This is a genomic window from Halomonas sp. M20 (genome assembly GCF_020622265.1).
GTDB lineage: Bacteria > Pseudomonadota > Gammaproteobacteria > Pseudomonadales > Halomonadaceae > Modicisalibacter.
This window is the reverse complement of record NZ_JACNMQ010000002.1, coordinates 286946-400298: the sequence shown is the minus strand read 5'-3', so window position 1 is coordinate 400298 and position 113353 is coordinate 286946. Positions and strand designations below refer to the sequence as shown.

105 protein-coding genes (2 of these 105 cut by a window edge) are annotated in these 113353 nt (G+C 58.1%); 61 read left to right on the top strand and 44 right to left on the bottom strand.

Features of this window, described 5'->3' with window-relative positions; all coding sequences use genetic code 11:
* The 6 genes from H7850_RS07495 to astB all read left to right on the top strand — a co-directional run.
* A protein-coding gene (locus tag H7850_RS07495) for a C69 family dipeptidase (protein ID WP_227368903.1) crosses the window boundary here: on the top strand, positions 1–1503 show its 3' portion. Its footprint begins 33 nt before the window's first position; only the last 1503 of its 1536 coding nucleotides appear in the window; the start codon falls outside the window, past its left edge; it ends in the stop codon at positions 1501–1503.
* A gap of 274 nt (positions 1504–1777) precedes the next feature.
* The gene (locus H7850_RS07490; RefSeq protein WP_227368902.1) at positions 1778–2992 is read left to right on the top strand and encodes an aspartate aminotransferase family protein; all 1215 of its coding nucleotides are present in this window, start codon (positions 1778–1780) and stop codon (positions 2990–2992) included.
* A gap of 38 nt (positions 2993–3030) precedes the next feature.
* Positions 3031–4095 (top strand): arginine N-succinyltransferase, encoded by a 1065-nt coding sequence (locus tag H7850_RS07485; RefSeq protein WP_227368901.1) that lies wholly within the window; start codon positions 3031–3033, stop codon positions 4093–4095.
* Complete coding sequence (gene astA / locus H7850_RS07480) at positions 4095–5126, top strand: arginine N-succinyltransferase (RefSeq protein WP_227368900.1); 1032 nt, start codon at positions 4095–4097, stop codon at positions 5124–5126. The genes H7850_RS07485 and astA overlap by 1 nt, the downstream gene beginning before the upstream one ends.
* Before the next feature lie 9 nt (positions 5127–5135).
* On the top strand, positions 5136–6605 hold the full coding sequence (astD, locus tag H7850_RS07475; RefSeq protein WP_227368899.1) for a succinylglutamate-semialdehyde dehydrogenase: 1470 nt from the start codon (positions 5136–5138) through the stop codon (positions 6603–6605).
* Complete coding sequence (gene astB / locus H7850_RS07470; protein ID WP_227368898.1) at positions 6602–7972, top strand: N-succinylarginine dihydrolase; 1371 nt, start codon at positions 6602–6604, stop codon at positions 7970–7972. The genes astD and astB overlap by 4 nt, the downstream gene beginning before the upstream one ends.
* Before the next feature lie 4 nt (positions 7973–7976).
* Here the strand turns inward: astB and H7850_RS07465 are convergent, their stop codons facing one another.
* The 3 genes from H7850_RS07465 to H7850_RS07455 form a co-directional block, all read right to left on the bottom strand.
* Positions 7977–8303 (bottom strand): YnfA family protein, encoded by a 327-nt coding sequence (locus H7850_RS07465; RefSeq protein WP_227368897.1) that lies wholly within the window; start codon positions 8301–8303, stop codon positions 7977–7979.
* A gap of 39 nt (positions 8304–8342) precedes the next feature.
* Positions 8343–8573, bottom strand: a complete 231-nt coding sequence (locus tag H7850_RS07460; protein WP_227368896.1) for a hypothetical protein — start codon at positions 8571–8573, stop codon at positions 8343–8345.
* 119 nt (positions 8574–8692) lie between these two features.
* Positions 8693–9205, bottom strand: a complete 513-nt coding sequence (locus H7850_RS07455; RefSeq protein ID WP_227368895.1) for a hypothetical protein — start codon at positions 9203–9205, stop codon at positions 8693–8695.
* A 200-nt stretch (positions 9206–9405) separates the two neighbouring features.
* Between H7850_RS07455 and H7850_RS07450 the strand changes: the two genes are divergently transcribed.
* A complete protein-coding gene (locus H7850_RS07450) occupies positions 9406–9882 on the top strand; it encodes a GNAT family N-acetyltransferase (protein ID WP_227368894.1) in 477 nt (158 codons plus the stop codon).
* A 33-nt stretch (positions 9883–9915) separates the two neighbouring features.
* Here H7850_RS07450 and H7850_RS07445 read toward each other — a convergent pair whose 3' ends face one another.
* The 3 genes from H7850_RS07445 to H7850_RS07435 all read right to left on the bottom strand — a co-directional run bounded on the left by H7850_RS07445 (position 9916) and on the right by H7850_RS07435 (position 11626).
* Complete coding sequence (locus tag H7850_RS07445) at positions 9916–10329, bottom strand: PIN domain-containing protein (protein WP_227368893.1); 414 nt, start codon at positions 10327–10329, stop codon at positions 9916–9918.
* The gene (locus H7850_RS07440) at positions 10326–10568 is read right to left on the bottom strand and encodes a DUF6364 family protein (protein ID WP_227368892.1); all 243 of its coding nucleotides are present in this window, start codon (positions 10566–10568) and stop codon (positions 10326–10328) included. Before H7850_RS07440 ends, H7850_RS07445 begins: the two co-directional genes overlap by 4 nt.
* A 140-nt stretch (positions 10569–10708) precedes the next feature.
* Entirely contained in the window at positions 10709–11626 is a 918-nt protein-coding gene (locus H7850_RS07435; RefSeq protein WP_227368891.1) for a LysR family transcriptional regulator, read from the bottom strand.
* A gap of 94 nt (positions 11627–11720) precedes the next feature.
* Here H7850_RS07435 and H7850_RS07430 point away from each other — a divergent pair, with 94 nt between their 5' ends.
* The 4 genes from H7850_RS07430 (at position 11721) to H7850_RS07415 (ending at position 15320) form a co-directional block, all read left to right on the top strand.
* Positions 11721–12836, top strand: coding sequence for an NAD(P)/FAD-dependent oxidoreductase (locus H7850_RS07430; RefSeq protein WP_227368890.1), 1116 nt, complete (start codon positions 11721–11723; stop codon positions 12834–12836).
* Complete coding sequence (locus tag H7850_RS07425; RefSeq protein ID WP_227368889.1) at positions 12820–13119, top strand: (2Fe-2S)-binding protein; 300 nt, start codon at positions 12820–12822, stop codon at positions 13117–13119. Before H7850_RS07430 ends, H7850_RS07425 begins: the two co-directional genes overlap by 17 nt.
* The gene (locus H7850_RS07420; protein ID WP_227368888.1) at positions 13109–14497 is read left to right on the top strand and encodes an NAD(P)/FAD-dependent oxidoreductase; all 1389 of its coding nucleotides are present in this window, start codon (positions 13109–13111) and stop codon (positions 14495–14497) included. Before H7850_RS07425 ends, H7850_RS07420 begins: the two co-directional genes overlap by 11 nt.
* Positions 14498–14567: 70 nt before the next feature.
* Complete coding sequence (locus H7850_RS07415; RefSeq protein ID WP_227368887.1) at positions 14568–15320, top strand: transporter substrate-binding domain-containing protein; 753 nt, start codon at positions 14568–14570, stop codon at positions 15318–15320.
* A gap of 16 nt (positions 15321–15336) precedes the next feature.
* Here the strand turns inward: H7850_RS07415 and H7850_RS07410 are convergent, their stop codons facing one another.
* Positions 15337–16365 carry a LacI family DNA-binding transcriptional regulator gene (locus H7850_RS07410; protein ID WP_227368886.1) on the bottom strand — a complete coding sequence of 343 codons (1029 nt, stop codon included), beginning with the start codon at positions 16363–16365 and terminating at the stop codon, positions 15337–15339.
* 123 nt (positions 16366–16488) lie between these two features.
* Between H7850_RS07410 and ltnD the strand changes: the two genes are divergently transcribed.
* The 9 genes from ltnD to H7850_RS07365 all read left to right on the top strand — a co-directional run bounded on the left by ltnD (position 16489) and on the right by H7850_RS07365 (position 25902).
* Positions 16489–17421 carry an L-threonate dehydrogenase gene (gene ltnD / locus H7850_RS07405; protein ID WP_227368885.1) on the top strand — a complete coding sequence of 311 codons (933 nt, stop codon included), beginning with the start codon at positions 16489–16491 and terminating at the stop codon, positions 17419–17421.
* 3 nt (positions 17422–17424) lie between these two features.
* Positions 17425–18729 carry a 3-oxo-tetronate kinase gene (gene otnK, locus H7850_RS07400; RefSeq protein WP_227368884.1) on the top strand — a complete coding sequence of 435 codons (1305 nt, stop codon included), beginning with the start codon at positions 17425–17427 and terminating at the stop codon, positions 18727–18729.
* Positions 18726–19373, top strand: a complete 648-nt coding sequence (otnC, locus tag H7850_RS07395; RefSeq protein WP_227368883.1) for a 3-oxo-tetronate 4-phosphate decarboxylase — start codon at positions 18726–18728, stop codon at positions 19371–19373. Before otnK ends, otnC begins: the two co-directional genes overlap by 4 nt.
* A gap of 24 nt (positions 19374–19397) precedes the next feature.
* Positions 19398–20360, top strand: coding sequence for a D-erythronate dehydrogenase (gene denD / locus H7850_RS07390; RefSeq protein ID WP_227368882.1), 963 nt, complete (start codon positions 19398–19400; stop codon positions 20358–20360).
* 59 nt (positions 20361–20419) lie between these two features.
* Positions 20420–21415 (top strand): TRAP transporter substrate-binding protein, encoded by a 996-nt coding sequence (locus H7850_RS07385; RefSeq protein WP_227368881.1) that lies wholly within the window; start codon positions 20420–20422, stop codon positions 21413–21415.
* Positions 21416–21615: 200 nt separating this feature from the next.
* Positions 21616–22206, top strand: coding sequence for a TRAP transporter small permease (locus H7850_RS07380; protein ID WP_227368880.1), 591 nt, complete (start codon positions 21616–21618; stop codon positions 22204–22206).
* Positions 22203–23477, top strand: a complete 1275-nt coding sequence (locus H7850_RS07375; protein WP_227368879.1) for a TRAP transporter large permease — start codon at positions 22203–22205, stop codon at positions 23475–23477. Before H7850_RS07380 ends, H7850_RS07375 begins: the two co-directional genes overlap by 4 nt.
* Positions 23478–23534: 57 nt before the next feature.
* On the top strand, positions 23535–24995 hold the full coding sequence (locus H7850_RS07370) for an aldehyde dehydrogenase family protein (protein ID WP_227368878.1): 1461 nt from the start codon (positions 23535–23537) through the stop codon (positions 24993–24995).
* Positions 24996–25020: 25 nt separating this feature from the next.
* Positions 25021–25902: an NAD(P)-dependent oxidoreductase gene (locus H7850_RS07365; RefSeq protein WP_227368877.1), complete on the top strand. Its 882-nt coding sequence runs from the start codon at positions 25021–25023 to the stop codon at positions 25900–25902.
* 30 nt (positions 25903–25932) lie between these two features.
* On the opposite strand, the gene H7850_RS07360 is transcribed toward H7850_RS07365, so the two are convergent.
* The gene (locus H7850_RS07360; RefSeq protein ID WP_227368876.1) at positions 25933–26472 is read right to left on the bottom strand and encodes an isochorismatase family protein; all 540 of its coding nucleotides are present in this window, start codon (positions 26470–26472) and stop codon (positions 25933–25935) included.
* Positions 26473–26674: 202 nt separating this feature from the next.
* On the opposite strand from H7850_RS07360, the gene H7850_RS07355 reads away from it, so the two are divergent.
* From H7850_RS07355 to H7850_RS07345, 3 genes are all read left to right on the top strand, one after another.
* Positions 26675–27388, top strand: coding sequence for a DUF3581 family protein (locus H7850_RS07355; RefSeq protein ID WP_227368875.1), 714 nt, complete (start codon positions 26675–26677; stop codon positions 27386–27388).
* Between the two features lie 49 nt (positions 27389–27437).
* Positions 27438–27893, top strand: a complete 456-nt coding sequence (locus H7850_RS07350; protein WP_227368874.1) for a CopD family protein — start codon at positions 27438–27440, stop codon at positions 27891–27893.
* A 63-nt stretch (positions 27894–27956) separates the two neighbouring features.
* Positions 27957–28751 carry an OBAP family protein gene (locus H7850_RS07345; RefSeq protein WP_227368873.1) on the top strand — a complete coding sequence of 265 codons (795 nt, stop codon included), beginning with the start codon at positions 27957–27959 and terminating at the stop codon, positions 28749–28751.
* Between the two features lie 116 nt (positions 28752–28867).
* Here H7850_RS07345 and H7850_RS07340 read toward each other — a convergent pair whose 3' ends face one another.
* On the bottom strand, positions 28868–30961 hold the full coding sequence (locus H7850_RS07340) for a methyl-accepting chemotaxis protein (RefSeq protein ID WP_227368872.1): 2094 nt from the start codon (positions 30959–30961) through the stop codon (positions 28868–28870).
* Between the two features lie 217 nt (positions 30962–31178).
* Between H7850_RS07340 and H7850_RS07335 the strand changes: the two genes are divergently transcribed.
* From H7850_RS07335 to H7850_RS07325, 3 genes are all read left to right on the top strand, one after another.
* Positions 31179–32144 carry a ribonuclease Z gene (locus tag H7850_RS07335; protein WP_227368871.1) on the top strand — a complete coding sequence of 322 codons (966 nt, stop codon included), beginning with the start codon at positions 31179–31181 and terminating at the stop codon, positions 32142–32144.
* Positions 32145–32150: 6 nt separating this feature from the next.
* A complete protein-coding gene (locus tag H7850_RS07330; RefSeq protein ID WP_227368870.1) occupies positions 32151–32753 on the top strand; it encodes a cyclodeaminase/cyclohydrolase family protein in 603 nt (200 codons plus the stop codon).
* A gap of 66 nt (positions 32754–32819) precedes the next feature.
* Positions 32820–33755, top strand: a complete 936-nt coding sequence (locus tag H7850_RS07325) for a DUF808 domain-containing protein (protein ID WP_227368869.1) — start codon at positions 32820–32822, stop codon at positions 33753–33755.
* 27 nt (positions 33756–33782) lie between these two features.
* Here H7850_RS07325 and H7850_RS07320 read toward each other — a convergent pair whose 3' ends face one another.
* Positions 33783–34241, bottom strand: a complete 459-nt coding sequence (locus H7850_RS07320) for an HIT family protein (protein ID WP_227368868.1) — start codon at positions 34239–34241, stop codon at positions 33783–33785.
* A 74-nt stretch (positions 34242–34315) separates the two neighbouring features.
* On the opposite strand from H7850_RS07320, the gene H7850_RS07315 reads away from it, so the two are divergent.
* The 4 genes from H7850_RS07315 to H7850_RS07300 all read left to right on the top strand — a co-directional run bounded on the left by H7850_RS07315 (position 34316) and on the right by H7850_RS07300 (position 36269).
* Entirely contained in the window at positions 34316–34792 is a 477-nt protein-coding gene (locus H7850_RS07315; RefSeq protein ID WP_319799271.1) for a nucleoside deaminase, read from the top strand.
* A 13-nt stretch (positions 34793–34805) separates the two neighbouring features.
* Positions 34806–35330, top strand: coding sequence for a YgjV family protein (locus H7850_RS07310; RefSeq protein WP_227368866.1), 525 nt, complete (start codon positions 34806–34808; stop codon positions 35328–35330).
* A gap of 82 nt (positions 35331–35412) precedes the next feature.
* On the top strand, positions 35413–35781 hold the full coding sequence (locus H7850_RS07305; RefSeq protein ID WP_227368865.1) for a DUF427 domain-containing protein: 369 nt from the start codon (positions 35413–35415) through the stop codon (positions 35779–35781).
* Positions 35782–35858: 77 nt separating this feature from the next.
* Positions 35859–36269, top strand: a complete 411-nt coding sequence (locus H7850_RS07300; protein WP_227368864.1) for a hypothetical protein — start codon at positions 35859–35861, stop codon at positions 36267–36269.
* Positions 36270–36332: 63 nt separating this feature from the next.
* Here the strand turns inward: H7850_RS07300 and H7850_RS07295 are convergent, their stop codons facing one another.
* The 4 genes from H7850_RS07295 to H7850_RS07280 form a co-directional block, all read right to left on the bottom strand.
* Entirely contained in the window at positions 36333–36554 is a 222-nt protein-coding gene (locus H7850_RS07295; protein WP_227368863.1) for a DUF3820 family protein, read from the bottom strand.
* Positions 36544–37311 (bottom strand): DUF1499 domain-containing protein, encoded by a 768-nt coding sequence (locus H7850_RS07290; RefSeq protein ID WP_227368862.1) that lies wholly within the window; start codon positions 37309–37311, stop codon positions 36544–36546. Before H7850_RS07290 ends, H7850_RS07295 begins: the two co-directional genes overlap by 11 nt.
* A 103-nt stretch (positions 37312–37414) precedes the next feature.
* Positions 37415–37897 (bottom strand): RES family NAD+ phosphorylase, encoded by a 483-nt coding sequence (locus H7850_RS07285; protein ID WP_227368861.1) that lies wholly within the window; start codon positions 37895–37897, stop codon positions 37415–37417.
* The gene (locus tag H7850_RS07280; protein ID WP_227368860.1) at positions 37897–38322 is read right to left on the bottom strand and encodes an antitoxin Xre/MbcA/ParS toxin-binding domain-containing protein; all 426 of its coding nucleotides are present in this window, start codon (positions 38320–38322) and stop codon (positions 37897–37899) included. Before H7850_RS07280 ends, H7850_RS07285 begins: the two co-directional genes overlap by 1 nt.
* 166 nt (positions 38323–38488) lie before the next feature.
* On the opposite strand from H7850_RS07280, the gene H7850_RS07275 reads away from it, so the two are divergent.
* The 3 genes from H7850_RS07275 to H7850_RS07265 are packed head-to-tail and all read left to right on the top strand — an operon-like array spanning position 38489 to position 40348.
* Positions 38489–39325, top strand: a complete 837-nt coding sequence (locus H7850_RS07275) for an AraC family transcriptional regulator (RefSeq protein ID WP_227368859.1) — start codon at positions 38489–38491, stop codon at positions 39323–39325.
* 13 nt (positions 39326–39338) lie between these two features.
* Entirely contained in the window at positions 39339–39953 is a 615-nt protein-coding gene (locus H7850_RS07270) for a LysE family translocator (protein ID WP_227368858.1), read from the top strand.
* A 50-nt stretch (positions 39954–40003) separates the two neighbouring features.
* The gene (locus tag H7850_RS07265) at positions 40004–40348 is read left to right on the top strand and encodes a hypothetical protein (protein WP_227368857.1); all 345 of its coding nucleotides are present in this window, start codon (positions 40004–40006) and stop codon (positions 40346–40348) included.
* A gap of 219 nt (positions 40349–40567) precedes the next feature.
* Here the strand turns inward: H7850_RS07265 and H7850_RS07260 are convergent, their stop codons facing one another.
* The 6 genes from H7850_RS07260 to recC form a co-directional block, all read right to left on the bottom strand.
* Positions 40568–41521, bottom strand: a complete 954-nt coding sequence (locus H7850_RS07260) for a hypothetical protein (RefSeq protein WP_227368856.1) — start codon at positions 41519–41521, stop codon at positions 40568–40570.
* A complete protein-coding gene (locus H7850_RS07255) occupies positions 41522–42163 on the bottom strand; it encodes a hypothetical protein (protein ID WP_227368855.1) in 642 nt (213 codons plus the stop codon). It abuts the gene before it with no gap.
* A gap of 43 nt (positions 42164–42206) precedes the next feature.
* The gene (locus H7850_RS07250; RefSeq protein ID WP_227368854.1) at positions 42207–43514 is read right to left on the bottom strand and encodes an FRG domain-containing protein; all 1308 of its coding nucleotides are present in this window, start codon (positions 43512–43514) and stop codon (positions 42207–42209) included.
* Positions 43515–43751: 237 nt separating this feature from the next.
* Positions 43752–46022, bottom strand: a complete 2271-nt coding sequence (recD, locus tag H7850_RS07245) for an exodeoxyribonuclease V subunit alpha (RefSeq protein ID WP_227368853.1) — start codon at positions 46020–46022, stop codon at positions 43752–43754.
* On the bottom strand, positions 46019–49849 hold the full coding sequence (recB, locus tag H7850_RS07240; protein ID WP_227368852.1) for an exodeoxyribonuclease V subunit beta: 3831 nt from the start codon (positions 49847–49849) through the stop codon (positions 46019–46021). The genes recD and recB overlap by 4 nt, the downstream gene beginning before the upstream one ends.
* The gene (recC, locus tag H7850_RS07235; protein ID WP_227368851.1) at positions 49846–53454 is read right to left on the bottom strand and encodes an exodeoxyribonuclease V subunit gamma; all 3609 of its coding nucleotides are present in this window, start codon (positions 53452–53454) and stop codon (positions 49846–49848) included. Before recC ends, recB begins: the two co-directional genes overlap by 4 nt.
* 463 nt (positions 53455–53917) lie before the next feature.
* Here recC and H7850_RS07230 point away from each other — a divergent pair, with 463 nt between their 5' ends.
* Positions 53918–55066, top strand: coding sequence for an ADP-ribosylglycohydrolase family protein (locus H7850_RS07230; protein WP_227368850.1), 1149 nt, complete (start codon positions 53918–53920; stop codon positions 55064–55066).
* A 6-nt stretch (positions 55067–55072) separates the two neighbouring features.
* Here H7850_RS07230 and H7850_RS07225 read toward each other — a convergent pair whose 3' ends face one another.
* Genes H7850_RS07225 through dctP form a run of 6 tightly spaced genes read right to left on the bottom strand, consistent with a single transcriptional unit; the run spans position 55073 to position 61628 of the window.
* Positions 55073–55825, bottom strand: coding sequence for an Asp/Glu racemase (locus H7850_RS07225; RefSeq protein ID WP_319799270.1), 753 nt, complete (start codon positions 55823–55825; stop codon positions 55073–55075).
* 25 nt (positions 55826–55850) lie between these two features.
* Positions 55851–57374: a malonate--CoA ligase gene (locus H7850_RS07220; protein ID WP_227368849.1), complete on the bottom strand. Its 1524-nt coding sequence runs from the start codon at positions 57372–57374 to the stop codon at positions 55851–55853.
* Positions 57371–58732, bottom strand: coding sequence for a malonyl-CoA decarboxylase (locus H7850_RS07215; RefSeq protein ID WP_227368848.1), 1362 nt, complete (start codon positions 58730–58732; stop codon positions 57371–57373). Before H7850_RS07215 ends, H7850_RS07220 begins: the two co-directional genes overlap by 4 nt.
* A gap of 37 nt (positions 58733–58769) precedes the next feature.
* Positions 58770–60095: a TRAP transporter large permease gene (locus H7850_RS07210; RefSeq protein ID WP_227368847.1), complete on the bottom strand. Its 1326-nt coding sequence runs from the start codon at positions 60093–60095 to the stop codon at positions 58770–58772.
* A 2-nt stretch (positions 60096–60097) separates the two neighbouring features.
* On the bottom strand, positions 60098–60619 hold the full coding sequence (locus tag H7850_RS07205; RefSeq protein ID WP_227368846.1) for a TRAP transporter small permease: 522 nt from the start codon (positions 60617–60619) through the stop codon (positions 60098–60100).
* Between the two features lie 10 nt (positions 60620–60629).
* Entirely contained in the window at positions 60630–61628 is a 999-nt protein-coding gene (dctP, locus tag H7850_RS07200) for a TRAP transporter substrate-binding protein DctP (RefSeq protein ID WP_227368845.1), read from the bottom strand.
* A 162-nt stretch (positions 61629–61790) separates the two neighbouring features.
* Here dctP and H7850_RS07195 point away from each other — a divergent pair, with 162 nt between their 5' ends.
* The 3 genes from H7850_RS07195 to H7850_RS07185 all read left to right on the top strand — a co-directional run bounded on the left by H7850_RS07195 (position 61791) and on the right by H7850_RS07185 (position 64744).
* On the top strand, positions 61791–62504 hold the full coding sequence (locus tag H7850_RS07195) for a GntR family transcriptional regulator (RefSeq protein WP_227368844.1): 714 nt from the start codon (positions 61791–61793) through the stop codon (positions 62502–62504).
* Between the two features lie 89 nt (positions 62505–62593).
* Entirely contained in the window at positions 62594–64087 is a 1494-nt protein-coding gene (locus H7850_RS07190; RefSeq protein WP_227368843.1) for a CoA-acylating methylmalonate-semialdehyde dehydrogenase, read from the top strand.
* Between the two features lie 75 nt (positions 64088–64162).
* Complete coding sequence (locus H7850_RS07185) at positions 64163–64744, top strand: peroxidase-related enzyme (RefSeq protein WP_227368842.1); 582 nt, start codon at positions 64163–64165, stop codon at positions 64742–64744.
* 14 nt (positions 64745–64758) lie between these two features.
* Here the strand turns inward: H7850_RS07185 and H7850_RS07180 are convergent, their stop codons facing one another.
* Positions 64759–65436: a hypothetical protein gene (locus tag H7850_RS07180; RefSeq protein WP_227368841.1), complete on the bottom strand. Its 678-nt coding sequence runs from the start codon at positions 65434–65436 to the stop codon at positions 64759–64761.
* 164 nt (positions 65437–65600) lie between these two features.
* On the opposite strand from H7850_RS07180, the gene H7850_RS07175 reads away from it, so the two are divergent.
* A complete protein-coding gene (locus H7850_RS07175; RefSeq protein ID WP_227368840.1) occupies positions 65601–66137 on the top strand; it encodes a sterol desaturase family protein in 537 nt (178 codons plus the stop codon).
* Here H7850_RS07175 and crtB read toward each other — a convergent pair.
* From crtB to fni, 4 genes are read right to left on the bottom strand one after another with little or no spacing between them, the layout of a single operon-like run.
* On the bottom strand, positions 66103–67032 hold the full coding sequence (gene crtB, locus H7850_RS07170; protein ID WP_227368839.1) for a 15-cis-phytoene synthase CrtB: 930 nt from the start codon (positions 67030–67032) through the stop codon (positions 66103–66105). The genes H7850_RS07175 and crtB overlap by 35 nt on opposite strands.
* A complete protein-coding gene (locus H7850_RS07165) occupies positions 67025–68512 on the bottom strand; it encodes a phytoene desaturase (RefSeq protein WP_227368838.1) in 1488 nt (495 codons plus the stop codon). The genes crtB and H7850_RS07165 overlap by 8 nt, the downstream gene beginning before the upstream one ends.
* Positions 68513–68514: 2 nt before the next feature.
* Positions 68515–69717, bottom strand: a complete 1203-nt coding sequence (crtY, locus tag H7850_RS07160; protein WP_227368837.1) for a lycopene beta-cyclase CrtY — start codon at positions 69715–69717, stop codon at positions 68515–68517.
* A gap of 39 nt (positions 69718–69756) precedes the next feature.
* The gene (fni, locus tag H7850_RS07155) at positions 69757–70842 is read right to left on the bottom strand and encodes a type 2 isopentenyl-diphosphate Delta-isomerase (protein WP_227368836.1); all 1086 of its coding nucleotides are present in this window, start codon (positions 70840–70842) and stop codon (positions 69757–69759) included.
* 91 nt (positions 70843–70933) lie between these two features.
* On the opposite strand from fni, the gene H7850_RS07150 reads away from it, so the two are divergent.
* The 5 genes from H7850_RS07150 (at position 70934) to H7850_RS07130 (ending at position 75826) form a co-directional block, all read left to right on the top strand.
* Positions 70934–71833 (top strand): polyprenyl synthetase family protein, encoded by a 900-nt coding sequence (locus tag H7850_RS07150; protein ID WP_227368835.1) that lies wholly within the window; start codon positions 70934–70936, stop codon positions 71831–71833.
* Positions 71834–71930: 97 nt separating this feature from the next.
* Positions 71931–73619, top strand: coding sequence for a dihydroxy-acid dehydratase (ilvD, locus tag H7850_RS07145; RefSeq protein WP_227368834.1), 1689 nt, complete (start codon positions 71931–71933; stop codon positions 73617–73619).
* Positions 73620–73622: 3 nt separating this feature from the next.
* Complete coding sequence (locus tag H7850_RS07140) at positions 73623–74114, top strand: metallophosphoesterase family protein (protein WP_227368833.1); 492 nt, start codon at positions 73623–73625, stop codon at positions 74112–74114.
* Complete coding sequence (locus tag H7850_RS07135) at positions 74111–74860, top strand: AraC family transcriptional regulator (RefSeq protein WP_227368832.1); 750 nt, start codon at positions 74111–74113, stop codon at positions 74858–74860. Before H7850_RS07140 ends, H7850_RS07135 begins: the two co-directional genes overlap by 4 nt.
* Positions 74861–74935: 75 nt before the next feature.
* A complete protein-coding gene (locus tag H7850_RS07130) occupies positions 74936–75826 on the top strand; it encodes a DMT family transporter (protein WP_227368831.1) in 891 nt (296 codons plus the stop codon).
* Positions 75827–76003: 177 nt separating this feature from the next.
* Here H7850_RS07130 and H7850_RS07125 read toward each other — a convergent pair whose 3' ends face one another.
* Together H7850_RS07125 and H7850_RS07120 are read right to left on the bottom strand one after the other, a co-directional pair.
* Positions 76004–76777 (bottom strand): YrhK family protein, encoded by a 774-nt coding sequence (locus H7850_RS07125; protein WP_227368830.1) that lies wholly within the window; start codon positions 76775–76777, stop codon positions 76004–76006.
* Positions 76778–76904: 127 nt separating this feature from the next.
* Positions 76905–77093, bottom strand: coding sequence for a hypothetical protein (locus H7850_RS07120; protein WP_227368829.1), 189 nt, complete (start codon positions 77091–77093; stop codon positions 76905–76907).
* 655 nt (positions 77094–77748) lie between these two features.
* On the opposite strand from H7850_RS07120, the gene H7850_RS07115 reads away from it, so the two are divergent.
* Entirely contained in the window at positions 77749–79827 is a 2079-nt protein-coding gene (locus tag H7850_RS07115; protein ID WP_227368828.1) for an acyltransferase family protein, read from the top strand.
* A 30-nt stretch (positions 79828–79857) separates the two neighbouring features.
* On the opposite strand, the gene H7850_RS07110 is transcribed toward H7850_RS07115, so the two are convergent.
* Together H7850_RS07110 and H7850_RS07105 are read right to left on the bottom strand one after the other, a co-directional pair.
* Positions 79858–80343, bottom strand: a complete 486-nt coding sequence (locus H7850_RS07110) for a methylated-DNA--[protein]-cysteine S-methyltransferase (protein ID WP_227368827.1) — start codon at positions 80341–80343, stop codon at positions 79858–79860.
* Between the two features lies 1 nt (position 80344).
* Complete coding sequence (locus H7850_RS07105) at positions 80345–81703, bottom strand: AlkA N-terminal domain-containing protein (RefSeq protein ID WP_227368826.1); 1359 nt, start codon at positions 81701–81703, stop codon at positions 80345–80347.
* A 223-nt stretch (positions 81704–81926) separates the two neighbouring features.
* Here H7850_RS07105 and H7850_RS07100 point away from each other — a divergent pair, with 223 nt between their 5' ends.
* Genes H7850_RS07100 through H7850_RS07090 form a run of 3 tightly spaced genes read left to right on the top strand, consistent with a single transcriptional unit; the run spans position 81927 to position 85436 of the window.
* The gene (locus H7850_RS07100) at positions 81927–82889 is read left to right on the top strand and encodes a TAXI family TRAP transporter solute-binding subunit (protein ID WP_227368825.1); all 963 of its coding nucleotides are present in this window, start codon (positions 81927–81929) and stop codon (positions 82887–82889) included.
* A 47-nt stretch (positions 82890–82936) separates the two neighbouring features.
* On the top strand, positions 82937–83410 hold the full coding sequence (locus H7850_RS07095) for a DUF1850 domain-containing protein (protein WP_227368824.1): 474 nt from the start codon (positions 82937–82939) through the stop codon (positions 83408–83410).
* Positions 83411–83420: 10 nt separating this feature from the next.
* Positions 83421–85436 carry a TRAP transporter permease gene (locus tag H7850_RS07090; RefSeq protein ID WP_227368823.1) on the top strand — a complete coding sequence of 672 codons (2016 nt, stop codon included), beginning with the start codon at positions 83421–83423 and terminating at the stop codon, positions 85434–85436.
* 100 nt (positions 85437–85536) lie between these two features.
* On the opposite strand, the gene H7850_RS18100 is transcribed toward H7850_RS07090, so the two are convergent.
* Positions 85537–85854: a helix-turn-helix domain-containing protein gene (locus H7850_RS18100; protein ID WP_264477273.1), complete on the bottom strand. Its 318-nt coding sequence runs from the start codon at positions 85852–85854 to the stop codon at positions 85537–85539.
* A 110-nt stretch (positions 85855–85964) separates the two neighbouring features.
* Positions 85965–86651 carry an SDR family oxidoreductase gene (locus H7850_RS07080; protein ID WP_227368821.1) on the bottom strand — a complete coding sequence of 229 codons (687 nt, stop codon included), beginning with the start codon at positions 86649–86651 and terminating at the stop codon, positions 85965–85967.
* Positions 86652–86833: 182 nt separating this feature from the next.
* Between H7850_RS07080 and H7850_RS07075 the strand changes: the two genes are divergently transcribed.
* Entirely contained in the window at positions 86834–87985 is a 1152-nt protein-coding gene (locus H7850_RS07075) for a hypothetical protein (protein WP_227368820.1), read from the top strand.
* Position 87986: 1 nt separating this feature from the next.
* Here H7850_RS07075 and H7850_RS07070 read toward each other — a convergent pair whose 3' ends face one another.
* On the bottom strand, positions 87987–89087 hold the full coding sequence (locus H7850_RS07070) for a malate dehydrogenase (RefSeq protein WP_227368819.1): 1101 nt from the start codon (positions 89085–89087) through the stop codon (positions 87987–87989).
* A gap of 203 nt (positions 89088–89290) precedes the next feature.
* Positions 89291–89770 carry a hypothetical protein gene (locus tag H7850_RS07065; RefSeq protein WP_227368818.1) on the bottom strand — a complete coding sequence of 160 codons (480 nt, stop codon included), beginning with the start codon at positions 89768–89770 and terminating at the stop codon, positions 89291–89293.
* 957 nt (positions 89771–90727) lie between these two features.
* Between H7850_RS07065 and H7850_RS07060 the strand changes: the two genes are divergently transcribed.
* Positions 90728–92170 (top strand): APC family permease, encoded by a 1443-nt coding sequence (locus tag H7850_RS07060; protein WP_227368817.1) that lies wholly within the window; start codon positions 90728–90730, stop codon positions 92168–92170.
* Positions 92171–92206: 36 nt separating this feature from the next.
* Here H7850_RS07060 and H7850_RS07055 read toward each other — a convergent pair whose 3' ends face one another.
* Positions 92207–93019: an IclR family transcriptional regulator gene (locus H7850_RS07055; RefSeq protein WP_227368816.1), complete on the bottom strand. Its 813-nt coding sequence runs from the start codon at positions 93017–93019 to the stop codon at positions 92207–92209.
* A gap of 187 nt (positions 93020–93206) precedes the next feature.
* On the opposite strand from H7850_RS07055, the gene xsc reads away from it, so the two are divergent.
* The 3 genes from xsc to H7850_RS07040 all read left to right on the top strand — a co-directional run bounded on the left by xsc (position 93207) and on the right by H7850_RS07040 (position 97022).
* Positions 93207–95027 (top strand): sulfoacetaldehyde acetyltransferase, encoded by a 1821-nt coding sequence (gene xsc / locus H7850_RS07050; protein ID WP_227368815.1) that lies wholly within the window; start codon positions 93207–93209, stop codon positions 95025–95027.
* Between the two features lie 206 nt (positions 95028–95233).
* Positions 95234–96244, top strand: coding sequence for a phosphate acetyltransferase (pta, locus tag H7850_RS07045; RefSeq protein ID WP_227368814.1), 1011 nt, complete (start codon positions 95234–95236; stop codon positions 96242–96244).
* 22 nt (positions 96245–96266) lie between these two features.
* The gene (locus tag H7850_RS07040; RefSeq protein WP_227368813.1) at positions 96267–97022 is read left to right on the top strand and encodes a TSUP family transporter; all 756 of its coding nucleotides are present in this window, start codon (positions 96267–96269) and stop codon (positions 97020–97022) included.
* Positions 97023–97164: 142 nt separating this feature from the next.
* Here H7850_RS07040 and H7850_RS07035 read toward each other — a convergent pair whose 3' ends face one another.
* A complete protein-coding gene (locus tag H7850_RS07035; protein WP_227368812.1) occupies positions 97165–98118 on the bottom strand; it encodes a LysR family transcriptional regulator in 954 nt (317 codons plus the stop codon).
* Positions 98119–98229: 111 nt separating this feature from the next.
* On the opposite strand from H7850_RS07035, the gene H7850_RS07030 reads away from it, so the two are divergent.
* Positions 98230–99636 (top strand): sodium:solute symporter family protein, encoded by a 1407-nt coding sequence (locus H7850_RS07030; protein ID WP_227368811.1) that lies wholly within the window; start codon positions 98230–98232, stop codon positions 99634–99636.
* A gap of 229 nt (positions 99637–99865) precedes the next feature.
* Positions 99866–101110, top strand: coding sequence for an NAD(P)/FAD-dependent oxidoreductase (locus H7850_RS07025; protein ID WP_227368810.1), 1245 nt, complete (start codon positions 99866–99868; stop codon positions 101108–101110).
* A 149-nt stretch (positions 101111–101259) separates the two neighbouring features.
* Here H7850_RS07025 and H7850_RS07020 read toward each other — a convergent pair whose 3' ends face one another.
* Together H7850_RS07020 and H7850_RS07015 are read right to left on the bottom strand one after the other, a co-directional pair.
* Positions 101260–102981 carry a cobaltochelatase CobT-related protein gene (locus tag H7850_RS07020; RefSeq protein WP_227368809.1) on the bottom strand — a complete coding sequence of 574 codons (1722 nt, stop codon included), beginning with the start codon at positions 102979–102981 and terminating at the stop codon, positions 101260–101262.
* Positions 102981–103961 (bottom strand): AAA family ATPase, encoded by a 981-nt coding sequence (locus tag H7850_RS07015; RefSeq protein WP_227368808.1) that lies wholly within the window; start codon positions 103959–103961, stop codon positions 102981–102983. Before H7850_RS07015 ends, H7850_RS07020 begins: the two co-directional genes overlap by 1 nt.
* A gap of 189 nt (positions 103962–104150) precedes the next feature.
* Here H7850_RS07015 and thiO point away from each other — a divergent pair, with 189 nt between their 5' ends.
* The 3 genes from thiO to H7850_RS07000 all read left to right on the top strand — a co-directional run bounded on the left by thiO (position 104151) and on the right by H7850_RS07000 (position 107275).
* Complete coding sequence (gene thiO, locus H7850_RS07010; RefSeq protein ID WP_227368807.1) at positions 104151–105242, top strand: glycine oxidase ThiO; 1092 nt, start codon at positions 104151–104153, stop codon at positions 105240–105242.
* A 156-nt stretch (positions 105243–105398) separates the two neighbouring features.
* Complete coding sequence (locus H7850_RS07005) at positions 105399–105788, top strand: nuclear transport factor 2 family protein (protein WP_227368806.1); 390 nt, start codon at positions 105399–105401, stop codon at positions 105786–105788.
* Between the two features lie 50 nt (positions 105789–105838).
* Entirely contained in the window at positions 105839–107275 is a 1437-nt protein-coding gene (locus tag H7850_RS07000; RefSeq protein WP_227368805.1) for an NAD(P)/FAD-dependent oxidoreductase, read from the top strand.
* An 84-nt stretch (positions 107276–107359) separates the two neighbouring features.
* Here the strand turns inward: H7850_RS07000 and H7850_RS06995 are convergent, their stop codons facing one another.
* Complete coding sequence (locus tag H7850_RS06995) at positions 107360–108838, bottom strand: PLP-dependent aminotransferase family protein (protein ID WP_227368804.1); 1479 nt, start codon at positions 108836–108838, stop codon at positions 107360–107362.
* Between the two features lie 519 nt (positions 108839–109357).
* Here H7850_RS06995 and H7850_RS06990 point away from each other — a divergent pair.
* From H7850_RS06990 to H7850_RS06975, 4 genes are all read left to right on the top strand, one after another.
* Positions 109358–110371 (top strand): TRAP transporter substrate-binding protein, encoded by a 1014-nt coding sequence (locus H7850_RS06990; protein WP_227368803.1) that lies wholly within the window; start codon positions 109358–109360, stop codon positions 110369–110371.
* Positions 110372–110921: 550 nt separating this feature from the next.
* Complete coding sequence (locus H7850_RS06985) at positions 110922–111935, top strand: TRAP transporter substrate-binding protein (RefSeq protein WP_227368802.1); 1014 nt, start codon at positions 110922–110924, stop codon at positions 111933–111935.
* A 120-nt stretch (positions 111936–112055) separates the two neighbouring features.
* A complete protein-coding gene (locus H7850_RS06980) occupies positions 112056–112619 on the top strand; it encodes a TRAP transporter small permease (protein WP_227368801.1) in 564 nt (187 codons plus the stop codon).
* 3 nt (positions 112620–112622) lie between these two features.
* Positions 112623–113353 carry the 5' portion of a TRAP transporter large permease gene (locus tag H7850_RS06975; RefSeq protein WP_227368800.1) on the top strand. Its footprint extends 613 nt past the window's final position, so only the first 731 of its 1344 coding nucleotides appear in the window; the start codon lies at positions 112623–112625; the stop codon falls past the right edge of the window.

Below are 113353 nucleotides of genomic sequence, written 5' to 3'. Positions count from 1 at the left end.
TTGGTCTTGCCGCTATTTGTTCCGAGTCATTCTGCCTGGGCAAGCTACGCCTTCTATGTGGGCAATAACCTGACCCAGGATCAAGGCGTACTGGTGGGTGGCACCGGCGAGGAAGTCTCGAGTCATTGGCTCGAGATCGTCCCAGCGGCCGATCACGAGCCTGGTTCAATGATCGAGGTGGGTGTCACCGAGGCAGCGTATCTTCCTGGCCAGTTGGTCGAAATACCCCAGGTGGCACACACGTTTCGCTATCTATCGATGTCCTACTCCGATTACGAAGGCTTTCCGGCCCCGTTGACCAATGGTGGAGTCAATGAGCACCAGGTGGCAGTACGTGATGTCTGGGCGACCAATCGGGAAGAATTGATCGATATGACGCCATCCCCCCAGCGAGGACCGCAATACAGCGATCTTGCCCGGCTGGTGCTGGAACGTGCAAGTAGCGCTCGCGAAGGGGTCGAGTTGATCGGGGAATTGATCGCCAAGCATGGTTATTCGACCTACGGCGGCAATACTCATCTGATTGCCGACCCCGACGAGGGTTGGGTTGTCTGGGAGTTTGCCGGCGGTCAGGGGCTATGGGCTGCCGAACGGCTGGGGTCGGACGACGTCCGGGTACTTTACCCAGGCTACATAGAAGAGTTTCCTCTCGACTATCAACAGAACCCCGACTTCATGGGGTCGGACAACCTGGTCACCTTTGCCGAGGAGCAAGGCTGGTTCGATTCTCAAGGCAATGAAACCTTCAATATCTTCGATATTTACGGCCGTCAGGATACCCAGGCGCGTACCGGGGGCTATAAATACATGACCCAGGCCGCGTTGGAGAAGGCGACCGAGGAGATGGCGCCGGTTACCGAGCAGGAGATGATGGTGCGCGTGCGCGATCATCGCATCACCGACGACGAGGCCGGTTACGGCCAGGTGATCAGTCTCAAGCAGGGCGTGAACGCCGATTTGGTGCGTATCTGGGTGGCGCCGACCGGGTCGGTAGCAGCGCCTTTCTTGCCTTGGTGGCTAGGCGTGCAGCAAGTGCCGCTGGAGTTTGGCCAGCATCGCTACCTGACCAAGGGCACGGCCTCGAACTTCCTCAATCCCGATTTTCAAATTCAAGAGGCCAGCGACTTCGCTGGCCGGCGCTTCAAGCAGGTAATGTATCTAATGTGCGAAAAGCCTGCTGCCTATCGTCCCAAGGTGACCGAAATGCTCAAGGGATTCGAGCAGGAAAGCTTCGATGACATGACGTGGGTCGAAGGCTCTGCGCGGACATTGATCGATCAAGGACAGCGTGAGAACGCTCGGGCAATGCTGACCTTCTATGCCAATAGTCGTGCCGAGGAGGCGATGGACCTCGGTGAGACTCTGGTCGATTGGCTTTATGCCTCATTGAAGCTGACTTCCGGGCTGCGCCGGCCTGAGAGCGAGCAGATCAACGATCCCGGCGGCGAAACGGTCAATTGCCTGGTCGATGCTGATCCCGACAAGCCGCAGGATGCGCAATGAATGCCGGGGTCGCTTGTATACCGAAATGATTCATTATCGGCCCGGTAGATGCCGGGCCATCGTGTTTTCGAAAAGCTGCCTTGTACATGCATGATGCCGCCGCCTGCCGCTTTCAGGTTATTCACAGCTTTTTTAAAAGCCCATAGCCGCTTTTCAGCTCTTTACAAAAGCCCGTAGCCGCTTTTCATAAATAGCCGTCACATCCCTGAAAGCCCAAACGAGCTGGTTTCCTTATACTCGAAGCATCAATCAGTCCATTTGAATGGAGAGTGACATGGCTTACACCCCGACCCGCGAAGATTTCGATCGTTACATGGTGCCCAATTATGCGCCACAGAAGGTGATCCCGGTACGCGGCGAGGGGAGTCGTCTGTGGGATCAGGACGGGCGTGAATATATCGATTTCGCCGGCGGTATCGCGGTCAACTCGCTGGGCCATTGTCATCCGGTGCTGGTGAATGCGCTTCGCGAACAGAGCGAGAAGCTCTGGCACCTATCCAACGTCTATACCAATGAGCCGGCTTTGCAGCTCGCCAAGTCATTGACCGAGCGTACCTTTGCCGAGAAGGTCTATCTCTGTTCCTCCGGTGGCGAGGCCAACGAAGCTGCGCTGAAGCTGGCCCGGCGCTGGGCCCACGACAACTATGGCGAGCACAAGGACAAGATCATCTCCTTCCGCCAATCGTTCCACGGGCGCACCTTCTTCACCGTCAGCGTTGGCGGCCAGCCCAAGTATTCCCAAGGCTTTGGTCCGGTGCCCGGCGGTATCCTGCATGCGGAGTTCAACAACCTCGACAGCGTGCGCGAACTGGTGGGCGATGACACCTGCGCGATCATGGTCGAGCCGATGCAAGGCGAGGGCGGTATCCTGCCCGCCACTCAGGAGTTCCTCGAAGGCCTGCGTGAACTGTGCGATGCCCATAACGCACTGTTGATATATGATGAGGTGCAGTCAGGAATGGGCCGGCCGGGCACGCTGTTCGCCTATATGCGCTACGGAGTAACGCCGGATATCCTGACCAGCGCCAAGTCCCTGGGCGGCGGTTTCCCGGTGGGTGCGATGCTGACCACCGAGGCCATCGCCAAGGTCTTCACCATTGGCACCCACGGTTCCACCTATGGCGGTAACGCCCTGGCTTCCGCCGTGGCGCTAGCTGCTCTCGATTACATCGACACCCCCGAGGTGCTGGAAGGCGTACAGCGGCGTCACGAACTGTTCCGTGAGCACCTGGGCATGATCAACAGCAAGTATGGCGTGTTTCAGGAAGTGCGTGGCATGGGCCTGCTGATCGGTGCGCAGATGGCACCGCAGTATGAAGGCCGTGCCAAGGACATCCTGCCACTCGCCATCGAAGAAGGATTGATGGCCCTGGTCGCGGGACCTAATGTGCTGCGCATGGCGCCGTCGCTGGTGATTCCCGAAGAGGATATCGCCGAGGGCATGGCACGGCTCGAGCGGGCCGTCGCGCGCTTTGTCGAGAACGCATGACCCGGATGTTCGATCAAACTTCGCAGAAGGGGAGTGCCATGCTGGTCATTCGACCCGCCAAGCCCGCGGACTTGCCCGGCCTGGAACGTCTGGCCGGGACCGCTACGCCGCGCCTGACCAACCTGCCCGCCCATCGCGATCGTCTTGAAGAGCGTATTACGCGCTCTCAGCAGGCATTGGCCAAGGACGTGGATTTTCCCGGTGACGAAAATTATACCTTCGTACTCGAGGATCGTGAGCGGGGCGAGGTGGTGGGCACCGCTTCCATTCGCGCTCAGGCCGGGGCCCAGGAGGCCTATTACACCTATCGCCAGGAAACGTTGATTCACGCCTCGCAGCAGCTCAACGTGCGTCGCGAGGTGCAGACCCTGGCGCTTTCCCATGAGGTCTCCGAGGCCAGCCTGCTATGTGCGCTGTCTCTCGATACCCGCTACAAGGGCACCAGTGCCGAAAGCCTGCTACGCCGGGCGCGCTTGATGTTCATTGCCCAATATCCGGAGCGTTTCGCCGAGATTCTCGCCCTGGCATTCCCGGGCTATCTGGATGGTGACGATGAATCGCCCTTCTGGAATAGCGTGGGACGTCACTTCTTCGTGCGTGGCTATCAGGACATCAACCATTTCGCCGGCGTGCGCTCCAAGAGCTTCATTGCCGAGGTGATGCCACAGTTTCCGCTGTATCTGCCGCTGCTTACGCCCCAGGCGCAGGCCGCCATCGGTCGCGAACACCCGGATCATGAGATCGCCATGAGCGAGATGCTGGCGGAAGGTTTCATGCGTTCGCGGCATGTCGATATCTTCGATGCAGGTCCCGTGATCAAGGCCGAACGCGAGCGATTGGAAACCTTCCGGCGCAGTATCTGGCATCCGGTGCGCATCCGTCCGGCGGCGGCGCTACCGGATGCGGAGCCGGCGATGGTCGCCAATCAGAAACTGGATGGCTTCCGTTGCATGGTAACGCGCTATGCGCTGTCGCCGACCGGTCAACTGATGTTGTCGCCGGAACACGCCGAGTTGTTGGGAGTGGAAGAAGGGCGAGCGGTGCTGGCCGCGCCGCTGACGCTTCCCGCCCACGAAGACATCCTCGACGAGGGGGAACTTTGATGCGCATTCGACCCATCGCCCGGAACGACCTGGACGAATTGCAGCAACTGGCCCGCGAGACCGGTGTCGGCTTCACGTCGCTCCCTGACAATCGCGAGTTCCTGGCCAGCAAGATCGAATCCGCGGCTCGCGCCTTCGAACAGCGCACCTCGGTCGACGATCGCTTGTATTTCTTCGTGCTGGAAGACGAAGAAACCGGGGGGCTGGCGGGCTGCTGCGCCATCGACGGCCAGGTGGGCCGGGAAGTACCGTTCTATCACTACCGGGTCGGTACCCTGGCTCATTCCTCGGTGCAGCTCGATCTGCATCGCACCATCGATACGCTGTTCCTCAGTTCGGATCATACAGGCAATGCGGAGGTGGCCTCGCTCTATCTGCGGCCCGCCTATCGTGGAGAAGAGCAGCGCCAGAATCGTAATGGCGCCTTGCTGTCCAAGGCGCGCTGGCTGTTCATGGCCCAGTTCCGCGACCAGTTCCCGAACAAGGTGCTGGCGGAGATGCGCGGCGTATTCGACAAGAACGGCATCAGCCCCTTCTGGAAGTGCCTGGGCAGTCATTTCTTTCCCATGGATTTCGACGAGGCGGATCGCCTCACCGGCATGGGACAAAAGAGTTTCATCGGCGAATTAATGCCCAAGTTCCCGATCTACACACCCTTCTTGACCGAAGAGGCGCGAGCCTGCATCGGTCAGGTGCACGAACACACACGCCCGGCGCTGGAGATGCTCAAGAAGGAAGGCCTGCGCTGGGAAGGCTATATCGACATTTTCGATGGCGGCCCCACGGTAGAGGCTTACATCGACGATGTGCGCGCGGTGCGCCTGTCGACGCTGTGCCCGGTCGAAATCGCGACAAATCTCGAGAGCAGCGAACGCCCCGGCTGGCTGGTCTCGACCACCACCATGGTCGATTTTCGCGCCGCCTGGGTCGGTCGCGGCCCCGATGATGACGGTACCTTGCCATTGACCGAGGAAGAAGCACGGCGACTCGATGTGAAGGCCGGGGATCTTCTACGCGTACTCCAGACTTAGGAGAGAGTAATGCACGCCAAGCAGCAACTACTGATCGGTGGTACCTGGACCGACGGTGAGGCAGACGCCTTCGCCAAACGCGACCCGGTAACTCATGAGACGCTCTGGCAGGCCAGTGCCGCCAGCCCGGCCCAGGTTGAACAGGCCGTGGCCGCCGCCCGCAAGGCGTTCCCTGCCTGGGCGCGGCGCGGTGTCGAAGAGCGTCAAGCGATCATCGAGCGCTTCCGCGACCAGCTTGACGCCAACCGCGAGCCCCTGGCCGAGTGCATCGCCCACGAAACCGGCAAGCCGCTCTGGGAAGCGCGTACCGAGGTCGGCGCGATGATCGGCAAGGTGGCCATTTCGGTAACTGCCTACCAGGAACGCACCGGCGAGCGCAGCCGTGATGTGGCGGGGGCGCAAGCGGTGCTGCGTCATCGTCCCCACGGCGTGCTGGCGGTATTCGGCCCCTACAACTTCCCCGGGCATCTACCCAACGGCCATATGGTGCCAGCGCTGCTGGCCGGTAATACGGTGGTGTTCAAGCCCAGCGAGCAGACCCCGATGACCGCGGACCTGACCCTGCAGTGCTGGCAGGCCGCCGGCTTGCCGGACGGCGTGATCAATCTGGTACAGGGCGCAGCACTTGTCGGCCAGGCACTGGCCGGCGCCAGCGATATCGACGGTCTGCTGTTCACCGGCAGCGCCAAGATCGGCAAGTTGCTGCATGAGCAGTTCGCCGGTCAGGTCAGCAAGATCCTGGCCCTGGAACTGGGCGGCAACAATCCGCTGGTGGTCAAGGACGTGCCGGATCAGGCCGCCGCCGTGCTGACCATCCTGCAGTCGGCCTATCTTTCCGGCGGCCAGCGCTGCACCTGCGCACGGCGACTGATCGTGCCAGAAGGCGAGGTGGGCGATCGTCTGCTCGAGGCATTGAATGATGCTATTGGTAAGCTGCATGTGGCCGCGCCGTTCAGCGAGCCGGCACCCTTCTATGGTGGATTGGTGAGTGTCGAGGCAGCAGACGGCTTGCTCAAGGCCCAGGACGATCTCGAAGCGAGGGGAGGCACGGTGCTTTCGCGCATGCAGCGCCTGGAAGCGGGTACCAGTATTCTCAGTCCGGCCTTGATCGACGTCACTGGGCTCGAGGTGCCCGATGAGGAGCACTTCGGTCCGCTGCTCAAGGTGCATCGCTATCGGGACTGGGATGAGGCGATTGCCCTGGCCAACGCCACTCGCTATGGGCTTTCCGCCGGGTTGATTGGCGGTGAACGGGCGGACTGGGATGACTTTTTGCTGCGTATTCGCGCCGGTATCGTCAACTGGAATCGCCAGACTACCGGTGCCTCCGGCGATGCGCCCTTCGGCGGCATTGGCGATAGCGGCAACCATCGTCCCAGTGCCTATTACGCGGCGGATTACTGCGCCTACCCGATCGCCTCGATGGAGGCTGAATCCCTGGCGCTGCCCGATACACTGCCAGCGGGGGTGACATTATGAAGGAGGCTGGGAGCGACGCCGATCTCGACATTCGGGAAGTCAATTTCGACGGCCTGGTCGGACCGACCCACAACTATGCCGGCTTGGCCCACGGCAACGTGGCCTCGATGCGCCACGGCGGCCTGGAGTCCAATCCGAAAGAGGCGGCGCTGCAGGGTCTGGCCAAGATGAAGGCGTTGAAGGATGCCGGTTTTGCCCAGGGCGTGTTGCCGCCCCAGCAGCGACCGGATATTGGCGCGCTGCGCGATCTCGGTTTCTCCGGCAACAACGCTCAGGTGCTCGAGCGTGCTGCACGTGAAGCACCTCAACTACTGCGCGCAGTGTGTTCGGCCTCCTCCATGTGGACGGCCAACGCCGCCACCGTGACGCCGAGCCTGGATGCCGCGGATTCTCGGGTGCATTTCACACCGGCCAACCTGCAATCGAGTTTCCATCGCTTCCTCGAGCCCCAGACCACCGGTCGGGTGCTGGCGGCAATCTTTCGTGACAATGCGCGCTTCGCCCATCATCCGGCGCTACCGGCGACCCCGGCGTTTTCCGACGAGGGCGCGGCCAACCATACCCGGCTTGCGGCTTCGCATGATGAGGCTGGGGTGCATCTCTATGTCTATGGGCGTCAGGCGTTTGGGGGGCAAGATGGGCCCAAGCGCTTCCCTGCGCGCCAGACCCTGGAAGCCAGCCAGGCCATCGCCCGCCAGCATGGCTTGTCTGAGGCTCAGACGGTGTTCGCCCAGCAGCATCCTGACGCCATCGACGCCGGCGTGTTCCACAACGACGTGATCGCCGTGGGTAACGGTTCGGTATTGCTCTACCACGAGATGGCCTTCTTCGAGGAAGAACGGACCCTGGAAGCGCTGCGTAGCGAGATGGCGTCGCCGCTGATCCCGGTGCGCGTGCCCTTGGAAGCGGTGAGCCTGGAGGATGCGGTGAGTTCGTATCTCTTCAATTCCCAGCTGCTTTCCGATCCAGATGGCTCGGGGGCCATGACCCTGGTCGTGCCCGGAGAGTGCCAGGAAAACGACGCCGTATGGCGCACCATTCAGGATCTGCTGCTGGGTGGCCACAACCCCATCAACGAGGTGGTGGTCAAGGACGTCAAACAGAGCATGCGCAACGGCGGCGGACCGGCCTGTCTGCGTCTGCGGGTGATACTAAGTCAGGCGGAACGTTCGAATCTGTCCGGCCGTGTGCTGCTCGATGACGCACTCTACGCTGATCTTACCTCCTGGGTGGAGAAGCACTATCGTGACCGCCTGACACCGGAGGATCTCGCCGACCCGCAGCTTGCCGAGGAAACCCTGACGGCCCTGGACGACCTGACCCGCATTCTCGAGATTGGCAACGTCTATCCGTTTCAGCTGGGGTAAGCCTTCAGCTACTCCGTGGCCCGAACAGGATCACCCCGGCGCCAACCAGACAGATGCCGGCCCCGAGCATGTCCCAACGATCCGGGGAGCGATGTTCAACCAGCCACAGCCAGAGCAGCGATGTGACGATGTAGATGCCGCCATAGGCTGCATAAGCCCGGCCGGCATAATCGGTGTCGATCAAGGTGAGCAACCAGGCGAACAGCGCCAGACTGGCAAGCCCCGGGATCAACCAGCCTATTGTTCTGTCAAGCCGCCACCAGGCCCAGAACGAGAAGCAGCCGGCTATTTCGGCCAGCGCCGCGGCTAGGTAGATCATCAATGACGTCATCTATGACTTTCCAAACGCTTGCTAAGAGGGTGTTGCCATTCAAGAAGAGATGGTAATTATCGCCGCCAGTTCGTCACTGCAACTAAAACGTACGGTTTCACCTCTTTCGCTGTATTGAGCAAGTCCTCCGCGTTCGGCGCAGTACTCCAGCGCGATATCGTAGGGGTGCTTTCCCGCGGGTGCGGCTCGAGATATTTCCTGGGCTTCGATCGCCATGCTCAGGGTGACGATACTGGTGAACGCAAGTATCGTCATCAGACGAATCGGCATAGCTGTATGCTCCACTTGTCTTTACTGTTGAAGAACATCGTATCATTGCTGCGTTCGGTGTAGGACATGACGGGGGATTAGGACGAGAATCGCCCCCGCAGTTAGCGAGGGCGGAAGAATCAGATGCGACCGATCAGTTCCATCTCTCCTTTCAGATCAGCGGGTACATCCTCAAGCAGTACCAGGTTGATATTGCTGTCACCGTCATCATCATAGGCTACACGCTCACCAAGCTGGGTACTGATTTGGTCTGGAGACAGGTTGTACATTGCGCCGGTTAAGGGGTCGACGATCAGCCAGCCAATCAACCCTCCGAATAGAATATTGCCGCCGATATACCAGCCGTTAGGAGTAGAGTTGATCATCAAGGTACGCTCTTCATAGCCATCCTTGGAGATTTCGACGGTGTAGGTCTTGCCACCGAAATAGGACCCATCGGCTTTCTTGAGCTGTACCGTAGTCGGTGTCTGGCCGACAAAAATTTGATTACTAGTTTCGTCGGTAATGACGACATCTGCATTGGACGGTGTGCTATTGATGGTCACGGTTTGATCTTTGTCGCCAACGATACTGGCACAACCTGAGAGCGCCAGTGCGCCCATTGCGGCAATAATAGCTTTGTTCAGTTTCATTTTGTCCCTGCTCGACGTTGTGTAATGGAGTTCCTGCTTGCGCAAACGAGGTTAAAGAATTAGTTCAATTAATAATTACTTAATAAGAAGTCTTTTTAGGAAGCTATTTGCGTATTGAATACAATGATTTCCAGTTGACATCGTGGAAGCTGCAATATTTTGTCGATAGTTCTCCCTGGTGTAGCCATGAGCAGTGTTAAATGACCAGTAATCTAGAAATACGTCGACTTCTTCCGGGTTCGCCCCATCTATCGATCGTCGGCAAGTGGCAGTACGAACAGTGGGGCAGCCTGTATCCGGAGACCTCTCAGGAAGCCTGGCAGGAAGAACTGCATCGGGAATGCGGTGCCCGTGGAGTTCCCGCGGTATTCCTTGCCTTGGCAGAGGGGCGCCCGATCGGCACCGCGAGCCTGGTGAAGGCGGACATGGAGGTACGCCGCGAACTCACCCCCTGGCTGGCGTCGGTATTCGTATTGCCTGAATGGCGAGGGCAGGGCGTCGCTTCACGTCTGGTTAGAAGGATTGAGCGCGAAGCCCAAGAAGCAGGGGTGACAAGGCTTTATCTGTTCACGCCGGATCAACAGGCGCTCTATCGCCGATTGGGCTGGAAAGACAAGGAGGCGCTAGACTATCGTGGTGAATGGGTGACAATCATGTTGCGCAGTCTCGCCACATGAATGGCGAATCAGCGTTGTTACAACGCCACGGCATCACCCCTCTTCGAGGCCAAGCAGATACTCTTCCGGTGTCACGACCAGGATCGGTGAGCCGGCAAAATCACGCACATTACGCGACAATATGGTGCTGCAATCCGAAGACTCCGCCGCGGCAGCCACGACCGCATCCTCGAAATCCGACCAGCCAAGCGCCTGCGCACGTAGTAGCTCCGGCTTTCCCACGGCGGCTACCGTGAAGTGTTTCAACAGCCATTGAACGGCTTGAGCCGCGACGTTTCGGTTCTGGTGACGAGCGATGATGAAATGAACGGTCGTTATGGCATGGGCAGACAGCGCACCGGCAGTCTTGCGTCGGATTATTCTGTCCATCACGGCTGAAGATGCTTTGTAATGCGGTTCACGCCGTTGGATGACATCCAGCACCACGTTGGTGTCTAGCAAAATCATCCATGCTTCTCTTGTTGATGTTGACGGTATTCGGCCTCGGCATCCACATCGGATGGCACCAAGCCGGTAATGAAGTCCAGTTCGGGCGATGGCAGGGTGTTTTCCAATGCACGCATGCGCCTGAGATAACGATCTATCACCTCGGTCACGCTCAGGTCATGGGCCTTGGCATAAGCCTTGGCGAACTCCACATCCTGGCGTGGCAAGCGAATGGTCAATTTGACTGTCTCGGTTTGCATGGGTGTCTCCCAATACGGCTAGTATTTGAATAGTGTACGGCTTATGTGCTGCACGACCAAATAAAACGTTGACTGAGAAGCCTAGAACCATCACACGCTCATTAAGATCTGCATTGAAAATGGGTGTGGTTGAGACGGCGTTATCGCTTTCCGTCGGTTCTGGACAAGTCCGCATGATGCCGCCGAAATAGGCCGATGAAATCCTGCGCCAGGCGCGAAGCGGGTTGATCGCGCGGCGTCAACAGCGCGAAATCCTCGCCCAAGTGCGGTGAGAATGGGCGTAGCGTCACGCCGTTACTGCCAAAGGCGCGGGCGCTGATAGGGTCGAGGATTGCCACCCCCAGACCATGTCGAACCAGCCGGATCGCCTGCAAGGCCAGCGAGACTTCCAGGCGTTGCCGAAGTCGTATGCTCTCCCGCTCGAGCAGCCGATCCAGGGCCATGCGCAAGGGGTCGTGCCGTTCAAAGCAGACCAACCGCTCGCCGGCGAGATCGCCCGGGGTAACGGTTTCCCTGGCTTCGAGAGGGTGTCCCGCGGGTAAGGCGCAGAGGCTCTCCAGTCGAAAGGCCTCCCGATCCACGCGATCGTCATTCTCGGCCAGGATGGCGAAACCCAGGTCGCAACGCTGAGTAATCACCTCTTCCACCACCTGCTCGGAGCGGTAGGTCGAGAGTTCGATGTTGGCCTCGGGATGGGCCGGCACGAAATCCGCCAGCACATCGGGGATGAAGACCATGCCCAGCAGGGGCATGGCGCTGATGCGCAATCCGCCCACTTCTCTTTCACGAATACGCCGTGCGGTATCGCGAAGATGCTCGTTGCCGGTCCAGACTCGGGCTACCTCCCGGTAAAAGAGCCGTGCTTCCGGGGTCGGGACCAGCCGTCCCCGCTGGCGCTCGAAGAGGTTAAAGCCGATGTCGTGTTCGAGCTGCTTGAGAAGTCGCGTGACGCCGGGCTGTGCGGTCAGCATGCGCTGGGCCGCCCCAGAAACCGTGCCACACTCCATGACATGCTTGAACGCGACGATCTGGCGGTCGCTGAGGTAGGGCTTTGGCATAACAAGATGATATGAATTGACCAATTATTGGTATTGGATCGTATACCCCTGATGCCATTATCGTCGAGGCATATTCTCGATGTGAGTAGCGGGTATGCGACGAGACTTTCTGATCGTCGGTGGTGGCGTGGTGGGCATGGCGGTGGCCTACGGGCTGGCGCGCGCCGGCCTGAGCGTGACCGTGCTCGATGAAAGCGACGATGCCTTGCGCGCCTCCCGAGGCAACGCCGGCCTGGTCTGGGTGCAAGGTAAAGGTCTGGGCATGCCGCGCTATGCGGAACTGAGCCTCGAGGCGGCGAAGGCATGGACCGACTTCGCCAAGGAGCTGACCGAGCGCACCGGCATCGATCTTGAGTACGAACAGCAGGGCGGCGTCGATCTCTGTTTCGACGCCGGGGAAGCGCGCACCCGCCAGAAGGAATACACCACACTGCAGAATGCCTCACCTTTTCTGACCCAGGAATTTCGCTGGGAATATCTCGATCGCAAGGCGCTAATGCCTTATTTGCCTGGATTGGGCGAGACCGTACAAGGTGGCACCTGGTCGCCTCACGATGGCCAGTGCAATCCACTCTATCTATTGCGCGCTCTGTACGCCGCTTGTCATTCTCTGGGCGTCGAGACGCATCCCGCCAGTCCCGTCGAACGACTCGAGGCGACGAGCAGTGGCTTTCGTGCCACGACACCTCAAGGACATTTCGATGCTGAACGGGTGATCCTCGCAGCCGGGCTCGGAGCACGAAAGCTGGCCCCTATGCTGGGACTGTCCGATGCGGTGCATCCGGTGCGCGGTCAAATCCTGGTCACCGAACGGCGACCGCCCGGCGCACGATTGCCCACGCCGCAGATTCGCCAGACCGCCACGGGCGGCTACCTGATCGGCGATACCCACGAGGATTCGGGGCTCGACAAGGGTGTGACCCTGGCCATGATGCAGTCCCTGGCGGAGAAGGCGGTGCGTATCTACCCGGATCTCGATGCGGCGCGGTTGGTGCGCAGCTGGGGCGCGCTGCGGGTGATGACCCCGGACGGAAATCCGCTTTACGAGGCCTCTACCTCCCATCCCGGCGCCTACAACATCAACTGTCACAGCGGCATTACCCTGGCGGCGTTTCATGCTGGCGGGCTGAGCGATGCGATCCGCGATGACCGGCTCGTCCAGACTTATCCGCAATTTTCGGGGGCGCGCTTTCATGTTCAAGCGACTTGACGCTTCAAGCACGTCGGTACGTCATGTGCAAATCTGGCTGGACGGCGAGCCTCATAGCGTCCCCGATACCCTGACGGTGGCCGCTGCTGTCTTGCAGCTGCGCGGCTGGCAAGGCTATCGCCGCCATGTGGACGGCAGCCCCCGGGCACCGCTGTGCATGATGGGTGCCTGTCAGGAGTGCCTGATCACCATCGATGGTCGCGCCAATCGGCAGGGCTGCCTGGAGCCGGTGGTCGAGGGCATGCGCATCGAACGTCAAGGAGGCGGTTCTCATGAAGCCTGACGCTCTCGCGGCAGAGATCGTCATCATCGGCGCCGGACCGGCGGGCATGGCGGCAGCGGTGCGTCTTGCAAGCGCTGGGCGTCGCCCGGTGGTGTTCGATATGAACGCCACCCCGGGCGGACAGATCTACCGTCAGCTCAGCGCCCCTCAGGTAAGCGATACCGTGATGGGCAAGGATTACATGCGCGGCCGTGAGCTGATCGAGGCATTTACCCATGCCGACATCGATTATCGCCCCGGCAGTCGCGTGTGGTGGGCCGACAACAACACTTCCGGCACGACGCTGGGGGTGCTGGAAAAGGGCCAGACGCAGCATTGGCAGGCCAGGCAGCTGATTCTCGCCGGTGGTGCCATGGAGCGCGGCTGGCCGTTTCGCGGCTGGCAGCTGCCCGGTGTCATGAATGCCGGCGCAGCGCAGATCCTGCTCAAGCAAGGGGCCTTGATCCCTTCTTCGCCTCCGGTGCTGGCAGGAAGCGGGCCGCTACTTTATCTGCTGGCCTGGCAGTATCTGCGTGCCGGCACTCCGCCCAGCCTGATTCTGGATGTCGCGCCTGCCAAACGTTATGGCGAAGTGATAAGGCAATCCCGTCGAGCCTGGTTCGGGCGAAGCTATTTGCTTAAGGGGGCACGCATGATCGCTGCGCTCAGACGCGCCGGGGTGCCGATTCATCAAGGCATCACGGCGTTGGAGGCCTATGGCGATGAGGCCGTCGAGAGCATCAGGTATCACCATCGGGGGCAATGGAAAACCCACTCGACCGAGTTGCTGCTGACGCACTTCGGCGTGACTCCGGAGCCTCAATTGGCGCGTAGCTTGGGGCTCGAGCATGTCTGGCATGCGAGCCAGCAATCTTTTGTGCCCCAGCGCGACGACAGTTTGGCGGCCGGCACCAACGTCTGGATCGCCGGCGATGGCGGCGGCATCGGTGGGGCCATCAACGCCGAGCGGGAAGGCCAACTGGCGGCGCTGGCTGTGTTGGGCAAGATCGGAGAGGTCGACCCGGCATGGCAACAGGAAATGCCCGCGTTGCTCAAGGCACGGCGGCGCGATCTCGAAGCGCGAAGCCTACTCGAAAGCCTGTTTCGTTTGCCCGAGGACTGGCTCGATGGCCAGCCGGAAGACACCCTCGTCTGCCGCTGCGAAAGCGTCAGCCGCGGCGAACTCGACCTGGCTATCGCCCAGGGCGGCGCCGGGCCGAATCAGCTCAAGGCATTCACTCGCTGCGGCATGGGGCCTTGTCAGGGGCGCCAGTGCGGCGAGAGCGTCACTCGCCTGCTCGCCCAGCGCCTCGACTGGACGCCGGAGGCCGTGGGCTATTACCACATTCGCCCGCCGGTTCACTCGATCACCCTGGGGGAACTGGCAACGAAAGAATAACCTCGTGCGCATTCGTGTATGGCTATCGCTCGGGGCTTTGAGTGTCACAACAACAAGTGAGGCAATGATGATGAACAAGACAGTAACAGCCAGCGTACTGGCCACGACCATGCTGTTCGGTGCAAGCGCCCAGGCGCAGCAGGATACATTACGAATCGGCGTGGATATTCCCTACGAGCCGTACCAGTACAAGCTGCCCGATGGCACCATTACCGGTTTCGAGGTGGAGCTTATCGAGGCCGCCTGCGAGCAGATGCAGCGCGAATGTCAGTGGGTCGAGCAGGCTTGGGACGGCATCATTCCTGGCCTGCGGGCACGCAAATACGATTTTATCGCCTCGTCGATGAACATCACCGAGGACAGGGCCCGGCAGGTGCTGTTTTCCGAGCCCTATTTCCAGGTGCCATCGGTGTGGGTCGCCCAGGCGGACGGCGACTTCGACCCTGGGGAAGGCGAACTCGAGGGAGCCACCGTCGGCGTGCAGCAAGGCACGATCCAGGACGAGTACGTCACCCAGTTCTATCCTAAGGCTGAAGTTCGCCGCTATGGGGATTCCGGCGCCGTGGTCAATGACATGCAGGCCCAGCGCCTGGACCTGGTGTTCACCGCCTTCCCCCTGGCCCAGGAAACACTCTTCGGCGACGATCAGTTCAAACGCGTCGGTGAACTGGTGACCGGCCCCGAGTCGATCTATGGTCCCGGTATAGGCGCGGCCTTCCGCAAGCGCGATAAGGAACTGGTCGAATCCTTCAACGCCGCGATGGAAAAGGTCAAGGAAGATGGCACCTTCGATAAACTGCAGGAGAAGTATTTCGAGGAGTGAGAGGACTTTTCGAGCATCACGTACTTTCACCGACACTTAGGGTAAAGCCGACGTCGTGACTCGAGTAGAGCGTTTGTTCGCCCTCGAGTCGCGCGATGACCTCCCTAGCCGCCATCTGGCCAATGACTTCTCGCGGCGAGACGATGGTTGTCAAGCGGGGGGTAACGTGCTGGCCGATCGGCAGCCCGTTGAAGCCGGCGATGGCGATATCTTCAGGCACACGGATGCCCTGGCGGTTGGCATGCAAAAGGGCACCGCTGGCGAGGTCGTCATTGGCAAAGTGAATCGCATCGGTGTTCGGGTGGCGGGCCAGTACCTGATCGAGCGCTCGAGCACCGGTTTCGAACTGACCCAGCTGATCCATATCGAGTAGCGGTGCCTCGAGACCGGCTGCCTGCAGTACTTCCCGGTGCCCTCGATAACGCAATTCGGCCCGGTAGTCCCGTTCGATCTGAGCCGCGACGTAAATGATTCGACGGTAACCTCTTTGCACCAGATGGCGGGCCATACAGCGCCCCGCCTCGGTATGATCGAGCCCTACATTGAAGCCGATGGCGTCGCCCAGCTCCATGATCTCGACGATGGGACCTTCCCATTGCTGCAGAATGCGCTGACAGGCGTCGCTATGGCGCAGCCCGGTGATGACCAGCGCCGAGGGCGACCAGCCGAGAAACGTCCTGACTAGCTGACACTCTCGTTCGAGATCGTAATCGGTATTGCCCAGCAGAATCTGATAGCCATGGCGCTCGAATTCGCTCTGCAGGCCGTTGATCACCTCGATGAAGACGACGTTCGATAAGGACGGCACGATCGCGGCAATCACTCGAGAGCTGGCCGATGCCAGGCTGCCCGCCAGCATGTTGCGCACGTATCCCACCTTGTCGATGGCACTTTCGATTCGAGCGCGCGTGGCGGGGCGTACCTGCTCCGGTGCGTTAAGCACACGTGACACCGTGATCGCCGAGACACCGGCTTCCTTGGCGACATCGCTGAGGGTGGGCTGCATGACGCCCTTGCGTGGGCGTCTTGATTGATTGTTAGACATTGGTCTCGCTTTCCATATCTCGCCCTTGCTACCCCTCGGATACTAATTTAAAAGTAATGGTAGCGCTAACATTTGATTATCACCGCCCCGCCAATATGGAGGGTCGCTATAAGGAGTCAGCGAGTGTCCAATCACCAACATGCCTCATCCATCGGGGTTGTCGGCCTCGGGGCCATGGGTCTCGGCACGGCGACCGTCATGCTCGAAGCCGGGCTTGAAGTGATTGGCTGCGATGTTTCAGCCATGGCTCGCGAAGCCTTCACGGCAAACGGCGGACGCAGCGTGGCGAATCTCGCGGAGCTGGCTGACGAATGCGACGTGGTGGTGCTGGTGGTAGTCAATGCCGAACAAGTTGAGTCCGTGCTGTTCGGTGACGAGGGACTGGCCAAGACGCTTGCGCCGAACAGCCTGATCATTCAATGCGCCACCATCCCGCCTAGCTACGCCAAGGCACTGGGCGAGCGCCTTTCGGCTATGAACTTGCTCCTGCTTGATGCGCCGATCAGTGGCGGTGCCGCCAAGGCCCGTTCGGGGGAGTTGTCGGTCATGTCGTCGGGGTGCGAGGCGGCCTATGCCAAGGGGCAGACGGCATTGGATGCCATGGCGGCCACGGTCTACCGGCTGGGGGACGAGCCCGGCGCCGGTTCCAGCGTCAAGCTGGTCAATCAGCATCTGGCTGGCGTGCATATCGCCGCCGCGGCCGAGGCCATGGCGCTGGGCATTCGCATGGGAATCGATCCCGAGACGCTCTACGACGTAATCACCCACTCGGCGGGCAATTCCTGGATGTTCGAGAATCGGGTGCCGCATATCCTCAAGGGGGATTACACGCCGCTGTCGGCAGTGGATATCTTCGTCAAGGACCTGAATATCGTCCACCAGACCGGACGCGAACTGACCCTGTCGATGCCGGTGGCGGCCAGTGCGCTGCAGCAGTTCACCGCGGCCAGCGGCGCAGGTTTGGGTCGAGAAGATGATTCGGCGGTGATCAAGGTGTATCAGCGCCTGTCCGGCTTCGACTTGCCGGCGGCCAACGACGACGATGGGCGAGGGTGAGATATGAGTATCGTACTCGGCGCCATCGCCGACGATTTTACCGGTGCCACCGACCTGGCCAACAATCTGGTGCGTGCCGGCATGCGTACCCTGCAGGTCATCGGTGTGCCCCAGGCGGCGCTGGCGCTCGATGACGTGGACGCCGTAGTGGTAGCGCTCAAGTCGCGTTCCTGTCCGGTCCGCGAGGCGGTCAGCGATTCCCTGGCGGCCCTGGACTGGTTGCGCGGGCAGGGCGCGCGGCAGATATTCTTCAAATACTGCTCGACCTTCGATTCCACCGACCAGGGCAATATCGGCCCAGTAGCGGAGGCCTTGGTGGAGCGTTTGGGTAGTGAGCAGACCGTGATGGTGCCGGCCTTTCCGGCCAACGGACGCACCGTCTACCAGGGCCATCTGTTCGTCGGCGACCGGCTGCTCAATGACAGCGGCATGCAGCACCATCCTCTGAACCCGATGACGGACGCCGACCTGGTGCGGGTGCTGTCACGCCAGACGTCGTATACGGTCGGTTTGCTGGCGCGGCCAACCCTGGACGAGGGGAGTGGGACTGCGCGGGAACATCTCGAGACGCTGCGCGAACAAGGCGTGCGGCATGTGATCTGCGACACTCTCGATGAATCCGATCTCGAGGTGCTAGCCGCCGCCGTAGTCCAATTCCCTTTAGTCACCGGCGGCTCGGGGCTGGGTCAGGCGTTGCCCGCCGAGTACCGCCGTCTTGGCTGGCTGGCGCCCGTGGAGAATGCCGGACGCCTGGTACCCGCCAGTGGCGTCGCCCTGGTGCTTTCCGGCAGTTGTTCTCGGGCCACCTTGGCTCAGGTCGAGCATTTTTTATCGCGGCACGAGGGATTCGCCCTGGACCCGCTAGCGCTCGCCGAGAGTGATGCCCAGATCGGGCAGGCGCTGGATTTCGCCCGGGAGCAATTGTTCGGTGGAGATACTTCGGCGCCGGTGCTGATCTACGCCTCAGCGAAGCCTGAGAGCGTCAAGGCCGCTCAGCAACGACTCGGTGCAGCGAGGGCCGGAGAACTGGTCGAGCGTGCCTTGGCCGAATTGGCCAGGGCATTGGTCAACGAAGGCGTGGGCCGCTTGGTGGTCGCCGGCGGCGAGACCTCCGGGGCGGTGGTGTCCGCCCTCGGTATCAGCGAGTTGCGCATCGGCGAACAGATCGATCCCGGTGTGCCTTGGACCCAGACGTCTATCGAGGGGCGAGAGGCGCCGCTGTCGCTGGCGCTCAAGTCAGGCAACTTCGGCGATGTCGACTTCTTCTCGCGTGCCTTCGATGCCCTTCCACAAGAGAGGCTGCCATGAGTATGCGCGACGACAACCGTCTGAGAGAGCAGATCAGCATTTACGGCAAGTCCCTGTTCGATCGTAGTCTGACCATGGGCTCCAGCGGCAATATCAGCGTACGGCTCGACGATGGCGGCTGGCTGATGACACCCACCAATGCCTGCTTGGGACGACTCGACCCAGCGCGTATCTCACGTCTGGATAGCGAGGGGCGGTTACTCGACGGTGACAAACCGACCAAGGAAAGCTTCCTGCACATGGCGATGTATGGTGAGCGGCCGCAGTCAGAAGCCATCGTCCACCTGCATTCGACGCACTCGGTAGCGGTCTCCTGTCTGCCTGAAATCGACCCTTGCGACTGTATCCCGCCTCTTACCGCCTACTACGTGATGCGTGTCGGCAGACTGCCGCTGGTGCCTTATCACGTTCCCGGCGATTCGAGCCTGGGTGATGCGGTCAAGGGGCTGGCGGGCAAACACAGCGCGGTGCTACTAGCCAACCACGGTCCGGTGGTGGCCGGCAAGTCGTTGGAAGCGGCGGTCTATGCCACCGAGGAGCTCGAAGAGACCGCCAAGCTGTTTCTGTTGCTGCGCGGCCAGAACCCGCGTTGCCTGAGCGATGAACAGGTCGCCGAACTCGAAGCGCGCTTTCCACGCGATTAACGCAAGGACAACAAGGAGCTTGCCATGCATGTCCTCATCACCGGTGCCGCCGGTTTCCTCGGCCAACGCCTGACCCGCTCCCTCATCGAGCGCGGCGAGCTGGACGGTCAGCCGCTGTCGCGCTTGACCCTGATCGATCAGGTGCAAGCCGAGGCACCCACGAATACGCCGCTCGAGAGCGTTTCCCACGCCGTCGATATCACTTCACCGGGGGCCCTGGATGACGTCCTGGGCGAGCGCCCGGACGTGATCTTCCATCTGGCCGCAGTGGTCAGTTCGGCCGCCGAGGCGGATCTCGATCTGGGCATGACGGTCAACTTCGATGCCACTCGCGCCCTGCTGGAAGGGTGCCGCTCCCACGAGCTTACGGCCACGCGTCTAATCATGGCCAGTTCGATAGCCGTTTATGGTGGCGAATTGCCCGGCGTACTCGATGACATGACCGCGTTGATGCCGCAAAGCTCCTACGGCAGCCAGAAGGCCATGAGCGAACTGCTGATCAACGATTACAGTCGACGTGGGCTAATCGACGGACGCGTGTTGCGTCTGCCGACCATCGTCATCCGCCCTGGCCGTCCCAACGCCGCGGCCTCGAGTTTTGCCTCGAGCATCCTGCGCGAACCGCTCAATGGCGAGGAGGCGGTGTGTCCGGTGCCGACCGATCTCGACCTGTTCGTGATGTCGCCGAGCCGAGTGACCGACGCCTTGCTACATGGAGCGGAAGTGCCGGGCGACGCCTTCGGATCCTCACGCAGCCTGATGTTGCCTGGTATCACGGTGAGCGTGGCCGAAATGCTCGACGCCCTGGGCGTGTTCGGCGGTGATGAGGCCCTGGCGCGGGTGCGGCATGAACCGGATCCGCGAATCGAAGCCATCGTGGGCAGCTGGCCGGGCAGGTTCGAAAACCTGCGTGCCCGGCAGCTGGGCTTCACGGGTGACAAAGATTTCAACGAAATCGTCGAGGCGTTTCTCGATGAGCGTACCTGATCCTTCGACTCAGCGTTAAAGGATACCCAAGTGTGTTACTGCAAAACGAGGTTATAACAATGAAAGACAAATTCGTACGCCGTACTCTCGCCTTGGCTATCGCGGGCGCTACCGCCATGGCCATGACCACGCTGAACGCCCAGGCGGCACAGAACGTGACCCTAGGGCACACGCTGTCGGACAGTTCCCACTATTCAGTGGGTGCCGATGCCTTCAAGGAAACCCTCCAAAAACTCAGCGACGGTGAATTCAAGGTGACCGAGCATCCCTCCGGCGCCTTGGGCGGCGAGCGCGCCATGATCGAAGGGTTGCAGATCGGTACCGTCGATGTGGTGATCACCTCGAGCGGACCACTGGGCAACTTCGTACCAGAAAGCTATGTGCTCGATCTGCCTTTCCTGTTCGAGGATTACGAGCAGGCACGTTGCGTCCTGGATGGCGAAATCGGTCAGGAACTGCTCGCCAAGATGGGTGACCACAATCTGGTGGGGCTGGCCTGGTCGGAAAACGGTTTCCGCCACATGACCAATAGTCAGCGGGCCGTCAAGACGCCCGGAGATGCCGAGGGCCTCAAGGTGCGCACCATGGAGAACAAGGTGCATATGGAGGCCTTCGAGCAGATGGGCGTGCACCCCACGCCCATGGCCTTCCCTGAAGTGTTCACCGCCCTGCAGCAAGGCACCGTGGATGGCCAGGAAAACCCCATCACGGTAATCGTGGCGACCAAGTTCTGGGAGGTTCAGGATCATCTATCGCTGACCGGGCATGTCTATTCGCCGGCGATCGTGTTGGGGTCGCCGATTCTGCTGGATGGCTTGAGCGAAGAGCAGCGCGGCTGGTTCGAACAGGCTGCTGAAGCTTCGGCCGAGGCCACTCGCGAAGAAGTCTCTCGACTCGAGAAAGAAGGCGTGGACATGCTGCGCGAAAAGGGCATGACGGTGGAAACCGACATCGACAAGGCGCCGTTCCAGGAGGCCGTCAAACCCGCCTACAAGATCTATACCGATCAGTATGGGGACGAGATGCTGAAGCGTATTCGCGCCAGCGATTGCTGAGAACCTTCCATAATCTGCTGCGCTCGGCGAGGACGGTGTTGAAAGTGACCTCAGAATGCTCATTTACGCCTTGTAAACTGCGCTTCCTCGGTCACTTTCGCCTAGTCTCGCCATCGCTCGCGACGATTCTGGACAGGCTCTTGTTCCTGAATAGCCAATCACGCTCGGCGCCGAGCGATTTCTAAACGAAGGTGGCGGCGATGGTGAATCTGTTTCTGCGTTTCGAGCATCACACGACCCGACTGGCGATGTTGGGCGCGATCGTGATGCTGATCATCTCGGTCACATTGGGCTTCTATCAGGTCATTACGCGTTTCGTGCTCGATTCTCCCTCGACCTGGTCCGAGGTGATCTCGCGTTCGGCCATGATCTGGTGCGTGTTCCTGGGAGCCGCGGCGGGATTCCGTGGCGGTTTCATGATGTCCGTCGAAGTCATCTACAAATTATTGCCAGCGCGACGCTTGATCTGGCTCGAAGTGGCGATCGCGCTGTGCTGTGTCATCGTGCTGCTGGTACTGATCTATTTTGGCTCGGCCATGATGTTGCGGGTGCGTACCCAGATGCTATCCGGCCTGGAGGTGTCGATTTCCTGGGCCTATGCGGCCATGCCGGTAGGGGCCGGATTTGCTCTGATCGCGATACTTGCGCGTCTGCTGGCTCAGGCCACGGGTCGCGAAACGATAGGACCGGTACACGATGAAGGTGTCGCCGATGAGTCGTTATCCAGCACGAACGCGGAGGAGGGTGTGATGTCCTCGCCTATTACCCATAAAGAGGGGACGCGTCGATGAATGCCGCCATCGCCTTGTCGCTGGTCATACTGTTCGCCCTGGGCGTGCCGATCGCGATTTCCATCGTATTGGCTTCGATCATCGGCATCGAATTCTTCTCGCGTTTGCCGCTATTGCTTGTACCGCAACAGATGTTCGTGGGTATCGACAATTTTCCGTTGATGGCGATTCCGTTCTTCATTCTGGCAGGCAACCTGATGGCCGCCGGGGGGATCTCCCAGCGTCTGGTGGACCTGGCCAAGTCCATTGTCGGTGGCTTGCAGGGCGGACTGGCGATGACCTGCGTGCTGACTTGCATGCTGTTTGCGGCGGTCTCCGGTTCCAGTGTGGCGACCACCTTCGCCATCGGCTCGATCCTGATTCCGGCGATGGTCAAGCACGACTACCCTCGCCCGTTGGCGGCCTCGATCCAGGCCTCATCCGCCGAGTTGGGGGTGCTGATACCACCGTCGATTCCGTTGATCCTGTATGGCGTCAGCACTGATACCTCCATCGGCAAGCTGTTCATCGCCGGCATCGGGCCGGGGTTGTTGATTGGTGGCGCATTACTGCTGTTCCTCTATCTGTTTTGCAAGGTGCGCGGCTATGGCCTGCGCGATCGGGAGGATCGCCAGGAGTTTACCACTGCCTTCAAGCGCGCCTGGGCAGCCATGTTGATGCCGGTGGTAGTTATCGGCGGTATCTATGGCGGGGTATTCACGCCCACCGAAGCCTCGGCGGTGGCGGTGTTCTATGCGCTGATCGTCGGCGGCCTGATCTATCGTGAGCTGAGTTTCAAGGAACTGGTGCCGATCCTGCGCCATAGCGTGATCTCCACGGCGGCGGTCATGCTGATCATCGCCGCGGCGGCCCTGTTCAGCTTCCTGATCAGCCGTTCCGGCCTGCCCGGCGAGGTTGCTGTCTGGGTGAACAAGGCCTTCGAGAGCCCGATTGCCTTCCTGCTGGCGGTCAACGTCATGCTGCTGATCATCGGCATGTTCGTCGAGACCTCGGCGGCGATCCTGGTGCTGGCGCCGATCTTCACCCCCATCGCGATGCAGTACGGCATCGACCCGGTGCACTTCGGGCTGATCGTCGTGGTCAATCTGGCTCTGGGGATGTTCACTCCGCCGTTGGGGGTCAACCTGTTTGCCGCTTGCGCCGTGGCCAAGCTTTCCATCGACCAGCTGATTCCGTGGCTATTGCGTTTCGTGCTGGTGGTGCTGGCCTGTCTAATGGCGATCACCTATATGCCCTGGATTTCGCTGGGGCTGGTCGATCTCTTGTATTGATATCGAGACGGTATTGATCTGTATTGAACGGGCACTGACAACCCGGGGAGGACAACAATGAGCCGTCTACCTGAAATGCCGCCCTGTGCGTCGCTGATTGCCGGTGAATGGGTGCGGACACCCCACGCGCTGAGCGTGGAAGCGCCTGCCACGGGCAGGGTGCTGACCGAGATCGCCCGTTGCCAGACCACGCAAACCGAGGACGCGGTCATGGCGGCGCGTCAGGCATTCGATGGCCAGTTGGGGCGCTGGCATGAGTGGTCGGCCCGCCTCCGCGGTGAGTGGCTGTTCTCCTTTGCCGCGGCAATCGATGAAGATGCCGAGACCCTTGCAGCCCTTGAGTGCGCCGATACTGGCAAACCGATCAGCCAGGCCAAGGGCGATATCGCCGCCTGCGCGCGCTACTTCCGCTTCTATGCCGGGGCCGCGGATAAGCTGCACGGCGAAACGATCCCCTTCGAGATCGATTACGCGGTAATGACCCTGCGCGAGCCGTTCGGTGTCTGCGCCCAGATCATTCCCTGGAACTATCCCGCGCAGATCTTCGGACGTTGTGTGGCAGCGGCCTTGGCAGCGGGCAACACGGTGGTGCTCAAACCCGCCGAAGAGGCTTGCCTGAGTGTGCTGCGTCTGGCCCAACTGGCCCAGGAAAGCGGGTTGCCGCCTGGGGTGTTGAACGTGATTCCGGGGCTGGGCAGTGAGGCGGGTGCGACGCTGGCCGCCCATTCGAGAATCGATCACCTGTCGTTCACTGGCTCACCGGCGACCGGTACGCTCGTCGCCCAATCCGCTGCGGCTCATCATGTCCCGGTGACCCTGGAATTGGGCGGCAAGTCGCCACAGATCCTGTTTGCCGACGCCGATATGGACGCTGCTCTGGCGGCGGTGGTGCGCGGCATCATCCAGAACGCCGGTCAGACCTGTTCTGCGGGCAGTCGGCTGTTGGTTGAAAGCACCTGTTTCGATGCAGTGCTGTCGCATCTCGCGCAACGCTTCGGCAAGCTGCGTTGCGATGCCGGCGAGAACGATCCGGACTGCGGACCACTGATCAATGCCCGTCAGCGGACGGGACTCGAGGAACGCCTTGCCGCCGCCCGAGCCGACGGCGTCCGCGTGCTGGCCGAGGGTCGTCTTGCCGAGGATGCGCCGCCCGGGGGGCACTTCGTGATGCCGCAGGTGCTGGTCGACATTCCCGAGGGACACGCGGTACTCAGCGAGGAGCTGTTTGGTCCGGTACTGGCGGTCCAGCGCTTCGAGAGTGAAGAAGAGGCCGTGCGCCTGGCTAACGCCACTGACTTTGGCCTGTGTGCCGGCATCTGGACCCAGGATGGAGGACGCCAGTTACGTCTGGCCAAACGCATTCGCAGTGGTCAGGTATTCGTCAACAACTACGGCGCGGCCGGCGGCATCGAACTGCCGTTCGGCGGCATTGGCCGTTCCGGTCATGGCCGCGAGAAAGGTTTCGAAGGCTTGAAGAGTTATACACGGATCAAGACCGTTGCCATCCGCCATGGCTAAGCATTCATTACGGGGAGTTCTAGCAATGAACGGTTCTTGCAACGTCGGCCTGGTGGGCGTGGGCCTGATGGGCCACGGTATCGGTCGCAACCTGTTACGCCATGGCCATACGCTGACCTTCCTCGACCATCCCGGCAACCAGCCCGTGGATGATCTGCTCGATGCCGGCGCGATATCGAAGCCCAGTGCCCGCGAGGTTGCCGAGGCTTCGGAGGTGGTAATCCTGTGCGTGACCGGCACCCCTCAGGTCGAATCGGTGCTCTTCGAGCCGAATGGTGTGCTGGAAGGGCTCAAGCCGGGCAGTATCGTGATCGACTGTTCCACGGCGATTCCCAGCTCCACGGTCACCATCGCCGAACGGGTCGCCGAGCGCGAGGGACGTTTTCTCGATGCTGCCATGACCCGCACCCCCAAGGAGGCCGAGGAGGGGCGTCTCAATCTTCTCGTCGGTGCGCCGGATGCCCTGTTTGCTGAGGTCCGGCCTTTGCTGGAGAGCTTTGCCGAGCACATCGTCCACGGCGGTCCGGTGGGGGCGGGTCACAAGCTGAAGTTGTTACACAACTTTGTCTCCTTGGGATTCACCGCCGTGCTGGCCGAGGCGACTGCTGCCGCGCGGCGTGCGGGCATCGCCGATGATGTCTTTCTCGAGGTGTTGGGTAATGGCGGCGGTGGTGGAGTGATTCTCGAACGCTTGCGGCCGTTCATTGCCAACGAGGATCCCTCGGGCTTCCGCTTCAGCCTTGCCAATACCCTGAAGGATGTCGGTTACTACAATGCCATGGCGGAGCAGTTGGGGGCTTCCCGAGACGTGGCGGGGGCCATCGAGAGGCTCTACCGGGAAGCCAATGACGCCGGTCACGGCGACCGTCTGGTACCCGAGTTGATCGCCATTCTGGAAAAACGCTGACCTCTTTCCTCTCTCTTACGCCTTGCGTGCTCACTTCACCAGCGACAGCACCTCGCGAAACTTGGGGTGCTTGCAGTGGCGTAACCATTCGAACACCACCATTTCGCTTGTTACCGGCCACGCCCCGGCATCCCGCGCGCGTTCGATGGCGGCGGCCTTGTTCAGTGGGTCACGGGAGCCGATGGCATCATTGACCAGCCGCACCCGGTAGTTCTGACGCAGCAGGCCGAATACGGTTTGCAGCACGCAGACGTGGGCCTCACAGCCGACCACGATCACTTCGTCACGCTGCGGATCGAGGTGATCGAGCAGGGGCGTCTCGGTACAAGCATCGAAGTGAATCTTGGTAACCATCTCGTCGCACAATTCGCGCAGCGGCGAAACGCTCGGGCCCAAGCTGAGCGGATTCTGTTCGGTTCCGATGATTGGAATCTCGAGCAGTCGGGCCGCATCGATGAGTACCCGGGCGTGGGCGACGACGCTTTCGGCTTCGTGGATCACCGGCATGAGGCGTTCCTGCAGATCGACGAGCAGCAGCGTTGAGCGTTTGGCATTACAAGGTTCATTCATGATAATACTTCCTCAAAAGGCGTGATTGCGGTCTAAGGCTCCTATAATCAGAATGTCACGTAATTCCATGCCTGCACCAAGCAGTGCGACTACGTCCCTTATATAGCAAATTTATCAGGCATGTTGTGGCAGCCCCCTCCAGTTTCATGATACGACAGACAAGAGCTCGTTGGTCTTGATTCCCAATCCATGGACAGATTGTATGTTTCTTGATGATTTCTATACGGTCAGGGATGGACGTTTTTGCATTTCCGCCGAACAGGCCAGTCATTTTGCCAAGCAGATGGCAGGTGATTACAACCCGATCCATGATCCAGATGCGCGGCGTTTCTGTGTTCCAGGTGATCTATTGTTTGCTCTAATACTGGCGCGCCATGGGCTATCTGCGCAAATGACCTTTCATTTTCGCGGCATGGTGGGCGCTGATATGCCTCTAGAAATTCGTGAGCTGGCCGATAACACGTTGAGTATGAACGATGTGTCCGGCAAGGAGGTGTTGTTCGTCGAGCGCAGTGGTGAGGCAAGCGTCGACCCAGCGGTAATCGAAGCCTTTACGTGTCGCTATATCGCCTTTTCTGGGCACAACTTTCCACACTATCTTAAGCCGCTGATGGAACAGCAGGGCGTCATGTTCAACCCTCAGCGTCCACTGGTGATCTATGACAGCATGGGCTTCACGTTGAACTCATTGGATATCGCTTCGCTCGAGGTCGAATTTGCCGGCTCCACTTTTGAAGTCAACGGCAAGCGAGGCGATGCCCATCTGGAATTCAAGATGGTCAGCCAAGACGAGACAGTCGGCCAGGGTTCGAAGAAGCTGGTGGTCAGTGGTCTTCGCGCCTACGATGCAACGGTCATGGATGAGTTCGTCGATGATTTCGAGCGGCGCAAGGTGCTCTGCGAGCAAATGGATTGAGCAAGCAAGTTAATTGAGTGAACAAACAGACTGATGTCGAGAGGAAGGTATGGCAATTGCAATCGCGTTACACCTGCTGGCTGCGATGGTTTGGGTAGGTGGCATGTTCTTCGCCTATGTGGCGCTGCGCCCAGTGGCAGGTAGCCTGCTCGAACGCCCCATGCGCTTGACGCTGTGGAGCCAGGTATTTCGCCGTTTCTTTCCTTGGGTATGGGTGTCGATTGCGGTGCTGCTGGCGACTGGCTTCTGGCTGATCTTCGTCGGTTTTGGCGGCATGGCTAATGTCGGGGGGCATGTGCATTCAATGCTGGCCCTGGGCATCGTGATGATGCTGATCTTCGCTCATCTCTATTTTGCCCCTTTCAAGCGTTTGAAAAAGGCGGTGAGCGAGCAGACCTGGTCCGAGGGCGGCACCCAGCTCAACAAGATTCGCATGATGATCGCCATCAATCTGGCGCTGGGCTTGCTGGTCACGGTGATCGGCTCCGCAGGACGCTATCTGTAAACGTTACCTGTAAAAAAGAGCTATCAATAAATAGGTTCCAGGAAAACGACAGGAGATCAAGGAATGATCCATATCAAATTGTACCGGTATCCGCTGCTCGCAATGTCCACGGCATTGGTATTGGCCGGCTGTACAGGTTTGGGTGATCGAGCGTCGCGGGTCTCGCCGCCGGGAGGGCAGGAGTCCACCAAGACGAACGTACTCGAAACCGGGGCAGCGGCGTTACAAACCACCGCCCCGCTCGGGCCAATGAACGTCTATCTGGTCGGTTTTCATCCCATGAAGAATGAACCTTCCCATCAGATGGAAGCGCATCATTTTTGCACTCAGAAGAACGAGGATTTCGCTCAGTGCGCGCTGTTCGATGGCAATACCGCCCAGGCCAATCTCAACGGCATCGAATACATCATCTCCGAGCGCCTGTTCGAGCAGCTTCCCGAAGAGGAGAAGCAGTACTGGCATCCGCACAATGGTGAAATCCTCTCGGGTCAGCTCGTCGCACCCGGCTTGCCCGAAAAGGCGGATCACGCGCTGATGCAGAGCAAGATGAACAGCTACGGCAAGACCTGGCATACCTGGGATACCAATCCTGACCAGAGCGAGCAGGTTCAACTTCCTTTGGGTGAGCCGCGCTTGGCCTGGTCCTTCAATCGTTTCGGTCAGGCACGAGAAGAACTCATCGAGCAGCGCGACCAGAGCATGGGTATCGATACCCAGGAGCGCCGTCGAGGACGGCAGGATCTGATTCCGCTGGCTAACCCTCAACGAGGCGTGAACGCTCTGAGAGGGCGATTTCCTGGAGCAACGGACCCCATTCCTGGCGTGGTCGACAAGCAAAGCGCTGCATCCTCACCTTAGACTCTTTCTACTTCCATAGCCTAAGATACCCCCGAAATGAAATGAAAAAGGGCCCGTTATCCAGAACGGGCCCTTTTCATTTTGCTCATACATTTTCATGCATAAGGGTATTCCCCTTAGAACGAGCTCCAATCATCGTCATTGTGCTCAGCTAACCTGCGCGATTCGATGATCTTTTTCGGTGGGGCTGTTGAAAGGGTTGGACTCTCGCCTGGTAGCAGCGAGTGCAATGGGGCAGGCGTTGTTTTCTGTTCGAAGCCAAGTTTGAAGGACGCCAGTAATTCGCTGAGTTGCCTGGACTCATCGCTCATCATCTCTGCCGCTGTATTGGACTGCTGTACCATGGAAGCATTCTGCTGCGTGATGGTATCCAATTCCGTAACAGCAAGATTGATCTGGCTGATGCCTTCGCTCTGCTCCTTGGTGCCAGCACTGATTTCGCTGATCATGTCCGAGACACGCTCGATGCCCTTGAGTATGTCCTGCATGGTCTGTGCAGCGCCCTTGACCATTTTGGCGCCTGATTCAGTATGTCTTAGCGATGCATCAATGAGTTCGCGAATTTCCTTGGAGGCGTCGCTAGAGCGAGTTGCCAAGGTACGTACTTCCTGAGCAACCACGGCGAAACCTCGACCGTGCTCGCCGGCACGGGCGGCTTCTACGGAGGCATTTAGAGCCAGTATATTGGTTTGAAAGGCTATCCCGTCGATAAGAGTAGTGATTTCGCTGATCTTGGTGGCCGAGGTGTTGATATCTTCCATCGTGTTTTGGGCCTCGCCCATGGCCGTATTGCCTTGCTTGGCGATATCCGCCGTGGCATGAACCAGCTGGCTGGCTTCTTGCGCGGAATGCGCGGTGTTCTTGATTGTGGCTGTGATTTGCTCCATGGACGCAGAGGTCTCTTGCAGATTTGCAGCAGACTGTTCGGTACGCGATGCTAGATCCTGACTGCTTTGAGCGATGTTAGCAGCGGCATCGTTCACGCTATTGCCACTGGCCCTGGCGCGCCCGACGGTATGAGTGAGTCCTTCACCGATACCGTTCATGGAAGTGATCAGTTTGCCGATCTCATCCTGGCGGCTTGACTCGTATCGCTGTGACAGATCGCCCTTGGCCAAACCTTGCCCCATAGTTACCACTTGGGCTAGAGGCGCACTGATGAGCCTGCGTTGAAAGAAGTACATCAATCCAGCAAAACACAGAGCTAATAACAGCGCCGCCAATAGTGACCAGTTGCGCAGAGCTACTACTTCCCCTTGAACTTCGGCAGGGAACACGGTGCTGGCAATGATCCAGTTCCAATCAGGATAGCTAATGAAGTAAGTGTTGCGCTCTCGGGTATCGCTTCCGGCCAAAGCGTAATCGATGCGACCCGAGGTGGAGGAAAACATCGTTGCATAAGCTGGTTCGCCCGTCGGCGTAGTCAATTCCGCAAGTGACTTCTCTTCATGAGGGCCGCCGGCAATGACATGACCCCGCTTGGCGCCGCTGGCGTTGACGAGCATTGTGTAGCCACTCTCGTCATGCGTCATGCCACGTACCCGACTCTTGAGCATTGCCAGTTCTTGGGTGATATCGATTCCGATGAACGATGCGCCGATGACCTCGCCGCGGCTATCGCGAATGGGTTGATACTTGGTGATATAGGTCGTGCCGAAAAGCTCGGCGATGCCGGTATAGGACTCTGCGCTCATCAATCGCGCGTAGCTGTGGCTGTCACGATTCAACAAAGTGCCTACCGCACGTTCGCCATTTGCCTTTTTGAGTGACGTGGTCACCCGTACGAAGTCGTCCCCATCTCGTGCAAACATGGTGACGGGCGCGCCTGTCTTGGCGGTGAAGGCGTCGGGGAGGTCGAAAACACCGTTGAGTAACTCTTCGCCATTACTCAACGTCGGTGTATCACGCCCGACTACGTCAACTCTTTGCTGTGGATCGAGAGTAAAGTCAGGTGCTAGATCCGCCAGGAAGATATTTAGAAAATTACTGACTTCCTCCTGTAGAGTCTCATCAAACAGTGACACCATGTCCGCTACCTGTGTCTGCTGTCGGGTAATACTCTGAGAAACCTCTTGCTGAAGTTGTTGGATAGCGGCTTGAGACAGAAACATACTCAATCCAACGAACCCCACGAGTTGTAGCACAACTATGAGCAGCGATAGCTTGGTGCCAACATTAAGCCTACGAAGCGACGATTTGAACGAATGCACTGGGCTCTCCTTTGAAGCATTTTAGTAATGGCTGAAATATCGGCTTGTTTATCTTTTTATGTAGAGAAATATCTAATTATTGTCGATATTCGTTCACTCAGCGGGTTCTGGATGAGCTGTACGCATAGTGCTTTTAAAGGAGGCTGGCATGGAGTTTGTGGTAATTTTCGAGAAGCGATGCTTGGTACTTCCGAACCTTGAGCACCTGTGAATACCCATGGAGATCCTTTTTCTTGGCACGTCCGCTGGTGTGCCGACCAAGGCGCGCAATGTCACCGCCGCTGCGATCAAGAAGGCCAAGGCCAAGTCCTGGGTGCTGATCGACTGCGGTGAGGGCACTCAGCAGCAGGTGCTGCGCACGCCGCTATCCCTGAATAGCCTGAACACCATTCTGATTACTCATGTGCATGGCGACCATTGCTATGGCCTGCCGGGATTGCTCTCCAGCGCCTCCATGATGGGCCGAAAAGAGTCGCTTACAATCATTGGCCCGCCACCGATCAAGGCCTTTCTCGAGGCCGTGCAGGCGACGACCGGGCTGCACCTGACCTTTCCCATCGAGTTCGTCGATGTCGAATCGCTCTGCGTTCCCTTCGCGACTCTCGATTTCAAGATTGAGGCCGCGGCGCTATCTCATGGCGTCGCTTCCTACGCTTATGCTTTCATCGAGACGGGTATTGAGCGCAAGCTCGATATCCGGCGGCTTGAAGCGCTGGGCGTGGCGCGAGGTCCAGACTGGGGTCGTCTTCACCGGGGCGAGGATGTCGTTCTGCAAGACGGCGCTCGGGTGACACGTGACGACGTACTATTGCCGGGGCGGCGGCCGAGGAAAGTCGTGATCGCCGGCGACAATGATACGCCAGCGCTACTCGAGCATTTGTGTGAAGGCGCCGATGTGCTGGTGCACGAAGCCACTTATACTCGGGATGTCGTCGAGCGTTTGGGCACCAACAACCGGCATAGCACCGCAGGTGATGTAGCGATCTTCGCTCAACGTACCGATGTGGCAAATCTGGTGCTGACTCATTTCAGCCCGCGCTATCAATACGATCGCCGTGCCTCACCGTCGATCGCGGAGATCGAAAACGAGGCTTGTCACTATTATCAGGGGCGGTTGTTCCTCGCGGATGACTTTTCCCGTTACCAACTCTCCCGGGAAGGCGAGTTGAGCAAAAAGGAGTAAGCGTTCATGGGTTCTCAGGTATGGACCATGTCATTGGAGTCCTTTCGAAATACCACGATCAAGCACGCGACGCCAGGGTGCGGCGCCGTCGCAGCGGTAACCGCCACTCACGGTCTGGCATTGATACTCAAGGGGTTGAGAATCAGCGAATCAAAGCATCCCGATGACAAGCGAGCGGCGCTGATCGATGAAGGTGAGACATTGCTGGAAAGGCTCAGCGGTCATGCGGATGAAGATATCCAGGCATTCGAGGCTTATCAGGATGCGCTGAAACAACGCCATAATGATAAGGACGAGCAAGCTGGACTAGACGAAGCGACGCAGAGGATCAATCGAGTGCCCCTGGCCATGGCAGAAACCTGCTGTGAGGCGTTGAAGGTGACCGTTTCCTCGCTGACATACACGAATTCCAATCTGAAAAGCGATGCGATTGCCGGCGGCGTACTGCTCCACGCGGGTTTGAGTGCGGTCTTGCTGACCGTCGATGCCAATCTGGCGAGTATCGAGGATGAAACGTATCGGGCCCAGATGCGTCGTTCCCGACATGCGTTACAAGAAGAGGCGGATGGGAAAATTCATCGGCTTAATCAAGAGCGCGATAACCTGTAGATAGGCGCACTATAGTGAAATGCCTGTATAGTGAAACGTATGCCCACTCTCAGTTAAGGATGACCAATGGCAGGAGCCAGCCTACTTACTCTGCTAGATGATATTGCGGCAATCCTCGATGACGTATCGGTGATGACCAAGGTCGCTGCCAAGAAGACCGCCGGTGTGCTGGGTGACGATCTGGCGTTGAATGCGCAGCAGGTTACCGGCGTCAAGGCTGCCCGAGAGTTGCCGGTGGTTTGGGCGGTGGCCAAGGGCTCGTTTCGCAACAAGTTCATTCTCGTGCCCGCGGCGCTGTTGATCAGTGCCTTCATTCCCTGGATGGTCACCGTGCTGCTGATGCTGGGGGGGGCCTTCCTGTGTTTTGAGGGCACGGAAAAACTGGCCCACAAGTTTCTGCATCCGGAGGATAAGGACGCAGAGAACGCCAGGAAGGCGTTGACCGATCCCAATGTCGATCCGCGTCAATTCGAGCAGAAGAAGATCAAGGGCGCCATTCGTACCGACTTCATCCTCTCCGCGGAAATCATCGCCATCACCCTGGGTACCGTAGCCGGCGCCGATCTGATGCTGCAGATTCTCGTGGTGTCCGGTATCGCATTGTTCATGACCGCAGGGGTTTATGGGTTGGTGGCCGGTATCGTTAAGCTCGATGACCTGGGAATCTATCTCAGCGAAAAGAGCAGTTCCTTCGCGCAAAGCGTCGGCAATGGCATCGTCACCGCTGCACCGTACCTGATGAAGACGCTATCCTTCGTCGGTACCGCTGCCATGTTCATGGTCGGTGGCGGCATCCTGACCCACGGTCTGCCCCTCGTCGAGCACGCCATAGAAGACCTTGTCGAAGTTGCCGGCGAGATTCCCGCCGCGGGCGCCGTTCTGCAACCATTGGGATCAACGTTGTTCAACATGGTGTTTGGCCTGATCGTCGGGGCGGTGATACTGGGAATTATCGAAGGGTTCAAGAGACTAAAGGGCAAGTCCACGTCAGACACTGCCTAGCCTGTGAGAAGGGCTGCCATGCAGGGGCTATAAGTGGCTTCTGATATTGGCAGCCAGTGCTGCGAGTTCAGCATCATCGGCGCGTTGGTAGCTATGCGAGGAAATATAGCCTTCGTAGCGGTCGAAATACTTATCCAGGCTTGATGCAATTGGCTGGAATTGTGAGTTGTCACCAGTGCCATGCATGGGAAAGAGCTTGGCATGTAAGTGATCCACGCCATAACCTTCGAAGAACATACCGGTCCGCGCCACACCCTGGAGAGAACGGTCGAGTAGTAGCGCTACCTGCCTGGTCGCCAGTACCAGCTTGGTCAGAACGTCATCGTCTTGATCGAAGGCGTAGCTCGAGTAATGCATCTTGGGAATCACCACGGAAAAGCCGAGAGTATTGGGAAAAATCGAGAGAAAAGCCAAGTGGTCATCGTCTTCCCAGATGTGATGGCAGGGCGACTTGCCACTGACGATGTCGCAGAAGGTGCAGTTCATGATCGGCTCGTGTTTTCTTGAAACGGTGGTGTACTACAGTAACAGATCGATTCACCCGCACCATGGGAGCAATGATGAACGATAGCGATATGCAACACCTGCGCCGCTGCATCGAATTGGCAACCGAAGCCCTTGAAGCCGGTGATGAGCCTTTCGGTAGCGTTCTGGTCAGTGCTGATGGGAAGGTATTGGCGGAAGATCGCAACCGTATTGCCAGTGGGGATTCGACCCGCCACCCCGAATTCGCGCTGGCGCGCTGGGCAGCGGAAAACATGCCGCCAGAGGAGCGCGCCAAGGCTACCGTCTACACCTCGGGCGAACACTGCCCGATGTGTGCCGCCGCCCATGGCTGGGTGAGGCTGGGGCGCATCGTCTATGTGAGCTCTTCCGAACAACTGACGGTTTGGCTGACCGAGTTGGGCGTCGCGCTACCGCCGGTGCGATCGCTGCCCATCCAGGACATCGCTCTGGACGTTCCCGTCGAGGGCCCTGTCGCCGGACTGGATGAAGAGGTGCATGAGTTGCACCGGCGGTTACACGCAGGGGCATGAGCCGGAGCCGTAAATGGATGAGCCAAGCCTGAGATGGCTTGCGGGCCAGGGTGTCAGTTTCATAGCGTTGGCATTGTGTGTCATCGCCTTCGCCAGTAAGCGCGATGACCGCCTATTCGTGCTGCTGCTGTTTGCTAATGTCGCCTTTGCCGCCCAGTTCGCCCTTTTCCAGAGTTGGGTGGCGGCAGGCATCTCTGCGCTGATCGTCCTACGCATCGCCCTGGCACGCCGCTTCCCCGGTAATCTTGCCGTCATGCTCATGATGCTGATCGCCATCCTGGCGATTGCCGCGCTGACCTGGAGCGGGCCCCGCGATATGCCTGCTCTGGCGGCGGGGCTGCTAGGCACCTACGGCATGTTCATGCTGCGCGGGATTCCCATGCGGGTGATACTGGCCGCCGCCGCCCTTTGCTGGATAGCGAGTAACCTGTTGGCCGGCTCCATAGGCGGCCTGCTCGCCGAGTCGCTGATCTTCGTGACCAACGCGATCACGATACGGCGTCTCCGGCGCGATGTGTTGCTTTGTGGCTCGTATTGAGGCCAAACAAGTTCGACCAGGCGTTTTCCATGACGAAACGGTCGAGTAGAGTAAATGTGAACCGACCCGGGAGCCCACTCTCATGATCCACGATCCCAAAGGCCATATCAGCCTGCATCCTCATTCACGGCGCGTGCGCGTTCTGATAGGGGAGACAGTGATCGCCGACACCCAGGGCGCCATCGAACTGCGCGAACAAGGCTATCCGCCGCGTCAGTACATCCCGCGCCAGGACGTCGACATGTCGCGCTTGGCCTCCTCTGAAAAGGTCACCCATTGCCCTTTCAAGGGCGATGCCACTTACTACAGCATTGAAGGGAAAAGCGAAAATCTCACCGATGCCGTCTGGAGCTACGAACAGCCGTTCGATGCCATGACCGATATTGCCGGCTACCTGGCCTTCGACACGCAGGTGGTGGAGGAGAAAATGGAAGAGAAAGTTGACCAATGACTGATAGCGCACGTCGCTAGCGCCTTATTAGCCATTGCACTGGCAAAACGCCCTCGGGGCAACGACGGGAGTACATCATGAGTGATTTTGACAGATTGATCCGCAATCTTTCTCGAGCCGGCGGTCTGGCAGCCCGAGCAAGACAAGGCGATAAACAGGCGATCGATGATCTCATCGGCTCCCTGCGGGCTTACGTTGGCGAAAAGGCCGATACCTTCGAGGGCGAGGCCGCCTCAACAAAAGCTGAGCAGCCCGGAGATTCCCGACGAACCGGCCTCGACAGCACCATCGCCGACTATCTGGCTACCAAGGAAGCCATGGCGGCGATCGTCGACAAGCACATGCAGATGGCGTTCGCCGAAATCGAAACCCTGTACGGCACGACGCCTACCGACGTGACGCTTCGCATCGACGCCCATCGCGCGGTGGGCGACAAGTACCCGAGCGGGAAGTACGCGGGCAGCGATGTGCATCTGGGCGGGGAATAAGCGCTTGTTGACGGTAGTGATGCTCGTGCAGGGCATGACAACGCCCCGCCTTACAGCGAAGTGTCACTCCGTCTGGCTCTGGCGCAAGGGATCGAGCAGCGGGCTCAGGCCGTTGTGATCGATTTCCTGCATGAGCTGCAGCAATCGCCCGATCTGACCTTCAGGAAAGCCCTTTCGCGCAAACCAATTAAGGTAAGGGCCGGGCAGATCGGCAATCAGCGTGCCTTCATACTTGCCAAAGGGCATGCGTAGGGTGACGAGTCGCTCCAGGTCTTCAGGGTTCATGGCGTAGCGCTTCCAGATAGTCACGGATACGTTCGGCGTTGGCGCCCACATCGCTGCGCCCAACCCTCGATGCCGAGCGCATATCCACCTTTACGCCATCCTCCACTTCGCTCAGGCGAATCACCACATCATCCTTGAAGCCGAACCAGAGGGTGGTTGCCGTGGCTTCCAGCTTGGTGTCGCCGACGTCGGCTATCTCCCAGCCTTGATCTTGTGCAGTCGCCTCGACGATGTTCATCGCATCAATCAGCGGTAGCTCAAGAATGATCGGCTGAATATCCGGATAGGCCTCGCGCTGCTGACGTGCGGTGCTCTCGCCAGGGTAGGCCACCTCGTTGGGTGCGGCCTCCCGGGCGGATGCCAGCGCAACGAAGGCAGGAGGATTCTGCATGTCGGTGGTGATGTCGTGAATCGCCGGTACCTCTTGAGCGCGCTGCTGCATCTGCCAGGGAACGATCATCATCGCCGCGACCGCGACAACCGCCAGAGCGCCCGCCAACGCTGGCTTGAAACGTTTGCACAGACTCGCCAGAATCAGCGTGATCAATCCAAGAGCCGCCGCACCAATGGCTAGGTAAGCCCCTTGGCGCAATAAACCAAACGCCGTACTCAGGTCCGTCATTTCCAGGCGATGGGCCAACCCCGCACCGCCCATCAACAGCGCCGCCGCAATCACCGCCAGTACGCTCAGCCAGGCCAATAATCGTGGCCAGCGCCCGCCCCGAAGTCGTGTCCGTGTCCGTGAAGAGTTCGTCATAAATATATGCGCTCCGTTTAACATGCTATTGATTCAGCATACCGATCATTCAAGGAACATCCATAGAGCGGTCGAGATCGCCAAGGCCATGAATCTGATTCGCTTACTTTCCGGAGAACAGGCGTTTGCTGTAGAGCTTTTCGGTCACATCGACCAGCGTGATGCTGGAGATATCGAGATGACGAGTATTGACGACGATGACCCCTTCACCTGCCTTGACGATGGGTACCGTGCAGCTCGGCACCAACAAGCACAGTGCGGACATGGACGCCATCCACTTGGAGCCGATGGCCTGAGTCGAAGCAGGGTAGGGAAAATCGTCCCAATCCTCGGGAAGTGAGTTCACAGGCAATGTCTCGACGGTGACCGCATCCGGTAGCTCGTAGACGCCCATCCTGTAGCTCGGCGGTACGTGCCGGGGGGTGTGCAGGTAATTGGCCATCTCTAGCAGAGCGATAGCGGGGGAGCTGGCGAAGTAGATCATCGGTGAGCCGATTTCATTCCAGCGCCCTCCATACTGGTAGCTCCCATCCAAGCCATCGAAGGTTTCCAGAAACGTCTTGGGGCCGACGCGGTACAAATACATCAGGAGAAGTCACCTTGCTCGATCTTGCGCAGCGTGGCGCGTACCAGGGAGCGGCCCTCGAAGGTATCGCAGAGTTCTTCCGGCGTGCGGTCCGAGAGTGCTCGAATAGGGGAGCTGAGCCAATCCCGGGCCACTTCATGACTTTCGAAGATACGTACCGCCTCACGGTAGATCCGCAGGGTATCGAGCACCTCTTCAGTATCGGTGCGACCCAGATGCTTCTTCTTGAAGACACGACTGAGGTTGGCGGAATCGACCTCCAGCAAGCGCAGAAATAGCGCGCGATTGTTGCCCATCGCTTTTATCGCCTGTCGAATGACCTCGCCGGAAATACCCTCGTAGACGGTATCCAGATAGGCGCTCTGATCAGTAAACACCTCGGCGGGAACGCTGACCCCCTCAATACCGGTCGCTTGAGTATCCATATGAGCCTCCTGGGGCAGATAGCAAGCCCATTATAGAGCGATGTCGTCGATTTGAAAATCATATACCATCATTTTGATGTATTTGCTCTTTTTGAGCAATAACGTCCAAGCCGCAGGCATGATGATCGATCTACGCTAGATGAATCAGCGTTCGGGGAGGTGTGGCATGTCAAAGCAGCCTGGCCAATTTCGGTTCTTGAAGAGTCGGCATGTTGCCGAGGTCACGGTGCTGCATGCGGCGATGGATGATTTCCACTACGATCGCCACGCCCACGAAGAATATGCCTTTGGCGTCACCCTCGCCGGACGCCAGGACTTCTTCAGCGGTGGCCAATTCCACCGCAGCACGCCGGGCAACGTCGTACAGCTCAACCCTGAAGAAGTCCACGATGGGCACTCGGGTGGCGACAGCACTCTGGGGTACGTGATGGTCTATGTACCGCCGGCTCAGCTCGAGGCGCTGTTTGCCAATGCGGCGGGGCGTGAGGACGCCGGCCATTTCAGAAGTGCCGACACCCTGATCCAGGACCATGCGCTACGCGCCGCCATTCTAGAACTGGCCCGCCTGGTGACGCATCAGGTCGGTAGCCGCATCGACCAGGAACATGCCCTCTACCGGATCGCCACTCGGCTCGTGCAGCGCGAAGGCGCGTTTCAGTCGAACGCGGCTAGTATCAGTCGCCCCGATGCACTGCTGAGGCGCGCCAAGGACTACATCTTCGCGCATCTGGAAGAGGATGTGTCGCTGGACGATCTCAGCCAGGCGGCCCATCTCTCGAAATACCATTTCCTGCGCCTGTTCCGTCAGCAGTTCACCATGACGCCACACCAGTACGTCCTCAATTGCCGCATCAACGCCGCACGCCATGCGCTGGATAATGGCGCGCTGCCCAATGAAGTCGCCTTTCGCTACGGCTTTGCCGATCTCAGCCACTTCAATCGCCGTTTCAAGCGCATCTACGGCATGACGCCGCACCAATACCAGCGCAACGTCACTAATTAACTGAGACTTCGTCATGTTAGCGATCATCGCCTATGCCCTGGGCGTCATGTACTCGCCTGGGCCAGTGAATCTGCTCGGCCTGAATGCGGGGCTGAATGGGCAGGCCAAGGCCTCACTTGGGTTCTATCTCGGGGTAGGGCTCGCCATGCTCATCCTGTTCTTGTTGTTTGGCTGGGCCGGCGCCGCCTGGGTGCAAGGTAATGCGCTTATTGTGTTGGCAGCGTTGGGATGCGGCTATATTTTTTATCTTGCCATCAAGATCGCCCGGTCGAGCATCGACATAGGCGGCGTGCGCCAAGCGCCGCGTTTAATGCGCTTTAGTGATGGCCTGATCATGCAGCTGTGCAATCCCAAGGGCATTGTTGCGACACTGCCGATCGCCACGATTCAGTTTCCCGCCGTGGGGATTCACGGCGTCAGCTTGATGCTCTGGTCGTTCGGCCTGGCGATGTTGGCGGTTGGCGCACCCGGCAGCTATGCGCTGATCGGCGCCTTGCTCGGTAAACGCATCGAGAACCCAAGGATCCTCAAGGGGTTTAGTCTCGCGATGGCGGTATTGCTGGCGGGCGTTTCCTTGTCGATCGGTTACGAGCACGTATGGCTGCCCCTCTCGTCGCGGGTAATTTAAGGGGCCATAATCCACCCACTCCCAAGCAGGCCGAGTGCTCGACCACAATCATGACAGACAGCCAACCGCTTGCCGCCCAGGCCCGCCATATTCTCGAAACGGCACCCCGCGAGGCGCTGCCGATGACCTACCAGCAACTCGCCGAGGCGCTGTCGCTGCGCCCGCCGCGCACCATCCAGCGCGTCGCGCAGGCACTGGAAGTGCTGATGCGCGAGGACGCCGCGCAGGGCCGGCCCTTTATTGCCGCCCTGGTCGTCAGCCGCAGGGGAGAAGGCTTGCCCGCCCAAGGGTTCTTCGAACTTGCCGTGGAGCTGGGCCGCTTTCCCCCCGACCCGGCGCGGCAGACCGAGGCTCATCGGGAAGAATTTCGACAAGCCATGGCGCAGCGGGGGTAGTAATGCGATCGCCTTGCTCCAAAGTTCGTAGGGCGGCGTCAATTAGCGTGTTTCTTGGTCGCAGTGCGTTCGAGGTATCGTGCATGGCATGGATGTCATTCGCTTCCAATTTAAGCGGTGACAACTTTCGGCCAGAAACGGTCCTTCAGTCTGCCCTCATATAACGCCGCGTTCACCGGTTTGTCCGTTGCAATGCTTTGTTAGTACCTAGTTTCATTCCTAGTCATTGCTGAAATGAAAGTAACCATGATCTTCAGCATATGAATCCATAGTCTCTCTGTCGTTCGGGTCCACAAGTTCATAAAACTCTTCTGGTGTATAGTGCACCCGATGGGTGAAATGGTCGGCAACATTTGCAGCCATTAACTCGCGGTATCCATTTAAATTTAGGCCGCATGCTTTGCATGAGAATTTTGTTGGGATAACAGACTGTCTGACAATTACTTCATCTTCTGTGTTCTCAATTTGCTCACGCCCGTATGTATCTCCTTGAACTGTTGCTACACAACTACAAGCAGGGCATTCGACTCTATGATGCTGTTGATGGCTAAGTGCTTTACCTTGAGCTTCCGATTCCTGTTTTAGTCTAGCCTGTTCATTAGGATCTTTTTCACCAAAGACCTTTGCAAAAGCAGAAATTTTACTTCTGACTTTACTTGTCACTTCACTTTTAACTTCTTCAATTATCTTCTCTGCCGTTTGTGCCTCGTCTTCACCTAGCAAGCTGGTTAAGCTCTCACCCTGAGCTTCAGTCAGGACTTTGCAGCATTTATAGAACCCGCCAATCCACTTTTGATGTTTATATTCTACAAATGCCGCCGTACCGGAATGCAGTTCTTCATTTCTCCTTCCTGCTAGAGCTAATGCAATGGAAAGTTCGTCATCTGTGAACTGCGGGATCAATTCTTTGCAAAGGCGAAGTACTTGGCTTGTGGCTATTGACTTGCGCTGAGATGTCGATGATGCTAGCCCTAGGACTGATAGAACATGGCGCTGATCCTTGTCGGGCTCGGCCAAAAGCACGGGGCTAAAATGAGCCACCGTTGACCGTGACAACAACTCCAAACCCATGGCACACCACAACCCAAAAACGTCATCCGTTCTATCTACTTCAAATGAACGCTCAAAATATAATTTTGACTTTGCCCATAGCGAGTCTTTATCCCAGCTCATTTACCCCTCCAAATAAATTCTAAATAACTCACGCCGCTCATTCTTCACTGCGGATCGGCTATGTAAATTTTTCCAATTATCAAAAACAACAGCTTTGTTTCCATTCCAGTGAATCTTTTTCGGCTCGATAGCGCCCATAGCCGCCAACAACTCACCATGAAGCTTTTTGGCATGACCATTTGCTGGCTTCATGACATTTGGATCGAATCGAAACCCTAAAACCCCATTTCTACAAAAAATTGGTGATGTATATTTACATCCTTCAAAGGTTTCAACTAGGTAAATCGATTTTTCTGCCATGCTACGAAAATCGCTAGAAATAACTCCAGCAATATCACAAAATGAAATATAGTTAGTAGTGCACTGGCTCTTTCTGAACATTCCCATTACTACATACCTAGCAGGAACTCCCCAAAAAGCAGTGTCGGTATGAAAAGGAAATGCTGACAAACCATAAATATTACTTAATGTTCCAGGAAGGGAGTTTTTCCCATCGCTAGATTTTAATGTGGATATATCCTCACCGTTAGGGTGTGGCCTTATTACTCCAACGGACTTTGCCAAGTTGATTACTTCAGCACGAGAATGAATGTCATCAATTATAGCAACACCATTGTCCTCTAAATCACTAAGGCCTAGCATTAACTAAAACTCCCTATTCATGCGACGATCACTAACGCCGCATTCAGCGGCTTGTCCGCTGCAATGCTTTGTTAAATTTATATTTATCAGCAACATACCTAGCAGAGTTCTCAATATATGGAAATACTGTACTTTCATTGATATTAAGAAGATCAAGCTCTTTTAGTATTTTTTCCTTATTGTCGACGGTAATACGAGTGACAGTTATTTCGGGAGTTCCTTCTTCGTCCATAACGGCATCAAGCCCGTATAGTAGAAATGCACCAGATTGAGAGGATATTCGATCATTGCTTTGCTTCCCTTTCACACAGATAATTTTTCTCAAGTCATCGGGCATTATCTTAGGTTCGAAGTATGGCTTTTCTTCTCTTATAAAATGAATTAATCTTTTTATGGGAGTTTGACCATTAAAATTTTCTATCTCAAAGCTAATTTTGTCTTTTTCCTCTTTTGGCAGCCTGACTAAATTGGCTATACAACTAGCAACATCTGAATCAAAATACTTAACTTCCTTCCTTGGCATAGAAAAAACAATCACCTCACCATCTTCGTTAGGAGCCGACTTGCATGCAAAATACAGGGCGATTAGTGGGTTTGAGGTAATATCCAATAGTCTAGTTGGCAACGAATAATGTTGCATTCGAACCAGCTTATCTAAGGTATATTCATCAGATTGAAAATCCGCCGAATTTGATACTAAAAGTTCTCTGTATAATATATGCTCATTTTCTAAATAAAGATAATTGCCATCATCATCTTTCCTAGATAAAGATGGCTCTAGCTTATACTTATTTTTATTTGAATGACCTCTGTAAAAAAATTCTGAACCACTTTCTCTTTCAGAAGAAAGTACTTTCCCAATGAAGCCTTTTACAGACGCCACTTTCGGGGATGTCGAACTTTTAGTTGGCGGTTTCTCTTGCTTTTCTGCCCCCTGTATTTGCTCTTTATTTAGCAATTCAGCAGTTACAAGACGCTCAAAAAGATCTTCATCCTTAACCGCCCAGTGTGTCCTGTTTATCTCCCAATTACGTATATCAAGAAGTGGCCCTATTGGCTCAATGTCAGCAAAAGGTATTGGGGGTATGTTCTGATCAAGCTCAAATTCTATGAGCAGTTTTCTTCCCCTTTCTTTAATTGACGTAAGTTTTCCGATACGCAGATCTTGGTCTTCACCTTCATATGCAAATATGCAAGGATACCCCTTCAAAATGTCTATAAGGTTAGGGCTAAGAGACTTAAAGGCCTCCGCAACTGACTCTGTTGTATATTCCAGAAAGCGACTTTTATCGAACTCATAGAAAGGCTGGTCCCAAGCACCTCGTTTTGCAGTAACTAAAAGGTTGTACATTCTAAGAGGTAGCTCCTAAGGGTTTAACAGGTATTAGACAGCGCGCTCGTTTATTGACCTGAACGAGCACGCGTGTTCAAGAATGTTATGCCGCTCGCACGCAGAGCTCCTAAGGAACTGAAATATAAAGAATTACGTATAGCTCGGCTACATAACACCAATCATCGTGCATGCTGCATATCCTCAATGAACATGCTTGCTGCCTTTGCCGCCATAGCCGCTTTGGGTCGTTACCAGTCATTCAATAACTCCCAACCCACTCACCCGCGTCACTTCTCGCAGCACCGCTTCATCCAATATCCCGCGTCCGCTTTCCACTAATGTAAACCAGTTCTTGGCGCGGGTGATCCCCGTGTAAACCAATTCCCTCGTCAGTATCGGGTTGGGCGCGTCCGGCAGTACCAGGGCGGTGTGGGTGAATTCCGAACCCTGGGATTTGTGCACGGTCATGGCGAATACGGTTTCTACCGCTTGCAGGCGGCTAGGGAGTACCCATTTGATGCGACCGCTGCCGTCGTTGCTGGGAAAGGCGACCCGGGGCAGCCAGGGTTTTTCGGGCTCCCGGGCGTTGGGCATGGCGAGGGTGATGCCGATATCGCCGTTCATCAGACCGAGGCTGTAGTCGTTACGGGTGACGAGCACCGGCCGGCCGGGGTACCAGCCGTAATCGAAAGGAATCAGCTTGTGGCGTTTGAGGGCGCTGGCGATGCGCTGATTCAAACCTTCCACGCCCCAGGAGCCTTTGCGCAGGGCGCATAGCACTTGGAAGCGGCCGTGGGCGTCGAGGACGGCGCGGGCCCAGTTATCAAAAACATCGCGGTCGTTTTCCAAGTCAGCATTTGCGGGTGGGCGCTGTTGTTTGAGCACCTCAAGATAATGTCGGTAGCCGGTGGGTTGTGGCAGTTCGCCATCGCGAGATCGGCGCCCGCGCCCCTCATTGCGGAAGCCTACCGGGTTGCCGTCGATCACGAGCCTGTCCAGTGCCGGGTCGTCGCTATCGTTCAGTTTCAGTCGGCTGATATCCGCATAGCCTTGATCAAATATCTGACGCACGGCGCGGCGCTTGTCCTTGGGTTGCAGGTTGTTGCCAAGGGGCGCGTTCACTGCCTGGGCGAGCTGGCCGATGCCGCTGGCGGCATCAAAACGGTGGCTTACCCGCAGCATGGCAATAGCCTGATCGAGCGGTTGGCCATCGGCGTCGATATAGCGCTCGGGCAGCGTGTTGCCGGTGGCATCATTTAACTGGGCGGCGATCGCCGGTGTGTAGTGGGCGCCTTCCGCGCGCTGGCACAGGTCACCAAGTACGGCGCCGGCTTCCACCGAGGCGAGCTGGTCCTTGTCACCCAGCAGGATCAATCGGGCGCGGGGCGGCAGGGCAGCGAGCAGGCTAGCCATCATTTCGATATCCACCATGGAGGCTTCATCGATTACCAGCACGTCCAGCGCCAGGCGGTTGTCCGCATTGTGGCGAAAATGCCGGGTATCCGGGCGTGATCCGAGCAGCCGATGGAGCGTGGTGACTTCCGTAGGAATGGCCTCGCGCAGGGTGGTGAGGTCGATGCCATTACCTTTATCGCCGGCGATGCCAGCCAGTTCGATCAGCGAGAGATTTTCGACCTGTTTGGCGATGGATTCATTCAGGCGCGCGGCGGCCTTGCCGGTGGGGGCGGCGAGGCGAATACGCAGCGCTCGTTCGCCGCTCTTGTTCTCACCCTGGTTCTCGCTTTGACCCAGCTGTAGCGCCTGAAGTAAGGCAAGCAGCTTGACCACGGTGGTGGTTTTGCCGGTGCCGGGGCCGCCGGTGATCACCGCGAAACGCGAACGGGCGGCAAGAGCGCAGGCGAGTTTCTGCCAGTCGAGGGATGCCGGGTTGTCATTCGGAATGTCATTCTGAATATCATTAGAACCGCCGAACAATGCCTCGAGCGCATGGCGCAATGGTTCGATGGCGGGTGCGTCGATATTCGTGCTGGCAAGGCGGTCGGCGAGGACATGACGAATATCCTGCTCGTACTGCCAATAGCGGCGCAGATACAGGCGGGTATTGTCGCCGGTCTCGGATTTCACCAGCGGCGTGTTGCCGAGGCCATCGCCGACCAACACCGGGTATTCCAGGGCGGCTCGCCAATCATCGAGTGTCACATTTGCCAGCACCTGGCTGGGCAGCGGCGGCGGGTCGCTCAAGTCATCGCCTTCCGGGGGTAGTGAAAGCGCCAGGTCAGGGGCTTTCAACGTCATGCCCAGATCGAGACATACATGCCCCCGGCCAAGCTGATGGCTGGCCAAGGCAGCGGCGAGCAGTAACAGCGGCGGGGCATCGGGCACCTCGCGATGCAGGAAGACCACCAGCGCCCGGTCCAGGGCGCGCAGCCAGCCGCGCTTCACCCAGCGTTCAAGCAGAGCAAGCAGCGTATCGATACTGCCTAAAGCGTCACCGAAAGTGCCCAACGTGTCGTCCTGGGTAGCCTCGCGGGCGTCGTCTTCCAGATCCGAGAATAGATCCCTCATGAGGCGGCCTCCGTGGCGGGGCTGGCAGCATCGACGCCTTGGAACAGCGCGTCCAGCCCTTCGATCAGTTCCCGAGGTGGGCGTTCGGCATGCACGCCACGGCTTTCAGCATTCGCACCGCGCAGGAAAACGGTCAGTGAGCCGCCGATATGGCGGTCATAGTTGTAGTCCGGCAGTCGCGACTTGAGCAGACGATGCAATGCCAGCAGATAAAGGGCGTATTGCAGGTCGTAGCGCTTTTCCGCCACTGCCAAACGCATGGCCTCGGGGGTGTAGGCGTCGTCATCCGGTCCGAGATGATTGGATTTCCAGTCGGCGACGTAATAGCGCCCCTCGAACTCGAATACCAGATCGATGAAGCCCTTGAGCATGCCGTTGATGCGGTCGCGGTCGGCGCGGGGGCGTGGCGTGTTGCCCAGGGTATATCGACAGACCAGATCGTCAAGCCGCTGAGCCTCGACCTGATGGGCGGCGAACCAGAACTCCAATTCAACTTGATAGACCGTGAGCCCATCCAGGCACACCGCGGCGGATGGCATTGCCTCGGGCAAGGGCAGCGGTGTGCTTAGAAGCGCCGTGATCCATGCCTGCAGCACGGGGATCCATTGAGTCCAGCCGCGCAGATTGCAGCGCCGCGCCAGGGTATCTTCCAGTGCTGCCGGATGGTCGAGCACGCTGGCAAAGCCTTGCTGGCCGACCCATTCCAGCAAGCCGTGCAGGAAGGTGCCGGGACCGGGGCCCCTCGGGAAACGGTGCAACGATGGCGCGGGCTGGTTGGGAGAGGCGCTATCGCGTGGTTCCGTGAGCACCTCGAAGGCGGTGGCTTCAAGCGGCGTGGCTGGTTCGGGTAAAAGTGGTGCTTCGTTCGGATTCACGATCGGCGATTCGGTTGCCATCCCGAATGTAGAGTCAGATATAGCGCCGGAAGCGGGATCGAGAACCGGAGCAAGCGCCTCCCCCGAGAAGCTTAATGCCGAGTAGCTGGCGATCCACCAGTGCTCCCGAGCTGAGCGTACAGGCGTCATCGCTTCGCCGAGGGCGGCGTCGTGTTCGGTCAGAACGATCGTGCGCGATTCGATAGGCGGCGCCGGGGCGAGGGTGATCGCCTCGCAGTCGCCCTTGAGAGTGGCCAGCGCTTCGGCGAAGGCATATGGATCGAGGCGTTTGCCGTTGGCGAGCAACTGGCCGATGGCGCTGTTCTCGCCATCCTTGAGCGGCGCCATGCCAAGCCAGGTGGCGTGGCGGGCGCGGGTCAGGGCGACGTAGAGCTTGCGCAGGTCTTCACCCAGGCGTTCGCGGTCGGCGATGCCTAGAGTCGCGTCGTCGGCTTCCAGGCTGATGCGCAGCCGACCTTGTTCGTCGTGCCAACGCAGCGGCGAGTCGCTTTTCTTTTGCGGGCGATGGCTACAGATGAAGGGCAGGAACACTAGCGGATATTCGAGTCCCTTGGACTTGTGGATGGTGATCACCTGCACCAGATCGGCGTCACTTTCCAGACGCAGCTTGTGGGTATCACTCTGATCATCCGGGTTGGCGCGAGACTCGGCGAGAAAACGGATCAGCGCGTGTTCGCCGTCGAGTTCCTGGCTGGCCTGCTGCAGGAGTTCGCCGAGATGCAGCAAATCGGTCAGCCATCGTTCGCCCTCACTTGCCGGACCGCCGGCCAGCAGCCGGGTGGGTACCGCGAAGTCGTTCATCAGTCGGCGCACCAGCGGCAACACTCCCTGGGTCTGCCATAGGCGGTGATAGTCGCGGAACTGCATGACCCGGTCTTCCCAGGCCAGTTCGTTCTCGTTCAAAGCATCCAGCGCAGCGATATCCAGCCCCAACGCCGGCATGGCCAGGGCGGTGCGCAGTACGCGGTCATCGTCGGGATCGGCGCAGGCTCTAAGCCAGGCCTCGAGCTGGCCAGCCATGGGGGAGGCGAACACCTTGTCCTTGTCGGAGAGATAGACGCTCTTTACCCCGCGCCGGGCCAGCGCCTGGCGAATCGCCCGGGCCTCGCCGAGGCCGTTGACCAGCACCGCCATGTCCGAAGGCGATACCGGGTCGAGGCTGCCACTGCTGTCTACAAACCCGGCGCGGCCGCTATTCATAAACCCGGCGCGGCCGCATTGCCCCTGTTCCAGCAGCTCGACCATGGCGGAGGCGCAGCGTTCCGCCATTTCCGCGTGGTAGGCGCTTTTGGAAAGGGGCTCGTCAGCGTCGAGTTGCCATAGGGTCATCGCGGGCAGCGGCTGGCCGTCCAGAGCAAAAGCGTCTTTTCGGCCTTTGGCCCTAACTTCCTGGAAAGGCACGGGATTCGTGCCATCGTCTTGCTTGAACAGAAACGTTCCGGGCGGGTGCGCCTCGGCAAAGTCGAAAACACGGTTGACGGCTTCGACCATGGATTCGGCGGAGCGGAAATTGGTGCCCAGGGTGACATGCCGACCTTCGGTGGCCTGGCGCGCTTGCAGATAGGTATAAATGTCGGCGCCACGAAAGGCGTAGATCGCCTGCTTGGGATCACCGATCAGAAACAGCCCGGTATCGGGACGGTTCTGCTTGATGCGATAGACGCAGTCGAAGATGCGGTACTGCACCGGGTCGGTATCCTGGAATTCATCGACCATGGCGACCGGAAACTGACGACGAATCTGTGCGCCCAGTGCCTCGCAGTTGGCGCCAGCAAGGGCCCGGTCGAGATGCGTCAACAGCTCATTGGGCCCCATCTCGGCGCGGCGCTCCTGTTCGCGATCTAGTCGCGACCGGCACCAATGCACGGCGTGGGTCAACAGGTCGGCGCGGGGGTCGGGCAGGGCGTCGAGTTCTTCAGGAAGACTGGCGAAGGCCTCGAATGCCGGATGCGCTGGCGGTGCTTCTTTCCAAGCATCGACTATGCCTGCAGGTGTCAGGCGATGCCAAACCGTTGCTTTCTTATCTAGATCGGGCCAAGTCTGATCGCCAATGGCCCAGGCATGAATCTTTTGCAGCCAGCTATCGCGATTCGGTTTCCTGAGCTTGCTGCCATTGAAGGCCTTGGCTTTCTGCCCTTCGTCGAACAGCGCCTGAAGCTCGTCGACCCACTGCGGCCAGGGTGCCTTGAGTTCTTCCAGGCGTGCATCGATGGCGGACTGGGTCTGTTGCAGGGTTTCTTCTGGCGGCGGGACGTCCCGGTTCAACGCCGAACACTCCGACAGCAAACGCTGAACCTGACCGTGCAGAGCGTCGGGCGATTCCCAGTAGCGAGTGACGATGGCCAGTTCGTCGAGTCTCATCGGGTAGTAGAAGCAGCGCCAGTAGTCGCGCACCACTTCGTTTTCGATTTCGGTCTGATCGGTTTCAAGATTGAGTGAGAACAGGCTGCCGCTGTCGAAGGCGTGCTCGCGCAGCATGCGGTAGCACCAGCTATGGATGGTCGAGACGGCGGCCTCGTCCATCCATTCGGCGGCAAGTTGAAGGCGTCGCGCACAGGCGGGCCAGCTTGCTTCGGGATAGTCATCGCGTAGCTGGAGCAGTAGGTCATCGCCGGGGGCGTTCTCTCTTGGCTGGAGGAAAACTTCTGCCGCTTCGACCAGCCGCCTGCGAATCCGGTCACGCAACTCCTCGGTGGCGGCATTGGTGAAGGTGACTACCAGAATCTCCGGCGGTGTCAGTGGCCGAGAGAAGGCCACGTCGTCGCTTTCCGAGCGTGGCCCCAGGACCAGCCGCACGTAGAGCAGGGCGATGGTAAACGTCTTGCCGGTGCCGGCGCTGGCTTCGATCAGACGTGTGCCATGGAGCGGAAATACCAGCGGATCGAGCTCAACTGGCTGCGCGACCGAATCATTGTGTTGCGCGGTACTCATTTTCCGCCTCCTTTCACCGCTTGATGCACCGGCCCCAGCAGGCGATCAGTCAACGAGGCGAAGTCGTTGTCGGTGTCTTGATTGACTCGAAAAAGTATCTCGAAACTCGACCAGTGATGTGCCAGATACGGGTTGCGGCCCCATTCGCCGACAGTGAAGCCATCGCCTTCATAGGTGCTGGTAGCGGCTTTCCAGGCGTCGCTGTCCGTCTCGCTTGCCGGCGTGCCGTTCTTGCCCAGCCAGGCGAAAGCGGTGGTGATCGCCAGCGGCAGAGGCGCGCGCATGCCATTCTGCCAGGCGCTGATCAGCTCGCGCAGATGATGCCGGGCAGTTTCCGGGTCCAGTGGTGGCAGCGTCACATGCCCGGCCTTGGAGAGCAGCCGTGTGGTCAGCGGGCTCCCTTCCAGATGTCCCGCCAGATGCGTCACCCAGGGGCGCAGCAGATGATGCCATTGATATTTTTTGTTCTTGATCAAGCTGCTGCTGGTGAGCAGCAAACGGCAGCGTTCACCGGCCTCGTTGATGCGCAGATTGTCCAGCCAGTCTTCCAGGGGGGGCAGGCCCGGCAGCGCCAGGCGTATCGGCTCCGGCTCCTCGATGGCGTAGGGCCACTGCACTAGCGCCTCGCAATAAACCTCGAACAATTTGTCCATGGGCTCGATCAATGCCTCGCGCATGCGCTCACCGAAGGCGCCGATGGCGAGCACGCCCTGGCCTTGCAGCCGTTCCAGAGTGGCGTGCAGGGCGTCTTCACGAGGATGACCCTCATCCACGGCGCGGCGTTGGGCCTGGATTAGAGCGTCCTGCAGCTGCCAGTTTTCAAGGCCGTTCAAGGTGAAGGGTTCGTGATCGAGGCTGGTCACGTCTTCCTGTTCGAGAAAGATCTTGAGGCGAGTATTGAAGAACGCCTTGGCGGGATCGCGCAGAAAGCTGCCCAGTTGAGGCAAGGTCAAGGCGATGTCCTGCACGAACTCGTCGAGTTCGCCAATGGGCGAAGCAGGCCGAGCATCGGCATGCACCTCACGCCATTCGTGAGCATAGGTCACCAGGCGCTTGTCGGGCACGGCGCGAGAGGCGAGCTGTTCGCGCGTGGGGAAGTAGATGCGGCTGAACGGCTGCAGCGGATGCACGCTGGTGAGTTCGGCGAGTAGGGTGGCATCGCGCTCGGTGTCATCACTAGAAGCCAGCCGCCAGCCGGCCTCAAGATGATCGCGCAATTGACCCACCAGCACCGAGGGCGGCCGTTCGTTGTTGTCGATGATGCTGCGACCGACCCAGCTGATATAAAGCTGCTGCCGGGCGGAGAGCAGGGCTTCGAGGAACAGGTAGCGGTCGTCCTCGCGGCGTGAGCGATCCCCGGGGCGGTAGTCGTTGCCCATCAGGTCGAAATCCATCGGTGGATGACTGCGCGGGTAGTCGCCGTCGTTCATGCCCAGCAGGCAGACCCGCTTGAAAGGGATCGCGCGCATCGGCATCAGGGTGGCGAAGTTGACTGCCCCGGCGAGGAAACGCTGGGACAGGCCTTGCTCATCGATCTGGGCCAGCCAGTGTTCCCGCACGATGGACAGCGGCAGGTCGCGGATCAGACCCGCTTCCTCGGTGCTCTCCTGCCAGGCCTGCAAGGCGAGTTCGAGCTGCGAGAGTACCAGGCTGTCCTGAGCGTCTTCAGCCAGAAAGCAATCGTCGAGCAGTTCGCGAAAACGCCTGGCCCAGTCGCTAGCGTCGGTGTCTTCACGCAGAAGACGCCACTGGCGCTCCAGGGCTTCGAGCAGTGCCATCAACGGCCCCGCCAGTTGCGCCTCTAGGCCGCCGATGTCATCGAAGGGCTCGATGCCTTGCCAGGCGCTCTCGGCGGCACCCCCTACCGCATAGCCCAGCAGCAGTCGACGCAAACCGAATTGCCAGGTGTTCTGCTCCAGGCCACCGGGCAAGTCGAGGCTCTGGCGTTGTGCGCCATTCAAACCCCAGCGAATGCCTGCCCCTTCGATCCAGCGCCGCAAGGTCGGTAGATGATCCTCCTCGATGCCAAAGCGAGCGCGCAGGGCGGGCACTTCCAGCAGATCGAGCAGGTCGCTGACCGAGAGGCGCAGCTCCGGCAGTCGCAGCAATTTTTCCAGGGCGATCAGCAGCGGCAGGCGGTGGCGTCGGCCCTGATCCGAGAGGGTAAAGGGGATATGGCGTGGGTCGTCGTGATGTGATTGCCCCCGCCCAAACTGACCGAAGACCGCCTGAATATGCGGCGCATAGCGATCGATGTCCGGCACCATGACGATGATGTCGCGCGGGCGCAGTTCCGGGTCTGCGCTAAAGGCCGCAAGCAGTTGATCGTGGAGAATCTCGACCTCGCGCTGCGGGCTGTGGGCGACGTGAAAGACGATGGAGCCGTCGCGTTCGACGTCCACGGCCGGCCAGTGGTCCCGGGTCTCGGGCAGCGGGCGCAGCTCGAGGATGTCATCCTGCAGTTGACGCAGTAGGCAATCCCCACCATGCGCTTCGAATAGGTCGATGCGCAGCGATTCGGCGGCGAACAGACCTTCGTATTGTTGGCGTTCGTCGTGTTCATCGAGTAGACGCAGGTAGTCCCGGCCCTGCTTGCCCCAGGCGGCGAGCAGCGGCTGAGCGTGCAGGTGCAGGTCGGCCTCGCCGTCACCGTCGCCCAACACATCCAGACGCTCTGGCATTCCCGCCTTGCGCGCCTGGCGATAGCGCCGGGAGCGCAGTAAATCGCGGTGTTCGATGATATCGGCCCAGTAATACTGGCAGGGGTTATGCACGCACAGTACGACCTGGCAACAGCGGGCGAGGGCGGCCAACGCTTCGAGGGCTTGTTGGGGCAGCGAGGAGATGCCAAACACCATCACTCGGCGTGGCAGGCCAGGCGGACGATTATCAGAATTCAGATGCTCGGCAGCGGCGAGGAAGCGCTGATGCACCATGGCCCGGCTGGAGTCTATGCCGTCGCTGCCGACGTCCTCGCGTAGGACACGCCAGAGAGCCGGTTGCCAGTACTGCTCGGTGTCCAGTGGGATGGTTTCGCCATGGCCACCAATCAGCACATCCTTGCCACGTCCCCAGGCCTCCAACCAGTCGGCGCGGTAGACCTGATACTGATCGAACAGGTCGGCCAGTCGCTCTGCCAATTGATAGTGCTTGCGCAGGTCGTTGTCGCTTTCCAGGAACTGCCTGAGGGGCGCGAAGGTGTCCTCTTCAAGCAGTTCCGGCAGCAAGCGCAGCAGCCGCCAGATCAGCCGCGACTTGTCGAAGGGCGAGGTCGCGGGCACCGCCTGCGAGTCGTTCTCGCTCTTTGTTTCAACATGGGTCAGCACCGTGCGATAAGCCTGCCACAGGAACCGTGCCGGTAGCGTCACGTCCAGCGCCGCGGCGATGCCCATGCCGCCTGTCCCGCTCTCATCCGTGTCCGCGGCCAGGGCCAGTTTCATCCACTGGCTGATGCCGTTGCTCTGCACCAGGATCGTCTCGCTTTCCAGCGGCGCCAATGGATGACGCTTCATCCATTCCATCGCCACGCCACGCAGATCCTCCAGACGGTTGCCGTGAATGACCATGAAACCGGGTTGAAGAGGGGCAGTGCTGGCAAACGGCATCATGTTTCCTTATGCAGCAGGAGGAATGCGAGGACAAATAGCGTCCTATGGTGCCCGAGTGATGGGCAGTAGGAAAGCAAGAAGAGCGGTCGTGAAGATAGCTTTTACAAACGATCGAAAGTGATCATGGCAGGTAAATTTACGGGGCATGACGGTTCAAGTGATTGCTCGAGTCAACGATCAAGAAATGGTAGTGGTAATCATCAGGTTCGGGATAAATGCAACAATAGTTGTACTACCCCGGGCAGGACAGCAAGAACGACATGCTATTGATATGAATGAATAAAAATATATAATTATTTAATAAATTCTGCTCAATATATTCGTTTTCTGTTACATAAAGACGTCCGTCAGAGCAATTCCCACAGCATAAATAATCATGGTCAGGCATGGCCTGACGACAACATTGCCGTATGCTCTTTCTTACCCGGAGCAGAAAGCTGGGCCTGGGCAAGGAGGGCGCATGAAAAACGTACAACGGATTGAGCGTTCGCAGGCTTGCCTGTACGGAGGCGCTATTGGTGATGCACTAGGCGCGCCGTTGGAGACGTTGGATTGGCAGACCATTCGCAAGCAGTTTGGCGATGAAGGGCTGGTAACTTACGCGACTGCCCATGGTGGTGTAGGGCGCATCACTGATGATACTCAGATGATGCTTTTCACCGCCGAAGGGGCACTGCGTTCCTATGTGCGTATCCAGGAGTGCGAAGTCTACGCCCCGATCGTGGTACTCCATCATGCACTTATCCGATGGTTAGTCACTCAAGGAGAGCAGCCGAACCAAGCCCAGGTCGATACGAAGATCGGCCTGATCAGCGACCCTCGATTGCACGCTCGACGTTCTCCCGCCACGACAAGTCTCGAAGCGCTGGCTCAGGCCCGCGCGTTCGGCTCGGAAGCACGAAATGACAGTAAACAGTGTGACGGCCTGGTGCGTGTAGCCCCCATCGGCCTGTTTCCCTGGGGTGACTTCCTGCTGCATCATCGCGATCGTGCTTTCTCCGTTGCCTGCGAATTGACACGCTGCACTCACGGTCATCCCTGTGCCTACCTCAGCGCCGGGCTCTTTGCCTACCTGGTCAACGGTATGAGTGATAACGGGCGTCCACTGGCGTCGTTGATTCCTGCGGCTCTCGATTTCATGGACAGCGGCGCCTGGCTCGATTTCTTCATTGAGCTTGCGGAAGAGCGTGAGGCCGTACCCCGCAGTCAGGCGCACATTCGATTCCTGCTCGAGACGGTGCTCGACTTTCACAGACAAGGCATGGCGCCGAGCCCGGAAGGTATCGATTCCCTGGGGCGAGGTGAGTCTGCCGAAGAGGCGCTAGCCATCGCAGTATGGTGCGCATTATCTGCCGGCGACTATCGCCAGGGTGTACTCTGGGCGGTCAACCATAGCGGTAAAAGCGACAGTATCGGCCTGCTGGCGGGCAATCTATTGGGACTGCGCTTTGGCCTATCGGATATTCCTGTCGAATGGGTCGAGGATCTCGAGTTACGCGACTGGCTTTACCGACTGGGGCATGATCTACAGTGGCTGCCCAAGGTGTATCTGGGTCGCGGCTACGGCGCTCACGATGACGAATTGCGCGAGAGCTACCCGGATAATTGATGGCTCTCAAGGCTTCTGCAAGAGTCGTCCTGCATTGGGTACCTGCGGGGCCAGATTCAGCGCCTTGAGCATTTGGTAAGTGGTGCAGGTGGCGGCGGATACTACCGGCAGGCCAATAGCGTCTTCCACCGGCTGAATAGCAGCGAGCGAGGGCATCTGTACACAGGCCGACAGCACCACGGCATCGACGTCGCGATAGTCGAGGCGTTTGACGATATCCACCAGGGCCAGAGGGTCGCGTCGCCCTACCTCAAGGTTGTCGGCGATCTCCAGAGAGATACTGTCTCTGACCTCGATGCCTTCTCCTTCGATGTAGTCGATCACTAGCCGAGTCAGGGGCTTCATATAGGGTGTAATGATGGCGACCCGACGGGCCTCTAACGTCTCGAGCCCCTGTACGAGGGCACCGGCGCTGCTGACGATCGGTGTCGGGAAACCATTACCCCGGGTGACCTCGTGCAGGCGATGCTGCGACTCGCGATGATAGCCCGGGCCGTGACTCATGATGGCGACCAGGCAGGCATAGCCCATGACATCCACCTCGGCGTCGGAAAGCTCCTGCGCACAGCGATCGGATTCCACGTCCATGGTGGCGAGTTCTTCCTGGGTCACTTGTTTCATGCGCATACGGCTGGAATGGAAAGTGAAGCGCTCCGGGGCGATGGCTTCCCGGGCACGCAGCAAGGCCGGAATTTCGGTTTCCATGGTGGTGTTGGAGCTGGGAACGATCTGGCCGATGCGATAGGTTTTTTGAGTCATGTGTGCAAGTCTCGAGAGTATGTCATCAGGCAGGGGTGTAGAGATCCTGGAACCGTTCACGCAACTGGTTCTTCTGCACCTTGCCCATGGTATTGCGGGGTAGGTCATCGGCGAAGACCACGCGCTTGGGCTGTTTGTATCGCGCCAGCCGGCCATCGAGGAATTCGAGCACCTTGGCTTCATCGATCTGCGTCTCGGGCTGGGCCACCACTACGGCGGTGACGCCCTCGCCGAAATCCGGATGCGTCACGCCGATGACGGCGGACTCGGCTACCTCGTCCATTTCATCGATGACCTGCTCGATCTCCTTGGGGTAGACGTTGTAGCCGCCGGAGATCACCAGGTCCTTGTCGCGTCCGACGATATGGATGTAGCCCTTCTCATCGATCATGGCCAGATCCCCGGTAATGAAGAAGCCGTCATCGAGAAGCTCTTCCCGGGTCTTGTCCGGCATTCTCCAATAGCCGATGAACACATTGGGGCCGCGCACCTCGAGAATGCCGATCTCACCCTGAGGCAGAATTTCACGGGTTTCCCGCTCGACGACCCGAGCCTCGACCCCGGGCAGCGGCATGCCCACGGTGCCGGCGATACGCTCGCCTTCGTAGGGGTTCGAGGTATTCATGTTGGTTTCGGTCATGCCGTAGCGTTCGAGAATGGCGTGACCAGTGCGCTGCTCGAAGGCCTGATGCGTCTCGGCGGTAAGAGGAGCGGAGCCGGAGGTGAACAGACGCATGTTGGCGGTCAGCTCTGACGTGAGCCGTTCATCCTGTAACAGGCGAGTATAGAATGTGGGTACTGCCATCATGGTGGTGCCGTGGGGCAGTTCTTCGATGAGGGTGTCGATATCGAAGCGCGGCAGGAATAGCATGCTGGCACCGGCCAGCAACACGACGTTGCAGGCCACGAACAGGCCATGAGTGTGGAAGATCGGTAGGGCGTGGATCAGCCGGTCGGTTTCGGTGAAGCGCCAGACGTTCATTAGCGCCTCGGCGTTGGACCCCAGGTTTCGGTGGGTGAGCATGGCGCCCTTGGAGCGCCCCGTCGTGCCGGACGTATAAAGAATAGCCGCAAGGTCATCCGCCTCCCGGGGTTCGATGTCTTCCCAGGGGTCAGCGCTGCGGGCGAGGTCCATCAGTTCGCCATCGCTGTCTGCGCCCAGAGTGGTCACTCGAGGGCAGCCGGCCGAGCCGGCGACTTCTTGAGCGTCCTCCAGATTGGTGGGACGACATACGAACAGGGCCGGTTCGGCATTCTCGAGGAAATATCGAATCTCCTCGGCGGTGTAGCCGGTATTGAGCGGTAGATAGACGCCCCCCATGCGCAGGCAGGCAAGATAGAGCAGGATGGCCTCGGGGCTCTTGTCGACCTGTGCGGCGACGCGGTCTCCCGGTGCCACCCCCAGGCCGATCAGAGCGCCTGCCAGGCGGGCGCTCATATCCAGGGCCTCGGCGTAGGAATAACCCTGGCCTTCTCGGGTCGTGATGAAATCGGCGTCACCCCGCGCCCGCATGCGCTCTGCAAAGATGTCGAACAGGTTGTGATTCATTTCACCGTCTCTCCCTTGAGTAGTTTGCGGGCGCGCTTGCCGAGATCGCGCACATTCGATGAGCAGGCAATCGTGGCGTTGGTCGTGTACCGCTCGTGATTGCGTTCGATATCGTCGAGCACGTAGAGATAGTTGACCATCAGGCCGGTTGCTTGGCGCAATCCCTTGGCTGAGACATCCCCCAGCCAATTGATGCGATGCAGTTGGGCGCCATTGCCAAGATGAAAACGCGACACGGGGTTCAGTGGTAAGCCCTGCGCATTTTTTTCCTTGAGCAGATAATGGGCCGCAAGGGGTTTGATCACGCTCTTGAGCTGTTCGGTGAGGGCGGGGTCTTCTTGCCAATCCGGCGCCTCGAGATGTTCGAGGGTCTTGGCGGCATCCGCCTCCAGAAGATCGTCGCTATTCTTGTAAAGAGCGTCCAGCCATTCGCGAAAACCAGGGACCGGCGATAGGGTGACGAAGTGTCGTAGGCTGGGAAGCTCCTGTTTGAGTTCCTGGACGACCTGTTTGATCAGGAAGTTGCCGAACGAGATACCGCGTAGCCCGGTCTGACAATTACTGATACCGAAAAAGGCCGCAGTATCCGCGGCGTCTGGATCGTCGATCTCGTAATGATCGCTCGCAAGGATGGCTTGAATCTGATCCGGTAACCCTTGGCAGAGGGCGACTTCGACGAAGATCAGCGGCTCGTCGCCGATCGCCGGGTGAAAGAACGCGAAGCAACGCCGATCACGGGCATCCAGGCGCCGGCGTAGGTCGTCCCAATCACGGATCTCGTGTACCGCTTCGTAGCGAATGATCTTCTCCAGAATCACCGCCGGGGTATTCCAGTCGATGCGCTTCAAGACCAGGAAACCGCGATTGAACCAGGAGCCGAACAGATGGGCGAAATCCGCATCGATGGCCTTGAGTCGTGGTCTATCACGCATCAGGGCCAGCAGGTCTTCGCGCATGTCGACCAGATCATGGGTGCCGCCACTGGGTAGGTTTAGTCGGCGCAACAGTTCCTGGCGCCGGGGCTCGCAGGCATCGAACAGGGTGTTGAGATCCTGGTTCTCCCGGGACTCGCGATAGGCTGCATAAGCCTGATCGATATGCTCGGGATCGGCGGAAAAATCCGTCGCCAACAGTTCGAAAAAGTGCTGTTTTTCCTCAGACGCCAGGCGCGCATAGATCTCCAGCGCACGGCTGGCAAGGGCGATGCTCGAGGCCTCGCCGTCACTTGCCAGCAATGCTTCACAGGCCGCGATCAATTGACGATGACTGACATGGGTATCTACACCCGCGCGGCGCCTAAGCAGGGCATCACGCTGGGTAATCGTGCTGAATAGCTCCTGCAAAAAACTCATGTTCATTTTGATGACCTGAGCGTTGGTGTTCAGTCGTTGATGATCAGCTATCGATAATCAGATCGGGTAGCCAGGTGGCGATGCCCGGGAAAAAGCACAGCAGCACGATGCCCAGCACCATGCACAGGGCATAGGGAAGGCTACCGAGCAGAATGTCCCGCAGGGCGATATCCGGGGCAATCCCTTTGATGATGAAAAGATTCAACCCGACGGGCGGGGTGATCAGGCCGATTTCCAGGTTGATGGTGAGTACCACCGCGAACCAGTAAGGGTCGAAATTTGCCGCCAGAATGATCGGCATCAGGATCGGTGCGGCCATCACGATCACCGCCACCGGCGGCAGGAAGAAGCCGGCGACCAGCAGGAATACGTTGATGATGCCCATCAGGACCCAGCGATTCACCTCCAGGTCGGCAATCCCCCCGGCGACGGTCTGGGTGACGAACAGCGAAGAGAGAGCGAAGGCGAATACCTCCGCGGCCGCGATGATCAGCATGATCATCACGCTCTCGCTCAGCGCATCGCGCAGGATGGTCTTGAGCGGTTTCACCTGCCACATGCGATAGACGATAATGGCCAGCGCCAGACATAGAAAGGCCCCCGCGCCGGCGGCCTCGGACGGCGTGGCGACCCCGCCGTAGAGGGCGAACAGAATGGCCGTGACCACCAGAATGAAAGGCAGTACCCGCACCAGCGCCTTGAGGTTGCCCTCGACGTTCTCCTTGGCGCTGGCCGCGGCGTCCGCCAGCGGATTGCCGTAGCCGCCAGACAACTTGCAGGCAATCAATGTCCAGGCCATGAACAAGCCGGCCAGCATCAGCCCGGGCAGGGCACCGGCGATGAACAAGCGTCCGATGGAGGTCTCGGTGGAAATACCGTAGACGATCATGGTCACCGACGGCGGAATGAGGATGCCCAGGGTGCCGCCGGCGGCGATACAGCCTGCGGCGACGCCATCCGGATAGCCACGCTTGCGCATCTCAGGGATGCCCAGTTTACCGATAGCCGCGCTGGTAGCCGGGGATGAACCGGATAAAGCAGCGAATATCGAGCAGGCACCGATGTTAGAAATCGCTAGCCCGCCGGGCATTCTGCCGAGCCATAGATCCAGGGAGCGATACAGGTCTCGCCCGGTAGGGGACGAGGCCACCGCCGCGCCCATCAGGATGAACATTGGAATGGCCACGAAACCAAAAGACGCAATGTTGCCGAAGAAGGTCTCGCCGAAGTAGGTCAGCTCGCCCATGCCGCGATCGAGCACCAGGGCAGCGAGCGATACGCCGCCCAGGGCAAAGGCAATGGGCGTGCCAATGGCCATCAATACGAACAGGGCGACGACGATGAGGATGCCACTGGTGACTGGATCCATACTCAGGATTCCCCGCGAAGAATTTCCGCCACGTACTGCAGCGAAAGTAGACTGATGCCGATGGCGAGTGGTAACAGCGCCGGCCACAAGGGCGGATTCCAGACCGTGCCGGTGGTCCAGTCCATGCGATAGGCCTCGAGGAAGTAGTGCCAGCCGCTATAGGCCAGGGCGCTACAGAAGGCGAGCCCAACTAGCGCAGAGAGGAGGTACATGATCTTTTTGGCCCAGCCTCCGAGCGCATCGGGCAGCACGGTGACCGCGACATGCCCACCATTTCGAAGTACGTAAGGGGCACCGAGCAGCATCGCCCCGGTGACGGAATAAATCGCGAACTCAGTTTGCCAGATGGTGCTCTGGCCCAGCACGTAGCGCATGAAGATCATGTGACAGACGGCGAGTACGCCAGCCAGCAGCAGAGCGCCGGCGATGACGGCGACGCTGCTCGATACGATGTCCATCAGGCGAATATAGAAACCCGACAGACCCCGACTAGCCGTCAGCGGACGATTCGAGTTTTGAGCCATGAACGCTTCCTCACTCGACGGCTAGGGCCGCGTCGATCAAGGCCTGGCCGTTGGGCACGTTCTCGGCAAAGGTCTTGTATGAACTCTGCTTGGCAATATCCAGCCAGGCCTGGTAGTTCTCGGGGGTCATGGTCACCACCTCGACTCCGTTTTCCTTGTAGACATCCACCAGCTTCTGGTCGAGTGCCGCGGCCTCGCCAGCAAAGAACTCCTCGGCCTTCTTGCCGGCCTCGGTGAGTGCCTTTTGCTGCTCCTCATTGAGTCCATTCCAGCTCTGTTCGGAAATCAGGATGGGCTCGTACATGAACCACAGGGCATTTTCGCCGGGGGCGGTCAGGCATTTCACCTGCTCGTAGATGCGATAGGAGATGAATGACCCGGAGGAGGTATTGGCGCCGTCCAGTACGCCGGTCTGCATGGCGGTGTAGATCTCCGAGGAGGGCATCGAGGCGATCGAGGCACCGGCCTCGGCGAGCATCTCATCGAAGGCCGGGCCGGCGGCGCGCATGGTCTGGCCATCGACCGTATCCGGGGCGGTAACGCAACGCATGTTCGAGGCAAACCCGCCTGCCAACCAGGCATCCGCCAGTACCCGAGCACCGGCTTCGTTGATGACCTCCTTGATCATGTCCATGAACTCGGAGTCGTTGAGCCGCTGGGCCCGTTCATGACTGCGCACCAAGCCGGGCATCAGCGTGGCCGAGAACTCGGGGTGACGGCCACTGGCATAATCCAGAGGGAGTGACGTCATGTCCAGGCGGCCCCGCACCAGGGCGCCCCATTGCTCCTTGGCCTTGAGCAACGACTGTCCGGGATAGACCTGAATCTTTAGGTCGACATTCGCCTCATCGACCGACTCGGCCATCAATTGAACCATTTCATCGCGTACGTCGCCCTGACCACCGGGGAACTGGTGAGAGGCGCGTAGGACGGTTTCAGCATTGGCGGCACCGCTGACGGCAATGGTGAGGGCAGTGGCGGTAATGGCGGTGGTGAGCTGGCGTTTCATTAGGTGTCTCCATGGATCTTGTTTTTGTGAAATATGTATCATGGGCTATGATATATATATCAATAGTTAGTACACACCAATGTGTCAAACCCGCGAAACTAGACAAACGTCGTAAGGGATGGCCGTTGAGTGAATAAAAAACGAACAGCACAGGACGCAGCCGTGAGCAGCGCGAAGCGATCGAATACCCAGCGACTCAAGGACGCGCTGGAAGATGACATTCTTAATGGCCGGATGGCTCCCGGGGAGCGGCTCGATCCCGAAACGCTCGGCAAGACCTTTCAGGTCTCCCGTACACCGGTAAGGGAAGCCATACAGCAACTGGTCGCCAGCGGGCTCGTAACGGTGGTGCCCAAGAAGGGTACCTTCGTGGCCCAGGTGGGAATCGAGGAGCTGATCGAGATGTTCGAGGTCATGGCCGAATTGGAGGGCATGTGCGGGCGTCTGGCCGCGCGGCGTATTACCCCGGAGGAAATCGCTGCCTTGCGCAGGGCGCTAAAGCGCTGTGAAGAAGCGGCCGGCTCGGGTAATACCGATGATTATTATTACGAGAACGAGTGCTTTCACGATTGCATCTATGCGTCCAGCCACAACACCTTCCTGGCCACTGAGGCGCGTCAGTTGAAGCAGCGTCTCAAGCCCTATCGCCGCCTGCAATTGCAGGTGCGTCATCGCATGCAGAGTTCGCTGGCCGAGCACCGGGAAGTCGTACGCATGCTCGAGACGGGGGATTCCATTGGCGCGGAGCAGGCTCTGCGTGATCATGTGCTGATTCAGGGCGAGCGTTTCAGCGACTTCGTGGCCAGCGTTCGGCGGTTCAGTGCCAAGGCGGGCGTTGCTGCCGGCTTGGTCGTAGATAAAGTATCCACCGATTGAGTCGAATGCCGGATCAACAATTGTTCGCCAGCGGTGTCTCCAACTAGACTCGTTGAGACAAGATGACAAATCACCAAGGAGAAGCCACCATGTCCGTCCGCGAGATCGCCCTTTATATCGACGGCCAACCCATCCCATCGAAGGCCGAGCAGTGGCGCGATGTGGTCAATCCGGCAACCCAGGAAGTAGTGGCACGGGTGCCTTTTGCCACCCGCGAGGAAGTCGATCAGGCCGTCGCCAGCGCCAAGCAGGCCTTTGTCAGCTGGCGCAAGATGCCCTTGGCCAAGCGCATGCGCATCATGCTCAGGTTTCAGGCGCTGGTGCGCGAGCACACCGAAGAGCTGGCGGCACTGATCACCGAGGAGCACGGCAAGACGCTGCCAGATGCCGAAGGCGAAGTGGGCCGCGGCCTGGAAGTCATCGAGCACGCCTGCTCGATCACCTCGCTACAGCTTGGCGAGATTGCCGAGAACGCAGCCAGCGACGTTAACGTCTACTCCTTGCACCAGCCCCTGGGCGTCGGCGCCGGCATCACTGCCTTCAACTTCCCCATCATGCTGCCTTGCTTCATGTTCCCCTTGGCCATCGCCACCGGCAATACTTTCGTGCTGAAGCCTTCGGAACAGGACCCATCTTCCACCATGCGCCTGGTCGAACTGGCCCATGAAGCCGGCGTGCCCAATGGGGTGCTCAACGTGGTGCACGGCGGGCCGGATGTTGCCAACCACATCTGCGACCATCCGGACATCAAGGCGCTCTCGTTCATCGGCTCCACCGCCATCGGCACCCATATCTATGAGCGCGCCGGTGCTGCGGGCAAGCGAGTGCAGTCGATGATGGGGGCCAAGAATCACTGTGTGATCATGCCGGATGCCAATCGTAGTCAGGCGATCAACAACGTGCTGGGCTCCGCCTTTGGTGCCGCCGGCCAACGTTGCATGGCCAACTCGGTACTGGTGCTGGTGGGCGAGGCACGCCAGTGGCTGGAGGAGATCGTCGAGAAGTCCCGGGAAATGAAGGTGGGCCCCGGCACCCAGCGCGATGCGGACCTGGGGCCGTTGGTGTCACCGGCGGCGCGGGATCGGGTGCTCAAGCTGATCGATACCGGCGAATCCGAAGCGACCCTGGCACTGGATGGCCGTGGCATCAGCGTCGAGGGCTACCCGGATGGCAACTTCGTGGGTCCGACGATCTTTAGTGACGTCACTGCTGACATGACCATCTACAAGGAAGAGATCTTCGGCCCGGTGCTGTGCGTGGTAGGGGTTGAAACCCTGGATGACGCCATCGCCTTCATCAATGCCAATCCCAACGGCAATGGCACCTCGATCTTCACCAATTCGGGCTGGGCCGGGCGGCGCTTCGAGAGCGATATCGATGTCGGCCAGGTGGGTATCAACGTGCCGATTCCAGTGCCGGTGGCCTACTTCAGCTTCACCGGCTCCCGGGCGTCCAAGCTTGGCGATCTTGGCCCCAACGGCAAGCAGGCGATCCAGTTCTGGACCCAGACCAAGACCGTAACGTCGCGCTGGTTCGAGCCGGAAAACGTCTCCGGCGGCATCAACAGCACCATTTCGATGTGATAGGTGCAACAATAGAAAGGCTCTTGAACACCGCCAGGATCAATGGCGGTGTTTTTCTGATCTTAAGGAAAAATCATGAGTGTATCCCTCAGCCGTTTTCCCATTCCCGAATCCCTCGACGAGCTACCCGAGGATATCCGCGACGTCATCTTGGCGGTACAGGAGAAGGCCGGCTTCGTGCCCAACGTCTTTCTCACACTTGCCCATCGGCCTGACGAATTTCGTGCCTTTTTCGCCTATCACGATGCGCTCATGGAACGTGAATCCGACACCCTGACCAAGGCGGAGAAGGAAATGGTAGTGGTGGCTACCAGCGCGCGGAACCGTTGCCTCTATTGCGTGGTTGCCCATGGCGCCTTGGCGCGCATCTACAGCAAGGATCCGCTGCTTGCCGATCAGGTGGCGATCAATCATCGCACCGCGCCGATAAGCGAACGCCATCGTCTCATGCTGGATTTCGCGCTCTATATCGGTACCGAGCAGGGTGAGCTCAACGACGAGTGGCAGGGTCGTCTATTCGAAGTGGGCTTTACCCTCGAAGATATCTGGGACATCGGCGCGGTTGCCGGCTTCTTCGGTATGTCCAACCGGCTGGTGAATCTTACCGGCACGCCGCCCAATGAGGAGTTTTATCTGATGGGACGGGTGCCAAGATAAAGAACAGGCAACCGCTAGACGCCTATCTGAAATTTCTCGAATAGCTGCAGCACCGGCTCGAGCTGGCTCTCATGTAGCGTAAGAACCGTGTCGAAGGTGGCATCTTCGGCAGGCAAGAGGACGGCGAATCTACCTTCTTCTACATGGAATTCGTGTATCTCTCGCAGACCATCCACTGTTTCACAACGTATGGAGCGATAAGGGTCGTCCTCGCCATAGGTCAGGCGGTGGTACATTTTGAAGTAGGTGTAAAGGATGAGCCCATTGGCGAAGGCTGGCCACCGGGCAGGAATGGTGCGCGACTCCTCGTCGAGGGCCTGACCGTTCGCCACCGTTTCGGCAATCGCCTTGGCCAATGGCTCGGCGATCAAGGAGGTAGCATCCTGTGGCAGAGCTTCTTGCGCTTCGACCGCTTTGCGGTAGCGCTCAGCGACCTGGCGCAGGTCGTCGAGAGAGTCAAACCGATGACTGCTATGCTGCAAGTCACCAGGATCGCACTCGCCGTTTTCCCAACCATGGACAACATCGAGTGTCAGTTGGCTATCCGCCATCGCCTGACCAAGAAGTGCTTCAATGGCGATGTTCAAATGCAGCCGACGCTCGGTTACCGAGTTGTCGAAAGCGGTATAAGGATCGGCAAAAACAGTATGCAGGCGCCCAGGCGCATGTTCCTTGGCTTCATTGAATGGCATCGATTTGGGTCCCGGCGCAATATAATCGTTTGAATTCTTGTGAAAGACATCATGCTTGATTGACTATGTTATCGGCGGGTCGTGGTGGTTTCTTGAGATCCTGATATGGGTGGAGCCATGCATGCCGTTTTGCCAACCTGCGCAATTATGGAGATCCGCTTGCCATGGCTATTCTTCTGTCGAATACGTTGATTGTGCTGTTGACGGTCGCCGGTATGGAGGTGTTCGCCTGGTTTGCCCATAAGTACGTGATGCATGGTTGGGGCTGGGGGTGGCATCGCTCCCACCATGAGCCTCACTCCGTGCGCCAGGCACATGGCTGGTTCGAGAAGAACGATCTCTATGCGGTGGTGTTTGCCGGTGTGGCGATCGTGCTGATCGCGGCGGGAACATTGGGCTGGTATCCGCTTCAGTGGATCGGCGCGGGCATGACCGCCTATGGCTTCCTGTACTTTCTTGCCCATGACGGCTTGGTGCATCAGCGCTGGCCGTTTCGCTACGTGCCGCGTCACGGCTATCTCAAGCGCCTGTACCAGGCCCATCGCATGCATCACGCAGTGAATGGCAAGGAAGGCTGCGTCTCCTTCGGCTTTTTAATTGCACCTTCCGTCAGTACCTTGAAGCGCCAGCTGCGAGAAAAGCATGGCGGCGCTTTGCAGAATTCATCTACTCGAGACGTTGCCAGAGATGCTCGGGCCTAGGCGCCGGCATTTGCCAGCGAGAAGTCATCATCTGGCCCAATCCCTTGGCCAATAAGCGCAGCTTGTCTGCCTTGCTAGTGGATACGCGCCGATCCCAGGCCCCCGCGCCTCTTGCCTTGACCTGAATACCGATTTCCCGATAAACGCCGTGGGCGGTGGCGATTGCCCAGGCGCTGCGAGGCGGGAGTGCGCCAAGCCCACCTCGAGCCGATTGATAATAAGGCTCCGCCAGATCGATCAGACGTGCCGTTACCCCGGCCAGCGCGTCGCGGTGGCGTGGGTCAGCGATCTCCTCCGGCGGTATGCCCGCCTCGACAAGCCAGGTTTGAGGCAGGTAGCAGCGCGCGATTTCCGCATCGTCGACGATGTCCCGGGCGATGTTGGTAAGCTGGAAGGCCAGGCCCAGATCGCAGGCCCGATCCAGCGTCGCCTCATCCCTCACCCCCATGATCCAGGCCATCATGATGCCCACGACCCCGGCGACGTGATAGCAGTAGCTCAGAGTGTCGTCGATAGTGACATAACAGCGCTCCTGAACGTCCATGGCGAAGCCTTCCAGGTGCGCCAGGGGATAGCGCTCGGGAAGACGATGATTCAGCGCCACCTGCTGAAAAGCGGCGAAAGGTGGGCTTTGCATCGGCTCGCCGGCATAGGCCTGCTGGGTCATATGGCGAAGCCCGGCCATGCGCTGTTCGCTGCTGTCCGTTGAGCCTTCAACGCGAGAGGGCATGCCCAGATGCTGCTCATCGATCACGTCGTCGCAGTGTCGACACCAAGCGTACAGCATCAGCACGCTGCGCCGGGTCGCGGGGTCGAAAAGCCGCGCGGCGGTGGCGAAGCTTTTTGATCCGACCTGAATGGTCTCGGCGGCGTGACGGTCGAGCGCATCAACCATCAAGGCGCTCCAGCATCAGTTTCGCCGTAGCCTTGGCGGAACCCACTACCCCGGGCACGCCGGCGCCGGGATGGGTGCCGGCGCCAACCAGGTAGAGGTTGTCGATCTTCTGGTCCCGGTTATGAGGCCGGAACCAGGCGCTCTGGGTAAGAATCGGCTCCAGGGAGAACGCCGAGCCCAGATGGGCATTGAGCTCATCGCGAAAATCCAGCGGCGTGAAGTGGCGGCAGGTCACCAGATGCTCCCGTAGCCCGGGAATATAGTGCTTCTCCAGGTAGTCGAGGATGCGATCGCGATAGACCGGCCCCTGGCTTTCCCAGTCGATGGGGGCGGTGCCCAGATGCGGCACCGGTGCCAGCACGTAGTAGGCGCTGGACCCCGGCGGTGCCAGGGAAGGGTCGGTGACGCAGGGCGAGTGTAGATAAAGCGAGAAATCCTCCGCCAAGGTGTCGGCGTTGAAGATCTCGTCGATCAGCTCCTTGTAGCGCGCCCCCAGGCAGATGGTGTGATGCTGAAGATCTTTTGATGGCATGTCGAGGCCGAAATAGATCACGAATAGCGACATGCTGTAGCGCTTCTTCTTGAGCGCATTGCCGTGACTGACCCCGCGGGGATGCTTGCCCAGCAGTTTCGCGTAGGTGTGGATGACATCTGCATTGGAGGCCAGCGCATCGGTCTCGAAATGGCGGCCATCCTGGAGGGTGACGCCAGTAATGCGATCATCTTGAGTCTCGATATTCGCCACTTCCGCGTTGAGTTCGAGCTTGCCCCCCATGTCCTCGAACAGCTTGACCATGCCTTGAATCAGCGCACCAGTGCCTCCTCGCGGGAACCACACGCCGCCCTGACGCTCCAGCGCATGAATGAGGGTATAGATCGAGGAGGTGACGAAGGGGTTACCCCCCACCAGCAAGGAGTGAAAGGAGAACACCTGGCGCAGGTGTTCGTCCTCCACAAATCGCGACACCATGGCATAGACGCTGCGCCAGGCTTGTAACCGCGCCAGCTGCGGTCCGGCCTTGATCATGTCGCGAAAGGACAGGAAGGGCACCGCGCCCAGTTTGATATAGCCCTCTTCATAAACGGCCTTGGAATACTCGAGGAAGCGCCGATAGCCCTCCACGTCCTTAGGGTTGCGCTCGGCGATCTGGCGCTCCAGCTCCTGCTGATCATTGACGTAATCAAACGACGGCGCGTCTTCCCAGCATAGCCGATAGAAAGGAGAAACCGGCAGTAGCGCCACGTAATCCGATAGCTGCCTGCCGGCCAGGGTGAAGAGTTCTTCCAGCGCCGCTGGGTCGGTGATGACCGTGGGGCCGGCATCGAAGATGAACCCTTTGTCTTCGTAGACATAGGCGCGACCGCCGGGCTTGTCGCGTTTTTCTAGTAGGGTGGTGCGATAGCCACCGGCTTGCAGACGAATGGCCAGGGCCAGACCGCCGAAGCCGGCGCCAATCACCAGGGCTTGTTGTTGCGTCATGGCTAGTTCCTAGATGGTGTCGAATCGTATCGATAAGAGGAGAGGAGTCGAGCAGGGCTAGAGCATCTTGCGGCACGAATGGCTTCGCCTAGCGGCACCGGCGGCTTGCCGACAAGAATGCGCGCCTTGTCCAGGGTAGTCAGACGTCCCGCATAAAAGCGTTCGATCAAGCTCTCAGATAGCCCGTAGAAGCGCTGCATGACTTGCCAGCGCTGGCTCGGCGAGCCGGCCAGGAACAGCATGCGGTTGAGCAGACGAAAATAGCCCTGCTGGCGCCATTCCCGCTGCGCTTCGTCACGGATCGCACTGAATAGCGTCGGAGAGCTTAAATCATCAAGACTGGCGATCCGCTCTGCCAGGCGCACCGCATGGGGCAGGGAATAGCCGGTAGTAGGATGAAAAAGCCCGGCCCGCAGGCCGCTACGTGGCTGCCCGTCGGCTTCATTCCAAAAGGCCTCAAAATCCCCGGCCAGGGTGATCGGCAAAACACCGCGCTCTTCCCGCAGCACTTCATCGATCTGCCAGCCTTTGGCCTCGGCATAGGCGCTGATGTTGTGCCGCAGCTGGACGTCGTCATCCACTGGCTGATCGATGTAGTGGGTATCCTCGATCAGCAGCGTATCCCGGGTGAAGGGCAGCACATAGACAAAACGATAACCTTCGCCCTGGGCCAGACTTGCATCCATCAGGATGGGTTCTTGAAGCCCATGGGGCGCGGCAAGTCTGATTTCCTGACCGAGAAAGGCCTGATAGCCCAGGAACAGATGCGGGCTCGGCGCCGGGCCGCGACCATCGATCACCGCGCTTGCCGTCAGTTGGGTGCCGTCTTCAAGCGTGACCCGGTCAGGTTCGAGGGCGGCGATTGTTGTATCGACCCATAGCGCATCACCCAGAGCGCATTCGAGTGCCTGTGCGAAGGTCGAGGAGAGCAGGCTGGTATAGCCGCCCTGCAGCCGCCGCTCCCGCTCTGGAAAGATCACCCGATGGCGTGGCCAATGGCATCCTATCAGGGGGGCCAGCCAGGCATGTTGCTCGGTGTTCAAGTCGCTGTCATGAAACGACCAGGTATGGTTGCCGCCGGGGCGGCTCTCCTGCTCTAGCATCAGTAGGCGAAGCTCGGGGCGATCCCGTTTCAGGCGTAGAGCGATCAAGCCATTGGCCAGGCCGCCCCCGGCCAGAATCAGATCGTAATGATGCTGTGGCATGCCAGGGGCGTCCTGTGCGTGAAGATAGTATGCATGAGCCTAGCGCCGCGCGTTTCGCACGGCAGTGCCGTTTTCATCCAGCAGCACTGCCTGACGCAGCGCACTCAGATCGGCGCTACCGGTACAAAAACAGGCGATGCGTAGCTGCGCAATGAGTATCTCGAAATGCTCTATGACCGCCTCGCTCGACTGGGTGGCGCTTGCAAGCACCGCCGCCGCCTGACCCACGAGATCGGCACCCAGACGAATGGCCTTGGCCGCATCGACACCGTCGCGAATGCCGCCGGAGGCGATCAATGGCGTATCCGGTAACTCGCGACGTACCGCCTGAATGGCCTGAGCCGTAGGGATGCCCCAACCGGCGAAGGCCAAGGCGATGCGCTTCTGGGACTCGCTTGCGGCGCGTTCGGCTTCCACCGCCGCCCAGCTGGTGCCACCGGCGCCTGCCACGTCGATTGCCGCTACGCCTTCTTCGATCAGAGCCCGGGCGACCTGAGGCGAAATGCCCGCGCCGACTTCCTTGATGATTATCGGTACCTCGAGCGCCTTCACCAAGGCACCGATTGACTGGCGAACGTTGCGCCAGTCGCGGTCGCCGCCGGACTGCACGGCTTCCTGTAAGGGGTTGAGATGAACGATGAGGGCGTCCGCGTCGATCATGTCTACCGCACGACGCGCCCACTCGATGCCCTGGGCTTCACGAAGCTGGCCGGCGCCGATGTTGCCGAGCAACGCAATGTCCGGTGCGAGTCGACGCAGCTCCCGGGTCAGGCCATGGTCATTATCGGTCTGCAAGGCGACCCGTTGAGAGCCGACGGCCAAGGCGATTCCCAAGGCCTGGGCGGCTTCGGCCAGATGCTGGTTGATCAAACGCGCCCTTGCCGCACCGCCGGTCATGGAACTGATCAGAAACGGAGCGTTCAACCGTTTACCCAGAAACTGCGCACGCAGATCGATATCGTCGAGGTTGAGTTGTGGCAGGGCGCAATGCTCGAAGCGATAGCCGGCAAGGCCAGAGGAAGTGGGCCCGGGTGCCCGCTGAGCGTCCAGCACAATAGCCAGATGATCGTTCTTGCGCTCGACCAGACCTTCGCCTTTCATGTCGGTTTCCTTGTCAGAGGGCATTGGCTAGAACTCCATTGTATAGGGTTGCGCCTAAAGTTGTGCAAGAATTGTACGGGTCGTACTATCAAGAACAACTCCAGGAGCGTCCTCAATGAGTTTAACCTTTCCGAATGTTGCTTTTGATAGCGACGATTTCGCTAGCCTTGATGGGATCCGCCAGGCTGTCGAAAGGCGCCTGGATGGGCTGCTTACCGATACGCAGGCAAGCGACGATCCGGTGAGTCAGGCCATGCGCAGCAGTGTGCTGGCACCGGGCAAACGGATACGCCCTTTGCTGCTGGTGCTTGCCGCTCGAGAGCTGGATTGCCGAGAACCTGCGTTGTTCGATCTGGGCGCTTCGATAGAGATGATCCACACCGCTTCTCTGATCCTGGACGACCTTCCTTGCATGGATAACGCCAGTATGCGCCGCGGGCGCCCGACGGTGCATCGTCAGTATGGGGAGGACGTGGCCATGTTGGCGGTAGTGGCCTTGCTGAGCCGTGCCCTTGGCGTCGTATCCGATGCGTCGACGCTGCCCGCGGAGCAACGCACACGGATGATTGGGCAACTTAGCCGGGCAGCCGATGTTCAAGGGCTGGTGAAAGGACAGTATGAAGATCTGCATGAGGCGCAGAAACCTCGTTCCGTAGCGGATGTGATGGCGACCAACCGGCACAAGACCGGTGTGCTCTTTCAGGCCAGCATGCAGTTGGTAGCGGTTATTACCGGGATCGACAAGGCCGCTGCGGATTCGCTCGAGCGTTTCGCCCTGGCGCTGGGGCAAGCCTACCAGTTAAGCGATGACCTGGGTGATTGCAGTGCGGCTCACGGTAAAGATGCCGATCAGGATCGCGACAAGGCCACTCTGGTCAATCTGCTTGGGGCCGAGGAAGTGTGTCGGCTGCTGAGTGAGCAATTAGAAGAAGCCGATCGACAGCTGACCTTCGTTTATGGGCCTTGCTCCGCGCTCGGTAACTTTACGCGGAGTCTTTTTCCCTGCTCCTGGTAACCAGGCGGTTCACCTTCGTATCACTGGATGTTGCAACCGTTCGCGCTTGCTTCCAAAATCGATACCCACAAACATATACCACCGCGGAGCCCGGGCCATGAGCGAGCAACAGCAGGACAAGCGTCGTCGTTATTCCAGTCAAGTCGTCGATGGCATTGGCAAATCCGCCAGCCGGTCCATGCTGCGGGCGGTGGGATTCAATGATGAAGACTTCAAGAAGCCCCAGGTGGGCATCGCCTCGACCTGGAGCCAGGTCACACCCTGCAACAGCCACATCAACGAGTTGGCCGAGGATGCACGCCAGGGCGCCGACACCGCCGGCGGCAAAGGGGTGATCTTCAACACCATCACCATATCGGACGGTATCGCCAACGGTACCGAGGGGATGAAGTACTCCTTGGCATCGCGGGAGATAATCGCCGATTCCATCGAGGCCGTGGCAGGTTGCGAGGGCTTCGACGGCGTAGTGGCGATCGGTGGCTGCGACAAGAACATGCCCGGCTGCCTGATCGGTCTGGCGCGGCTCGATCGCCCCAGCGTGTTCGTCTATGGCGGCACCATCATGCCCGGCGCCAATCACACCGACCTGGTTTCGGTATTTGAGGCCATGGGCGCCCATGCCAAGGGCGACATGGAGCTGATCGAGCTCAAGCAGATCGAGGAGACGGCGATTCCCGGGCCGGGCTCCTGCGGCGGCATGTACACCGCCAACACCATGGCTTCCGCCATCGAGGCATTGGGCATGAGCCTGCCCAACAGCTCGGCCCAGAACGCGGTATCCCAGAACAAGCGGGACGATTGCCGTGCCGCCGGGGCGGCGGTGCTCGACCTGCTGGATCGCGACCTGAAACCCAGCGACATCATGACTCGCGAAGCCTTCGAGAACGCCATTACCGTGGTGATTTCACTCGGCGGCTCGACCAACGCGGTGCTGCACTTGATTGCAATGGCCAATGCCATCGACGTTGAACTTTCCCTGGACGACTTCACCCGCATCGGCCGGCGAGTACCTGTGGTTGCCGATCTGCGCCCCAGCGGCCACTACATGATGAGCGAGCTGGTCGCCATCGGCGGCATTCAGCCGCTGATGAAGATGTTGCTCGATGCCGGGCTCTTGCACGCCGAGTGCATGACCGTCACCGGCAAGACGCTGGCGGAGAATCTGGCGGATGTAGCACCTTACCCGAGCGATCAGCAGATCATCCGGCCGCTGGACAAGCCAATCAAGGGCGAGAGCCACCTTCGCATCCTCTATGGCAATCTGGCGCCGGAAGGAGCGGTCGCCAAGATCACCGGCAAGGAGGGCACGCGCTTCTCCGGGTGGGCCAAGGTGTTCGGGTCCGAAGAGGAGGCTCAGGCGCGTATCAACGCCGGCGACGTGGTAGCCGGAGACGTGGTGGTGATTCGCTATGAAGGCCCCAAGGGCGGCCCGGGCATGCGCGAGATGCTTACTCCCACTTCCGCAATCATGGGCCAGGGCCTGGGCAACGACGTGGCCTTGATCACCGACGGGCGTTTCTCCGGCGGCAGTCATGGCTTCGTGGTCGGCCACGTGAGCCCCGAAGCCTTCAATGGCGGGCCGCTGGCGCTGGTGGAAGATGGCGACGAGATCACTATCGACGCCGAGGCGGATACCATCGACGTGCATATCGACGATCAGGAGTTCGAACGCCGTCGTGCCAACTGGCAGCAGCCGGCACCACGCTATACCCGTGGTGTGCTGGCCAAGTACGCTCGAACCGTGAGTTCGGCGTCGACGGGTGCAGTCACCGACCTGCCGGAATAACCGATGTGCGTGCCGCGGTTTGATATTGCCTCACCAACAGGCGTGATCGCTGACACCCACGGCACGCTGCGTAAGGAAGCGCTTACCCTGCTTAAGGATTGCGAGCTGATCCTGCATCTCGGTGACGTCGGCAAGCCGTTCATTCTCGAACGGCTTGCCGAATTGGCGCCGCTTTACACCGTGCGCGGCAATATCGATACGCAAGATTGGGCCGAGGATATACCCTGGACCCAGGATCTGATCGTCAATGGTTGGCGGTTGCACCTGGTACACGATATTGCCGATTTCGATCCCGGCACGCCCTGCGATACGGTACTCCATGGCCATTCCCATAAGCCGCGCAATGAATGGCTGGGCGGTCGGTTGCTGTTCAACCCCGGGGGTGGTGGCCGGCGACGCTTCAAACTGCCGATTACGCTGGGCAAGCTATGGGCGGACGAGCGTGGGTTACGCGGCGCGATCATTCATCAGCCGCTCGATGTAAAGTCGTCATGATTGTCCCCCGGCCCGTCGTTGAAATGCGTGCCTATCCGAACCGCGTACTCACCGACCGTCACGACTTCCATCAGTTATTGCTGGGGTTGAGCGGCAGCGTCGAACTCGAGACCGATGGCCGGGGCGCGCGGGTGGTGGCCGGTGTATTGGTGCCTATTATCGCCGGGGAACAACACCATTACCTGGCATTACGTGATAACGATTGCCTGGCACTGGATCTACCGGTGCCCTGGTGCGAGGCGCTGGAGCTGGATGTGTCGATGATCCATGTGCCACGTCGCTTACCCTCGGCGCTAGTCGCAAGCGCCTCTGAGCTCACGGCTGCCAGCCCCACCGCGTTGCTGAGCTGGCTGAATGAAGCCTTGAGTGACACCGGCACCAAAGTGACGGCGCCGCGCCTACGGCTGATCCAGTTGATATCGATCGTCGAAGCCGATTTGGCCCATCCGTGGCGTGTCAACGAGATGGCCGTTTGCTGTCACCTTGCCGAGGCGGTGTTCGCACGGCAGTTTCGCGCCCTGACCGGGCAGACGCCTCATACCTGGCTGATTACCCGGCGCCTTGACCGTGCACGACACCTGATGAGTGAATCTACGGCCTCCATGACAGAGATTGCATTGACCTGCGGTTTCGCCGATGCGGCGCATTTCTCGCGCACCTTCCGGCGGCAGTATGGCTGTGCTCCAAAAGAATGGCGGGGTAACGCTCGTTTTATGGAAAAGAGCCGTGCTCATGAGGAGTTGTGATTGGGTCAGGATTCGACAAGTCATGCCCGTCGACTGGCGGCAGACTTTGTAGCGAATTCTTGGTTGGTAAGACTCATGACGCAATCCATCTCCGACAATCGCGCCACCGCCATCGGCGCCACCACGGTCCTCAACTGGGCGCTGCTGGCGGCGCTGACCCAACTGGCGGGGCCAGTGCCACCGTTTCTTCTCACCGCCTTGGCTTTCGGTATTGCGTTCCTTTGTTTTGCACTCTGGCTGGGGTTGCGTGGCGAATCCTTGTTCACTCCGCTAAAGCAACCGCCTGCGGTATGGATGTTGGGAGTCTGCGGGCTGTTCGGCTATCACGCGCTCTACTTCGTTGCCCAACAGAACGCGCCCCCGGCCAACGCCGGGTTGATCAGCTATCTATGGCCGCTGTTGATCGTGCTTTTCGTCGCGTTGCTACCCGGTGAGCGGCTGCGCATCATTCATGTGGCCGGCAGTCTGCTGGGTTTTGCCGGGGCGGCCTTGTTGGTTGGTGGTGACGTGAATGCCGGTGGCAGTGTGCTGGGCTATGCGGCAGCGTTTGCCTGCGCCTTCCTATGGAGTGGCTATTCGGTGCTGTCCCGGGCGACCCGCAATGTGCCTACCGCAGCTGTAGGCGGCTTCTGCCTGGTAACGGCGCTGCTCGCCGCGCTCTGCCATTGGCTGTTTGAACCTACTCGCTTACCAGTAGGCATCGGCTGGCTCGGGGTGCTTGGTCTGGGTCTGGGGCCGGTGGGCAGTGCCTTCTTCACCTGGGATGTGGGCGTCAAGCATGGCGACCTGCGTTTGCTGGGGCTTCTCGCCTACTTTACTCCGTTGCTATCTACGGTGGCATTGATTCTGACCGGGTACGCTGAGCCGACGCCACTGCTAGCGCTGGCGGCGGGGCTTATTACCTTGGGCATGCTGGTAGGAAGTGGGCGCTTGCATAGGAACCTATGGCGTAAACCTGGTTCTTGACGCGATAGAGGCAAAGCCTTGGCCAAGTTCAATCGCTTCAAGGCGCATATTGTTTCTCCAACATCCAGTGTTCCAGGTCGCGGCAGGTGCAAGGCGACGATATCCACTCGGTCTTCTGGCAGCGCTTTTGCGAGTTCGCGTCGAAGAGTCTCGTTACAGCCGAAAACTCTCAATGGGTCATCTGGTATGCCTTGCCACATCGTCTTCCTTGCGTAGTGCGCTGATGAACATGGTGCCTAGCCCGTTGGCATGGCAGAAAGCCGCGAGCTTTTCTCCTACCAGCTTGCGATAGTAGATGCACACGCCACCCAGGAAGAACAGCACGCTGGCGAACAGAAATGATGACGCGGCAAGTGTCGTCACCTGGCGCTCTGCAGCAGCGTCGAGATGCCAAAGATAGGGAATCGAGGCGATCGTGAACAATCCCGAGCCCAGGATGAACTGGGCCACGGTGATGTTGAACAGCTGCATATAGATCATCGAAGGCGCCTCGACTACCTGCAGGAGGTTTGCGAAGCCGCCGATCACGAATAGCACAGAACCGATAATAAAACTCCAGCTGCCGATGGCGACGGCTTCCAGCGAGGGAAGAAAGCAGAGGCTACCCACCGTGAACAGGGCCGAGCCAAGCACATAGGACCAAGCTGCCACGTACTCGATATAATCGGCAAAGGACCGCGTGCTGTGCATGCGCCAATATTTAAGCACCTCGAGCAGGTCATGGCCCGTCACCAGCAGATAGACCAGCGAGCCGGTGAAGAAGAGCCAATCGCCGATAACCAGGTACTGCGAAAGCGCTGGAAAGAAAAAGATGCTACCGAAGACGAAGGCCAACCCTCCTAGCTTATAGCTATAGGCGTTGACCGTCTCCCATATCTCATGGGTACGGCTGTGCGGGTCTTTCGAGGATAGATCGGAAACACGCGGACGGTGAGTGATCAGATGTGGCATGGGTTAAAAAGTCGCTGATTGCCTTGATGCTGCCATTATGGCAGAACGCAACGCTATAAAGCCGCTCGTACTCGTAGGTACGAGCGGCATCATGACCTGGTCGGCGGGCCTGTTTCTATCGATCCCATCAGGCGCCGCCAATACCTTTGATAATGTAACCCGACCCGCCGCAATCGACACACTCCTCATCGTTGATCTTGCCGGTGCCTCCGCAGGTTGGGCAAACGTCCTCTCCGGTGCCCGGAGTGCCCGGTTCCGCTTCGTCACCGGGCTCGGGAATGTTGGTTTTCTCGTCTTCGGGTTTGTCGGTTGCCATAAATCCTCCTTGTTTGGCATGCGCAGACCAATCATTTATATCGGGCCTGTCTAGTAAACCTAGAAGGCCTGTTCATCATTGGCCAGTAACGACCTCAAGCTTCTGCCACACGACTGACCTGAATCGGAAGCTCTTGACGCACACTGGCGCCAGTACTTGAGCACCTCGAGCAGGTCGTGCCCCGAGACCATCAGATAAAGCAGCGAGCCCGCCAGGAAAAGCCAACCCAGCCAGCTTGTAGCCTGAAAGCGTTGACCGTCTCCCAGAGCTCATGGAAGCGACTGTGCGGGTTCTGCGAGCTCAGGTTGAAAACGTGGGAACGGTGGGTAATCAGGTGCGGCATGGGGAAACTGCCAAAGGGTTGAAAGCCATCATTATGGCAAAGTCTGCGATTCAGGAGGCGTGCTCTGGGTCATGTATGGGATTCGGGTTGGCGGCTTTTTAATGCTCAGTAATATTCAAGGCTAAGGCGGTTCTTCCAAGTAGCCACTATAACGTTTTAAGGAGGCATCACTACTTTACTGATCAATTCCCCTGATTTTGTTTTTTGGCTTTACTAAAACGTGGTATTTGCCGTGTTTAAAAATGTAACATTTAAGAAATTTTATGTTTACATATAAAGCGCTGGCGATTGTCAGGCAGGTGAGTCTTTAAATTGTTCGACCAGTATTGTGCGGGTGAATACAGGAAAGACATCCAGGGGCTTCGAGCACTGGGCGCCATTTTAATAATGGTCTTTCACATATGGCTACATAAGGTGTCGGGCGGCGTCGATGTCTTTTTCGTCGTTTCAGGCTTCATGATGTCTTCCTTGCTGCTCAAGGGTTTTTTCAAGCAGGGGGTGGTAAACCCTCTGGTGTTCTGGGGCGGTATCGTAAAAAGGGTTGCGCCTTCGGCCTATCTGGTGCTGGGTGTGACGCTGCTTGCCAGCTATCTGCTTATATCGCCCTCCTTTCTGATGGCGACAATCACCGAAATACTTGCCAGCGTGCTGCATATCGAAAACCTGCAATTGATGAGGGATTCCGTCGATTATCTGGCAACCGATGTCCCGGACAGTCCCGTTCAGCAGTTCTGGGCGCTCTCCATCCAGGTGCAGTTCTATGCCGTACTCCCATTCATCTTGCTTTCTCTGGCATGGGCTTCACGGAAGCTGAATACTTCTGCGCCCTTGTTTATCGGCGTACCGCTGATCATTGTCGCTTCATTCGCCTACGCTGTTATCGTCGTGGCGAAAAACCCCTCTCTGCACTACTTCGATCCCCTAGCCAGGACCTGGGAGTTTTTCACCGGTGTGCTCGTCTTTCTTGTCGTCTGTAACCTGAACGTCGTTAAATACCGAAGCCTTTTAGGCTTGCTGGGTCTGCTCCTAGTGATCGGGGGCGCTTTTCTCATCCCCAAGGGGGCAGGTTTTGCTGGCATGGTTTCATTGATACCCGTGCTGGGCGCTGCCTGCATTCTCGTGTCGGGGAGCAGGGGTGCGGGGCTCGCCAACAGGCTGCTGTCGAATAGAGGCTTGGTCTACCTAGGGGGCGTTTCCTTCACCATCTATCTTTGGCACTGGCCGCTGTACGTCTTTTATCAAACCTACTTCGATATCCAAAGCGTTGCCATCGTTCCTGGGCTTGCCATCATGGCACTGGCCATCCTGTTGGCGATTGCTACCAGCAAGACCGTGGAAGCACCATTTAGGAAAATTCCCAGGGAAAAAGTGCTCGTCAATTTCGCCGTAGGCGTTCTATTCTTTTCCCCAATCATGGCTTCCGCCTACCTGATACGAGCCGATATTCTCGCCACCTATGACAAAGCCACCGAGCGATGGGTAAGACAAGATATCGAGCCCTATCATCAGAATCGTATCTTTCCCGAAAAGACGCCGAGTGCTATCGAGAAAGAGGAGCTTTTTGCAGCTCGCGGTGTATTTCCAGAGCCATACAACACCAACTGCCAACAAAGTGTTCAGGGCACGGAGGTCAAGACGTGCCGTTTTGGAGCGATCGGGGCCGATAGAAAGGTCGTTCTGGCAGGTGGCTCCCATGCTCTGCAATGGCTAACCGCTCTCAGGGCCATTGCCAAGGAAAACAATTTCGAAATCGTCAACATGATCAAGAGCAGTTGTCCGCTCGGCGCGGTGGAGGATTCCAACAAGTCCTGCCGCGTGTGGAACGAAAAGGCCATGGCGGCCATCATCGAGATGCAACCCCAGGTCGTGATAACGAACTCTACTCGAACCACCGAGAATGAGGGGGAGTATCTCCCGATGTCATATGTCGAGAGCTGGAAGGCCTTGGCTTCCCAAGGAATAAAGGTGGTGGGGATACGGGACAATCCGCGTTTCGAATACGACGTGCCCGACTGCCTTTACAAACACCAGCAGGCGTCGGCCGATTCCTGCTCCCTGAATAGAAGCGAGGTCTTCCAGGCGGAAAATCCAGCGGTGAAATATGAAGACCTTATTGCGAATATCGACATGTCGGATCTGCTATGCACCGAGACACGTTGCCCTACGCGGTTCAAGGGTTATCTGATGTATCGCGACGATCATCACGTCCATCTGCCCTACGTCAGATTCCTCAGGGAAAATATCGAGAAGCAGTTGAGGGTAGCGCTGCCGGATGTTTTCAAGACTGATGACGGCAATATGTTGACAGAAACAGCGACTGACCTCTTCGAGCCAAACATCCATCGCCGCACGAATGGATTGGATATCGTTCAAGTAACGTTAAGCAAGTAATTAGTTAATAACTAAAATGCACAAAACTCATCACGGCTGTAGAGCGTACTCAAGATGTTCCTGCTCGTGGCGCAGCAACCATTGTTTGCGTTCCAGCCCGCCGGCATAGCCGGTCAACTGGCCGTTGCTACCGATCACCCGGTGGCAGGGCACGATGATGGATAGCGGATTGCGGCCATTGGCGGCGCCCACGGCGCGATGGCTATTTGGGCTTCCTATCCCCTGGGAAATAGTTGCATAGCTGCAGGTCTCACCAAACGGGATAGCACGAAGCTGCATCCATACGCGTTTTTGAAAGTCGGTGCCTTCAGGCGCCAATGGCACATCGAAGGCTTGGCGTTGGCCTTGGAAATACTCCTCGAGCTGGGTCTTGCAGCGCTCGATTAGCGGATGGGGATTAATCGGTTCGCTGCGTTCGTCGACGAAGTCGATGTAGGTGATGCCCGCTTCGGTCGCCTCTATTTGCAAGAAACCAAGCGATGAGTCGCTGGGAGTAGCCAGGTAGTCGATATACATGTCAGTGGCTCCAGAGTTGCAGGGTGAGATAACTACGCCAAGGGGCGGCCTGGTGCGGGTCGGCGTCGTCTAGGGCGTGCAGCTTCTTCTTCACCACCAGATCGCCGCTCAGCCAGATGTCCGGATGGCTGATGCCGCGCAGTTGAGCATAGTCCACGGTCCAGCGGCCGATGCCTTTGAGCGTCAGCCATTGCTCCACATCCTGGGGTGCTTCGCTGTCTCGATACCACTCGGCATAACGACGCAGGGTATCGCGGCGGGCTGCGATCATCTTGAGAAAACTCAGGTCGCTTGCGGCGATACTGGCCGGGGTGGGAAAGCAACGTCGCTGGTCGTCTAAAGGATCGCCAAGCGCATTGACCAGGTTCTGGACCAGATGGCGCGCGGCAAGTTCCGATATCTGCTGACCGAGAATCGCCCTCACCCCGGCCTCGAACAGATCCCACATGCCGGGTAAACGCAGCCCGGCAACCAAAGGCAACCCGGGAACTGTTGCATTCAGATGTTCCTCGATGGCTCGTGTGTCCGCATCAAGGTCGAGTAGGCGACGGATGTTACCGACGACCGCCTGTAAGACAGACAGGTCGTCGATGGTTAGCGCCACCTTGAAGCAGTGGTGCCGCGGATCGTGAGTCGCCGTAAAGTGCCCCTTGGCCTTGCCCCAAGTGAAAGTGCGGCCGTAGAAATCATCGCCCAGCCATTCCTGACCTTCGATCAGTCGACGGGCCAGGAAATGGCGCAAGCGTTCCCAGGCAAACGGTGGTCGATAGGCGAGCGTCAGTATCAGTTTCTCATGATCAGGGCTTGCATAGCGCCGCAGTTGGCTGGGGTTGAGCCCAATGCGTCTCTTGAAGCAATCGTTGAAGCGGCGAAGACTTTGAAAGCCACTGGCATAGGCTACATCGGTGATCGGTAAGCGGGTTTGATGCAACAGCTGCTTGGCGAACAGACATTGTCGGTAAAGCGAATAGGTCTTCGGGGAAACACCGAAGCGTTTTTGAAACAGCTGGCGCAGGTATCGATCGCTAATACCCAGACGCTCGCCAAGTTGGTTCAAGGTGCCTTCCTGTAGAGCGCCTTCGTCGATCAAACGCAGAGCACGCTCCAGTGTGGTGTTCACGCCTTTCCAGGCCGGCGAACCCGGGGCGCTGTCCGGTCGACAGCGCAGGCAAGGCCGATAACCGGCCTCGGCGGCTTCTACAGCGCTGGTGAAATAGGTCACATTGTGTTCCTGGGGCGGCGTGGCCGGGCACACCGGGCGACAGTAGATGCCGGTGGTCTTCACCGCAGTGAAGAACTGACCATCGAAACGGGCATCCCGGGCCAGGCGAGCCTGGTGACATGTCTCTCTATTGAGCACCTGTGGCTTCTTCCAGTTGCATGATGTTAGGCCCAGTGTAAGCTCTCTCACGGCAATGACTAGCCGGAATCGGAACTGAACGGCCTTATCACAGGCACGCCTGATTCCTTGAAATCCTACCAAAGAGAAGTGGTTGAGTTGCCAATCTGTCTGGCAGGCAAGTTGCCGGTCGTGATAGTTTTTAGCTACGCATCATCAACAACAATCATCCAAGGAGAGATTCATGCGCCTACTATCCGCTGCTCTCGCAGCCTCGCTTATCATCGCTGCCCCCGCCGCTATCGCGCAGCAACGTCTATCCATTGCCACGGGGGGGACCGGCGGGGTCTATTATCCCTATGGCGGTGGTCTGGCGGAGCTGATCAATAATCATCTCGAAGGGTACAGCGCGGTTGCCGAGGTCACCGGAGCCTCGGTCGAGAACATGGGGCTGATCTATCGGGGGGATTCGGATTTTGCCTTGGTGCTGGCGGATACCGCCTATCAGGCTTACAAGGGGGAAGGGGCGTTCGACGGGCGTCAGGTCGAAGCCACCCGGGCGTTGGGCTCGATCTATCCCAACGCGGTGCAGATCGTGACCATGGCGGATTCGGATATCACGTCGTTGCAGGATCTGAAAGACAAGCGCGTGTCCGTGGGGGCTCCGGGCAGTGGCACCGAGCTCAATGCCAAGGCGCTGATGGAAGCCAATGGCCTGACCTACGATGACATGGAAACTCTGCGCCTGAACTTCAACGAGACCGCGGATGCGTTGCGCGATGGTGACATCGACGCAGGTTTTTGGAGTGTCGGGCCGCCCACCAGCTCGATCCTCAACCTGGCCGCTACCCGGGATATTCGTCTGGTCGGCTTAAGTGACGAGGAGATCGCCAAGGCTCAGGAAGCCGAGCCGGTGTTTGCCGCCTACGAGCTAAAGAAAGGGCTGTATGAAGGCATGGAGGCGCCAGTGCAGACCATCAGCATTCCCAATGTGCTGGTCGTCAATGCGGACCTCCCCGACGATCTGGCCTATGAGGTCACCAAGGTATTGTTCGAGAAAACCGACGAATTGATCGCCATTCATCCGGCGGCCAACGATACCACGGTGGAGTTCAGTCTCGATTCCACCCCGGTACCGCTGCATCCGGGCGCCATCCGCTACTATGAGGAAGTCGGTGCCGAGGTTCCCGACAAGCTACGTCCCTGAGCCTTGTGATGTGGCTCCTAACACTTGAAGCCAAGGGGCGAGCATCGATGCTCGTCCTTTTGCTGTGGGTCTCGTGGTTCGTAGCGATATCAGGCGCGGCAGCAAACGAGCCGGCTCGGTTGCAGGTGGTGTCGTCCTCGAATACCGCGCTGGTCGATATTCCCCTCCAGCCTGGTGAGCGCTGGTGTCTGGTGTGGAATCATTCCGTGACCGGGATTCAAGTCGAGGACTGCTATCGTTATCGGCAGGGGAAAATGGTGCTGGAGCGCAGTCATCAACCGGATTTCGCGGCAGGGCTCGGGCATATACCCGGGCGCGGGGTACAGACCTCCGACGGTGAAGGCGGCTACTGGATCGAGCATATCGATGAGCCGGTGCCCGGCAACGGTTATCTATTACGAGTCGGTAGCAGGGCCGTGAATCACAGGCTTTCCCATGCCGGCAATATCACCAGTTTGAGCGCCCTGGCGGCGGGTGAGCGTGTCCTGATCCACCTGCAAACAAGCAACCCAACTCCTTGAAGAGAATGCCATGAACGACGCTCCCGAACAGTCCGACATCGATCCCGGCACGCCCAAGTCCATCCAGCCGCGGATGGTGCTGTGGTTGATTACCCTGGTGGGCGTGGGGCTATCGCTGTTCCAGCTCTATGCGGCGGGGATCGAACCGCTCGGCCTGTTCTATCAGCGTAGTATTCATATCGCGCTGATCATGTTCCTGGCCTTTCTGATGTTCCCGGTGTTTGGCGCGCAGCGCCGGCGGGGTGTGCTGGGCTGGATCATCGACTGCATCTTTCTGGCGGGTGCCTTCATCACCGGTTTCTACATGGCTTTCAATCTCGACGCAATCATCGATCGCGCCGGGTTCTGGAACCAGACTGATATCCTCGTCGGCTGTATCGCCGTGGTCACGGTGCTCGAGGCCAGCCGCCGGGCGGTGGGGCTGGGCATGACTATTATTGGCGTGGTGGCGATTCTCTATGCCTTTGCGGGCCCCAGGGGAGACTTGCCCTGGTTGTCGGACTGGATGCCGGGGATCATGGCCCATCGCGGTTATAGCCTGGATCGCATCGTCGGCCAGCTCTATCTGGGTCAGGAAGGGTTGTTCGGCCTACCATTGGGTGTGGCGGCCACCTACATCTTTATCTTCGTACTGTTTGGCGCCTTTTTGGAAAGTACCGGCGCCGGGCGTTTCTTCATCGAACTGGCCTATGCTGCCACCGGGCGTCAGCGCGGGGGGCCGGCCAAGGCGGCAGTGTTGGCCTCCGCGGGCATGGGGTCGATTTCGGGCAGCGCCATTGCCAACGTGGTCACCACCGGTGCCTTCACCATCCCCTTGATGAAACGCCTGGGCTATCGGCCGGCTCAGGCTGGAGGCATCGAGGCCGCGGCAAGCACCGGCGGCCAGATCACGCCCCCGTTAATGGGTGCCGGTGCTTTCTTGATCGCCGAATATACCAACGTACCGTATCTCGAGATCGTCAAGGTGAGTGTGCTGCCGGCGGTGATGTATTTCGCCACGGTCTATCTGTTCGTGCATATCATCGCTCTCAAGCAGGGCATGAAGGGCATGGTGCGTTCTGAACTGCCTCAGTTGGGCCAGGTCATGCGCGACGGTTGGCACTTCTTGCTGCCCCTGGGGGTGCTGGTCTATCTGCTGGTCATGAACATGTCCCCCATGCGGGTCGGCTATTATGCCATCCTCACCATCATTGCCGTGGCGGTACTGCGCTTCTTGATCTGGTATCTATTCATTGCGCCAAAGCAGGGGCAGCCGGTGACTTCCGCTGGCTTGAAGGATATAGCTAAGACGGGCTTCATACGGCTGATCGAAGGGCTTGAGCTGGGGGCGCGCAATGCAGTGGCGGTGAGCATGGCTTGTGCCGTGGCCGGCATCATCGTGGGTATCGTCGGCTTGACCGGATTGGGACTCAAGTTCTCGGCGATGATGATGGCGTTCTCCGGCGGCAATATCCTGTTGGCGCTGCTGATGGTGTTGCTGGCAAGCCTGGTGCTGGGAATGGGATTGCCGGTCACGGCAAGTTATATCGTATTGATCGTGCTGGTGGGCCCGGCCCTTTCCACGGAGTTCGGCATGCCGCTTCTGATCGCGCATCTGGTGGTGTTCTGGTACTCCCAGGATTCCAACGTGACGCCGCCGATTGCCCTGGCGGGGTTCGCCGGCGCGGCCATCGCCGGCAGCAAACCCATGGAGACCAGCTTCCAGGCGTGGAAGTTTGCCAAGGGGCTCTACCTGATCCCGCTGTTCATGGTGTTCAACCCGGAGATCATCATGGGAGGGCCGGTAGCCCTGGTCATCTGGAACGTGATCATCGCGATAGCCGCTCTTCTGGCCTTTGCCGCGGCGCTGGAAGGTTATCTGTTCATGCGCATCTCGGTGATTTCAAGGGCGCTGATTGCCCTTGCGTCTGCGGCGGTATTCTATCCTGATTTATTGAGTGAAATAGCCGGTGTCGTGGTCATTGCAGTGCTGCTGGGGGGCAATTGGTTGGCCAGCAAACGCCAGCCTGCAGCCGGTGCTGCATGAACCAGGAGACCGTACTGAATGGTGTCGACCACGAGCTTATCCGGTGCCGTATCTTGCAGCACCGAATAAGAGAGAAGATGCTAGCGCATCCAGGGTCGCGTCAGGAATTGGATGTCTCACCCTCCACGGTTTCGCGAAGAGCTTGAAGTTGATCGATGGAGAAGTGTTCCAGGCGCCCGGCGAGCAGATCGCTGATGCGCTGGGAAGGAATGCCGGCACGACGGGCGATTTCCCGGTTGTCCAGCTCCGAGAAGGCGATGCGGCGCGTGACTACCCGCATCAGGCGAGAGCGTTTTTCCATGTCTCTCACGTCATCTTGCACATCGTCCTTTGCATCGGCTCTTGTATCAAGATTGCTCTTGCCTTTCGACGAAGAGTGCAAAGAGGCGCTGCCGTTCAATTGTCTTACCGCGTTCATGAGGCTCCATTGCCTGTCCACTGACGACTTCAGCATGCGAAATTTTTGCGCATTTCGCCAGCCCCGAAAGCATATTCGGGGCATGTTTTTTGTAATATTTGTTCAGGTGCTTATTCACGAGATGGCGTAGGCCGTATGAGTATCTCGTTGACGTCCACATGGGCGGGCTGGCTGACCGCATACATGACCGCGTTGGCGATGTCGCGATCTTCCAGGGCATGATCTGGTGCTTGGTCGAAAAAAGGCGTATCCACCATGCCGGGTTCGATCAGGGTCACCCGTATGCCGCTGCCTCGAAGTTCTTCACGCAGATTGTAGCCAATACCGGTGACCGCCCATTTGCTGGCGCTGTACATTGATCCGGGAATGGTAGCGCGACCCGCAGCGGACCCGGTAAGCAGGATGTGGCCCTGGGTCTTGCGCAGCATGGGCAGGGACGCCTGAATGGTCAGACCGACGCCGTAGACGTTGGTCATCAACATGTCGCGCCAGCTTTCGTGATCGGCTTCGCTGAAGCCCCCCGGCGAACCGCCACGGCCAGCATTGGCAAATACGACGTCGATACGCCCGAAGCGTTCCATGGCCTTGTCCACCATGGCTTGTTGATCTTCCATGGAGGTGACATCGCAGGCTACGGTCAATGTCTTGTCGGTACCAAATTCCCTGGCCAGGGCGTCCAGCTTGTCCGTGGAGCGGGCCGCCAATACCAGTCTGTAGTCCGCGCGATGCGCGGCGCGGGCAGTGGCCGCACCGATTCCCGTCGAGGCGCCGGTAATCAACATGACGTGGTCATTCATTGTTGTCTCCTTTTCAGTTCCGTTTTTTAGCAGGGGCAGTATGAACAGCATGGTAAGTAGGCTTTGGAAATTCAATAGAGCGATATCATCAAAATGACCTAGTATGACTGCCCTTTATCGCGGTGATCTCGATTGGTTCGTAATCACTCGATCAGTGCATCCATCATCATGGGAGCTATTTAATGGCAATGTTGAGCCTGGCCGTCGCCTTGCTATTCGATGCCGTGTATCTCGGGGCGCTGGTCAGTACGCCACGCTGGCCGGAAATGAGCTATGTCGTCTTGTCAGGGCTGGTGGTGGGCGCATTCGCGGCATGGCGCTGGTGGCAAAGGCCCGGATTGCCGGGATGGCAGGCGGTGCTGCTGTCTATCAGCTTGCTGTTGCCTTTTACCAGTTGGCTAAAGGCGTACCGTATAGAAACTGAGCGCTCCAGCGACTCAGACGAATCGGAACCCATGCCGCGACGGGATTTCAAAAAGCGTTTAGGGATGCTGGTTCTGCTGGGGTTGGTATTGCTCGCCTCGGTCAGCGAGTTTGCCGAGCGGCGCGTGCTTGGACCGGTATTGGCACCAACTCAGGTCTCGGCAATCACGACGCTTGATCGCTCCTTGACACTGGCGGCGGCCTCCTATGCCTCGGCACGGTTGATCGATCGCGGTATCGCCCTGGCAGCCGAAGCAGAATTGACGTTACCGTTCATCGGCGGTGTCGCGGTCAAGCCGGGGCAGGTATTCAAGCCGCTGCAGGATATGGCGGAACGTTATTCGGATGTCATGGTGGTGGCCATGGCGTCGATCGGTATTCAGCGCGTGCTGCTGGAGATGGGAGAGGGCGCGGCGATAACGGTTCTTGGAAGCCTGAGCGCAGTGCTATTGATGATGGCGCTGGTGTTTTCGGGGCTGTCTCGGCGTCTGGTGCTACTGGCACGAGGTGTCGTCATCGTGCTCGTAGTCGCCCGTCTGGCACTTCCCTTGATGATAACCGGGGTCGGGTTCGTCTCAGATGCCCTTCTGGAAGAGCGGCGACAGCAGGCTCAGCAGAGTTTGAACGTGGCAACGGCGGAACTGCAGCAGGCGGATGTCGATACGCTGGAGGAAGAGGAAGGGCTGACACAATGGCTGAATGATCTGCGCGAGCGCACCGCGGACATGACCCTGAGCGTACGCCAGTTCTCCGATGACATGGTGGAGCGTTTCGTTCAGCTGCTGGTGGTCTATCTACTCGAGACCTTGTTGCTACCCTTGGCAGCCTTATGGGCGCTGTGGCGAATGCTTCGCACCCTATTCGCTCCTCGGTGGATCACCGAGGAGCGGGAACGGCTGAGACTCGAATGAATCAGATGCGATCGGTGCGCAGGGCGCTGGCCTCGCTATCGTCCAGAGCGTCCTGATCGGCGTAGCGCTTGGCGCCGGAACGCAGGGTCACACCCAGGTTGTTGCTGGATTCTTCGGTTTCCTTGGGCAGCAGATGCTCGATCGCGGATTTCTCTTCGAGCAATTCGTCTTCCGTCGCCTTCATGTACTTGCGTGCTTCATCGTCGATGGACAGGCCTTGAACGATCTCGTAGCGCCCATAGCGACAGCGTACCGGGAAGGAGTAGACGATTCCCTTGGCGATGCCGTAGCTGCCATCGGAGAAGATGCCCATGCTGACGAAATCGCCGTCTCGAGTGCCTAGTTCCCAATCGCGCATGTGATCGATGGCGCCCTGGGCAGCGGATGCTGCACTGGATAGACCGCGTGCCTCGATGATCTCGCCACCGCGCTTTTGCACCCGCGGGATGAAAGTTTCCTCGACCCACTTCTTGTCCAGTGTCGGCATGATCGGCTCGCCGAAGGCTTTGGCATTGCGTACGTCGGGATATTGAGTCGGGCTGTGATTGCCCCACACGGCCACATGGGTGATGTCCTGGGTGTTGGCACCAATGTGGTTACCCAGAATGCCCTTGGCACGGTTGTGATCCAGTCGGCTCATGGCGGTGAACTGCGCCGGGGAAAGATCCGGTGCGTTACGGCTGGCGATCATGGCATTGGTATTGGCGGGGTTACCCACCACCAGAATCTTCACGTCCGGGTTGGCGTTGTCGTTGAGGGCGCGGCCCTGACGACTGAAGATCTCGGCATTTTCCGCCAGCAGATCCTTGCGCTCCATGCCCTTGCCACGCGGCTTGGCGCCGACCAGCAGCGCATGGCTGACGTTGCGGAAGCCATCTTCCGCATTGTCGTGCAGACGCACGCCAAGCAACAGCGGGAAGGCGCAGTCCTCGAGCTCCATGGCAACGCCACGCAAGGCCTGCATGGCCTCGGGGCGCTCGATGAGCTGCAGGATTACTGGCTGATCCTTGCCAAACATGTCGCCAGAGGCAATACGGAACAACAATGAGTTACTGATGCTGCCAGCAGCGCCGGTGACAGCGATACGAAAAGGACGTTTCAAGTGGGATCCCTCCTGAAGTTCGATGGTAGCTACGACACCATGCTCGCATCCTCACGGGAACAAGGAAACAAGCGTCGTACAATATCCGGCACGGACGAGCATATTTCAAATAGGTCCATCACCATGTCAGAGCATAACAAAAACCGGCCCGTTTACCTCTCATTGCATGGCTTGGAACAGCGCATGGGATAACGACTTTATGACTATCCCTTGCGAGGGGACTGTTTGGGCGAGGTGATCCCTGAATGTACGTAGGGAAAAGCGCTGTCTAGGTAGGCCGCGACATCCAGCTCCGCCTCGGGGCCGAACAGGCTGGGTGGATACGCATCGATAACGTGCTGGCAATGTCGTTGCATCCAGACAAAATCGATGCGGCTGACAATGGCAATACTGCGGACATCACGGTTGGCGATGAAAAGGTCGGCGACCAAGACGTCTTTATGGTGACGCAGGATTTTCAGGCCGACATGGAAATCCTGAGCGCCATCCAGGTAAAGCACATTGGTAAAGGCGAGCAAAAAATATGATTTATTTTTTCCTTTCAGTGTCGAGTAATTGACATGAATAGGAGAATAAAAATGTTGGGTTCCATCATGGTCAGCGGAGATTGTTTGCCAAGCAAACCAATGATTGTTGATGATTCGAAGAGAATCCTCATTCTCGGGGTAATGCGATCCAGGCATTGGGTGAAGTTTCCGAACCGAATAAGGCGTAAGTGTGATGAATGACGCATTTCGTACGCAATACGAAAATAGTGATCAGAATGATTAAAAAAAACGATGCAGAAACAGGTGATTGGATATTAACTTTCTCATTAATATAAATAAGGGAAAATAAATTCAACGATTGATTGGTTCGATATTTTTCGTAAGAATCGATGTAGACACGATTTATTCGTTCTTTTTTGATCCTGAATAACGGTCTTGTTATTTTTCTAAGGCTAAATGGATGGAATTTATATGCGAGGAAATGGTGCTTTTTTGCGTGATGTAAAGCGTGCTGAATCGCCAATAATCTTCTATAAATCTCGATTCTGGGGGCGATGCTAAATTGAAAGCATGAACAACTCGCGAAGCACAAGAAACTAAAGCGATTGTCAGCATAGCCTCGAAGATATGCCTGGAATGGAGGCGCTAGCATCAGGTTTAAGTTTTGGCAATCTATCGAATACCTCAGGTCGAGTGCTTCAAGCGTTCAGACAGTTTGTATAAATAGTATTCTATAAATTAAATTTTTAGTAAATTATATGAAATATGTCTGCTTAAAATCAGAAAAAAGTTTTACGAATTGTTTTTAGTTTAGATTCCTCCTCGCCTTTCCCTGTATTGTCTCGCTATTGATAATACGACTTTAGTAGCTATCAAAGAGTAATTATGTAATGGAATCTGTCGAGGGTTATGTATGCATGGTGTATGCAAGAATCTAGTATACACAGTTGCCTAGTGTTTTTTTGATACCCAATATTCCGAATAATGTATAGAGAGGCCCTTGATTGGTCCTATTCCCGTTCGTCTTCTGGTTCTACTGCCTTGTTGTGGGCATCTTCTAACGTCGGCTCTACGTCGTATTAGCGTCTACGCTCATTAACAGGAGTTGGATGACCGATTGCGCACAAGATAAGACCATTCGGGAGTAGCGGCATGGAACAGCGCGAACAACTTGAGAAGACATTGAAGCCGCATTGGGTGTGGGCCATTGCGTTTGGCTCCGCTATCGGTTGGGGCAGCTTCGTTTTGCCTGCAGACTGGCTTGCCATGGCCGGCCCCCTGGGCGTGATGCTGGGCTTGAGTATTGGCGCGGTGCTGATGATTATCATCGGCGTCAGCTATGGTTTTCTGATCAAGATATATCCTGTCACCGGGGGTGGATTTTCCTATGCCTATCTAGGGTTTGGACGAAATCACGCTTTTTTTTGCGGCTGGTTCCTGACCTTGGGTTACATGTCCATCGTGGCCTTGAATGCCTCGGCTCTGGCGTTATTGGGCAAGTTTCTGATTCCCGAAATAGTCGATATCGGGCGACTCTATAGCGTTGCCGGCTGGGACGTATACCTGGGCGAAATCGTGGTTGCCAGCTTGGCCTTGATCCTGTTTGCACTGATCAATATTCGCGGGGGAAGCCTTTCCGGCAAGAGTCAGTTCGTATTTTGCGTACTGTTGATCATTGGGGCGGTTGCAGTGGTTGCTGGCATGTTACTGGCACCAAGTACTGCTTTCAGCAATCTGCAGCCACTGTTCAAGCCCGAGGTGTCCTCCTGGGCAGCGGTGCTCTCAATCGTAGCCATCGCCCCTTGGGCTTATGTCGGCTTCGATAGCGTTCCCCAGGCAGCAGAAGAGTTCGACTTCTCGCCGGCCAAGGCATTCACGCTGATCGTATTGGCCCTCGCCATGGCGGCAGTGCACTATTCAGCCCTGGTATTGGCGACGGCATTGGCAATGCCCTGGGTGGATCTGGTGGGTCAGTCACCGGTATGGGGTACGGGGGAAGTGGTACAGGCGACGCTAGGGAATCTAGGTCTGGCTGCTCTGGCGTTGGCGCTATTGATGGGGATCGCGACAGGTCTCAATGGCTTTTATATCGCCACCAGTCGTTTGATGTTCGCCTTGGGCCGGGCGGGAGTGCTTCCTTCTGCATTCGGCCAGCTGCATTCGAAGTATCGCACGCCTACTGCAGGCATCCTGTTTACTTGCGGTATTTGCTTGTTGGCACCCTGGCTTGGCCGTGAAGCGTTGCTTTGGGTCGTCGATATGGCCGCTACCGGTGTCGCTATCGCTTACTTTTATTGCTGTGCGGTGGCCTACAAATGCTTCAAGTGGTCCGAACAGGGATCCGGCAAGCACTATGAGGGCTGCGTGTCACCGTTCAAGAAATTCCTGTCGTTGCTTGGTGCGATCAGCAGTCTGTCGTTTTTAGGGCTCTTGCTGATTCCCGGCTCGCCGGGGTTCTTGAGTGGACCGTCATGGATCGCGCTACTAATCTGGACTGCATTGGGACTTATTTTGTATGCCACTCGTCGGCATATTTTCCAGCGAAAATCGAAAAAAGATCTCGATCATTTGATTCTGGCATCCGATGAGGTATAGCCATGTATCGGCTGAGTGTCTGCGTGTGAAAAAGCGCTACGCGTATGCGCTGCCATCTGGAGTAGCTTCGGCATCGATGGCAGCGATCGATTGAGCGGCTTCACGTAGTGCCGGCAAGAAGCTCAAGGCTTTTTCTCGTGACAGACGCATGGTGGGGCCTTGAACCGCCAAGCCAAGATTGGAGCGGCCCTTGGCGGCAGGAACCAGAACGGCGATGCATACAAGACCGGGCAGGAATTCTTCATCGTCGAAGGCATAACCGGTACTGCCGACACGTTCTATCTCCTCTTCGAGGAGGCCCAAGTCGGTGAGGGTGTTATGAGTGAAGCGTTCAAGAGGCACATGGGCCAGCAGGCGCCTGCGCTGAGCGGGTTTCATCTGGGCCAGGAACAGTTTTCCGCTGGCGGAGCAATGCACCGGAACCTGGGAGCCGGGATGCAGGTAAAAACGCAAGGGCGCCTGGGTCTCGACGCGATCGAGATAAAGCACTTCGTTACCCGACAGCGCCGTGATATTGCAGCTTTCACCAACCTCCTTGACGAGTTGGCCAAGGACTGCGTGTCGTGCCCCTTGCACGGTGTTGTTGAGCAATAGGTTTTCGGCCAGGCGGCGCAAGCGTACGCCAGTGCCGTAATGGCGGTTATCACCGTCACGTTGCAGCATTCCGGCGGTTTCGAGTTGCTGCAGCATGCGATGCAGGGTCGGCTTGGGCAAGCCGGTTTCTTCCACCAGTCCGTGAAGGGTAAAGAACTGATCCTTCTCGGCAATGATTTCCAATAAGGACAGGAGGCGCAAAGCAGGCGTATCGCCATCGATCTTGGCTATTTCGGGCTTCGTTTCGGGCTTCATAACGACGGTCTCGATGCAGATGGTGATCTGACCACTAACATGGTAATTCCTGAATTTGATCTAAAGCATACCATTTTTTGAGATTTGTATTGACGCTGATCCCTGGAATGACTAGATTCAGCATCAGTTCCAAAAAATGGAATAAAACGTACCGAATAAAGCAAACGCTCACTCCGGAGGGTTTTCCATGAGCACCCAAGACAACACCGACAACCGCCAGGTTGTTCAAGGCAAGCAGAAGATGACACCGTCCGAAGCCTTCGTCGAAACGTTGGTGGCTAACGGCGTTACCGATATGTTCGGCATCATGGGCTCAGCCTTCATGGATGCCATGGATATCTTTGCTCCGGCGGGCATTCGTCTGATCCCGGTGGTACACGAACAGGGCTCCGGTCACATGGCGGACGGTTATGCCCGCGCCTCCGGCCGCCACGGCGTACTGATCGGCCAGAACGGCCCAGGCGTCTCCAACAGCGTGACCGCCATCGCTGCGGCTTTCTGGGCGCATACCCCGGTCGTCATCATTACGCCGGAAACCGGCACCATGGGTATCGGCCTGGGCGGCTTCCAGGAATGTAACCAGCTACCCATGTTCCAGGAGTTCACCAAGTACCAGGGGCACGTCACCCATCCGGCGCGTATGGCGGAATTTACCGGTCGCTGTTTTGATCGTGCCATGTCCGAGATCGGCCCGACCCAGCTCAATATTCCCCGGGACTACTTCTACGGCGAGATCGAGGCCGAGATTCCCAAGCCGATGCGTCTGGATCGTGGCCCAGGTGGCGCCAGGACCCTGGACGAAGCGGCGGATCTGCTGGCCAAGGCCCAGTTCCCGGTGATCATTTCCGGTGGCGGCGTGGTCATGGCGGACGGCGTGGAAGAGTGCAAGGCGCTGGCAGAGCGCCTCAACGCACCGGTGGTCAATAGCTATCTGCACAACGACTCTTTCCCCGCTAGCCATCCGCTGTGGTGTGGCCCGCTGGGCTATCAGGGTTCCAAGGCATCGATGAAGCTGATGGCACAGGCGGACGTGGTTGTCGCCCTGGGGACGCGTCTTGGGCCCTTCGGCACCTTGCCCCAGCACGGCATGGACTACTGGCCGACCAATGCCAAGATCATCCAGATCGACGCGGATCACAAGATGCTCGGACTGGTCAAGAAAATCTCCGTAGGCATCTGCGGCGATGCCAAGGAAGCCGCTGTCGCCCTGACTGAACGCCTGCAGGGCCGGGATCTGGCCTGTGACAGCAACAAGGATGAGCGCGCCAAGACCATCAAGAGCGAGCAGGACGCCTGGGAGAAAGAGCTGGATGAGTGGACCCATGAGCGGGACGACTACAGCCTCGACGTAATTGAGGAAAACAAGCAGGAGAAGACCTTCTCCGGCGGTGAATACCTGCACCCGCGTCAGGTGCTGCGTGAGCTCGAAAAAGCCATGCCGGAAAACGTCATGGTCTCGACCGACATCGGCAACATCAACTCCGTGGCCAACAGCTATCTGCGCTTCGAGAAGCCCCGCAGCTTCTTCGCGCCGATGAGCTTCGGCAACTGCGGCTATGCCTTCCCGACAATGATCGGGGCCAAGGTTGCTGCGCCTGAACGTCCTGCCGTGTCTTACTGCGGCGATGGCGCCTGGGGCATGAGCCTGATGGAAACCATGACCTGCGTGCGTCACAACATTCCGGTTACCGCCATCGTGTTCCATAACCGTCAGTGGGGCGCCGAGAAGAAGAACCAGGTGGACTTCTACGGCCGTCGCTTCGTTGCCGGTGAGCTGGATAACGAGAGCTTCGCCGAGATCGGTCGCGCAATGGGCGCCGAAGGCATGGTAGTGGATAAGCTCGAAGACGTGGGCCCGGCGCTGAAGAAGGCCATCGACATGCAGATGAACGAAGGCAAGACCTGCATCGTCGAGATCATGTGTACCCGCGAGCTGGGCGACCCGTTCCGTCGTGACGCCCTGAAGAAGCCGGTACGGATGCTGGAGAAGTATCAGGACTACGTGTAAGAAAGCCGTCTTTACTGCGGCAAAGTAAGATGACTGTCGTCGGTGCTGGTACGCCAGCCCGACGATGGCCAATCGCGCATTACTCGCAACGTAAATACATGCTTTCTTCGCGTTCAAGTCTACAAAACCCCTGATGCCGATGAGATGCTCTCATTGGATCAGGGTTTTTTGCTTTTTACGTCAGTGTTTACTAGGAGACGTCAACCATGCAGGTGCTCGACAACATCATGGAGCGTGCCAAAAAGGCGCGTAAGCGTATCGTTCTTTGCGAAGGCGACGACCCACGAGTATTGAAAGCAGCCGTTCGTGCGGCCCAGGATGGCATCGCCGACATCAGCCTGGTCGGTGAACGCGCGAAGATTGAAACCACGGCAGCCGACAATAACCTGTCTCTAGATGCCATCACTCTGCTCGACCCGGCTGAGTCGTCATTGACCCCCTCCCTGGTCGAGGCGTTGTATCAATTGCGCCACAAGAAGGGCATGACCCATGAGCGGGCCGAGCACGAAGTGCGAAAGCCGCTGGTCTTCGCCGATCTGCTGGTGCGCCTGGAACATGCTGATGGCTCCGTTGCCGGTGCGGTGCATACCACCGCGGACGTAGTGCGTAGCGCCATTCAGATCGTCGGGGTCAAGCCTGGCGCCAAGCTGGTGTCGAGCTTCTTCCTGATGGTGATGGAAGAAGCGCATCATCAACACAAGGGAGGCATGATCTTCTCCGACTGCGGCCTGGTCATCGATCCCAAGGCCGAGGAGCTTGCCGAAATTGCCAAGGCAGCGGCGGATAGCGCTAGTGCTCTGCTCGGCGAGGAGCCGAAAGTGGCCATGCTGTCATTTTCCACCAACGGTAGCGCCAAGCACGCAGCGGTGGACAAGGTGGTCGAAGCGGCGCGCCAAGTGAAGGCCGAACGCCCCGAACTCGCCATCGATGAGGATATACAGCTCGATGCCGCCATCGTACCCGAGATCGCGCAGCGCAAGTTGCCGAATTCCCGCGTCAAGGGCGAAGCCAATGTGCTGGTCTTTCCCGACCTCGAAGCCGGTAACATCGGCTACAAGCTGGCGGAGCGTATCGGTGGCGCCAAAGCCATCGGACCCATGCTGCAGGGGCTGGCCAAACCGGCCAACGATCTCTCCCGAGGCTGTAGCGCCGATGACGTCTATCATGTAATTGCCGTCACTGCGGTACAGGCCCAGGCGGTCGAGCGAGACGGATGAACATGGAAGGCCATGCACGATCATGACCCTTGAAACCTTGTTACCGTTCCTGGCGGTGACGGCGCTGGCCGGTTACTTCCAGACGGTGACCGGCTTTGGTCTGGGCATGATCGTGATCGGCATGACCAGCGGACTGGGCATCGCCTCGGTCGCGACGGTTGCAGCGGTGGTCAGTCTGCAGATGGTGGTCAACAGTGTCGTGGCGCTGCCCGGTAAGCTCCAGCACGTACATTGGCCAGCGATCAGGGCTGTGATTGTTGGGTTGCTACCGGCGATTCTGGGCGGCGTCCTGCTACTCGATTACTTGAGTGCCAGTGCCTCTCGCCTTTTGCAGCTCGCTCTGGGCGGCCTCATTCTCTATGGTGGGATCAGCATGTTACTGCAGCCCAGTCGCCAGACAACACTATCCTCCTCGAAGAGTTTCTTCATCAGCGGCGTATTGTCCGGGCTATGCGGTGGGCTCTTCGCCACACCCGGGCCGCCATTGATCTATCAATGCTATCGCCAACCGCTACCCTTGATCGGTATCAGCAGCATGCTGATCCTGTTCTTCTCTCTCACATCGTTCGTACGGACCCTGTTCATTGCCTTTCAAGGGCAGCTCGATATGGAGATCTTCTTGCTGGCCGCCTGGTCGATACCGGTGATTGCCGTTACAACCTACCTTGGACGTCGTTTTCCGCCACCACTATCGGGGGTGACCATGAGTCGCCTAGCGTTTCTGGTGCTGGTGGTGATCGGGAGCGGGCTCATCGGCGGCTCGCTGGGCATTCTATAGTTCATTGTCGATTCGTAAAGCCCTGGGGCATTTACGAAATTCTCACACCTTCTGTTTTCCAGTTGTGTATGACCAGTGCCAGAAATGGACATTTCATGGCTTCTGCATGCACCGGGAGACGACTTGTATCGACGATCGGCGGCTAGTCGGGCAGTGCCTTTGGTGCTTCGCCCAGAGGATGTCGGGCGCGTTGCTGCCAGACCTCCAGGCCTTGCTTGAGATAGGGCAGGAAACGCTGACAGTGGCGCGAAGGTGGATGAAAGCGCGAGGTGATGAGGGCTATTTCCAGGTCAATGGCCGGCTCAAAGGGCAGTACCACGAGGCGACTGTCGCGGCGCTCAAGAAAGCTGGCAGCGGAGACAGGGTCTACCAGCGCATGGCCAAGCCCTGCATTGACCAGACTTATGGCCGAAGGAAACAGGTGCGTTTCGATGGAACTCTTGAAACGGATGCCTGAAGTGCGAAAGGCGTTTTTGAGCTTGAGAGTGCTCTGGTGATGCTCGTCAAGGGTAATCAGCGGCTCGCCATCCAGATCCTTGGGGGTCACCAGCCTATGCTTAGCCAGTGGGCTGTCGGGTGGCACCGCCAGATGCATACGCAAACGATAAGTAAAGACGTTCAGCTCTTGCAGATCGTCCTGGATCTCGATGACACCCAGGTCGAACTGTCCTTCCGCTACCCAGTCTCGGATCTTGGTCGAGCTGAAGGTCTGCAGTGACAAGTGGCTATCGGGATGGTCGTACAGATAGTCCGCCATGATCCTTGGCATCGCCGAGGGGGATAGGCCGGGCATGCAACCTATGGTCAATTTGCCCGCATGCCCTTGGCGCAGCCCTTCGGAGAGTTCACCGAGATGTTTCACCGACGCCAGTACCTTTTCTACCCCCTCTGCAAGATACTGGGCTTCCGGGGTTAGCTCGGTACCGAAGTGGTTGCGCCGGAACAACAAAAACCCGACCTCCTGTTCCAGATTGGCGATAGCAGTGCTGACTGCAGGCTGACTCAATTCCAGGCGCCGTGCCGCCTTGGATAGGCTACCGGTACGGACGACTTCTTGAAAAATTTGCAGCTGGCGTAGGTTGTTACGAATCTTCATGGATCTGGCTCTAAATTGTATTTATGAATTAATAGTTTTGCTTAAGTTGTTTTTATAGCATGGTGCGCCGATGCTGACCGAACTCACAACATCAATAACGAGGGTGTCAACATGAACCTGATCGATCTTCTCGGTCTTTTGCTGTACTTCGCGATACTGATCCTGATTGGCTATCGCAGCGCAAAAAAGGTATCCAATAGCGCGGATTTCGCCGTAGCAGGTAACAAGATCATTTGGCCGGTGTTGTTCGCTACCCTAGCTGCGTCCTTCCTTGGCGGCGGCGCTTCGATGGGGCGAGCCGGCAAGTCCTTCGATGAAGGCTATGCTTTCATGTTCGCGGCTTCTGCTTTCCCCATCGCTACCGTGCTGGCAGGACTCTTTATCGCTCCGCGCCTGAAGCGGTACACCAACGCCCATACTGTGGGCGACATCATGGGGCTTCATTTTGGCGCTAGTGCTCGTCTGTTCACCGGTATCTTTTCGCTGGTTTTTTGCGTCGGCATCCTCGGTGCGCAAGCGCTAGCCGTGGGTACCGTTTTCCATGCCATCCTGGGTATCGAGGTTTCCACCGGCATTCTGATTGGCATGGCCGTGGTACTTCTCTACTCCACCGTAGGTGGTATGTGGGCCGTCATTCAGACGGATGTGGTGCAGTTCCTGATGCTGGCGATCTTCCTGCCCATCACCATGATCATTGGCGTCAATGAGATCGGCGGCCCCGCTGCCCTGATCGAGCAATTGCCCAGCGGCCATTTCAGTTTGATGGGCGACTACTCTGTTGGCATGTTCGTGAGCATATTCATCGCTTTCCTGCTCGGCGAAACTCTGGTGCCGCCCTACACACAGCGTGCCCTGTCAGCGCCGGACTCACGCCATGCTCGTATTGGTTATTCGGTGGCTGGTGGCTTCGGTTTCCTGTTTTATTTCGTCAGTTCCACTATCGGCCTGATAGCCCTGGTAATGTATCCATCCATCAGCCCCGACCAAGCGATGCCGGCACTCATTCGTGATGCGTTGCCGATCGGTATCACCGGCCTGGTGCTGGCGTCGCTGCTGGCAGTGGTGATGTCCACAGCGGATTCCTATCTCAACTCGGCGGCGGTGATCTTCGTCAGCGATATCTACAAGCCTTTTATCGATCCGAACGTTAGCGAGAACAAGCGGCTGTGGATCGAGCGATTGGTCAATCTGCTGATTGGTGCCGGCGCGGTGGTCTTCGCCCTTTATGCTACTTCCATCGTCGATGCATTGCTTCTCAGCTACTCACTCTGGGCTCCTACCATCCTGATTCCCTTCGTTCTAGGGGTGCTCCTGGATCTCAAGTGCAATAAGGCCGCTATCAGCGCCATGCTCGCCGGTGCGCTGGTCACCATCTTCTGGAAATGGGGGCCCTTCGACTTGCAGGAGGCGACCGGCTTCACCGCCCTGATCGCTGGAGTGTTGGTCAATATCCTCGTCTTCATCGTCGTGTACCGGCTATTCAAAAGCCACAAGACACTCGCCAAATCCAACGCCTAAGGAGATAGTCTCATGCACTGGTATGGAATCATCATCTATTCGGTAAGCTTGGCCTGCTTCCTGACCGCTATCGTCATCGGTATCAAGTCCTACAAGTTCTACAAGGAAAACTAGGACCATCCCGCCGCTGTGCTTGGGGCTTAATGTAGAAGCGCCAAGCACAACATCGCTTCATCTTTTCAATTCCGGTACGAATACCTATTACCTGCATCGACAGTAGAGCTTATATATGAAAAAGGTCGCCATTATCGGCGCCGGCATCATCGGCCTATCGACATGTCATCATCTGCAGAAGCGAGGCTACCAGGTCACGCTCTACGATGATCAAGAGCCGGGCTCTGGCACTTCTTTCGGCAATGCCGGCTTGATCGCCAACTATGCTACGACCCCTTTGGCCAATATCGATACGCTGCGCCAGATGCCGGGCAATCTCGTTCGACGGGACCGTTCGATATCGATCGACATTACCTACACTCATGCTCTGGCTGGCTTCGGGTATCGATTCCTAAACGCGGCGAGAAAAAGCAGTTTTTCTGCCAACAAAGCAGTGCTCATCGATATCATTGGACGGGCCATCATCGCCAACGATGCACTCATCGATGATGTTGATGCAGATGATTATTGCACCCAGAACGGTTGCTTACAGGTCATTCGCAGCGACAGGGAGGCATCAAAGAAGCTCCAGGCCGCTGCCAAGGACAAACAGGCCGACGGCGTGGTCTGCCAGATATTGACTCGCGAGGAGGTGCTGGCACTGGAGCCGGTGCTGAACCCGAGCCATCTCGAAGGGGGTGTCTATTACCCTGATACCAAGCATCTCAAGAGTCCAGAGACTTTCAGTCGCTGTATCTACCGCCATCTTCAGGAAAACCACCTTCATCATATAAAAGAGAAAGTCACGGGTATCACACAAGATCGGCAGGGGCACTGTCGCGTCGACACAGAAGCAGGCGCTCTGGAATATGACCACCTGGTACTCTGTGCCGGCATCGGTAATAACCACTTCCTCACGCAACTGGGCATCACGCTTCCGGTGGTCAGCGAGCGTGGTTATCACATTATGCTGGATGACCAGGCAATTAAATTGAATCGCCCAGTGGGCTGGCTCGAGCATTTCTTCTACGCAAGCCCCATGCAAGAGGGCATTCGGTTGGCGGGCACCACGGAATTCGCAAGTCCCCACAAGGCTGCCAATCCGAAACGCTTCAAACAACTGGAAGCCTGGAGTCGTGAACTATTCGACGCCGAGGTTTGGGTGACGTCCGAGTGGGTGGGTGCACGCCACTCGACCCCGGATGGATTACCTGTGATCGGCAGGCTTCCCGACTTCAATAATATTCTCGTTGCCTATGGCCACGGACATTTGGGACTGACATTGGCTGGCTTTACGGGCGACTTGGTGGGAACGCTGCTTGAGAGTAATGTCGAGGCCGTGCATGGCGAGGCGCTCTCACCGAGACGCTTCACTTCTTGAGTGTTTCCCTGAAGCGCATTCGCATAGCAGTGCTGGCTCGTTTCATATCGTGATAGTCGCCATTCCAAAGAGTGGCTTGAACGTTTTGGTTCATCGAGCTTTGCTTGGAAACGCGGTGATGATTTTAAGGAGAATAGACCGCAAAAAGACTAGCGCTGGCGAAGCTTGCCGACGACTAACTGCGCCACCTCCATCAGCATCTCGTTGTCGATGGGGTTGGCCAGGTCCAGCGCCAGACTGTGACGGTAGAAGGGGCTCAGATCAAGACCGACCCCGAGCCCACGGATTTCCACTTCGCCTTGGCGTTCCCGGCGGGCAACGACATCCTTGAGATGGTTATCCAGGTAGAACTTGTCGTTGGCCAGGTTGGTGGCGGTGTCCATGGGGCAGCCATCAGAGATCACGATGAGAATGCGGCGCTGTTCGTCGCGCCCGAGCATACGGTTGCAGGCCCAATCCACGGCTTCGCCGTCGATACCTTCGCGATAGAGGTCGTGCTTGAGCAGGGCGCCGATGTTGCGGCGCACCCGTCGCCAGCACTGAGCGGCCTCCTTGAATACCAGATAGCGCACTTCATTGAGGCGCCCGGGATTCTTCGAGCGCCCCTGGCCCATCCACTCTTTCTGGACGCGGCCGCCGTTCCAGGCATTTGTCGTGAAGCCAAGGATTTCCGTGGTGACGCCGGCCATCTCCAGAGCCCGGGTCAGCAGGTCCAGAAGTATGGCGGTGGATTCGCTGTAGGTCTTCATCGAGCCGGAACAGTCGATCAGGAAACTGACCATGCTGTTGGCCTGGGGCTTGTACTGCTCAAGACGAAACAGGCGGCGCTCCGCCGGGGAGGTAATCAGCTGGGCCAGGCGTCGGCCGTCGATATAGCCTTCCTCTTCACCAAAGCTCCAGCCGTCCCGCTCGAGGTTGCTCAAATGCGCGGTAAACAGCTGCGCCAGGCGGCGAATATTGATGCCCAACTCCGCAATTTCCTTGTCCAGACGCTGGCGATATTCATCAAGTTTGGCAGGGCGCACCAGATCGGGGGCTGCGTCTTCCCGATCATGGATCGTGGTGAAGATGCGATAGCGCTGCTCCGCGTCATCGAAGACCTTGCTATGGCCGGAAAGGGCGGGGGCAAAGCCTTCGTCGTTGTCTTCATCGAAATCGAGAAAGAGCGCGAAGCCTTCTAGTTCCTCGTCATCATCCTGATCGTCGTCATCGCCCAGCGCCTCGCGGGCATCGGTGACCCCTTGGGAAGTGACTCGGGCAATATTGAGCGCGTGTTCGGCGAAGGCAGCTTGATCCTGGCGATGACGTCGCAGCCCGGCCAGATCCGCGCCGATGATCGGTACTAGACGCCCCCGGGTGGTTTCGATGAAATCCCCGGTCTCCTCATCAAGCGGGCGACCGGTGATGCGCGTCCAACAGATCATGGCGATGGAGAAGATCAGCCGGCCCACGACGCCTTCGGTCAATCGGGAGTTGTGAAAATCCTGGGACCACTCCTCGAAACGCTGATCCAGATTGCGGGCCATGCCGGGCAAGCCTTTTGGTACCAGTGCCTCGACCCGCAGCTGTTCGAGAAGTTCGAAGATCAAGCGTGCCACCGGGTCTTCCGGGCACAATCGCCGGTGCAAATCGATGTCGGAATGCATGAGACGCAGGGCCGTGGCATCCGCAACGCCCCGATAGGCGGTGAAATCCTGGTTGTCGTCGTCCAGGCGCAGGTGGGGTGCATGCACTGGTACCGGCTGGGCGCCATGATGCAGGCGTTTACCACGATAGTGCAGGTCGCGTTCCCCGGTCAGCGCCCGCAGCGAGGCGGCACACAGCTCCTCGATGTGCTGTTGACGGCGGGCAAGCTGCTGCGGAGTGGCCACTAGAACGTGTCCTGGTTGTTCTGGTAGGACTCGTCGAGCTCCTCGCCGAAGCAGCGCTGATAGTACTCCGCCACGATGGGACGCTCGGCCTCGTCGCACTTGTTGAGAAAAGACAGGCGAAACGCCCGGGCCGGATTGCGGAAAATCTCGCAGTTCTCCGCCCAGGTGATCACCGTGCGGGGCGACATCAGGGTAGACAAATCCCCGGCGGCAAAGCCTTTGCGGGTCAAATCCGCCACCTCGACCATCGAATCGATCAGCTTGCGTCCTTTCTCGTTGTCCTTGGCAGGCACTCGGGCCAGGGTGATCTTGACCTCCTCGTCGTGGGGCAGGTAGTCGAGCTTGGCAACGATGTTCCAGCGGTCAATCTGGGCGTGGTTGAGCACCTGGGTGCCGTGGTACATGCCGTCGAGATTGCCCAGGCCCACGGTGTTGGCCGTCGAGAATAGGCGGAAATAAGGATGGGGATGAATCACCCGGTTCTGATCCAGCAGGGTGAAGTTACCATCCCGCTCGAGGATGCGCTGGATGACGAACATCACGTCCGGCCGCCCCGCGTCGTACTCATCAAAAATCAGCGCCACCGGGCGTTGCAGCGACCAGGGCACGATGCCTTCCTGGAACTCCGTGACCTGCAGGCCGTCGCGCACCACGATGGTGTCCTTGCCCACTAGGTCGAGGCGGCTGATATGGCCGTCCAGGTTGACCCGCAGACAGGGCCAGTTGAGGCGTGCCGCCACCTGCTCGATATGGGTCGATTTGCCGGTACCGTGCAGCCCCTGGACCATGACCCGGCGATTGCGGGTAAAGCCGGCCAGTATCGCCAAGGTCACATCCGGATTGAACCTATAGGCGGTGTCGATTTCCGGCACATGATCGCCGCGCTCGCTGAAAGTGGGCACTTCCAGATCGCTGTCGATATCGAAGAGGGTGCGTACGGACTGCATCTTGTCGGGCTTGGCATGTTGAAGCTCGGTCACGTCGGATCTCCTCGGAGCAGTCTTTGGCACAATCGTGGGGCGCTGTTTTACTAAGCGCTATCTTGAGTCTAGATCAAAGAGTGGAACAATCACTCCATCATAGTTGTGTTTCTAAAAAACATGCAAATCGTATCGTTTTCTGAAATTATTTTCTATGAGTAGCGATTTTAGCCGATGAGAACCTGACGAATGAACGATTTTCTGATTGTTGGTGGCGGTGTCATTGGCATGATGACGGCCTGGCAGTTGGCGGACGCGGGCCATAAAGTGACATTGGTCGAACGCGGTCAGTGCGGGCGTGAAGCCTCCTGGGCCGGGGGTGGTATCGTTTCGCCGCTTTATCCCTGGCGTCATCCGGAGTCGATCTCGCGGCTGTCGCGCTGGTCCGAAGGCTATTATCCCGGGCTGGCCAAGCGTCTATTGGCCGAGACGGGTATCGATCCGGAGTACCGCCAGAAGGGGTTGCTTTACCTGCGTGTGGAAGACGAAGCCGAGGCCACCGAATGGGCGAGACGGATGGGCAAGCCGCTGGAGCGCGTCGGAGCCAACTTTCTGTATGACAAGGAACCTCACCTGGCGCCAGGCTTCGAAGATGCGCTATGGATGCCGACGTTGGGCAGTATCCGTAACCCGCGCCTAGGCCAGGCGCTGCGGGCCAAGCTGCAGTCACTTCCTCAAGTAACGCTTCGCGAACATGTATCGGTCGAGCGGCTGCGGCGTCAGGGGGGCGATATTCAAGTAGATACCGCCGAAGGGCCGCTGACCGCGGCGCGGATCATTCTGTGTGGCGGCGCCTGGACCGGCGAGCTCTTGAAAACCCTCGGGCTGGATCTACCCGTCCATCCGGTCAAGGGGCAGATGATGGTGTTCAAGACACCGTTGTCATCGGATGGACGCTTGTTGCTCGAGCGGGTGGTGCTCGCGGATGGGCGCTATCTGATTCCGCGAGCCGATGGCCGCGTACTGATCGGCTCGACTCTGGAGCAGGCCGATTTCGATAAGACCCCAACGGATCAGGCGTACGCATCGCTATATGAAAGCGCCGTCGCCATGCTGCCGGCGCTTGCGCAATGCGAGGTGGAGCATCACTGGGCCGGGCTGCGCCCAGGGTCGCCTCAAGGGATACCTTTCATCGGGCCGGTACCAAGTATCAGGGGCTTGTTCGTCAACGCCGGGCACTATCGCAATGGGCTGGTACTAGCCCCGGCAGCGACGCGCTTGCTGGTGGATCAGCTGCTTAGACAGGCTCCAATACTCGACCCGGCGCCCTATCACTGGTGACTGGCAATGGTGACTGGTGCTGGCCCAACAGTTGTGTCTCATCTGGTGCTAGGTGTTTTGTCGGCGGTGGTACTACGCTGAGGTGATGCAGGCGGCATGATCAAGTTTTGCCGCATGTTTTATCTTGAACAATTATCCCTACGCCAGGAGTACAGCATGAGCCAGCCCGACGCCGATTTCCTCAAAGCCTTCAGCCAAGCCCTCAACGATCACGATATCGATGCGGTCATGTCGATGATGACGGATGACTGTGAATTTCATGCCATCGCCGGGCCGGATCTGCTGGGCAAGACATTCAAGGGTCAGGACGAAGTGCGCCAAGGGCTCGAGGGTGCCTGGAAGAATGCACCGGATGCCGAGTGGGTTGACGGTGAGCATTACGTGATCGGCGATCACGGCTTCTCCGAATCGACCTACAAGGGCACCACGACCGATGGTGTGCGCTCCGAAGCACGTATGATCGACGCCTTTACCTTCCGCGACGGCAAGATTGCGGTAAAGAATGCGTTCCGCAAGAACCGTCCGCCCCTCAATCAAGGCGCCTGATATACAAGCTGCCTGGCAGCTGAGACATCCCTATTTTGAGGAGTCCGATCATGGATACAACAACACAGGCAGGCGCGGCTAGTGGTCGCAGTACTGCCCCCTCTCAGCCATATGATCCGGCCTACGATCCTTTGAAGAGCGCAACGCCGGGCCAGGGCCGGGACTATGCGCCGACCTACTGGATCGGTACGGCGGGTGAGCCGCCGGAGGACGATGGTCCGGTTACTCAGGATATGGATGTCGATGTGGTCATCATCGGTTCGGGATTCACTGGGCTGACGGCGGCTATCTTCCTGGCTCAGGAGCATGGCATCAAGGCAACCGTGCTGGAAGCCAATCGCGCCAGTTGGGGCTGTAGTACTCGCAACGGGGGACAGGCGCAGTGCGCCTCGGGCCGTCTAAAGCGCTCCCAGTGGATCGAGCGTTGGGGCTTGGATACTGCACTGAAAATGCATGCCGAGTGTGTGGATGGCATGAACACCTTCAAGGAGTTGATCAGGGATATCGACTGCGAGCCTCAGCCCGGTGGCCACTTGTATATAGCACACCGCGATAAGGTCATGGCGAAGCTGGAGAAGGAAGCCAAGCTATTGCGCGAAACCTTCGATTATGACGCTCAGATCATCGATGCGGACACGGTCAAGCGTGACTGGGTGGGTGATACTGAAGCCGCCGGTGCCATGCATGAACCCGAGGGAATCGGTATTCATGCGGGCAAGCTGGCTTTCGGTTATCACAAGAAGGCCAGGGCCCTTGGTGTCAAGATCCATCCAGCCAGTCCGGTTCAGGGTTGGGAAACACGAAATGGCGTGCATTATCTAAAGACCCCGGGCGGCACCGTCAAGGCCCGGGCGGTAGGTATCGCCACCGGCGGTTATACGTCCCAGAGTCTGCATCCGGAACTCAAGAATCGTCTGTTGCCGATTTTGTCCAACTCGCTGGTCACACGGCCGCTGACGGAGCAGGAACTGGATGCCTGTAATTTCAAGACCAAACAGGTGATCACGGATACTCGGATACTACGCCACTACTATCGTCGTCTGCCGGATAATCGGGTACAGATCGGTAGTCGTAGCGCAATCTCGGGCAAGGACGCGCCGGCCAAGAAGTTCGAGGAGATGCTGATTCGCGATCTACACCGCAAGTTCCCGGCGTTGGAGGACATCCAGATCGACTATTCCTGGTGGGGTTGGGTCGATGTCAGCCACGACATGATGCCGCGCATCTATCAGCCGGATGCGAGTCAGACGATTTATTATGCCTTGGGGTATGGCGGTAATGGCGTGATGTATTCGGCCCAGGCTGGAAAGCGAATGGCACAATTCATTGCCGGTAAAGGGCAGGAGCTCGATCTGCCAATCTTCAATTCGCGCCTGCCGTTTCCCAACTTGCGCGAAAAGGTTGAAGCCGAGGTATTTGCGCCGTTCCGCCGCATTGGCCAGCGCTTTCTGTACCGCTGGTACCACCTGCAGGATGAAGTGTTCTAATAAGCTTGGCCATGCAGTCTATGCTCAAACCGGCTTTCCAGAAGGAAGCCGGTTTTTTTCGCCCATGATTTTGTCTACAACATCTCATGGTGTATCGGCGAGGATCGCCTGGGGAATTAGTCGTGCCAACTGCTCGATACCCGGTTCGATGCGTTTTTCCGCAATTGCCCCGAAGCCCAGGCGAAAATATTCACCCTGGGGTTCGTCGAAAAAGTGTAGATTGCCCCGCTCGATGAGAATGCCCTGCTTGCGTGCCAATTCCCGCAGCAGGTTGCAATCCAGGCCGGCCGGCCCCTTTACCCAGAAGCTGGCACCGCCATAGGCAGAGGGGGTCGAGGCGTGGGGCATGTGGGTGGCCAGTGCCTCGCCCATACACTGCCAGCGACGATGATAGACACGATGGATCTGACGCAGCAGGGCATCGTGATAACCGCGATCGAGAAATAGCGCCACCGCGCGCTGATTGTTGGTCGGTGGGTGGCGCAGCATCAGCCGCCGCAGCGCGCGGGCCTCGCGGATCAATGCCGGCGGCCCGACCATGTAGCCTACCCGCAAGCCGGGTGCGAGGGTCTTGGAGAGGCTGCCGACGTAGATGACCCGCTGGTGTTTGTCCAGGCTCTTGAGCGCCGGGGTGGGGTTGTCGAGATAGTTGGTCTCGCTCTCGTAGTCGTCCTCCACGATCAGAAAGTTATCCTGTTCCGCCAGGTCGAGCAGCGCTCGCCGCCGATCGAGTGGCATGGTGACCGTGGTGGGTGACTGGTGGCTGGGAGTGACATAAATCAGATCGCAGGTGCTGATCCGCGCTTCCAGGCGCATGCCTTGTTCATCCACCGGCAGTAGCAGGATGTCCTTGGTGAAGATCGAGGCGATGTTGTACATGTCGACATAGCCCGGATTCTCCATGCCAAAACGGCGACCCTGCTTGAGCAGCAGCATGCTGACCAGCCAAAGTGCCTGCTGGGCGCCCACCGTCACCAGAATCTCTTCTGGCGCTGCCCAGACACCGCGTCTTGGCAACAGGCGCGTGCGGATCTGCTTGATGAGCAAGGGATCGTCATCGTTGAGATGATCCACCGCCCAGCTGCGAATGGCCGGCACACTCATGGAGTCGCGGCTGCATTCTCGCCAGTGTTGAGTAGGAAACAACTCCGGGTCGATCTGGCCGTAGATGAAAGGGTACTCGTAACACGGCCAGTCGTTGGGTTTGTTGATGGTCTCCTGGCGGGAAGGGTGCATGGTCAAGAGCTCCTCCCAGGCCAGATGTTCCGCATCGATGTCGTTGAGACGCGCCGGTCGCGCGGCATGCCCCTCGAGGATCTCTGGATTGACGAAATAACCGCTGCGGCTTTTCGCCATTAGATAACCGCTATCGAGCAACTGTTCGTAGACCAGCATGACGGTATTGCGTGCAATACCCAGTTCCTGGGCCAGCCTGCGACTCGAGGGCAGGGCTTTGCTCACCGGGATATGGCCGTCGAGAATGGCGCGGGCCACCTGCTCGCGCAGCTGTTGTTGCAGACTGATCGGTAACGTGGGGTCAAGATGAAAAAGTAGTTGATTCATGTTCGTCACCCGAGGGCCGATCGCGACGGCACCTCATTGTTAGTCAAAATACTGTTCACTATTGTGCCATTACCGTTCCTGTCTGTAGGCCGGATTGGCAAGAAATATGTCGCTTCAACCGTTTCCTGTGTGCCTACCCATACGACTTAAGTCAAAATTTCGTTCTTCATCAGCCAGCGAACATGCTGAATTACGGCGAATTATATAAACTGGCCCAAAACGAATCGATGAACTGGCCCTGTTGATGATCCTTGCGCATAGAGGAGAGTCATTGGTGTGCTGTAAGTGGATAGTGAGTGCCTAGACAGAAATGTGTGCACAGACGATCTTCCGTTTACCAGAAAGCCGATATTAAAGGCGATTAAACGGCAACCGATAACTACTAAAGCCACTATGACTATTCGAACCACTGCAAAGGAAAAATACCTCGCTTAAAGCTATTTTCTTCAGGATCGTAGTAGCCAAGACATAATGGTGTTATCTGACACCGTTTGGACAAAAACAATGTTGGAGTAAGTCATGAAACTAACAAAACTGATGTTGCCCGCCGCCATTTCCATCGCCGGTCTAGCGCTCAGCGGTAATGCATTGGCGCAGAACTGGAAATTGGCGACGGGGGACGCCGCCGGTGGAACCCAATATGAGCTCGCTACCAAGTTCGCCGAGTTGATCGAAGAAAAGACCGGTGGCGATACCACGGCCGATATCTTCCCCAACGGCCAGTTGGGCAGCGAGCAGGATACCGTCAACAATGCCAGCATGGGATTGCTTGACCTGTCTATTCTGGCAATCAACAACATCACCCCTTTTTCGCCCACAGTCGGTGTACTGACACTACCTTACGTCATTCAGAACGCCGAGGATGCCAAGAAGTTGACTCAGGGCGATATCGGCAAGCAACTGACCGAAAATACCATTCGTGATGCGGGTGTGCGTATCCTGGGCTGGGCCTATTCGGGCTGTCGTCGTCTCACCAACTCCTCCAAGGCGGTTGAAAAACCCTCTGATCTCGACGGCTTGGTCATCCGCGTACCCAAGAACGAAATCATGATCGCTTCTTACCAAGCCTGGGGCGTCAATCCCAACCCGCTGGCCTGGTCTGAAACCTTTACCGCTCTGCAGCAGGGTGTGGTCGATGGTCAGGACAACCCTTACATCACCATCGATGCCATGAAGTTCTACGAAGTGCAGGATCATGTTACCGACAGCTGCTATGTATTCTCCCTCGAGCCACTGATCATGGGCGAAGGGCAGTTCCAGAGCCTGGACCCGGAGATGCAGGAAGCCGTGCTCGCCGCCGGCCAAGAAGCCACCGAGCACAGCTATGACTATCTCATCGAAACCGAGGATTCCATCAAGAAGAAACTGGTCGATGAGCATGGCATGACCATTACCCAGCCCGCCAACGATGAAAAAGAGTGGATCGAACAGGCCACCCAGATCTGGCCGCAGTTCTACGACAGCATCGGAGGCAAGGAAAAACTTGACGAGGCATTGCAAGCACTGGGTCGTGAGCCGGCTCCCGCAGAGTAATAGCCTCTAAGTAGATAGTGTTTGGCACAGCCTACACCGACCCTCTCGAGTCGGTGTAGGCCTCAGTTAGTCAAAATACTGGTCATTATTGCGCCATCGCTGATCCTGCTTGCAGGCCGAATTGGCAAGAAATGTATCCCATCAACTCTTTTCCTGTACGTTTGCTTATACGACTTAAGTCAAAGCGCCGCTATCCGCTAGACAATGAACACGTTGAATTATGGTGAATTATGCCAACTGGCCCAAAACGAATCGATGAACTGGCCCTGTTGGCAATCCATGCGTTTCAAGAGAGTAGGCGAGGAAGGGCGTCAACGGATTATGACTGTTTCTACAAGCAGGTTCGTCGAGGATGATCTATCGTTGAGTGAAAAGCCGAAAAGCAAGGCGGTAAAACGGTAGCTAATAACTCGCGAAGTCACCAGGGTCGTTCAATCCGCACCCATGAAAATACGCAGCTTGAAGCCGTTTTCTCAGAATTGTGTTTGCAGAAAGTAACGGTGCTTTCTTTCTGGCGCCGCCTAGACAAAAACAACGTTGGGAGTATGTCATGAAACTAACAAAACTGATGCTACCGGCCGCCATTTCCATCGCCAGCCTTGCGCTGAGTGGCAATGTCTTGGCACAAACCTGGAAAATGGCTGTCGGTGACGCCGCCGGCGGGACCCAATATGAGCTCGCGACCAAGTTCGCCGAGTTGATCGAAGAAAAGAGCGGTGGCGATATCACGGTCGATATCTTCCCCAACGGCCAGTTGGGCAGCGAGCAGGATACCGTCAACAACGCCAGCATGGGGCTGCTGGATCTGTCGATTCTGGCCATCAACAACATTACGCCGTTTTCTCCCACCGTGGGTGTGATGACCCTGCCTTATGTGATTCAGAACGCCGAGGACGCCAAGAAGCTCACTCAGGGCGAAATCGGCGATCAGATGACCGAAAACACGATTCGCGACGCCGGGGTGCGCATCCTCAGCTGGTCCTACGCCGGCTGTCGCCGCCTGACCAACTCCGAGAGGCCTATCGAAAAGCCCGAAGATATCGAGGGTCTGGTCATTCGCGTACCCAAGAACGAAATCATGATCGCCGCCTATCAGGCCTGGGGGGTCAACCCGAATCCCTTGGCCTGGACTGAAACTTTCACCGCTCTCCAGCAAGGCGTGGTGGATGGGCAGGACACCCCTTACATCACCATCGATGCCATGAAGTTCTACGAAGTGCAGAGTCATGTCACTGACAGTTGCTACGTGTTCCTACTCGAACCTCTGATCATGGGTGAAGGGCAGTTCCAGAGCCTGGATCCGGAGATGCAGGAAGCCGTGCTCGCCGCCGGCCAGGAAGCCACCGAGCACAGCTATGACTATCTCATCGAAACCGAGGATTCCATCAAGAAGAAACTGGTCGATGAGCATGGCATGACCATTACCCAGCCTGCCAATGATGAAAAAGCGTGGATCGAACAGGCCACCCAGGTCTGGCCGCAGTTCTACGACAGCATCGGTGGCAAGGAAAAACTCGACGAGGCATTGCAGGCACTGGGTCGCGAGCCAGCTCCCGCCGGATGATACTCGCCAAGTATATGCTGTAAACCAAATCCTGCACCGACTCCTGGAAGTCGGTGCAGGCGTCAGTGAGCCAGAAAGACCGGGATTGTCGGATCCCATCACGGGCAGGGGCCAATCGCCATGAAGCGTATAACACTTCATATTCTCAACAACCTGGAGAACTATATATGCCAGTTTCTCCTGGTCTCTTTCGTTGTCATTCTCTTTGCGCAAATCGTGCTGAGAAACCTGTTCAGCTATTCACTGGCCTGGGGCGACGAACTGGCAACCTATGCCTTCGTCTGGTTCGCCTATCTGGGCGCGGTCTACGCAGCGAAAATGGCAGCCCATAACCGGGTCACCTTCCAATTCAAGTTCTTTCCCAAGTGGGTCGAGACGTTCTGCACCCTTTTGACCGACGTCATCTGGATCGCATTCAATGCCGTATTCATCTACCTGAGCTACGACTTCGTCTTCAACAAGATGAATCTGTTCTGGAAATCCCAGACGCTTGGGGTGCCGATGAAGTACTTCTATCTGATCCTGCCTATCGCTTTCCTGGCGATGACGTTTCGTATCATTCAAAACGACTATCTGAAATACGTGAAGAAGGTGGATCTGGTCGATCCCGAGACCGAGGAAGTGGAAAAGATGAAGCGCTCCAATCAGCAGGATAAATCCAACAGCAGCAATCAGGAGCGCTGAGCCATGACCGACACCACGATCATCTACATCCTTTTCGGCGCCTTCCTGCTGCTGTTGCTGTTGGGGGCTCCTATCACGGTGTCCCTGGGTGTTGCAGCACTTATTACCTATCTTTCCATCGGCGAAAACCCCATGGCTTTCGTGCAGATGGCGTTCACCTCCGTGGGCTCCTTCCCGCTGATGGCATTACCTGCCTTCATTCTTGCAGGGGCGCTGATGGAGGCAGCGGGGATCTCGAAACGTCTGGTGGATATTGCCGAGGCCTTTGCGGGGCCGGTTACCGGTGGTTTGGCCGCCGCTACCGTATTCGCCTGCATGTTCTTCGGCGCCATTTCCGGTTCGGGCCCGGCAACGACCGCTGCGGTCGGCATGCTGATGATTCCCGCAATGGCCAATCGAGGCTACGACCGCGCTTACGGTTCGGCGGTTACCGCTTCCTCCGGAGGGCTTGGCGTGGTCATTCCGCCCTCTATTCCCATGGTCATCTTCGGTATTTCGGGTATGGGGCTGCAACCGCCCCCCGAGGCGGTGGCACTGCATGGCTCGTTCCAGACTCTATCGATCCCTAAGCTGTTCATCGCCGGTATCTTTCCTGGTGTGGTCATCGCCACCTGTCTGCTGACCATCAATTATTTCATTTCGCGCAAGAAGGGCTATCGCGGTCTGACGGATAGCTGGTCGTTTCCGCATATCCGCGCGACGCTGCGCAAGGGCATATGGTCGATACTGGCGCC

What these genes read in the sequence shown, in the direction of transcription:
- H7850_RS07275 (WP_227368859.1), top strand. Translation starts at nt 38,489, where the DNA reads ATGTCAAAGCAGCCTGGCCAATTTCGGTTCTTGAAGAGTCGGCATGTT.
- H7850_RS07130 (WP_227368831.1), top strand. Translation starts at nt 74,936, where the DNA reads ATGACGCAATCCATCTCCGACAATCGCGCCACCGCCATCGGCGCCACC.
- H7850_RS07140 (WP_227368833.1), top strand. Translation starts at nt 73,623, where the DNA reads ATGTGCGTGCCGCGGTTTGATATTGCCTCACCAACAGGCGTGATCGCT.
- H7850_RS07035 (WP_227368812.1), bottom strand. Translation starts at nt 98,118, where the DNA reads ATGAAGATTCGTAACAACCTACGCCAGCTGCAAATTTTTCAAGAAGTC.
- astB (WP_227368898.1), top strand. Translation starts at nt 6,602, where the DNA reads ATGAAGGAGGCTGGGAGCGACGCCGATCTCGACATTCGGGAAGTCAAT.
- denD (WP_227368882.1), top strand. Translation starts at nt 19,398, where the DNA reads ATGCATGTCCTCATCACCGGTGCCGCCGGTTTCCTCGGCCAACGCCTG.
- H7850_RS07005 (WP_227368806.1), top strand. Translation starts at nt 105,399, where the DNA reads ATGAGCCAGCCCGACGCCGATTTCCTCAAAGCCTTCAGCCAAGCCCTC.
- H7850_RS07315 (WP_319799271.1), top strand. Translation starts at nt 34,316, where the DNA reads ATGAACGATAGCGATATGCAACACCTGCGCCGCTGCATCGAATTGGCA.
- H7850_RS07270 (WP_227368858.1), top strand. Translation starts at nt 39,339, where the DNA reads ATGTTAGCGATCATCGCCTATGCCCTGGGCGTCATGTACTCGCCTGGG.
- pta (WP_227368814.1), top strand. Translation starts at nt 95,234, where the DNA reads ATGCAGGTGCTCGACAACATCATGGAGCGTGCCAAAAAGGCGCGTAAG.
- H7850_RS07210 (WP_227368847.1), bottom strand. Translation starts at nt 60,095, where the DNA reads ATGGATCCAGTCACCAGTGGCATCCTCATCGTCGTCGCCCTGTTCGTA.
- H7850_RS07040 (WP_227368813.1), top strand. Translation starts at nt 96,267, where the DNA reads ATGACCCTTGAAACCTTGTTACCGTTCCTGGCGGTGACGGCGCTGGCC.
- H7850_RS07485 (WP_227368901.1), top strand. Translation starts at nt 3,031, where the DNA reads ATGCTGGTCATTCGACCCGCCAAGCCCGCGGACTTGCCCGGCCTGGAA.
- H7850_RS06980 (WP_227368801.1), top strand. Translation starts at nt 112,056, where the DNA reads ATGAAGCGTATAACACTTCATATTCTCAACAACCTGGAGAACTATATA.
- H7850_RS06985 (WP_227368802.1), top strand. Translation starts at nt 110,922, where the DNA reads ATGAAACTAACAAAACTGATGCTACCGGCCGCCATTTCCATCGCCAGC.
- ilvD (WP_227368834.1), top strand. Translation starts at nt 71,931, where the DNA reads ATGAGCGAGCAACAGCAGGACAAGCGTCGTCGTTATTCCAGTCAAGTC.
- H7850_RS07095 (WP_227368824.1), top strand. Translation starts at nt 82,937, where the DNA reads ATGCTCGTCCTTTTGCTGTGGGTCTCGTGGTTCGTAGCGATATCAGGC.
- H7850_RS07000 (WP_227368805.1), top strand. Translation starts at nt 105,839, where the DNA reads ATGGATACAACAACACAGGCAGGCGCGGCTAGTGGTCGCAGTACTGCC.
- H7850_RS07110 (WP_227368827.1), bottom strand. Translation starts at nt 80,343, where the DNA reads ATGTATATCGACTACCTGGCTACTCCCAGCGACTCATCGCTTGGTTTC.
- H7850_RS07135 (WP_227368832.1), top strand. Translation starts at nt 74,111, where the DNA reads ATGATTGTCCCCCGGCCCGTCGTTGAAATGCGTGCCTATCCGAACCGC.
- H7850_RS07215 (WP_227368848.1), bottom strand. Translation starts at nt 58,732, where the DNA reads ATGAACATGAGTTTTTTGCAGGAGCTATTCAGCACGATTACCCAGCGT.
- H7850_RS07465 (WP_227368897.1), bottom strand. Translation starts at nt 8,303, where the DNA reads ATGACGTCATTGATGATCTACCTAGCCGCGGCGCTGGCCGAAATAGCC.
- H7850_RS07175 (WP_227368840.1), top strand. Translation starts at nt 65,601, where the DNA reads ATGGCTATTCTTCTGTCGAATACGTTGATTGTGCTGTTGACGGTCGCC.
- H7850_RS07230 (WP_227368850.1), top strand. Translation starts at nt 53,918, where the DNA reads ATGAAAAACGTACAACGGATTGAGCGTTCGCAGGCTTGCCTGTACGGA.
- H7850_RS06995 (WP_227368804.1), bottom strand. Translation starts at nt 108,838, where the DNA reads ATGAATCAACTACTTTTTCATCTTGACCCCACGTTACCGATCAGTCTG.
- H7850_RS07430 (WP_227368890.1), top strand. Translation starts at nt 11,721, where the DNA reads ATGCGACGAGACTTTCTGATCGTCGGTGGTGGCGTGGTGGGCATGGCG.
- H7850_RS07380 (WP_227368880.1), top strand. Translation starts at nt 21,616, where the DNA reads ATGGTGAATCTGTTTCTGCGTTTCGAGCATCACACGACCCGACTGGCG.
- H7850_RS07030 (WP_227368811.1), top strand. Translation starts at nt 98,230, where the DNA reads ATGAACCTGATCGATCTTCTCGGTCTTTTGCTGTACTTCGCGATACTG.
- H7850_RS07415 (WP_227368887.1), top strand. Translation starts at nt 14,568, where the DNA reads ATGAACAAGACAGTAACAGCCAGCGTACTGGCCACGACCATGCTGTTC.
- H7850_RS07150 (WP_227368835.1), top strand. Translation starts at nt 70,934, where the DNA reads ATGAGTTTAACCTTTCCGAATGTTGCTTTTGATAGCGACGATTTCGCT.
- H7850_RS07350 (WP_227368874.1), top strand. Translation starts at nt 27,438, where the DNA reads ATGGCAATTGCAATCGCGTTACACCTGCTGGCTGCGATGGTTTGGGTA.
- H7850_RS07080 (WP_227368821.1), bottom strand. Translation starts at nt 86,651, where the DNA reads ATGAATGACCACGTCATGTTGATTACCGGCGCCTCGACGGGAATCGGT.
- H7850_RS07290 (WP_227368862.1), bottom strand. Translation starts at nt 37,311, where the DNA reads ATGACGAACTCTTCACGGACACGGACACGACTTCGGGGCGGGCGCTGG.
- H7850_RS07065 (WP_227368818.1), bottom strand. Translation starts at nt 89,770, where the DNA reads ATGCCTGGATCGCATTACCCCGAGAATGAGGATTCTCTTCGAATCATC.
- H7850_RS07250 (WP_227368854.1), bottom strand. Translation starts at nt 43,514, where the DNA reads ATGTACAACCTTTTAGTTACTGCAAAACGAGGTGCTTGGGACCAGCCT.
- H7850_RS07055 (WP_227368816.1), bottom strand. Translation starts at nt 93,019, where the DNA reads ATGAAGCCCGAAACGAAGCCCGAAATAGCCAAGATCGATGGCGATACG.
- H7850_RS18100 (WP_264477273.1), bottom strand. Translation starts at nt 85,854, where the DNA reads ATGAACGCGGTAAGACAATTGAACGGCAGCGCCTCTTTGCACTCTTCG.
- crtY (WP_227368837.1), bottom strand. Translation starts at nt 69,717, where the DNA reads ATGCCACAGCATCATTACGATCTGATTCTGGCCGGGGGCGGCCTGGCC.
- H7850_RS07410 (WP_227368886.1), bottom strand. Translation starts at nt 16,365, where the DNA reads ATGTCTAACAATCAATCAAGACGCCCACGCAAGGGCGTCATGCAGCCC.
- H7850_RS07460 (WP_227368896.1), bottom strand. Translation starts at nt 8,573, where the DNA reads ATGCCGATTCGTCTGATGACGATACTTGCGTTCACCAGTATCGTCACC.
- H7850_RS07180 (WP_227368841.1), bottom strand. Translation starts at nt 65,436, where the DNA reads ATGCCATTCAATGAAGCCAAGGAACATGCGCCTGGGCGCCTGCATACT.
- H7850_RS07425 (WP_227368889.1), top strand. Translation starts at nt 12,820, where the DNA reads ATGTTCAAGCGACTTGACGCTTCAAGCACGTCGGTACGTCATGTGCAA.
- H7850_RS07280 (WP_227368860.1), bottom strand. Translation starts at nt 38,322, where the DNA reads ATGGATACTCAAGCGACCGGTATTGAGGGGGTCAGCGTTCCCGCCGAG.
- H7850_RS07060 (WP_227368817.1), top strand. Translation starts at nt 90,728, where the DNA reads ATGGAACAGCGCGAACAACTTGAGAAGACATTGAAGCCGCATTGGGTG.
- H7850_RS07100 (WP_227368825.1), top strand. Translation starts at nt 81,927, where the DNA reads ATGCGCCTACTATCCGCTGCTCTCGCAGCCTCGCTTATCATCGCTGCC.
- H7850_RS07225 (WP_319799270.1), bottom strand. Translation starts at nt 55,825, where the DNA reads ATGACTCAAAAAACCTATCGCATCGGCCAGATCGTTCCCAGCTCCAAC.
- xsc (WP_227368815.1), top strand. Translation starts at nt 93,207, where the DNA reads ATGAGCACCCAAGACAACACCGACAACCGCCAGGTTGTTCAAGGCAAG.
- otnK (WP_227368884.1), top strand. Translation starts at nt 17,425, where the DNA reads ATGAGTATCGTACTCGGCGCCATCGCCGACGATTTTACCGGTGCCACC.
- H7850_RS07320 (WP_227368868.1), bottom strand. Translation starts at nt 34,241, where the DNA reads ATGAACTGCACCTTCTGCGACATCGTCAGTGGCAAGTCGCCCTGCCAT.
- H7850_RS07360 (WP_227368876.1), bottom strand. Translation starts at nt 26,472, where the DNA reads ATGAATGAACCTTGTAATGCCAAACGCTCAACGCTGCTGCTCGTCGAT.
- H7850_RS07190 (WP_227368843.1), top strand. Translation starts at nt 62,594, where the DNA reads ATGTCCGTCCGCGAGATCGCCCTTTATATCGACGGCCAACCCATCCCA.
- recD (WP_227368853.1), bottom strand. Translation starts at nt 46,022, where the DNA reads ATGAGGGATCTATTCTCGGATCTGGAAGACGACGCCCGCGAGGCTACC.
- H7850_RS07365 (WP_227368877.1), top strand. Translation starts at nt 25,021, where the DNA reads ATGAACGGTTCTTGCAACGTCGGCCTGGTGGGCGTGGGCCTGATGGGC.
- H7850_RS07325 (WP_227368869.1), top strand. Translation starts at nt 32,820, where the DNA reads ATGGCAGGAGCCAGCCTACTTACTCTGCTAGATGATATTGCGGCAATC.
- H7850_RS07335 (WP_227368871.1), top strand. Translation starts at nt 31,179, where the DNA reads ATGGAGATCCTTTTTCTTGGCACGTCCGCTGGTGTGCCGACCAAGGCG.
- H7850_RS07165 (WP_227368838.1), bottom strand. Translation starts at nt 68,512, where the DNA reads ATGACGCAACAACAAGCCCTGGTGATTGGCGCCGGCTTCGGCGGTCTG.
- H7850_RS07185 (WP_227368842.1), top strand. Translation starts at nt 64,163, where the DNA reads ATGAGTGTATCCCTCAGCCGTTTTCCCATTCCCGAATCCCTCGACGAG.
- H7850_RS07440 (WP_227368892.1), bottom strand. Translation starts at nt 10,568, where the DNA reads ATGCAAACCGAGACAGTCAAATTGACCATTCGCTTGCCACGCCAGGAT.
- H7850_RS07450 (WP_227368894.1), top strand. Translation starts at nt 9,406, where the DNA reads ATGACCAGTAATCTAGAAATACGTCGACTTCTTCCGGGTTCGCCCCAT.
- H7850_RS07265 (WP_227368857.1), top strand. Translation starts at nt 40,004, where the DNA reads ATGACAGACAGCCAACCGCTTGCCGCCCAGGCCCGCCATATTCTCGAA.
- H7850_RS07090 (WP_227368823.1), top strand. Translation starts at nt 83,421, where the DNA reads ATGAACGACGCTCCCGAACAGTCCGACATCGATCCCGGCACGCCCAAG.
- H7850_RS07385 (WP_227368881.1), top strand. Translation starts at nt 20,420, where the DNA reads ATGAAAGACAAATTCGTACGCCGTACTCTCGCCTTGGCTATCGCGGGC.
- H7850_RS07255 (WP_227368855.1), bottom strand. Translation starts at nt 42,163, where the DNA reads ATGCTAGGCCTTAGTGATTTAGAGGACAATGGTGTTGCTATAATTGAT.
- H7850_RS07435 (WP_227368891.1), bottom strand. Translation starts at nt 11,626, where the DNA reads ATGCCAAAGCCCTACCTCAGCGACCGCCAGATCGTCGCGTTCAAGCAT.
- H7850_RS07355 (WP_227368875.1), top strand. Translation starts at nt 26,675, where the DNA reads ATGTTTCTTGATGATTTCTATACGGTCAGGGATGGACGTTTTTGCATT.
- H7850_RS07345 (WP_227368873.1), top strand. Translation starts at nt 27,957, where the DNA reads ATGATCCATATCAAATTGTACCGGTATCCGCTGCTCGCAATGTCCACG.
- H7850_RS07300 (WP_227368864.1), top strand. Translation starts at nt 35,859, where the DNA reads ATGAGTGATTTTGACAGATTGATCCGCAATCTTTCTCGAGCCGGCGGT.
- H7850_RS07295 (WP_227368863.1), bottom strand. Translation starts at nt 36,554, where the DNA reads ATGAACCCTGAAGACCTGGAGCGACTCGTCACCCTACGCATGCCCTTT.
- H7850_RS07025 (WP_227368810.1), top strand. Translation starts at nt 99,866, where the DNA reads ATGAAAAAGGTCGCCATTATCGGCGCCGGCATCATCGGCCTATCGACA.
- dctP (WP_227368845.1), bottom strand. Translation starts at nt 61,628, where the DNA reads ATGAAACGCCAGCTCACCACCGCCATTACCGCCACTGCCCTCACCATT.
- recB (WP_227368852.1), bottom strand. Translation starts at nt 49,849, where the DNA reads ATGAGTACCGCGCAACACAATGATTCGGTCGCGCAGCCAGTTGAGCTC.
- thiO (WP_227368807.1), top strand. Translation starts at nt 104,151, where the DNA reads ATGAACGATTTTCTGATTGTTGGTGGCGGTGTCATTGGCATGATGACG.
- H7850_RS07285 (WP_227368861.1), bottom strand. Translation starts at nt 37,897, where the DNA reads ATGTATTTGTACCGCGTCGGCCCCAAGACGTTTCTGGAAACCTTCGAT.
- recC (WP_227368851.1), bottom strand. Translation starts at nt 53,454, where the DNA reads ATGCCGTTTGCCAGCACTGCCCCTCTTCAACCCGGTTTCATGGTCATT.
- astD (WP_227368899.1), top strand. Translation starts at nt 5,136, where the DNA reads ATGCACGCCAAGCAGCAACTACTGATCGGTGGTACCTGGACCGACGGT.
- H7850_RS07120 (WP_227368829.1), bottom strand. Translation starts at nt 77,093, where the DNA reads ATGGCAACCGACAAACCCGAAGACGAGAAAACCAACATTCCCGAGCCC.
- otnC (WP_227368883.1), top strand. Translation starts at nt 18,726, where the DNA reads ATGAGTATGCGCGACGACAACCGTCTGAGAGAGCAGATCAGCATTTAC.
- H7850_RS07420 (WP_227368888.1), top strand. Translation starts at nt 13,109, where the DNA reads ATGAAGCCTGACGCTCTCGCGGCAGAGATCGTCATCATCGGCGCCGGA.
- H7850_RS07260 (WP_227368856.1), bottom strand. Translation starts at nt 41,521, where the DNA reads ATGAGCTGGGATAAAGACTCGCTATGGGCAAAGTCAAAATTATATTTT.
- H7850_RS07370 (WP_227368878.1), top strand. Translation starts at nt 23,535, where the DNA reads ATGAGCCGTCTACCTGAAATGCCGCCCTGTGCGTCGCTGATTGCCGGT.
- astA (WP_227368900.1), top strand. Translation starts at nt 4,095, where the DNA reads ATGCGCATTCGACCCATCGCCCGGAACGACCTGGACGAATTGCAGCAA.
- crtB (WP_227368839.1), bottom strand. Translation starts at nt 67,032, where the DNA reads ATGGTTGATGCGCTCGACCGTCACGCCGCCGAGACCATTCAGGTCGGA.
- H7850_RS07375 (WP_227368879.1), top strand. Translation starts at nt 22,203, where the DNA reads ATGAATGCCGCCATCGCCTTGTCGCTGGTCATACTGTTCGCCCTGGGC.
- H7850_RS07330 (WP_227368870.1), top strand. Translation starts at nt 32,151, where the DNA reads ATGGGTTCTCAGGTATGGACCATGTCATTGGAGTCCTTTCGAAATACC.
- H7850_RS07220 (WP_227368849.1), bottom strand. Translation starts at nt 57,374, where the DNA reads ATGAATCACAACCTGTTCGACATCTTTGCAGAGCGCATGCGGGCGCGG.
- H7850_RS07455 (WP_227368895.1), bottom strand. Translation starts at nt 9,205, where the DNA reads ATGAAACTGAACAAAGCTATTATTGCCGCAATGGGCGCACTGGCGCTC.
- fni (WP_227368836.1), bottom strand. Translation starts at nt 70,842, where the DNA reads ATGCCCTCTGACAAGGAAACCGACATGAAAGGCGAAGGTCTGGTCGAG.
- H7850_RS07445 (WP_227368893.1), bottom strand. Translation starts at nt 10,329, where the DNA reads ATGATTTTGCTAGACACCAACGTGGTGCTGGATGTCATCCAACGGCGT.
- H7850_RS07490 (WP_227368902.1), top strand. Translation starts at nt 1,778, where the DNA reads ATGGCTTACACCCCGACCCGCGAAGATTTCGATCGTTACATGGTGCCC.
- H7850_RS07310 (WP_227368866.1), top strand. Translation starts at nt 34,806, where the DNA reads ATGGATGAGCCAAGCCTGAGATGGCTTGCGGGCCAGGGTGTCAGTTTC.
- H7850_RS07075 (WP_227368820.1), top strand. Translation starts at nt 86,834, where the DNA reads ATGGCAATGTTGAGCCTGGCCGTCGCCTTGCTATTCGATGCCGTGTAT.
- H7850_RS07205 (WP_227368846.1), bottom strand. Translation starts at nt 60,619, where the DNA reads ATGGCTCAAAACTCGAATCGTCCGCTGACGGCTAGTCGGGGTCTGTCG.
- H7850_RS07305 (WP_227368865.1), top strand. Translation starts at nt 35,413, where the DNA reads ATGATCCACGATCCCAAAGGCCATATCAGCCTGCATCCTCATTCACGG.
- H7850_RS06990 (WP_227368803.1), top strand. Translation starts at nt 109,358, where the DNA reads ATGAAACTAACAAAACTGATGTTGCCCGCCGCCATTTCCATCGCCGGT.
- H7850_RS07125 (WP_227368830.1), bottom strand. Translation starts at nt 76,777, where the DNA reads ATGCCACATCTGATCACTCACCGTCCGCGTGTTTCCGATCTATCCTCG.